This window comes from Arthrobacter sp. 4R501, assembly GCF_002929755.1.
Classification (GTDB): domain Bacteria; phylum Actinomycetota; class Actinomycetes; order Actinomycetales; family Micrococcaceae; genus Arthrobacter.
The window spans coordinates 1-114910 of record NZ_PJIW01000004.1 but is presented as its reverse complement, the minus strand read 5'-3'; the positions used below and the strand labels follow the sequence as shown (position 1 = coordinate 114910).

Sequence of the window (114910 nt, the reverse complement as noted above, 5' to 3'; positions counted from 1 at the left end):
CGCCTTCGCCGCGGGCACAGTGGGTTCGGGCAGGGTGGGAACGGCACTTGCCACTTCGTCGGTGGGCACCGGTGCCGGCGCACCCAGGTTGCCGCGGCGGTGTACGCGGATCCAGTCCGCGATGGAGCCGAGCGGGTTGGCGGCGGCTTCCGGGACGGGGTCCTTCAGGGCGGCCTCGGCGTTCAGCACGCCAAAGCCGTACAGCGGGTCTTTTCCGGCAGGACCGGCGTCCTTGGCCGTGCTGACGATCCGGTTGATGACCTGCTTGGCGCTCATCTCCGGCCACTTGGAACGGATGAGCGCGGCCACACCGGCAACGATCGGGGCAGCTCCAGACGTTCCCGCCCATTCTGCGTAGCCGCCGCCCGGCAGCCCGCCCAGCAGGTTTTCAGCCGGGGCCGCCACACCGATGCTGATCCCCTGGGAGGACGAGTCGACGCTCGCTGTGCCCTTGCGGTCCAGGCCGGCGACGGTGAGGACGCCGGGGATAGTGGCGGGCGCGCCGACCTGGAGGTTGCCGCCTATCCGGTTTCCGGCGGCGGCAACGATCACCACATCCTTCTGCTCGGCATACAGGAAGGCAGCGTCCCAGCTCTGGGGCCACTGCGGCGTGGCGCTGCCCAGCGAAATATTAATGACTTTAGCCCCGTTGTCCACGGCCCAACGGACCGCTTCGGGGATCTGGTCCTGATCGCTCTTGCCTGCGGGGTTGGCCGAGCCCAGCCACGTTGACACGGACAGGATCTCAGCTTCAGGAGCCACGCCAATCATGCCGTCCGGACCGCTGGCAGCAGCCTTGCCGGGACTGGGTGAGGCGGTGGCGCCGGCTGGCTGGTGTCCGCGGCCGGCCAGTATTGTGGCCACCAGGGTCCCGTGTTCCGGCTTGACCCCCAGGCTTTTCTGCCCGTTGGGAGTGCCGGCCCCGGACACGTCGAAGCCTCCGGTGACGGCGCCCTTCAGGTCAGGGTGCTGGGCATCCACGCCGCTGTCGATCACCGCGATCTTGACACCCGCGCCCTTGGAAACCTCCCAGGCCTTCGTAATTCCGGATTCGCCAAGCCAGTACTGCTTGTCCCGTTCGGCATCGGCCCTCGCCGCGGGCGCCAGGGTCAGTCCGGCGGCCAGGCTGACGCCGGCAAGGGTCATCGCCAGGAGAGCTGACGCGGCCCGGCGGAACCGTGCTGTTGCTCTGGTCATGTGGGTTCCCATGCTTGGTTGGCTGAAGGCCTGGTTAGTGGATGCTCAGGGCAATTCCGTCAAGAATATCGTGTTCACTGGCCGTGGCCGTGACGATCCGGCCTGCGGTGAGTTCATTCAGCCGCTCCAGGATGCGCCGCCACACCAGCCCGCCGGCACCCATGACGTCGACGCGGCCGGGGTGCATGTACGCCAGTTCGGCACGTTCTCGCCTGGTCAGGTGAAGGAGGTCAGTAGCGGCTTCTGTGATGGTGCCGATGGACAATTCCGTCCCGTGGATCGCCGCCGGCGAATACTCCGGAAGCCGCAGGGCATGGGCGGTGATGGTGGTGATCGAGCCGGCCACCCCGACGACGGCTGTGGCGCGTTCCAGCGGAACGTCCAGCCCCGCCCGGGCGATGGCGGCGTCGATGTCGGCTTCCGCGGCGGCGATCTGCTCCGCCGTGGGCGGATCGCCCTGCAGGTGCCGTTCGGTCAGGCGGACGCATCCGACATCCACGGACTTGGCGGCCGTAACACCGCTGGCGGTACCTAGGACGAACTCCGTGCTGCCGCCGCCGAGGTCCACCACCAGCACCTGCTCGCCGTCAAGGATGGGCAGCACGCTGCTGGCCCCCGCGAACGACAGGGCAGCTTCTTCATCGCCCGAGATAACCTCCGGCTCAACGCCCAGCAGTTCCCGGATCCCGTCCACAAAAACCTGGCGGTTGCGCGCGTCCCGGCTGGCCGAGGTTGCCACAAAACGGATGGAGTCGGCGCCATGCTCACGGATCATGGCTGCGTAATCCCGTGTGGCCGCGAAGGTGCGCTCCAGTGCCTCAGGGGCAAGTTCGCCGGTGGCGTCCACGCCCTGGCCCAGCCGGACAACCCGCATCTCGCGGACAACGTCGGTGAGCTTCGCTGTCCCGTTGCTGCGGTCGATGTCGGCGATGAGCAGGCGGAGCGAGTTCGTGCCGCAGTCGATGGCGGCGACGCGGGTCATGCCCCTGCCCCGTCAGCGCTTGCTGTCTTGCGGACCGGAGCGGGCCGGCCCACGATCTCCGGCAGGCCCTGGGGTCCGTGGCGGCTGAGATCCTTTGACGGGGCCTCCCCTGCGGTGTCCCAGGCGCCGTCGCAGTAGCAGCGGTCCGTTGTCCACCATTCACTGATGCCGGCAATGGCCTCATCACCCAGCGGGTTCACGCCGGGACCTGCCGCGAGGGAGTGGCCCACCAGGACGTGGAGGCATTTGACCCGGGTGGGCATGCCGCCGGCGGAGATGCCGTCAATTTCCGGGACGGCGCCGATGCCGGAACGCTCGCCGATGGCCGCGCGGGCTCCGAGATAGTCCTCGTGCGCCGCACGGTAGGCGGCCGCGAGGGGCTCATCGGCGCTCAGGCGTTCATTCATGTCGTTCATCAGCCCGGCAGCTTCCAGCCGTGAAACCGCCGACGTGATGACGGGGTGGGTCAGATAAAACGTGGTGGGAAACGGCGTCCCGTTGCTCAGCCGCGGTGCGGTGGCGGCGACGAGGGGGTTGCCACAGACGCAGCGCGCCGGGATTTCCACCACATCGCGCACCGGCCGTCCCAACTGCCTGCTGAGTACTTCAAGATCGTGTGCTGATGGCTGGCGGGACTTCTCCGGCGCAGTCGCCGTGTTTTCTTCCACTGGCGCGGGCCATCCTTCCTCTAACTGTTCAGTCTGTGGCCGCACGCCTGATGGACTCCCACAGGGAATCCACCCACGGCAGATCGGCGGGGTCTTGTGCTGCTGTGGCGGTTAGGCTACTGCTTGTTCCGGCCGGCAGATCGTCACCGAAGACCCAGTAGCCGGATTCACCCGGCATAACCATGTTAATGCGGTCGCGGGCCTGCTGTTTCACGTAGTTCGGATCCTGCCACCGTGAGATCTGCTGCCGCAGGCCGTCCTGCTCGGCCTGGCGGGCGGCAATATCGGCGCTGAGGGCGGCGAGCTCGGCCCGTTTGTCGAAGAAGATCTTCACGGTGGGGGCCAGCATGATGGTGATGGCAATCATGACCACCGCCAGTGCCAGCATGCGGCCGGAGAACGCCTTGGCGGGCACCGGCTGGCTGTCATCCTGCGTGGTGTCAGGCTTCCGTGTCTTGCCCGCGGCGTTACCGCTGCGGCTGCTCCCCTGCCCTTTGCTTGCCGGGAGCCTGGTGTCCGATGCGGATGTTCCGGCGCTGAACGCCGGGCCGGTTTTGCCCGTGTTCCCGCCCTTTGCGCTGCTGGGTGTACCGCCAAAATCGGCGCGGATGACGCCGGCGTCTTCCGTGGCTGGGTTCGTGGTGGCCTGATGCCTCGAAGCGGCTTTGGGAACTTTGGGACGGCGGGTGGCCATGACACTCCTGAAACGTGCGGCCTGCCTCTGGCCGCAACTCTGCGCTTGATGCCGGCTCAATCAATGCCGGCTAAACAAAAACCGGTGGCTATGGTCGTTCAACCATAGCCACCGGTCAGAGGTTTACGCGGCTCCTAGCCCTTGAAACGCGGGAAAGCGCTGCGGCCGGCGTAGCGTGCGGCGTCGTCGAGTTCTTCTTCGATGCGCAGGAGCTGGTTGTACTTGGCAACGCGCTCCGAGCGTGCCGGGGCACCGGTCTTGATCTGGCCGGCGTTGGTGGCCACCGAGATGTCGGCGATGGTGGTGTCCTCGGTCTCGCCGGAGCGGTGCGAGGTGATGGTGGTGTAACCGGCGCGCTGGGCCAGGCTGACGGCGTCCAGCGTTTCGGTCAGTGAACCGATCTGGTTGACCTTGACCAGCAGCGAGTTGGCGGTCTTGGTGTCGATGCCGCGCTGCAGGATGGCCGGGTTGGTGACGAAGAGGTCATCGCCGACGAGCTGGACCTTGTCACCGATGCTGTCGGTGAGGGTCTTCCAGCCGTCCCAGTCGTTCTCATCCAGGGGATCCTCGATGGAAACCAGCGGGTAGTCGGCCACGAGCTCGGCGTAGTAGGCGCTCATCTCGGTGGCGGACAGTGCCTTGCCCTCGAACTGGTAGGCGCCGTCCTTGAAGAACTCGGAGGAGGCGACGTCCAGTGCCAGGGCGATGTCCTTGCCCGGGGTGTAGCCGGCGTTCGTGATGGCTTCCTGGATCAGGTCCAGCGCAGCACGGTTGGACGGCAGGTTAGGCGCGAAGCCACCTTCGTCACCCAGGCCGGTGGACAGGCCCTTGGCCTGCAGGACGGACTTGAGGTTGTGGTAGACCTCGACGCCCCAGCGGAGGCCCTCGGAGAAGGTCTCGGCGCCGATCGGCACGATCATGAACTCCTGGATGTCCACGTCGGAGTCGGCGTGCGAGCCGCCGTTGAGGATGTTCATCAGCGGAACCGGGAGGACGTGCGCGTTGGGGCCGCCCAGGTACTTGTACAGCGGCAGGTCTGCGGAGGCGGCAGCGGCGTTGGCAACGGCCAGCGAAACGCCCAGGATGGCGTTGGCGCCGAGCTTGGCCTTGTTGGGGGTGCCGTCCAGGTCGATCATGGCCTGGTCGATGCTGCGCTGGTCGGTGGCGTCGAAGCCGGTCAGTGCCGGAGCGATCTGGTCGATGACAGCGTCAACGGCCTTCTGGACACCCTTGCCGAGGTAACGTCCCTTGTCTCCGTCACGGAGCTCAACAGCCTCGTGCTCACCGGTGGAGGCACCGGACGGTACCGCCGCGCGGCCGATCTGGCCGTCGGAGAGCAGTACTTCAACTTCTACGGTCGGGTTTCCGCGGGAATCGAGGATTTCGCGGGCGTGGATGGCATCGATAAGCGCCATGGATGTGCTCCTTATGGGCGATTTTGGGGGAACGAACAGCTGGAAAAAGCGTTAAATCTGGGACGTCCTCGTCAGGGACCAAGCCTAGTCGAGAGTGGTGCAGGTTACGGAACCCTATCCATCACCCGGACGTCATGATGGCGACGCGAACTGGCGCCGAATGGCGCCCCGGAGGGCCCGCTCGGCGTCGAATCCCTTGGCACGGGCAGAGCCGACGACGGCGAGCAGCATGTCGCCGAGCTCCTCCTCGGTTTCGAATGACTCCGGTGATCGAGCCTGTCGAGATCCGGAGGTTTCGACAAGCTCAACCACCGGTTGTCCCGGTGATTGAGCCTGTCGAAATCCTGACCTTTCGGCCCGGTCAAGGAACTTCTGCGCCTTCGCCAGGGCCGGCAGAGCGTCCGGGATGCCTTCAAAGGGCCCCGTTCGCTCCGGACGTTCCGCAGTCTTCACAGCGTCCCACTTCCGGACAATCTCCGCCACCGAGGCAGGGAAGGTGTCCCGCAGCGTGCCGTCGGGCCGGAAGACATGGGGATTGCGGCGGACCATTTTGGCACTTAGCCCGCGGGCGACGTCGTCGAACGTGAACGTGCCGCGCTCCTCGGCGAGCCGGGCGTGCAACACCACTTGAAGCAGCACATCGCCCAGTTCGCCGCGAAGCTCCACGTCATCCGCGCCGGTCTCGATGGTCTCGGCAACCTCGAAGGCCTCCTCCAGGAGGTACTCCACCAGCGAGGCATGGGTGAGGGCGCCCATCCACGGGCAGTGCTCCCGCAGCTGGGCCACGACAGCGACCAGCCGATCGATGGGAGCGTGCTCAGCCAAGGTTGTCGTAGGCGTCGTTGATGTACTCCACCAACGCTTCCTTCTCTTCAAGCGGCAGGAAGGAGGCCTCGGCAGCGTTCAGCGTGAGCTCCAGCAGATCGTCGAGGTCGTAGTCGAAGGTTTCCACGAGGAGCTCGAACTCGTCCGTCAGGGTGACGCCGCTCATCAGCCGGTTGTCGGTGTTGATGGTGACGTTGAAGCCCAGCTGGTACAGCATGTCCAGCGGGTGGCTCTCGATGCCCTCGCCGAATCCGGCGATCGCTCCGGTCTGGAGGTTGGACGAAGGGCAGATCTCCAGGGCGATGCCGCGGTCGCGGACCCAGCTGGACAGGTCGCCCAAGGTGACCAGGCCGATGTTGTCCTCGTCGTTCGCGGCGTCGTCGTCTTCGTCGTCGAACTCCACCATGATGTCCTCGGCGATCCGGACGCCGTGGCCCAGGCGCAGTGCCCGGCCGTCAACGAGGGCGGACTGGATGCTTTCGAGGCCGGCGGCCTCGCCGGCGTGCACCGTCGCGGGGAAGTTGTGCTGGGCGAGGTACGTGAAGGCGTCCTTGAACCGGGACGGGAGGAAGCCGTCTTCAGCTCCGGCGATGTCAAAGCCCACAGCGCCCTTGTTGCGGTGGCGGACAGCCAGTTCGGCGATTTCCTGGCCCCGGTCCGCCTGGCGCATGGCGGTGATCAGCTGGCCCACCTGGATTTCGCGGCCGCTTTCGGTCACGGCGTCCACGCCGGCCTCGAGGCCTTCCTGGACTGCTTCAACAACCTCGTCCAGGGACAGGCCATTCTGGAGGTGCTGCTCCGGTGCCCAGCGCACTTCGCCGTACACCACGCCGTCGTCCGCGAGGTCCTCCACGAATTCCTTGGCGACGCGGATGAGGCCTTCCTTGGTCTGCATCACGGCGACTGTGTGGTCGAACGTCTCCAGGTAGCGGACCAGCGAGCCGGAATCCGCGGACTCGCGGAACCACTCGCCCAGGGCCACCGGGTCCGTGGAGGGCAGCGTGTGGCCAACGGCCGCGGCCAGTTCGATGATGGTGGCTGGACGGAGACCACCGTCCAGGTGGTCGTGGAGCGAAACCTTAGGCAGGCTCTTCAGGTCGAAATCGATGGCAGGGGCAGCGTCAACAATAGGCTCAGTCACCATCCAACCTTAGGGTCGGCAGGCGGCTTATGCCAGCCGCTACTTTCCCAGCTGCTCCGCCTCGGCCGGGGCAGACGCCAGCAGCGGCGAAGCCGCGGTGTGCGACGGCAGGGAACCTTCCGGGCCGCCGTCGAGCCATTCATCCACGGTTTCGGCGTCGTTGCGGGCCAGGTGCTTGTGCCACCAGCGCAGCAGGTGGTCGATCAGGATGCCCAGCACGATGGCGAACACCACGGCAATGCCTGCGCTGAGCAGCGGGTTGTGGTGGAGCCAGGGGAAGGAGCTGGCCAGGATCCCGATGCCGATGGAGTACCCCACCCAGGTGATGCAGGCGAAGGCGTCCAGCAGGAAGAACCGGCGGTGCGCGAAGCCGGTGCTGCCGGCCACATAGTTGACCGCCACCCGGCCCCAGGGAATGTAGCGCGCGGTGAAAATCAGGACGGCGCCGCGTTTTTCCAGTTCATACCGTGCCCAGCCGAAGGCCTTCTGCACTTTAGGCCGCCGCATCCACTTCCAGCGCTCAAGGCCGATCCTGCGGCCGAGCATAAAGGCCATGTTGTCACCGGCGATGGCACCAACCAGTGCTGTCGCGCCCAGGATCCAGAGATTCGGTTCACCGCTGTGCCGGGAAAACGCGGCCAGCGCCACAATCAGCGTCTCGCTGGGGACCACCATGGCAAAGCCGTCGATGAAGAAGAACACCAGAAGGACCGGGTAGATCCACCATTGGCCCGCTGCATGGAGCACGGCCTCATTAATAAACTCCACGCGGGTCTTGCTCCTAGACGAAATGATGCAGCCGGAAGTGACGTAAGTCGCTCTTCAGTGTCCCATGCCCGGGACCCCGCCCGCTACGCGCGGACGCCGCAAAACCTAGGCTTCCGGATCCTTCAGCCGCTCCACCACAGGAACCTTTCCCCGGATGCGGTTAATGATCAAATCCACCACGATTCCTAGGCCCACGGCGCAGACGATGGCGATGGCCGCGCCGAGCAGATGGTTATTTTCAAACCACTGGCCGAAGAACAGCCCGATGCCCACAGAGTAGGAGGCCCAGAGCGTGGCGGAAAGGACCGTCAGGCCAACGAAACGCAAGTGCGGATAGTGGGTCACGCCCGCGGTGAGGTTGACGGCAACCCTTCCGATGGGGATGAACCGCGCCACCAGGATGAGCGACGCCGGACGCTTCCTCAGCTCGTCTCCTGCCCAGCGGAAGGCACTTTGCATCCGCGGTCCGCGCATCCAGTGCCAGCGCCGGGTACCCACCCGTCGCCCAATGAGGTAGGCGATGTTATCGCCTGAGAAAGCACCCAGGCCCGCGACCGCCATCAGCAGCCAGGGATTGGGGACGTCTGCGGTGGCGGCCACTGCGGCCAGCCCCACCACCACGGATTCGCTGGGTATCGGCGGGAAAAACCCGTCGATCAGGCAGCAGGCCAGCACAAGGAGGAGCACCCACGGCTGCCCGGCGGCAGCAAGGATGAATTCATTGATGGCCTGCATCGTCCCTATGCTATTCGGTCGATGATGAGCTGCTGCGCCGGGCGCGACCCTTCCGGGGCGATCGTGGCGGCGTGTTCAAGGGCTTCCTTGGCGCGCGCGAACTTTTCCGGCGTGTCCGTGAGCAGCGTCATCAGCGGCTCACCCGCACGCACCACGGCACCGGGCTTTGCATGCATGCGGATGCCGGCACCGGCCTGGACGGCGTCTTCCTTGCGGGCACGCCCCGCCCCGAGACGCCACGCCGCAACTCCCACTGCCAAGGCATCGAGCCCCACCAGGACACCGTCGGCCGGGGCGTAGATGACCTCGGATTCCTTGGCGACCGGCAGCTTGGCGCGCGGGTCTCCGCCCTGCGCTTGGATCATCCGGTTCCAGACGTCCATGGCCCGGCCGTCCTTCAACGCGGCGCGCGGATCGGCGTCGTGTACGCCCGCGCAGGCCAGCATCTCTTCGGCCAGCCGGACGGTGAGTTCGACGACGTCTTCCGGCCCGCCGCCCGCCAGGACTTCCACGGATTCCTCCACTTCGATCGCATTGCCTGCCGTGAGGCCGAGCGGGGTGCTCATGTTGGTCAGCAGCGCCACGGTGTTCACTCCCGCGTCCTTGCCGAGGGCCACCATGGTTTCGGCCAGTTCGCGTGCCCGGGCCTCGTCCTTCATAAAGGCTCCGCTGCCCACCTTCACGTCCAGGACCAGGGACCCCGTACCCTCGGCGATCTTCTTGCTCATGATCGAGGAGGCGATCAGCGGGATCGCCTCGACCGTGCCGGTGACGTCCCGCAGTGCGTAGAGCTTCTTGTCCGCGGGCGCCAGCCCCGCCCCTGCAGCGCAGATCACGGCGCCCACGTCCTGAAGCTGCGCCATCATTTCGTCGTTGCTCAAGGCGGCCCGCCAGCCGGGGATCGATTCCAGCTTGTCCAGTGTGCCGCCGGTGTGGCCCAGCCCGCGGCCGGACAGCTGCGGCACGGCCACGCCGAACACTGCCACCAGCGGTGCCAGCGGCAGCGTGATCTTGTCCCCCACTCCCCCGGTGGAATGCTTGTCGCTAGTAGCCTTCACACCGCCGTCGGGCCGCCGGAGGCCGCCGAAGTCCATCCGTTCGCCCGAGGCGATCATCGCCGCCGTCCAGCGCGAAATTTCGGCGCGGTCCATGCCGTTGAGCAGGATGGCCATGTTCAACGCGGCCATCTGTTCGTCGGCGATGACCCCGCGGGTGTACGCGTCAATGGTCCAGTCGATCTGTTCCGGACTCAGGACGCCCCGGTCCCGCTTGGTGCGTATGATGTCGACGGCGTCGAATGCCTCAGTTGCCTGTGTCACCTTGGATCCTCCAGGTTTTGGGGACCAAATGCGTCGGGCAGCACCTGGTCCATGGTTTTGATTCCTTGGGTGGTCATAAGCTCCATGTCAGGCGCGCGGAATTCATAGAGAAGCTGCCGGCAGCGGCCGCACGGCATCAGCACGTTGCCCGCGGCGTCTACGCAGTAGAAGGCGCGCAACAATCCGCCGCCAGTCATGTGCAGGTTTCCCACCAGGGCACATTCAGCACACAGGGAGAGCCCGTAGCTGGCATTCTCCACGTTGCAGCCGCTGACAAGCCGCCCGTCCTCGGTGAAGGCCGCGGCCCCCACCGGGAACTTCGAATACGGGGCGTAGGCGTTTTTCATGGCGTCGACGGCCGCGGCCTCCAGGGCCTGCCAATCGACGGCGTTCTGTTCCACGGCCGTCAACCCTTCACGTACGGGATGCCGCTGGCTGCCGGTGGCCGGGACCTGCCCACCAGCCCGGCCACGGCCAGCACCGTCACCAGGTAGGGCAGCATGGCCATGAACTGGCTCGGCACCGGGGTTCCGATGATGGTCACAATGCTCTGCAGGTTGTCTGCAAAGCCGAAAAGCAGGGCGGCGAAGAACGCGCCGATCGGGTTCCAGCGTCCGAAGATCAGCGCGGCGAGTGCGATGAAGCCTCGTCCGCCGGAGATCTCCTTCGTGAAGCTGTCGATCGCCACGAGCGTGAAGAACGAGCCACCGATTCCTGCAATGGCACCACCCAGGGTCACGTTCCAGAAGCGCGTGGCGTTGACCTTGATGCCCATCGTGTCGGCTGCCTGCGGGTGTTCACCCACAGCGCGGACCCGCAGGCCCCACTTGGTCTTGAACAGCCCAACCCAGACAACGATGACGGCGACGTACATCAGATAGCCAACCAGCGACTGCTTGAACAGGATGGGGCCGAGGATCGGGATTCCGGAGAGGATGGGAATCTGGACGATGTCCAGGCCGGGCGGTGAGTTGAACTTGGCTTTGTCCGCCTGCATAACAGTGCTGAACAGGAAGCCAGTGACGCCGGAAATCAGGACGTTGAGCACCACGCCGACGATGATTTGGTTGACCAGGTACTTGATGCTGAACACCGCAAGCACCATGGACACCCCCGCGCCGGCCACAGCGGCCGCGAGCAGGCCCACGAAGGGGTTCTGCGTAATGCTGGCCACGATTGCCGCGGTGAAGGCGCCGCCCAGGAGTTGGCCTTCGATGGCGATGTTGACTACCCCGACCCGCTCGCACAGCACGCCGGACAAAGAGCCGAACACCAGCGGGACGGCCAGGGTGACCGAACCGGCGATGAGTCCGGCCAGCGAAATGCTGGGCGTCCGGGCGCCGCCCACCACCCAGATGAGGAAGGCTGCCACAAACAGCACCGCAAAAGTGACAGTCAGCCAGGCCGGCGTGGGACGGGCCTTGGTCTTCAGATAGACGGCATAGGCCGCCAGCCCAAGCATCAGGACCGAGAGGACGATGCCGCCCGGCATTGCAGGAATTTCCAGCGTGGGCAGCTGGAAGAAATCCCCGCCGGTGGAAATTCCGAACCTTGCGGTCTGCGCTGATCCCATCAGGCCGAAGAAAACAAAAGCGACGAGTCCCAGCGCCGAGAGCAGGACGGGGGTTTTCCAGAGCACCGGTTTGCCGGATGTTGGCTGGGCCTCGTCGGCCTGGGGCGACGTTCCGGGCGTTCCGCGTCCCGGCAGGGGCGAAGTTGCTGTTGCGCTCATGCTGCGCCTCCGGTGGTTGCTGCCTGCTGGGTTTTGCCGGCCCTGGCCGGCTTCTTGCGGCGGGGGTTCAGCCCGAAGACTGCCCGCACCAGCGGCGGGGCCGCGATAAAGAGGACAATCAGCGACTGGACCACCAGGACGATGTCGATGGGCGTTCCGGTCTGGATCTGCATCTGCACGGCACCTGCGCGGAAGGCGCCGAACAGCAGGCCGGCCGCAAAGGTGCCCCACGGCGTCGAACGTCCCAGCAGCGCCACCGTGATGGCGTCAAACCCGTACGTTGCGGCGACGCCGTCGGTCAGGACCTTTTCCGTGCCTGCCACCTGGGCCACGCCGGACATTCCCGCCAACGCACCGGCGATGGCCATGACCAGGATGGTGGACCGGGAGACGTTGATTCCCGCGGTCAGGGCAGCCTTCGGATTGGCTCCCACGGCCCGGAATTCAAAGCCGACGGTGGAGCGGTTCAGCAGCCACCACACCAGGACGGTGGCCGCGATGGCCAGGACGAAGCCCAGGTGCAGGCGATACTGGGAGCCGAAAATCTGGGGGTACACGGCGGTTGCGTCCAGGATGGGCGAGATCGGGTTGGACTCCCCCGGACGCTGGAACGCCGGAGTGTTCAGCAGGTATCCCAGGAAGTACAGCGCAATGTAGTTGAACATGATGGTCAGGATGACTTCGTGGGCACCTGTCCGGGCCTTCAGGAGACCAACCAGGCCACCCCAGAGGGCGCCTCCCACGATGCCTGCCACAAGGACGAGCAACAGGTGCAGGCCCAACGGAAGGTGCAGGGCGAAACCGACCCAGCCCGCCAGTATGCCGGCCATGATGATCTGGCCCTGGGCGCCAATGTTGAACAGGCCGGCCCGGAACGCGAGCGCGACGCCGAGGCCTGCCGTGATGAGCGGTGTGGCGATGGTGAGGGTTTCCATCAGCGGCGCGAACTGGACCGCGAGGCTGGAACCCCGGGGGTTGAAGACCGAGCCCTGGAACAAGGCAATGTAGGACTGTGTGGCGGCTTGCCAGACTGCGGAGAGGAAGTCTGTGGGCCGGGCGAACAGATAAGCCGAGGTGGTGCTGACGCGCTCGTCCGTGGCGGCGATCAACAGTCCGCCCAACACAAGTGCCAGCAGCACCGCCAGGACTGAGACCATGCCGCTGCCGGTGAAGATCTTCCGGAGCAGCGTGTCCGGCCCGCCGGGCAGCTTTCCGCTTTGGGCACTGGCTGGTACGGCTGAAGGGCTGATGGCGCCGCCGGCCGTGTCCACGGCCACCCCTGCGGCGGTTTCGTCCGGCGCCGGGGTCGGCTGGTGCGGTTTCGGGTGCTGGTCAGCATGCTTAGGGGGATGCTTTTCAGACATGATCGCCTCCTTCGGCGCTGGAGGTTCCGCGGCGTTCTGCGGCGGCGGAGTCAGTCTTGTCAGCGGCTGATGTGTCAGCGCCGGTCTTGCTTACGCTCGTGGTACGTGAGCCGGTCTTGTCAGGGCTCGTCTTATCTGCGCTCGCAGCGTCCTCTGGTGAGATGCCGGCCATCATCAGGCCCAGGACGCCGCGTCCGGTCCCTGCCGGGACGATTCCCACCAGTTTGCCCTTGTAGAGCACGGCGATGCGGTCGGCGAGTTCCATGACTTCGTCCAGTTCGGTGGAGATGATCATGACAGGCGTGCCCTGGTCGCGTTCCGCCACGATCCGCTTGTGCAGGAACTCGATGGACCCGACGTCCACACCCCGGGTGGGCTGCGAGGCAATGAAGAGCCGCAGCGGCCGGGACAGTTCCCGCGCCATGACCACCTTTTGCTGGTTGCCGCCCGAGAGGGTGCCGGCCGCCAGCAGGCCCGAGGGTGTCCGGACATCGAACTCGTCGATCCGTGATTTGGCGTTCTCCAGGACCTTCGCCGGACTCATGCTGATGCCCTTGGCAAACGGCGGCTGATCGTACCGGTCAAGAATCAGGTTTTCGGCGATCGAGAACGTGCCGATGAGGCCGTCAACAGACCGGTCTTCCGGAACGAAGCCGACGCCGGCGTTAAGGACCTCCTTCACACTGCGGCCAACAAGTTCCACATCGTCCAGGAGGATGGAGCCGTGCACGCGGTCCTGGAGTCCGAGGATGGCCTCGGTGAGTTCGGTCTGGCCGTTGCCTTGGACGCCTGCGACGGCCAGGATCTCTCCGCGGGCAATGTCGAAGCTGAGGCCGTCCACGGTGTGCTGCCCGCTCGGGGCGATGACAGTTAGGTCTTTGACCTGGAAAGTCTTCTCTTTGGGACTGGCGGGTGCCTTCTCGAGTGTGAGGCTGACGGCGCGGCCCACCATCATGGAGGCCAGCTCTGCTGTGGAGTCACCGGGACTGGCCGAACCCACAACTTTGCCGCGGCGGATGACGGTGATGGTGTCCGAGACAGCCTTCACCTCGCGCAGCTTGTGCGAGATGAAGACTATCGAGGTTCCGCTGGACTTGAGCTGGCGAATGATGTCCAGCAGTTCGTCGGTTTCCTGGGGCGTCAGCACTGCCGTGGGTTCATCCAGGATGAGGACCTTGGCGTCGCGGACCAGGGCTTTGATGATTTCCACCCGCTGCTGGACGCCCACCGGGAGGTCCTCCACCAGGGCGTCGGGGTCGACGTCGAACCCGTAGCGGTCAGAGATCTCCTTGATCTTGCGCCGGGTGTCGTCCAGGTTGAGGAAACCGCCGGCTTTGGTGGACTCGGCGCCGAGCGCCACATTCTCGGCCACGGTAAACACGGGAACGAGCATAAAGTGCTGGTGCACCATGCCGATGCCGGCGGCCATGGCGTCTCCGGGGCCGCGGAAGTAAACCGGATTGTCGTCGATGAGGATTTCGCCCTCAGAGGGCTCGTAGAGCCCGTACAGCACATTCATCAGGGTGGACTTGCCGGCCCCGTTCTCGCCCAGCAGACAGTGGATCTGTCCGGGTTCAACTACCACGTCGATGTGATCGTTGGCGAGCAGGGAGCCGAAGCGTTTGGTGATCCCTCTGAGTTCAAGTTTCAAAACTCTGACCAATCTCGAAGCGTCCGGTGAATCCCCACCGGACGGGATAAGTGGCTGCAGCACCAGCCTAGTGCCTGCAGCCTCGGGTGGGCGGTAGCGCGGAGGCATGCATTGCAACGCAAAGCGCCACCTCCCGGGCAGTCGATGACCATCCGGGGGCGGCGCTTGGCGAGGATGACTATACCTTGGGGCTTGCCGCAGATACGACCTTCAGCTTGCCGTCGACGATGTCCTTCTTGAGCTGGTCCAGCTCGGACTTCAGGTCGGACGGGACCTGCCCGTCGAAGCTGTGGAAAGGTGCCAGCTGGACGCCGTCGTTCGCCAAGGTGCCGACATATGGCGTGTTGGCGAACTTGCCTTCCTTGTCGTCCTTGACCACGGTTTCAACGGCTTCGCCCATAAGCTTCATGACCGAGGAAAGCATGATGTCCTTGTATTCGGGTGCGGTCAGGAATCCGTCGGAGTCAACCCAGATCATCTTGACGTCCTTGCCGGCCGCTTTCGCCTCCATCAGGGCTGCACCGGCTCCCTTGCCTACCGGACCGGCGACGGGCATCACAATGTCCGCGCCCTGGTCAAGGAAGTTTTGGGTGAGCTGCTTGCCCTTGTCCTGCTTTTCAAAGTCGCCCGTGAAGCTGCCATCCTGGGCCGCCTTGTCCCAGCCAAGGACCTTGACGTCCTTGCCCTTCTGCTCGTTGTAGTACTTGACGCCGTCGGCAAACCCATCCATGAAAATGGTTACGGTGGGAATCTCCCTGCCGCCGAACGTGGCCACACTTCCTGTCTTGGTGGTGCCTGCTGCCAGGTAACCGGCCAGGAACGCTGCCTGGGCGGTGTCGTAGATAATCGGCTTGACGTTGCTGATGGGCGGGTCGTAGCCGAAGTCGATGATGGCAAAGTGGCGGTCTGGGTTGTCCGTAGCCTGCTTCTTGGTGGCATCACCCAGCAAGAAGCCGACGGTCAGGGTGAGATCGCAGTTGGCGGCAACCATGGCGCGGAGGTTTGGCTCGAAGTCGTTGTTGGTCTTGGACTCGGCCTGGTTGACCTTGATGCCCAAGTCAGCCTCGGCCTTCTTCAGGCCATCATAGGAGGACTGGTTGAACGACTGGTCATCGAATCCGCCGGAGTCCGAGACGATGCAGCCTGTGTAGTCAGTGGCCGTCGCGGTGGGGCTGCCGGCTTCGGGCGGCGCACCGCAACTGGTCAGCAGGAGTGCGGCAGCACCCATGGTGGCCACGCTTGCAACTGAACCGCGCTTGAGGTGTGCACGCAGTGATGTCTTCAAGATTCCTCCAGGACGAAGAGAGAGGCGCTACGACGTGAATTCAATGAGTGTCTGTTTCAACCCTGAAATTCTGTTTTCACTGACGGTCCGCAGCACTGCGCCGAAGCGCTCTGATGGAACCAACATTAGTGGCCTGCAGCACATCCGCTACCACATTGGCGCCGGATCCCGAAGATTGTTGAGAATTTGTTACCAACCAGTAGAAGACGGCGGTTCCGCACCCTCCCATTAAGCGCGAACGGACACTTGCGGCCCGCCGGGCGGGGCCCCAAGTGTCCGTTCGCGCTGGTGGGGAGCTTAGAGGCGCACCAGCATCTTGCCGGTGTTCGCGCCGTCGAGCAGATCCATGAAGGCCTGGGGCGCATTCTCCAGTCCGTCCACCACGGTCTCGTCATACCGCACTGTTCCGTCCGCCAACCAGGCTGACATCTTGCCGAAGAACTCAGCGCTGTGCTGGCGCTGTCCGCTGACCAGGAACCCCCGCAGGGTGAGCTGCTTGCCGATGGCAAGGGCGAGGTTCCGCGGCGCCGGCGTGGGTTCGGTGGAGTTGTACTGGGCTATCGCGCCGCACATGGCCACACGGCCGCCCACATTCAGGACCGCCAGGGCAGCCTCCAGATGATCGCCACCCACGTTGTCGAAATACACGTCAATACCTGCGGGTCCAGCGGCCTGGACAAGCTGTTCCCGCACAGGCCCGTCGTTGTAGTTGAACGCGGCGTCGAAGCCTAGTTCCAGCAGCCGGGCCACCTTCTCCGCGGTTCCCGCGCTGCCGATGACCGTGGAAGCGCCCATCGCCTTGGCGATCTGGCCCACAAGAGAGCCCACGGCACCCGCCGCACCTGACACGAACACGGCATCGCCGGGCTTGAACTCCGCCACTTTGAGCAGGCCGGCGTACGCCGTCAGGCCGGTCATGCCCAGCGCACCAAGGAACGCCGACGCCGGCGCAAGGTCCGTGCGGGCAACCGAGGTTGCGTCTGCGTCCAGGACCGCGAATTCCCGCCAGCCCAGTTGATGGACGACGGCGTCCCCCACCTTCCGCCCCTCGGCCCTGGACGCGATGACCTCACCGATGGCGCCGCCGTCGAGCGCTGCATCCAGGGCGAACGGGGCCGAGTACGACTTGACGTCGTTCATGCGGCCGCGCATATAGGGGTCCACGGAAATGTAGCGGTTGCGGACCAGGATCTGGCCGTCCTGAAGCTCCGGCAGTGGTGACTCTGCCAGCCGGAAGTTTTCTGGAACGGGACGCCCTACCGGGCGGGAAGCCAGGCGGATTTCCCGGGTGGATGTTGGAAGTGCCGTTGTCACGCTCATGCTGCGAACTCCAGGATCTTGATGTCCACCGTCATGTTTCCGCGGGTGGCGTTGGAATAGGGGCAGATCTGATGCGCTTTGGCCACCAGGGACTCGGCCGTGGCGAGATCCAGGGCCGGAACCGCGATCTCCAGTTCAGCAGCGAGACCGTAGCCCACCCCGTCGTTCAGTGCGCCAAAGTGGATCTTGGCCGCCACGGCTGAATCGGTCAGGTCTGCGCGCTCCTTGCGCCCCACGAGGCGGAGCGCTGAGTGGAAGCATGCCGCGTAACCGGCGGCAAAAAGCTGCTCCGGATTGGTTCCTTGGCCGTCACCGCCCAGCTCCACGGGGCTGGCAAGACTGACATCCAGCTTGCCGTCATTGGTGCGTGCGTTGCCGTCGCGGCCTTCGCCGGAAGCCAGGGCCTCGGCAGTGTAGAGAGTCTTCATATGTGGTCCGTCCTGTTGGATGTGGATAACGGAAATCTTGGGCGCTCAGTGCGCGCGGTGAAGGGCTTCGGTGAGCCTTTCAAGAGTGGTGCGAAGCTGTTCCAGCTCATCGGCTGACAACCCGGCGGCGTCCGCAAGGTGCCGTGGAATCCCGCTGGCCTTGCTGCTGAGCGAGCGTCCGGCCGGGGTCAGGTGGACTGCAACACGGCGCTCATCTTCCCCGGACCGGCGGCGCTCCACGAGCCCCATAGCCTCAAGCCGCTTGAGCAGCGGCGACAGCGTGCCGGAGTCAAGGCCCAGTTCCTCGCCGAGCTCCTTGACGCCCTTCGGCTCCGATTCCCAGAGGACCAGCATCACCAGATACTGCGGGTACGTCAGGCCGAGGTCTTCCAAGACGGGGCGGTAGACCGCTGTTGCCGCACGGGACGCGGAGTACAGCGCAAAACACACCTGGCGGTCGAGGCGGGGGGCTTCAGTCATACCCAAGACGATAGTCCACAATTCAATTGTGCACAACTTACCTTGCCAAAGGGACGCGCGAACGAGCAGATAACACCCTCAAAACCGGGATTTGAGGGTGTTATCTGCCAGTTCGCGCGGGAGGGCGAGGGCTTGAGTTTTCGTTCGCGCGGGAGGGCGAGGGATTAAGCGTCCGTTCGCGCCAGGCGGTTGGGTAGCTCGGGGAGCGGGGGCTAGAGGTCGCGGATGGTCCGGAGGGCCGCTGCCGTGAGGACCTGGATACCCAGGCCCAGGGCGCGTTCGTCCAGGATGTAGTCACCGCGGTGAAGGTCGTACTCTTCGCCGCCGGGGGTCTTGGTACCCAGGCGCATCATGGCGCCAGGCCGCTCAGCCAGGAACCAGGCGAAGTCTTCGCCGCCCATGGACTGCGGCGTAAGCACAACGGCGCCCTCACCAATTTCGGCGCGGGCTGCGGCCTCGATAAGCGCGGTCTCGTGCTCCGAGTTGACCACCGGCGGCACTCCCCTGGTGTGCTCCAGGCGTACTTCGACACCGTAGGGCGCGGCCACCTGATGTACCACTTCGTCCAGGAGCTCGCCGGCGTCCTTCCAGGCATCGCGGTCCAGGCAGCGCATGGTCCCGGCCATGAAGCCCGTGCCGGGAATGGCGTTCGGCGCCGATCCGGCGGAGATATGGCCCCACACCACAGAGACACCGCTGCGCACGTCAACTCGGCGGGACAGCACAGCCGGAACATTCACGGCGATCTGTGCCAGGGCGAACACGAGGTCCTCCGTCAGGTGCGGACGGGAGGTATGGCCGCCGCGGCCGCTCAGCTCGATCCTGATGGTGTCCGAGGCGGAAGTGATGGCGCCGATGCGCGTACCGATGCGTCCGACGTCGATCCTTGGATCGCAGTGCAGCGCCAGGATGCGGGGCACACCCTCCAGGACACCCTGCTCGATGCAGGACAGCGCACCGCCGGGCATGGTCTCCTCCGCTGGCTGGAAGATGATCCGGACAGTGCCGGCAAGGGGGGCTTCCAGGTGCATGCGCTGGAGGACCAACGCCACGCCCAGCATGGCGGCGGTGTGGACGTCGTGGCCGCAGGCATGCGTGACGCCATGGTTCTTCGAGGCAAACGGCAGCCCCGTTTCCTCGATGATGGGCAGGGCGTCAATGTCGCCCCGGAGCGCTGTGGCGATGGGACCCTCGCCGATGTCGACGGTGAGGCCGGTGCCTTCAAGCCGCCGCGGAGCCAGTCCGGCGGCCTCGAGCCGCTCCACAAGCTTGTCTGTGGTGCGGAATTCCTTGAAGGAAAGCTCGGGGTGCGCGTGCAGATCCCGGCGGAAGTCGATCAGCTCCGGCAGGAGGGGTTCCAACCATGGCCGCACTAATGCGGTGGGCTCGGCTTCAGTAGTGTAATTACGCACTCATTTACTCTAGCGAGCGTCCACGGAATAGCGTCATCAGGGCGGGCGCGTTACAGATTGTGCCGCGCCTGGACACTCCCGACCGGGTTACAGAACGTCGGTGTCGCCACTGGCCTTGAGCGCGTCAACGGCTCCCTTGACCCGCTGCGCGTGCTGCTTGGTGGTCACCAGGAGGGCATCGCCCGTGTCAACGATGACCACATCTTTGATGCCGATCAGGGCGATCACGCGCTTCGTGTCCGAAACCACCACACCGCTGGCGTTTTCAGTGAAAACCCGGGCGCCTTCACCGATAACGGTGACGTCATCGACTTCCCGCGCACTGTTGAGCCGACCCACCGAAGCAAAGTCCCCGACGTCGTCCCATCCGAAGGTGCCCGGCACAACGGCCACATCGCCGGCAGCGGCGGCGGGCTCCGCCACCGCATAGTCAATGGCGATCTTGGGCAATGTGGGCCAGACGCGGGCTGTGACGACATCACGTTCGGGAGTGTCCCAAGCCTGGGCGATCTCCTGCAGGCCCTTGAACAGCTCCGGCTGGTTGGCCTCAAGGTGCCTCAGCATCAGGGCAACGGGAGCCACGAACATTCCTGCGTTCCAGACATACTCACCGCTGTCCACATACTGCTGGGCAACTTCCTCGTCCGGCTTCTCCACGAACTCCACCACGGCCTGGGCGCTGGGGGCACCTTCGATGTTGAGTGCCTCGCCGGCGCGGATGTAACCGAAGCCGGTGGACGGGTGGGTCGGCTTGATGCCGATGGTCACGATCTTGCCGGCGGCGGCCGTGTGGATGGCCTCGCGGACGGCCTGCTGGAACAGGTGGTCAGGACTGATGACCTGGTCAGCGGCGAAGGAACCCATGATGGTGTCCGGGTCACGCTGGTACAGGATGGCGGCAGCCAGGCCGATGGCGGCGCCGGAATCCTTGGGCTCACTCTCCAGGACCAGGTCCGACTCCTGGACCTCGGGCAGCTGGCGGCAGACGGCGGCCCGGTGTGCAGTGCCGGTCACCACGAGGACGCGCCTGCCGGCCAGCGGCTCGAGGCGGTCGTAGGTGGCGCGCAGCAAAGTGCTGCCGGACCCGGTGAGGTCATGGAGGAATTTGGGAGCTGCTGCCCGTGACAGGGGCCAGAGGCGGGTCCCCACTCCGCCTGCCGGAATGACCGCAATAAAGCGGTTCAGGGGTGAATCCGGGCTTGTCACTTTGTCTGTACTCATCACGGCTACTTTAGCTGACGAGCCGTGAACTGCCCTTTCAGAACCCTCCGCCAACTCCCGCAGGCACACGCCATGGTGTGGTGTTCGTCTCATCTGCAGGCAAAACGCAGGCATTGCGGGGTCACCAAGGAGTTCCTAAATTGAATAAGCTGTGAGCGAAGCCTAGATTTAGGCCTGAGCTACGAGTTGCTCTCGCAGCAGGCGTTCCCCCCGCGTGGATCTCATGCCAGCGCCGCTGTGTTGCAGGGAGGTTTATCAGTGCCGACAAAACCAGCTGGCACCTTGTACCGCGGCCGTGAAGGCATGTGGTCCTGGGTAGGACACCGGATTACCGGTGTAGTGATCTTTTTCTTCTTGTTGGTCCATGTGCTGGACACCTCATTGGTGCGTGTGTCCCCGGAGGCCTACACGGCTGTTATCGGTGCCTACAAGAACCCCCTTATGGCCCTGGGTGAAACGGGCCTGGTTGCCGCGATTGTCTTCCACGCCTTTAACGGCCTGCGGATCATCGCAGTCGACTTCTGGAAGAAGGGCGCCAAGTACCAGCGCCAGATGCTGTGGACCGTCCTGGCCCTGTGGGTAGTGGTTATGGTCGGCTTCTCCATCCGCCACCTTTCCCTCGCACTCGGAGGTCACTGAGCCATGACTGCAACGATCGACAGCCCACGCAGTGGGAAAATTTCCCCCCAGTACCGCCGCACCGGCGCAAGCCGGGGCAACTTCGAAATGTTCGCCTGGCTGTTCATGCGCCTTTCCGGCGTGGTGCTGGTGGTGCTCATTTTCGGGCACCTCTTCGTGAACCTCCTGGTGGGCGAAGGCATCCACGCCATCGACTTCGGCTTCGTCGCCGGCAAGTGGGCTGACCCGTTCTGGCAGATCTGGGACCTCGCCATGCTGTGGCTGGCCATGCTGCACGGCACCAACGGCGTACGCACTATCATCAACGACTACGCCGAGAAGGATTCCACCCGACTCTGGCTCAAGATCGTCCTCTACGCGGCCACCACCGTGATCATCGTCCTCGGCACCCTGGTGATCTTCACCTTCAACCCGTGCCCCGTGGTTGACGGCGTTCCGCTGCCCGGCGGCTTCTGCCCCGCGTAGCCAGATCATCCGCTGCCCGCGGTGAGCCGCAGGCTGTATTTTGCGGTGCAGGCAACGCCGGCCCGTTGTTTTATAGCGAATTTTGAGAGAAAGAGCGCCCAAGTATGCAGGTCCATAAGTACGACGTCGTCATCGTCGGTGCCGGTGGCGCTGGCATGCGCGCCGCGATCGAGTCCGGTCAGCGCGCGCGAACAGCAGTACTGACCAAGCTCTACCCCACCCGCTCGCACACCGGTGCGGCGCAGGGTGGTATGTGTGCGGCCCTTGCCAATGTCGAAGAAGACAACTGGGAATGGCACACCTTTGACACCATTAAGGGCGGCGACTACCTGGTTGACCAGGACGCCGCCGAGGTCATGGCGAAGGAAGCCATCGACGCCGTGCTGGACTTGGAAAAGATGGGCCTGCCGTTCAACCGCACGCCCGAAGGCCGGATCGACCAGCGCCGCTTCGGTGGCCACACCCGCGACCACGGCAAGGCACCCGTCCGCCGCGCCTGCTACGCAGCGGACCGCACCGGCCACATGATCCTGCAGACGCTGTACCAAAACTGCGTCAAGCACAACGTGGAGTTCTACAACGAGTACTACGTCCTCGACCTCCTGACGGTCGAGGAAGACGCCGTCCGCGAGGACGGCACGCCGTACAAGCAGAAGCGCGTTGCCGGCGTCGTGTCCTATGACCTCGCCTCCGGTGAGCTCCACGTGTTCCAGGCCAAGTCCGTGATCTTCGCTACCGGCGGCGCCGGCAAGGTCTTCAAGACCACCTCGAACGCCCACACCCTGACCGGCGACGGCATGGGCATCGCGTTCCGGAAGGGCATTCCGCTGGAGGACATGGAGTTCTTCCAGTTCCACCCGACAGGCCTCGCTGGCCTGGGCATCCTGCTTTCCGAAGCCGCACGCGGCGAGGGCGCCATCCTGCGTAACTCCGAGGGTGAGCGATTTATGGAGCGCTACGCCCCCACCATCAAGGACCTGGCACCACGTGACATCGTGGCCCGTTCCATGGCCAACGAGGTCCGTGAAGGCCGCGGCTGCGGCCCGAACAAGGACTACGTCCTCCTTGACCTGACCCACCTGGAGCCGGCACACATCGATGCCAAGCTCCCGGACATCACCGAGTTCGCCCGCACCTACCTGGGTGTGGAACCGTACACGGAGCCGGTTCCGGTGTTCCCCACGGCGCACTACGCCATGGGCGGCATCCCCACCAACATCACCACCGAGGTCCTGCAGGACAACGACACCGTGGTCCCGGGCCTTTACGCCGCCGGTGAGGTTGCCTGCGTTTCGGTCCACGGCTCCAACCGCCTCGGCACCAACTCACTGCTGGACATCAACGTGTTCGGCAAGCGCGCCGGCATCGCCGCCGCGGAGTACGCCAAGACTGCTGACTTCGTGGACCTCCCGGAGGACCCGGAGGCCTACACCATCGAGCTGCTGGATATTGCCCGCAACGGCAACGGCGACGAGAAGGTGGCGGTGATCCGCAAGGAACTCCAGGACACCATGGACGCCAACATGCAGGTGTTCCGTACGGCTGACACCCTGAACCAGGTCCTGAGGGACATTGAGTCCTTCGAGGCGCGGTACAAGAAGATCAGCGTCCAGGACAAGGGCAAGCGCTTCAACCTGGACCTGCTCGAAGCCGTTGAGCTGGGCTTCCTGCTGGAACTGGCCAAGGTCATGACCGTGGCCGCCCTGCACCGGGAGGAATCCCGCGGCGGACACTTCCGCGAGGACTTCCCGGAACGCGACGACGAAAAATTCATGAAGCACTCCATGGCGTACAAGGATGACCACGCCCCGGCCGACGGCACCGCGGGGTCCGCGGAAACAACAGCCGGCATCCGTCTGGGCACCAAACCGGTCGTTTTTACCCGCTACGAGCCGATGGTGAGGAAGTACTAAGATGACCGCTGAACTTGCTGAGCCAGCCTCCAAGATCGAACTGCCCGCACACATCGGAGGCGGCGGAGAGATCCCCACGTTCGACGTCACCCTGCGCGTACGCCGTTACAACCCTGAGGTGTCCGAGGACGCCACGTGGGAAGACTTCAAGGTGACCATGTACGGCACCGACCGCGTGCTGGACGCCCTGCACAAGGTCAAATGGGAAATTGACGGCAGCGTTTCGTTCCGCCGTTCCTGCGCCCACGGTGTCTGCGGTTCCGATGCCATGCGCATCAACGGCCGCAACCGCCTTGCCTGCAAAACGCTCCTGAAGGACTTGGACACCACCAAGCCCATCACCGTTGAGCCCATCAAGGGCCTGCCGGTGGAGAAGGACCTGATTGTGGACATGGAGCCGTTCTTCCAGTCCTTCCGCGAAGTCATGCCGTTCCTGATCAACAAGGGCCACGAGCCCACCAAGGAACGCCTGCAGTCCGCCGAGGACCGTGAGCGCTTCGACGACACCACCAAGTGCATCCTCTGCGCGGCGTGCACGTCCTCCTGCCCGGTGTTCTGGACCGACGGGCAGTACTTCGGCCCGGCCGCGATCGTCAACGCCCACCGCTTCATCTTCGATTCCCGTGATGATGCCGGCGACATGCGCCTGGAAATCCTGAACGACAAGGAAGGCGTGTGGCGTTGCCGCACCACCTTCAACTGCTCCGAAGCATGCCCCCGCGGCATCCAGGTGACCCAGGCGATCGCCGAGGTCAAGCAGGCAATTCTCTCCCGTAAGATCTAATTCAGGTTCTTGCTTACGACGGCGTCACCCACCTTAGGTGGGATGGGCGCCGTCGTTGTTTAACACCTGACGCCACCAACGAAAGCAGTACGCGATGTCCCGCTCCGAAAAGGTCAGCTTCGAAGGATCCACCGGCGAGCTCCTGTCCGGCATCATCGACGTCCCGGAGGGGCCGGTGCGGGGCTGGGGTGTGTTCTCCCACGGCTTCACCCTGGGCAAGGACAGCCCCGCGGCGTCCCGCATGTGCAAGGCCCTGGCTGACACCGGTATCGGGATGCTCCGTTTCGACAACCTGGGCCTGGGCGAGTCCGCCGGATATTGGTCGGAGGGCTCCTTCAGCCACAAGGTGGCGGACACCGTGGTGGCCGCCGAGTTCATGCGCAGCCAGGGGAGGGCTATCTCGCTGTTGGTGGGCCACTCCTTCGGCGGCGCGGCGGTGCTTTCGGCCGCCCGCCAGATCCCGGAGCTCGACGCCGTCGCAACAGTTGCGGCCCCTTTCTCACCCAAGCACGTGGCCCACGTCTTTGACGCGGCACTGGACAAGATCCTCAGCGAGGGCAGCGCGGAAGTGGACCTCGGCGGGAAACGCGTGGAGATCCGGAAGCACTTTGTGGAGGACCTGGAGAAAGCGGACCTCACTGACTGCATCCGGCAGCTGCATAAGCCGCTGATGGTCCTTCACTCCCCCACGGACAACACTGTGGGCATCGAGAACGCCAGCACGATCTTCCAGACGGCGCGCCATCCGCGGAACTTCGTCTCGCTCGAAGGCAGTGACCACCTGCTGACCGGCAAGGGCCAGGCAGCCCGGGCGGCCAGGATTATTTCTGCCTGGGCCGACCAGTACCTCGACGCCGGGAAGTAACTGCCGGGCTGCCCTGGTGCCCGGGGCCGGGGCCCTTTCCGTCGCTGTGGCCCTCCACGGGTACTTTGCCGGGCTGGACCTGCCGGGAGCCCCACAGGGCTTTGTCCTGGCCGGTGGGTGCGCTCCTGAGGTCCTCTTCACGGATGGTGGACCAGCCGGCGGACACGAGGTAGACCTGGCTGACCAGGTTGAACCAGATCAGCAGGCCGATAATGATGGCAAACGGCGCCAGGATGGGGTTCCGTCCCGCACCGGCCAGCAGTTCAGTGCTGAAGACCTGCAGGACGGTGGTGCCCACCGCGGCAAGGATGGTCCCCTCCAGGAGTGCCCGCCGGGAGAGCTTGAGCCCACCGGCCAGCCGGAACATGATGACCGCCGTGACCCAGTTGAGCGTCAGCGGCACACCGATCTTGATCACGGTGGTCAGCGGACCTGCCACCGCCGGATCGAGCTGCAGGAAGTCCGTGGCCCAGCCGGCCGCCGTGCCGAACACCAGGGAGGCTCCGGCGCTGATCACCAGGGCCACTCCCAGGAGCAGGAGGGTGCCGGCGTCGCGCAGTTTGAGGACAATCGGGTTGATTTTCAGGGGCGGCAGCTGCACTACGCCGCGCAGGCCGTCGCGTAGTCCGGCGATCCAGCCCAGGGACGTGATGACCGTAACCACGGCGGCAATCACGGCGGTCCAGCCGAGGCCGTCCGGGTTCAGGAGGTCCTTCGGATCAACCAGCCCTTCTCCCCCGCCCACCTTGAGCAGTCCGGGCGCACTCCTGGCCACGCTGCCGATGATGGTGTCCAGCAGGGCAGGCTGGCCGCGCAGCACCAGGCCGGCAACGGAGAAACCCGTGGCCAGCAGGCCGGTGATGGAGAAGAACATGTTGAAGCCGATGCCGGCGCTCATCAACGGGCCGTGCTGGAGGTTGTAGTGCTGCCACGCGCGCATCGGGCGGAAGGCATTAAGCCTGGCCAGCAGCCACTGGAGCATCGCCAGCGAGCTGGCCACAGGGCCGCCGTCGGACCTTCTGGCTTTGGCCCACTCCATCCGTTTCTGGATGATTTCCAGCTTCAGGCGGGCCTGTTCAGTGGGGAGCGGTGGCTCCGTTTGCGTCGGCGTCCGCGGCTGTGTTGGCGTCCGCGGCGAAGGACCCGCCGGCGTCGTCAGTTTCGGTCCCAAAGTCCAACTCTTCCCGTAGCTGCCAGATGCCGTCGGCATCGTGCTCGTAGAGTCCCATGCTAACCACCGGGAACGTTGCCCGGTAACTTTCAAGCACCGTTTCGGCTTCGTCCAGGCTTTCGGGCGCAACATCGTGGGCGATGGTGACATGCGGGTGGTATGAGAACGGCAGCTCGCGTCGCAGAGGGCCCGTCTGGAGTTTTTCGTGCAGCTCCACGCAGGATTCGAACCCGTCCTCCACGTTGATGTAGACCACCGGGGATACCGGGCGGAACGTTCCGGTCCCGGCAATGGTGACCATAAACGGGACCTGCCGCCGCGCCACCTCGCGGACGTGCGCCTCAGTGGCTGCCCAGTCCTGGGTGGGTGTGGTGGTGACCAGCGTGATGTGCGCGGGCACCACCCCCGCCATGGGGTCCCCGAAGGAGGCGCGCCACCGTTGAAGTTCCTCGGCGATGGCAGGGGGGAATCCCAGAATGACGCCTACGCTCATTCCTTCACTGACATTGCTGGCGGCCGACATCGAGCTAGCGGACGCCTGCGAGGCTGAGGGACGGCAGGAAGCCCATGCGCTCATAGACCTGACCAAGGGTCACTGCGGCGATTTCCCTGGCCCGCTCGGCGCCCTGGGCCAGCAACCGGTCCAGCTCGGCCGGGTCAGCCATCAGTTCGTTCGTGCGGTTCCGCAGCGGCGTGATGAACTCCACCATGACTTCCGCAAGGTCCACTTTCAGGTGGCCGTACATCCTGCCCTCGTACTCGGCCTCCAGCTCAGCGATGGACTTCCCGGTGAGCGTGGAGTAGATGGTGAGGAGGTTGGAGATCCCGGGCTTGGCTTCGGCATCGAACCGGACCTCGGATCCGGTGTCAGTGACCGCGGACTTGATGCGCTTCGCAGCGAGCTTGGGGTCCTCCAGCAGCTGGATGGAACCGTGGGGCGACCCGCCTGTCTTCGACATCTTGGCAGTCGGGCTCTGGAGGTCGTAGATCTTGGCGGTGGCCTTCAGGATGGTAGCCTCCGGCACGGTGAACGTGTGGCCGAAGCGCGTATTGAAGCGCTGGGCCAGGTTCCGGGTGAGCTCCAGGTGCTGCCGCTGGTCCTCGCCCACCGGCACGAGGTCAGTCTGGTACAGCAGGATGTCCGCTGCCATGAGCGTGGGGTACGCAAACAGGCCAAGAGTTGCGGCGTCCGCGCCCGACTTCTGCGTCTTGTCCTTGAACTGCGTCATCCGGGACGCCTCGCCGAAACCGGTGATGCAGTTCAGTGCCCAGGCCAGCTGCGCGTGCTCGGGGACGTGGGACTGCACAAAGAAGATGCTTTTGTCCGGGTCGATGCCGGCGGCAATGTACTGCGCGGCCACCACGCGGGTGCGCTTGGCGAGCTCGGCGGGATCGAAGTCCACGGTGATGGCGTGCAGATCCGGGATGAAGAAGACGGCATCATATTCGGCCTGCATGTCCACCCAGTTGCGGACAGCGCCAATGTAGTTGCCCAGGTGCAGGGAGTCCGCCGTGGGCTTGGCGCCGGAGAGGATGCGTTTCTTAGGCGCCGGGGAAGTCGGGCTAGTCATGGGAAGAAACCTTCGGGGCTTAGAGCCGGTAGTCCACTACCAGCGGGGCATGGTCAGAGAAACGGGTGTCCCACGAGGGTGCCCGGTCCACCACTGCCGAGAACGCGGCGGCGGCGAGGTCCGGGGTGGCCATGTGGTAGTCGATACGCCAGCCGGTGTCGTTGTCGAACGCCTGCCCACGCTGTGACCACCAGGTGTAGGGGCCGTCGACGTCGCCCGCCAGGCCACGGTGGACATCCTTCCAGCCGATGTCCTCGCCGAAGAAGCGGTCAAAATAGGCGCGTTCGTCAGGCAGGAAGCCGGCCTTCTTGACGTTGCCCTTCCAGTTCCTGATGTCCCGTTCGGTGTGGCCCACGTTGAGATCGCCCACGACGAGTGCGTGGTCGCTGTGCTTGGACAGTTCCGGCAGCCTGGTGGTCATGACATCCAAAAAGCGGTACTTGTCCACCTGCTTCGGTGTGCCCACTTCACCGGAGTGCACGTAGGCGCTGGCAACGGTCAGCTGCGCGGGGTTCCCCTCGGCGTCGGTCACCCTGAAATCAGCCTCAACCCAGCGTCCGGCGGTGGCGAAGTAGTCATCGCCGATGCCGATACGGGTTTCCAGCGGCTCTTCACGGGACGCAATGGCGACGCCGGCGCGGCCTTTGGCCTCGGCTTCGGCGTGCAGGATGTGCCAGCCATCACCGAGCAGCTGGCGGACGATCGCGTCAGGGGCCCGGACTTCCTGGAGGCATAGAATGTCCACCTCGCGGGGCTCCAGCCATGCCGCCATACCGTTCTTGTAGGCAGCCCGGAGGCCGTTGACGTTGACTGATGCGATGCGAAGGTGGTCCTTCTTCAATGCCGAGATCACCCGCACTACTCTAGTCGATGATGGTTCCGCTGACCGGGTCCCCGGTGCCACCGGAGGCGCGGATCATGTCGCGGGCATTGGTGGCGGTGATCTCGATGGTCTCCAGCGCGCGGCGGATCGTATCCTGGTCCGCTGCCTCACCCTTGGCGCGTTCCTTCTCCACTACCTGGATCTGGACCTGGACGATCTTGAAGGAGTGGTCCAGCTTGAGGTCGCGGACTTCGTCCGCTTCGTTCCGCTCGTACACCACCCGGGTGCCGCCGTGGTCGGCTGAAGACGACGACGGCGCACGGCCGGCTGCGCTGTTGAATGCGTTCTGGGCTTCCGTCAGCTTCGCGCCGGCTTTTTTGGCGGCCTTCTGGATGCTGAACACCACAAAGGCTGCGAGGGCCAGCCAGAAGGCGGCGATGATGGCGACAACCCAGCCCACGACGTCGTTCTGGTTCGCGGCAAAGATCACGGCAACGATGAACGCGATGACAAAGACCATCATTCCCGGACCGCTTATCCGCAGCATGGAGAAGCCGCCCTTGGACCGGCCGGACGGAGATTGAGTGTTACCCAGAGATCGCATGCGTCCATTGTCTCAAACGCAGCAGAGCCCCAGGGCACCTTCCACCCCCGGCGAACACCACACCCCGCCTCACCCAACTAACTCGCAGTTAACGCTCCCAAAACGCGTTTTCAGTGCGTTAACTGCCAGCCACTTGGGGCGGGAAGTCGTTGAAACGGCCGACGGCGGCCCGCGCCTTGAGTGCCAAGGTGCGGACCGCCGTCGGGCGTTGTTTGTTCTACGCCGGGACTAGGCGACTCCCGCCTGGCGCTCCGCGGTCTCCACCACATTGGCGAGCAGCATGGCGCGGGTCATCGGCCCTACGCCGCCCGGATTCGGGGAGATCCACGAGGCGACGTCGGCAGCAGCGGGGTCCACGTCTCCGGTGACCACTGCCTTACCGTTGCCGTCGTCAACACGGCTCACGCCGACGTCGAGCACTATTGCGCCCGGCTTCAGGTCCGCCGCCTTGATCATGTGCGGGACTCCCGCGGCGGCGATCACGACGTCGGCCTGTCGGAGTTCGGCGGCCAGGTCCACGGTGCCGGTGTGCGCCAGGATGACCGTGGCGTTGACGTCCTTGCGGGTCAGCAGCAGCCCGACGGGACGGCCGATGGTCACGCCGCGGCCCACCACGAGGACGCGCTTGCCCTTGAGGCTGATGCCGTGCCGGGTGAGGAGTTCCACGCAGCCCTTGGGGGTGCACGGCAGCGGCGAGGTCATGGGTCCGCTGACGTTGGCCACCAGGCGGCCCAGGTTCATTGGGTGCAGGCCGTCGGCGTCCTTGTCCGGATCCATGGCCTCCAGGATGACGTCCTGGTTGATGTGCTTGGGCAAGGGAAGCTGCACGATGTAGCCGGTGCATTCCGGGTTGTCGTTCAGCTCGCGGACCACGGCCAGGAGTTCGTCCTGCGTGGTCTCCTCCGGCAGGTCGCGGCGGATGGACGTGATACCCACCTCCGCGCAGTCCTTATGCTTGCCACCCACGTACCAGGTGCTCCCGGGATCGGAGCCCACCAAAATGGTGCCCAGCCCGGGGACGACGCCTTTGGCCTTGAGTGCGGCCACGCGTAAGGTCAGCTCGGCCTTGATGGCAGCGGCGGTAGCCTTGCCGTCAAGAATCTGTGCAGTTCCAGTTTCAATGGTCATGGACTACCACTGCTCGTGCTGCGGGTACAGCGGGAAATCGGCGGCGAGCTTGTCCACGCGGGACTGAAGTGCCTCGACGTCCGTGGCGGTGCCGGCCTTCAGTGCAGTGGCGATGATCTCTGCCACCTCGGTGAACTCGGCAGCACCGAAGCCGCGGGTGGCGAGGGCCGGGGTGCCGATGCGCAGGCCGGAGGTGACCATCGGCGGGCGGGGGTCGAACGGAACCGCATTGCGGTTCACGGTGATGCCCACGGAGTGCAGGAGGTCCTCGGCCTGCTGGCCGTCGAGCTGGGAGTTGCGCAGGTCCACCAGGACCAGGTGCACGTCGGTGCCGCCGGTGAGGACGGAGACGCCAGCGTCGGAGACGTCGGACTCGTTGAGGCGGTCAGCGATGATCTTGGCGCCTTCGAGGACACGCTCCTGGCGCTCCTTGAATTCCTCTGTGCCGGCGATCTTGAAGGCAACGGCCTTGGCTGCAATGACGTGCATGAGCGGCCCGCCCTGCTGGCCCGGGAAGACGTTGGAATTGATCTTCTTGGCCCACTCCTGCTTGGCCAGGATCACACCGGAGCGCGGGCCGGCGAGGGTCTTGTGCACGGTGGAGGTGACGACGTCGGAGTACGGCACCGGGCTCGGGTGCAGCCCCGCAGCCACCAGTCCGGCGAAGTGTGCCATGTCGGTCCAGAGCAGCGCGCCCACTTCATCGGCGATGGCGCGGAAGGCCGCGAAGTCCAGGTGGCGCGGGTAGGCGGACCAGCCGGCGATGATGACCTGGGGCTTCTCGGCGATGGCCTGTTCGCGCAGCTTGTCCATGTCAACGCGGAAGTTGTCCGGCTCCACCTGGTAGGCAGCCACGTTGTAGAGCTTGCCGGAGAAGTTGAGCTTCATGCCGTGGGTCAGGTGGCCGCCGTGGCTCAGGGACAGGCCCAGGATCTTGTCACCGGGGGTGATCATGGCGGACAGTGCTGCGGCGTTGGCCTGGGCACCGGAGTGCGGCTGGACGTTGGCGTACTCGGCACCGAACAGTGCCTTGACGCGGTCGATGGCCAGCTGCTCCGCGATATCCACATATTCGCAGCCGCCGTAGTAACGGCGGCCCGGGTAACCCTCGGCGTACTTGTTGGTCAGGACCGAGCCCTGTGCTTCCATCACAGCGCGCGGGGCAAAGTTTTCGGAGGCGATCATTTCCAGGGTGCCGCGCTGGCGGCCAAGTTCCTGGCTGAGGACTGCTGCGATTTCGGGGTCAAGCTCGGCCAGCGACTGGTTGCTGACGGCGACTGTTGTGGTGGCGGTAGTAGTCACGAAAAACTCCTGGCTAGGGATACGGGCACTGCTAAGGTCAGGCTACCGGCTGGCGCTCATCACCGCCCCTTGATGACAGGGCGTGAAAACGAACCGCACCCTCAGAGGATGCAGTTCCGGTAAGACATGACCCTCGGCCCAGGCGTACGATCCGTGGTCTTCGTGATTGCCACTCCCTGGTGGTTAGCCACCCAACGCCAGTTGCGACCCCACCAGACTACCAAACGCGGGCGGACCGCGCGGGTAGGCTTGTAGTTGTGACTGAAGAGCAGCTGAACCGAGCTTACGTATTGACATTGTCCTGCCCAGACCGCCCCGGAATTGTCCACGCAGTGGCCGGAGCGCTGCTGGTGGCGGGCTGTAATATTTTGGACTCGCAGCAGTATGGCAGCCCCGCAACCGGCAACTTCTTTATGCGGGTGGAAGCGACGACGACGGCCTCCAGGGCCGAGGTCCGGGCCGCCCTTGAGCCGGTGGTCCACTCCTTCGGCATGCAGTGGAGCCTCAACCCCGTGGGCCAGAAGGTGCGCACGCTGCTGATGGCCAGCACGTCCGCACATTGCCTCAACGACATCCTGTTCCAGCAGCGCTCCGGCACCCTGCCCATCGAGATCCCCGCCATTGTCTCCAACCACCGTGACCTGGCCGGGCTGGCCGAGTTCTACGGCATCCCGTTCCACCACATCCCGGTCACCCCGGACACCAAGGCCCAGGCCGAGGACAAGCTGCGGGCCCTCATGGCCGAGCACGACATCGAGCTGACCGTCCTGGCCCGCTACATGCAGATCATTTCGGATGACCTGTGCGCGGAGCTCACCGGCAAGGCCATCAATATCCACCACTCGTTCCTGCCGTCCTTCAAGGGCGCCAAGCCCTACCACCAGGCTCATGCCCGCGGCGTGAAGCTGATCGGCGCCACTGCCCACTACGTCACGGCCGCGCTGGACGAGGGCCCCATCATCGAGCAGGAAGTCATCCGCGTGGACCACGCCCGCACTCCGGAGCAGTTCGTGCAGATGGGCCGGGACGTGGAAGGCCGCACTTTGACGCAGGCCGTCCAATGGCATGCCGAACACCGAGTGCTGCTGGACGGCAACCGGACAGTGGTCTTTAACTAAGCGGTCCCCTATTTAAGGTCGTTGGCCATGGACGCAGTTGAGAATGCACTGGAGGAACCGGGCAACGAGCAGCGCCTCGCCGAGTTCTATAACCGCCGCGCGGCGTCCGGCACGGAACATCCGCTTGCGCCCCAGCGGGTAGAACAGCGTGAACGGTTCATCTCGCTGCTCAAGGCCGAGGGCCGGCACAACGTCCTGGAGATCGGCTCCGGCATGGGGCTCGATGGCCTGGAGTTCGTCCGGGCCGGCATCCATTACACCGGCGTTGACCTCTCCGAGGAGCACGTCCGCAGGTCCCGGGCGAAGGGCCTGGACGTCTCCGTGGCCAGCGCCCGGCAGCTGCCCTTCCCGGACGGAACCTTCCCGGCCCTCTGGACCATGAGCACGCTGCTGCACGTCCCCGCCACTGATATCGACGGCGTCCTGCGCGAACTGGTGCGCGTCACGGCACCCAGCGCGCCCATCGCCGTCGGCCTCTGGTCCGGTGAGGATGAAGAGGTCCTGAACCCCGAGGACGACGTCGAACCCCGGTTCTTCAGCCGGCGCAGCGACGCGACGGTGCGGCGGGTCTTTGGCCGGCACGGTGCCATCGAGGACTTTGTCACCTGGCCGGAGGGGAACGGCGAGGAATCCGGACCGGGCGCGGGGACCTGGACGCAGCACTACCAGTTCCTGATCCTCCGCACCCCTGCCTCTCCCACGTGAGGGGCACGGATGTCCTAGGCTTGGCCCATGGCTCCTCTTTACGATTTCGCCGGCGCATCACCGGCCGTCCATGCATCCGCCTTCATCGCCCCGACGGCGTCGATCATCGGCAGGGCCACGCTCGCTGAGGATTCGAGCGCCTTCTACGGTGTGTCGGTCCGTGCGGACACAGCGGCCATCAGCGTCGGCGCCGGCAGCAACCTGCAGGACAACGTGGTGCTGCACGCCGATCCGGGCTTCCCCTGCAGCGTCGGGGCCGGGGTCAGTGTGGGGCACGCCGCCGTCGTCCATGGCTGCACCGTGGAGGACGACTGCCTGATCGGTATGGGCGCCACTGTGCTCAACGGCGCCGTGATCGGCACCGGCTCGCTCGTGGCGGCAGGTGCCGTGGTCCTGGAAGGCACGGTAGTGCCGCCCCGGTCACTCGTGGCCGGCGTCCCCGCCAAGGTACGGCGGGAACTCACCGACGAGGAGTTCGACGGCGTGAAGCAGAATGCCGCCCGCTACGTGGAACTGGCCCGCGCGCACCGGGAGCTGCACGGCTAGTCCCACCCCCTCAGTCCAAGGCGATGGGCCCGATGGCGTCCAGGAGTTCACCGGGTCCGGGGTTGCCCGGCGCCGATGTCCCGCCCAGATGGTTCACCACACCCCAAACCGCGTTCAGGCCGGTGGTCACGGCGCCTTCGGCCCAGCCCGCGGTAAAGGACACGTCGTCACCCGCGAGGAAAATCCCGCGCTGGGATTCGGGCAGCTTGTCCTGCTTGAAGTGCGTGAAGAGGCGCTGTTGGTAGCGGTAATGCCCCGGCAGGTTCGCTTTGAAGGCGCCCATGAAGTTGGGGTCCGCTTCCCAGGAAACCGTGATGGGCTGGCCCACGATGTGGCTGGCGATGTCCACGCCAGGGTAGATCTGCTCCAGCGAGTGCAGCATCAGCTCAACGCGTTCGTCGGCGTCCAGCGCCAGCCATTTAAGCGCGTCATCGTTCCACGTGTAGGACAGCAGGATCACTGCCGGCTTGTCCGGACCGTCATCCAGGAGGTATGTGGCCCTGTTCAGCCGGTCCGTCAGTGTCATGGACAGGACTTCACGGCCGGTATCCGGGTCGACGTCCTTCCAGAACGGCCGGTCCACCATCACAAACGTCTTGGAGGACTGCATGTAGTGCGAACGCTCGATCGCAGTCCACAGTTCGGCCGGGAACAGTGCCTCCTCGGTGTGGATGCGCGTGGACAGCAGCCAGGACTGGCACGTGGTCACCACCGCAGGGTAGCTGGCCTCACGGCCCCAGCGCTCCCTGATCCGGAGGTCGCCATCGGCATCGCGGCTGATCCTGCCCACAGCCCCGCGGGGCGTGCCGGAGTGGAGCGACGCCAGGGACGTTCCGTCCGGCCAGTGGGCCATGCCCGACGGCGCGTGCTGCCATAGTGCCTCGGGCAGCCGTTGGGCTCCCCCGCTGATGAGCCGATGCTGGTCATCGGCGTCGGTGTAGACCACGCGCAGGATTTCCAGGATGGAGTTGGGGAAGTCAGTGTCCCAGCCACCGGTGCCAAAACCCACCTGGCCAAAGGCCTCCCGGTGCGCAAAGCCGGCTTCCTTGAATGACTCGCTCCCGGCGATGAACCCATAGAAGGTCTGCTCGTCCATGAGCGGCAGCAGCTCGTTCCAGAGCTCCTTGATCCGGCCCGTGTCCCGGGCCCGGATGGCCTCCTGCATTTCGACGAACTTCGCGCCGTCGTTCACCGCGGCTTTCCAGGCATCGGCCACCTCGCGGAAGAACGGCGGCAGGTCCTGGGCGGTCTCGGCGTAGTACTTCTGGCCGGCCAGTTCGATCACGGTGCTGGACGTGACGGGTGCCAGCGGGTTGGGGAAATCCTGGGTGTCCAGCCCCAGCAGGTCCACGTAGTGGTAGAAAGCCCTGCCCGACACGGGGAACCGCATGCCGCCCAGATCGGCCACCACGCCGGGAGCGGACGGAAAACCGGCCGTCCGCAAGCGGCCGCCGATCTGATCCGCTTCATAGATGACAGGGCGCAGGCCCAGCTTCATCAGTTCGTAGGCCGTGACGAGGCCCGAAAGGCCCGCTCCTACAACTGCCACCTCGGTGCCGTACAGCTCCGGCGGAACCGCGCCGAGCCCTGCCGGATGGGCGAGGTAGTGGTCGTAGCTGAACGGAAAATCGGGGTTCAGCATGGTGATGGGACCAGCCGGGGTGCTGGACGGGTCAGAAGCCGGGAGTTCGGTGGCGACGGTCATGAAAGCTCTGCCTTCGATTGTTCGGGAGTGGACGGCGTTGAAGATTCCGGCCTGCTCAGCTCACGGTATTCCTCGTGGCTCAGCGCCGCTACCCTGGAGTTCCGGCGTCCGTAGCCGAAGTAGGCGGCCAGGCCCACCAGCATCCAGATTCCGAAGGTCACCCAGGTGTCGGCGCCCAGGTTGGCCATGAGGTAGGCGCACATGAGCGCTCCGAGGATGGGCGTAAGCGGAAACAGCGGGACCCGGAAGGTCCGCTTGAGTTCAGGCCGCACACGGCGCAGGTAGATGACGGCAACGTTCACCAGCGCGAAGGCGAAGAGGGTGCCTATGCTCGTGGCGTCAGCCAGGGCGCCGAGTGGAACCAGGCCGGCCGTGACTGCCACGAGGAGGCCCACGATCAGGGTGCCCGCAACCGGTGTGCCGGTCCTCGCGGAGACCCGGCCGAAGATTTTTGGAATAAGCCCGTCGCGGGCCATGGAGAGAAGAATACGGGTCTGTCCGTAAAGGACAGTCAGCACAATGCTGGCGATCGCAAGGACCGCGCCGACGGCGAAGACCAGGGCGATCCACGGCTGTCCGGTGGTTTCCTCAAGTATCTTCACGAGTGCTGCTTCATTACCGTCGAACCAGCCCCAGGGACGGGCGCCGACGGCCGCGACGGCAACCAGGACATAGATGGTGGTGACGATCAGCATCGAGAGCATGATGGCCCGCGGCAGGTCGCGCTTGGGATTGCGGGCTTCCTCACCGGCCGTGGACGCCGCGTCGAAGCCGATGTAGGAGAAGAAGACGCTGGACGCGGCGGCTGAGACACCAGCAGCGCCCATGGGCAGGAGAGGCTCGAAGTTGCCGGCGCTGAAGGCGGTGAAAGCCACGGCGCAGAAGAAGATCAGGATTCCCACTTTGACCACCACGATGGCGGTGTTAATCCAGGCGCTTTCCTTGGCGCCGCGAACCAGCAGGATCATGGCGAGCAGAACGATGACCATCGCCGGGACGTTCACCACTCCGCCGTCTCCGGGTGGCTGGGAGATTGCGTCGGGCAGGAACTGGCCGAAGACCGCCAGGGACTCGTTCACGTACTGGCCGGCCCCAACTGCCACCGCCGCAACCGAGACTGCGTATTCGAGCACGAGGCACCAGCCACAGATCCAGGCCATACCCTCGCCCAAAGTGGCGTAGCTGTAGGAATAGCTGGAACCTGCCACCGGAACCAGTCCGGCCATTTCGGCGTAGGACACCGCGGACAGCAGGGCGGCGAGTCCAGCGATGGCAAAGGAGATCCAGATGGCCGGCCCGGCCAGCGGAACCGATTCGCCCAGGATCACCAGAATACCGGTTCCCAGGGTCGCGCCGACGCTGATCATGGTCAACTGGAAAACGCCGAAGCTGCGGATCAGGCGGGTGCCGCCATGGCCTGTTTCGGCTTCATTGACCATCTGTCCGATCGGCTTGCGGCGCAGCAGTTGCGCGGCCAGGCCGGGCCTGCCGGCAGGCGGTGCCGGCCGGCGTTCTGTGTAGGTGGGCACAGTCATCGTTGACGTCCGTTCGTGAGTAGTTGTCGTTTCCCCTCGCCCAGCTTAGGCATGTGAGCCACCTCTCATGAGTGTGCAAAATGACCTATAGTGTTCTGGCATGAGACGTAATGCACAACAGACCAGCACGCCTTCGGCAGTGCTTTCCGGCCGGGTCAGCGTTGATCTGGCCGCGATTTCCGATAATGTCCGCGCCCTCCGGAAACTCACTCCCGCACCGCACTTCATGGCGGTGGTGAAAGGCAACGCCTATGGCCACGGGCTTGTCGAGGTGGCGCAGGCTGCCCTGTCTGCCGGCGCTGACTGGCTCGGAACGGCACAGCTCACGGAGGCCCTGGCGCTGCGCCGCGCAGGCATCACGGCGCCGGTGCTGTCCTGGCTGTACCTCGCCACAGCGTCCAGCGAGATCATTCGCGAAGCTGTGGAAAACGACGTCGACATGTCCTTGGGCAGCCCCGCCCAACTCGACGTTGTGGCCGGCATCGCCCGCACGCTCGGAAGGCCGGCCGCGGTCCACCTTGAGCTGGACAGCGGGTTGAGCCGCGGCGGCGCCCGCGCGGAAGACTGGGCTGGCCTTGTGGCCGCTGCACGCAACGCCGAGCTCGAGGGGACCCTCACTGTCCGGGGCATCTGGACCCACCTGGCCTGGGCCGACGTACCGGCCCACCCCGGGAACGCCGCAGCGGTGGACGCCTTCGGGGAAGCCGTACGGCAGGCCAGGGAAGGCGGCCTGGAACCGGAGCTGAGGCATGTGTCCAGCTCTGCCAACATCCTGGACCGCCCTGAGTTTGCCTTCGACATGGTGCGGGCCGGGCTGGCCATTTATGGCCTGGCGCCCGCCGACCATCTTGACCCCGCGGATTTCGGGCTGCGCCCGGCCCTGACTGTCACGGCTCCCGTTGTGCTCGTGAAGAAGGTTCCGGCCGGCACCGGCGTGAGCTACGAACACCAGGCCATCACCCACGAGGCAAGGTATCTGGGGCTGATCCCCCTCGGCTATGCGGACGGCATCCCGAAAGGCATCTCAGGGCGCAGCATTGTCCAACTGGGCGGCAGGCGGGTTCCCGTGATCGGCAAGGTGTGCATGGACCAGTTCATGGTGGACCTCGGCCCGGAAGCCTGCGGAGTTTCCGTCGGCGACACGGCCGTGCTGTTCGGCGATCCGGACTCAGGTGCGGCGAGCGCGGACGAATGGGGCTCGGCCATCGGCAGCCACGGCGACGAAATCATCAACCGGATAGCGCCGCGGCTGCCCAGGGCCTACGAATGCCCCGACTACCAGGATCCTGAAGTCAGCGTGCCGCATGTCGCCTGAAGCTGCCGCCGGAGCGGGAACCAGAGCCGTAACCGGAAGGGGGACCGGTGCGGAGCGGCTCAGCGCCGTCACGTTGGAGCAGTTCCTGGAAAAGTTGCCGCCGGAGTTAACGATCCTGCACGACGGCGGCAACGGTTCCGGCCTGCTGCGCTGGGTCGAGCCCAGCGAGCTGGAGGACCCCACGCCGTACCTGCTCGACGGCGAGTTCCTCCTCACGGCGGGGCTGCCGTTTGTGGGCGAGGCAAGCAACCAGGCCCGGGTTGACGCGTATGTGCGGCGTCTGGTGGGAGCCGGGGTGGGGGCCCTGGGCTTCGGGCTGGAACCCTACTTCGACGCAGTGCCGGAGGCACTGGTGAAGGCCTGCATCCGGCATAACCTGACGCTGGTTGAGGTGCCAGGCACTGTGCCGTTCGCTGCCATCGGGCTGGAATTTTCGCAGCTGCTCGAATCGGACAACGCCAAAGTCTTCAGGCAGCTGGCGGACATCAACCGGCAGCTGATGCGCGCAGTCCTCTCCGCCCGTCCCGAGCATGAACTCCTGGCCGCCCTGGCCCAGCGGGTTCCCGTGTGGGCGGTGCTGGTCGGCGCGGACGGAAGGGTCCGCGCCCGGGCGGGTACCGGCGTCGAACTTCACGCCCTGCAGCAGATCCTCGACCGGCTGCTCAGCGGCAGCGGCCCCAGGGTGGAAATGGATTCCTTCGACATTCCCGGCTCTGCCCTGGTGTTCGGGCATCCGCTGCGCAGCACGCGGGACGCCACCCTCGGCGCTTTGATCCTCGGGACGGACAGGGCGCTGACCCCGGCGCAGAACAGTGTGGTGTCCTCGGTAGTGGGGCTGCTGGAGCTGCTGGTGCGACAACGCACCAGCGGCTCGCTCGCCCCCAGCCAGCTGGCAACGGCGCTGCTGCTGCATCCGGAGAGCCTGGCCGCCGGCTCAACCCGGCAGCTGAACGTCCTCAGGGACCTCCTGGCGCAAAGCGTTTCCGGAACCCGGTCCGGTGCCCTCCGGGTGGTTCAGGGCGTGCGAGCGGACGCGTCGGCGCCCGCGCCGGCCGATGGCCCTGTCAGGGAACTGCTGCAGTGGCGCAGGCTGTTCGACACGAAGATGGTGGAACTGACGGACTACGGGTTTGCCGCCGTCACCCGGCTCAAGGTGGACGACACGCTGCTGCATGAGGTGGAGGAGCTGGGCTGGCGCCTGGTGGTGGGCGATCCGACGGAAATGGCCGGACTTCCTGCCGCGTACCAGCGTGCGGCGTCGCTGCGGCCCCGCGTCCAGGCCAGCGGACAAAGCGTGCGCGTGGATGACGTCACGTGGTCGGTCACGGGGCTCTTGGGCCGCAGCGCCGGCACCATGCTTGCCGCCCGGTTGCTGGAACCGATCCTGGCGCAGGAGCCTGACCGAATCAGCCCCCAACTCAGTGTCCTGAAGTCGTGGCTGGGCGAAAACGGCAACTGGGATGCCACTGCCAAAGTCCTGGGGATGCACCGGAACAGCGTGCGGCGCCAGATCAATGCAGTGGCCGAGCTGCTGGCCATGGACCTTGGTTCCGCCCAGGTGCGGGCGGAGCTGTGGATTGCCCTGCAGTACGTGGACGGGGTGGAGCCTCAGATGCCCCAGGACCGGTAAAGATCCGGGCGGCGTTCGCGGAGGTAGGGCACCAGGCCACGGGCGTTTCGGGCGGCGTCGGGGTCCACCTTGGCGTACAGGATTTCGGTTCCCGGCCCGGCGGCGGCCAGCAGGGAACCGTCCGGGCCGGCGACGACGCTCCCGCCCAGGAATTCGCAGCCGTCCTCGGTTCCGCAGTGGTTGGCGTAGGCGATGGTCAGCTGGCTTTCCAGCGCACGGGCCCGGAGCAGGACCTGCGGAACGGTTTCGAAGCCGTGCGCCAGGGCCGTGGGCACCAGGAGCAGCTCCGCGCCGCCCAGCGCCGCGGCCCTGACTGTTTCGGGAAATTCCACGTCGTAGCAGATCACCATGGATGTCCGGAACCCGTTGAAATCGACGACGGCGGGACCCGCGTCCGCGGGACTGAACGCCGCGCGCTCGTCATCGCCAAAGAGGTGCACCTTTGCGTAGGTGAGGAGCTCGGCGCCCGCGCCGTCCACCAGCGTGGAGGTGATGTGCCAGCTGCCGCTGTCCGTGACCGACGGCAGGCTGTAGACCAGCCCGATACCGTGGCGCCGCGCGATGCCGCGCAACGTCTCGCGGATGGCAGGGAGCCGGGCGGGGTCCAGCTCCGCGCGGAGCCGCAGCGGGGCGTAGCCCACGGGAAACAGCTCCGGCGTAACCAGGACTGCCGCGCCTTCCGCGGCAGCGGCGCCGGCCGCCGCATCCAGGGCGGCGCGGTTTGCCTCTATGTCGAGTACGCGGGCGTTTGCCTGCATCAGGGCCAGCAGCACCGTTACCACCTCACATGATCGGGACGGCCAATGCGTCCGCTTTTTTCCAGCCTAGCCACCGGACCTGAACGGCATCCGGGGCCAATTGCACCGGCCAAGGCCACAGGACGGGCGGATCGTCCCATCAATTTGTCTCATCCGGCACACTCCTTGCGTTAACTTCTTGACTGCAACCGTAAAAGTAGGGCAGTCTTCTTTTCATGTCCGCCACACCGCGCTCGACGAGGAGCAAGCCAAAGAATCCGGGATCCCAGTCGGCCCTCCGGCAACTGAACCAGCAACGGATCATCGAGACCCTCATGAGCGGCCCGTCCACCCAGGCCGAGCTTGCGCGCCAGACCGGCCTCTCCACGGCCACGGTGTCCAACATCGTCAAAATCATGCAGGATGCGGGCCTGGCGTCAACCGAACCGATCACCAGTTCCGGCCGCCGGGCACTCAACGTAAGACTCAACAGCAACGGCGCGGTGGCTGTGGGAATCGACTTCGGCCGACGGCACCTGCGCGTGGTTCTGGCATCCCTGAGCTACCACGTGATCGCCGAGGAATCCGTCCTGCTGCCGCTCGGCCACCAGGCCGAGGAAGGCATCCGGGCCGCCGTCGCACTGCTGGACAAACTGCTGCAGCAAAGCGGCGTGGACCGGACCCTGGTGGTGGGCGCCGGCGTCGGAATTCCCGGCCCCATCGACCGCCGGACCGGCACCGTTGCGCAGGGCGCCATCCTCCCGGAATGGGTGGGAATCAACATCCTTCACCATCTGGAGGAAACCCTCAAAATACCCGTATTCGTTGACAACGACGCCAATCTTGGCGCTTGGTCCGAGGTTACGTGGGGACCACATTCAGGCGTGAGCAACCTGATGTTCCTCAAGATCGGATCGGGCATCGGCGCCGGCCTTATCCTCAACGGCGCGCCCTACTACGGCACCGTTGGCATTACCGGCGAAATCGGCCATGCAACGATCCACGAGCACGGGCTCGTGTGCCGCTGCGGCAACCGTGGCTGCCTGGAAACCATTGCCTCCACCACCACCATGATTGAGCTGCTGGGCCGCGGGGAAGACCCACCCCTCACACCTGCGGACATCGTGCGCAAAGCCCTGGCGCGCGACTCCGCAACACTCAGGGTGGTGGACGATGCAGGCCTGGCCGTTGGGCGTGCCCTGGGCAACGTAGCGAACCTGATCAACCCTGAAGTGATCGTGGTGGGCGGCCCTCTTGCGGGCCTGGGCGACCTGCTGCTCGACCCCATTCGGCGGGGGCTTATCCGTCATGCAGTGCCGGTGATCGGCGAGACCACCACGCTGACGATGTCCTCACTTGGGGACCGCGCAGAGGCTTTGGGAGCGGCCGCACTGGTGTTCCAGCATGCCGGGATCCGGCGTGCGTAGCCGTTTCGTTACCCGGTAATTGCGTTAAAGACTTGACGACAACGGGTGTGATCCAGTTTACTTTTTCATCAGACGACCCTGCGCTTTGCTGGGCGGACAAAGAAGTCATGCATTGGAGGCGTAAGGACAAATGTCGTCCCACACCACGCACACTGACCCGGTCATCCTCGAGATGCGCTCAATTACCAAGGAATTTCCCGGCGTCAAGGCTTTGGCGGAAGTAAGCCTCCGGGTCAAGGCCGGCGAGATCCACGCAATCTGCGGCGAAAACGGCGCTGGCAAGTCCACGCTGATGAAGGTGCTTTCGGGCGTCTACCCGTACGGCAGCTACGACGGCGACATCGTGTACCAGACCGAGGTCCAGCAGTTCAAGGACATCCGCGCGAGCGAGCACGCCGGCATTGTGATCATCCACCAGGAGCTGGCCCTGATCCCGGAACTGTCCATCATGGAGAACATCTTCCTGGGCAACGAACCGACCAAACGCGGCGTCATCAACTGGGCGGAGGCCCGGCAGCGGTCCACGGAGCTACTGGCCCGGGTGGGCCTCAGGGAAGACCCGGACACCCCCATCAAGGAGATCGGCGTCGGCAAGCAGCAGTTGGTGGAGATCGCCAAGGCCCTGAACAAGTCGGTCAAGATTCTCATTCTGGACGAGCCCACCGCTGCGCTCAACGAATCCGATTCCCAGCATCTCCTGGACCTGATGCTCGGCCTCAAGGGCAAGGGCATCACCTCGATCATCATTTCCCACAAGCTCAATGAGATTGAGCAGATCGCCGATTCCATCACCATCATCCGGGACGGCAAGGCGATCGAAACGCTCGACGTCAAGGCCGACGGCGTCGACGAGGACCGCATCATCAAGGGCATGGTGGGCCGGGCCCTCGAGTCCCGCTTTCCTGACCACACGCCGAAGATCGGCGAGGTGTTCTTCGAAGTCAAGGACTGGTCCGTGGGCCACCCCGCCATCCAGGACAGGCTTGTCTGCAAGGGCTCCAACTTCTTCGTACGCCGCGGGGAAATTGTGGGATTCGCCGGGCTGATGGGTGCCGGCCGCACCGAGTTGGCCCGTTCTGTCTTCGGTCGCTCGTACGGACGGTTCATCAATGGCCACATCTACAAAGACGGCAAGGAAGTCGTCCTCAAAAACGTTCGGCAGGCGATTGACGCCGGTCTGGGTTATGTGACGGAGGACCGAAAGTCCCTGGGCCTGAACCTGCTCGATGACATCAAGGCCACCACAGTTTCAGCGAACCTCAAGAAGATCAGCCGAAACAGCGTGGTGGACACTGCCAAGGAATTCGCCGTAGCCGAGGAGTACCGCAAGGCACTGCGTACCAAGACGCCCTCCGTGGAGGAAGGCGTCGCCAAGCTCTCGGGCGGCAACCAGCAGAAGGTGGTCCTGGCGAAGTGGATGTTCACGGACCCGGACCTTCTCATCCTGGATGAACCGACGCGGGGCATCGATGTGGGCGCCAAGTACGAGATCTACGGCATCATCCAGCAGTTGGCCAACCAGGGCAAAGGCGTGGTGGTCATCTCTTCCGAGCTGCCCGAGCTGCTGGGTCTTTCCGACCGCATCTACACCATCTTCGAGGGCGCCATCACCGGCGTCCTGAACAAAGAGGAAGCGAGCCAGGAAAGCCTCATGAAGCTGATGACCTCCGCCCGCAAGGCCGCCTGACCCTCTGGAATCCTCCAGATCCTTCCAGATACAAGGACTGAAACAATGAACGCGCTTAAGAAGCTTTTTGGCGGCAACACCCGCCAATTCGGGATGATTTTCGCTCTGGTTGCGCTGATCATCTTCTTCCAATTCACCACAGAGGGCCGCACGCTCACCCCGGGCAACGTCATCAACCTCTTCAATGGCAACTCGTACATCCTCATCCTCGCCATCGGCATGGTGCTGGTCATCATCGCCGGTCACATCGACCTCTCCGTAGGATCCGTGGCCGCGTTTGTGGGCGTGACAGTGGCCCTGGCCATCCGCGACTGGGGTATCCCCTGGTACGCCGGAGTGCTCCTCGGCCTGCTGCTCGGTGCGCTGATCGGAGCCTGGCAAGGTCTATGGACGGCGTACGTGGGCATTCCCGCGTTCATCGTCACCCTGGCCGGCATGCTGCTGTTCCGCGGCTTCAACCAGTTCGTGGGCAAGTCCAACACCATCCCGGTACCCAATGACTTCCAGTACCTGGGTTCCGGCTACCTTCCTGAGGTTGGGCCCAGCACCGGATACAACAACCTCACCCTGCTGATCGGCCTCGCTGCAGTCACCTTTGTGATCTTCAGCGAAATCCGCCGCCGCCGGTCCGCGAAGGTGCTGGGCGCCGAAGTGGCAGAGACCTGGGTGGTCGTCCTAAAGCTTGTCCTGGTCTGCGCGGCCATCCTGTACGCCACGTACCTCTTTGCCACCGGCCGTCCGGGCACGTCCTTCCCCATCCCTGGCCTGATCCTCGCCGTCCTGGTCCTGATTTACGGTTTCGTCTCCTCCAAGACCGTGGTGGGTCGCCACATTTACGCCGTGGGCGGCAACCGGCATGCAGCCGAACTCTCCGGCGTCCAGTCCAAGAAGGTCAACTTCCTGGTCATGATGAACATGTCCATCCTGGCTGGCCTCGCGGGCATGATCTTCGTGGGCCGCTCCACCGCTTCGGGCCCGTTCGACGGCGTCGGCTGGGAACTGGACGCCATCGCCGCAGTCTTCATCGGCGGCGCGGCCGTGACAGGCGGCGTGGGCACCGTGATCGGTTCCATCATCGGTGGCCTGGTCATGGCAGTCCTGAACAATGGCCTGCAGCTCCTCGGCGTCGGCGCCGACCTCACCCAGATCATTAAGGGCCTGGTCCTGCTGATCGCCGTGGCGTTCGACGTCTACAACAAATCTCAGGGCAAGCGGTCCATCATCGGACTGATGATGCAGAACTTCAACCGCCCAACCGGCGGGCCCGGCACAACCCTGCAGCCCGACGAAACCACCTCCACCAAGGAAACGATCGCCAGGGAAGCCTGAGCGATTCAGGTTCCGGAACCAATACCCCCAAAAAGAAAGTGGACCAAGAAATGCGAATGATTGGTAAAGCAGGAAAGGCAGCAGCGATAGCTGCAATCGCAGCACTGGCGCTGACGGCGTGCGGACGGGCCGAACCCGGCACCACCAGCACCACCGGGGCCGGCGGCTTCGAGAAGAACTCCTCCATCGGCGTCGCGCTTCCCCAGAAGACCAGCGAAAACTGGGTATTGGCGGAGAAGCTGTTCAACGACGGGCTCTCCAGCGCAGGCTTCAAGCCCGACGTGCAGTTCGCCAACGGCGGCGTCTCCGAGCAACAGAACCAGATCAGTGCCATGATCACCAAGGGCGCCAAGGTCATCATTGTCGGTGCCATCGACGGCGCCCAGCTGGGCACCCAGCTGAAGCAGGCGAAGGACTCCGGCGCGACGATCATTGCCTATGACCGGCTGCTGCTCAACACCGAGAACGTGGACTACTACGTGGCCTACGACAACTTCAAGGTGGGCGTGCTGCAGGGCCAGGCGCTGCTCGACGGAATGAAGGCCAAGAAACCGACCGGCCCTTACAACATCGAGCTCTTCGCCGGTTCACCGGATGATGCCAACGCAAAGGTCTTCTTCGACGGTGCCATGAGCATCCTGAAGCCCAAGATCGACGACGGCACGCTGAAGGTACTCTCCGGCCAGGCCAGCTTCGAACAGGCCGTCACCCAGGGCTGGAAGGCTGAGAACGCCCAGCGCCGCGCCGACACCCTGCTGACCGGTTCCTATGGAACCGCTTCGCTGGACGGCGTCCTTTCACCGAACGACACCTTGGCCCGCGCTGTCCTGACTTCGGTCAAGGCCGCCGGCAAGCCGCTGCCCATCATCACCGGCCAGGACTCGGAAGTTGAATCCGTCAAGTCCATCCTTGCCGGCGAGCAGTACTCCACCATCAACAAGGACACCCGCAAGCTCGTTGAGCACGCGATCGTGATGGTCAAGGATCTGCAGGCAGGCAAGACGCCTGAGATCAACGACGACAAGTCCTACAACAACACGGTGAAGACCGTACCCGCCTTCCTGCTGCCGCCGGTCATCGTGACCGCCGCCAACGTGAAGACGGCCTACGTGGACGATCCGGTACTGGGCCCGCTGACCAAGTAACGCGGTCTAAGTAACGCCATCCGCCGGTCACCACCGGTTTACATCGAATGCCCCGGCTCCCCCACAGGGAGCCGGGGCATTCCGCGTTCCAACGCTCTCTCACTTAATACACGCTTTTCACTAACGCTCTCTCACTGCCCGCCGCCTTTCACAGCCCAAACACAGCTTCGGCCGCCTTCCTGCACAGGCCCGGCCGCGAGGGTAGGAGCAGATGCCGGCCTTCCGCCGGCCCCAGGCGGCGGCGAACCACTGACCGCCGAGCAGGCAGCCACCGCAGCTGCAGTCCCCAACATATCCTCCGTCGTCGGCACCAGCTCACTCCGGCTGCGGAACGCCGCCGAAGCGGCAGCGCAGACGGCGGCCGGCACCCAAGCTGGCCCCGGCGGCGGCCAGGGCGGTCCCGCCGGACAGAACGCCACCACGTTGACCACCAGCCTTACCGCAGCCATCGACGCTGGCACCCTCGGTGGACGGAACCAGGCCGCGAACGGCACCACGGGAACCACCACCGCGCAGCCGGTACGCTCGCTCCCGATCACTGCAACCGGAATCGGCGGCGAAGTGGACACCACCGGCAAGGCCCTGACCATCACCGAAGGCACCGGGCTCGGCGACTACACGGCTGAATCCGCCAACGCCCTCCTGGGAACCACTCTGGCCGAGAAGAACAACCTGACCATCGGTTCCACGTTCACCATTAACGACCAGACGTTCACTGTGGCTGGCCTCTTCGATTCCGGCACCACGTTCGGCAACAACGCCCTGTACCTGACCCTGCCCACGGCGCAGACCGTCGCGGAACTGCCGGGTGAGCTGTCCTCGATGATCGTCACGGTGGACAGCATGGAAAACCTCGAGGCCGCCAAGACCGCGCTTGAGTCCGCCCTCGGCACCGACAAGGCCGACGTCACCCAGGGCCAGAACCTGGAGTCCGCCTTCAGCTCGCTCGGCAGCGTCAAGAACATCTCGTTCATCGCCTTCGTAGCAGCCTTGGGCACCGCCGGGCTGATCATCCTGCTGATCATGGTCATGCTGGTCCGCGAGCGCCGCCGGGAAATCGGTGTCCTGAAGGCGATCGGAGCCCCCAACCGCACCATCGGCGTGCAGTTCGTGCTGGAGGCGCTGGTCCTCGTGGCCATGGGCAGCGCGGTGGGCGCGGCCGTCGCCTCCTTTGCCAGCGGCGGCATCGCTTCCGCGCTGATCAGCACCAACACCACGACGACGGCGGCCACCACCGGTCGCGGGGCCACCATGGCCGGCGCTGCCGGCGGCGCCGGAATGCCGGGCGGCGGCGCTGGCTTCCCCGGCGGCGCTGGGCTTCCCTCCGGGAACCCCCTTGGCGGCGCTTCCCAGCTGCTGACGTCGGTCACAGCAAGCGCCTCCCCCGGCGTCATCGCCGCCGGCATCGCAGCGGTTTTCGGCGTGGCCATCATCGGCGCGCTGGTCCCGGCGCTGCTCACGGCACGCATCCGTCCCATCGAAGTCCTGCGAGGAGAATAGCCATGATTAAAGTCAAGAACCTGGTCCGCACTTTCAACTCCGGTGACCGCACCATCAAGCCGGTCAACGACGTCAGTTTTGTTCTGGAGCAGGGCACGCTGGCGTCCATTGTCGACAAGAGCGGCAGCGGCAAGAGCACACTGTTGTCCCTCCTGGGTGCGCTGGACAAACCGACCAGCGGAGACGTCGTCGTCAACGGCGTGAGCCTGGCCGGGATGCCGGACGGCAAGCTGACCGAGTACCGGCGCCGGGATATCGGGTTCGTTTTCCAGCAGTTCAATCTGATCCCGAATCTTTCGGCGATGGACAACGTCATGCTGCCCATGGAGTTCGCGGGAGTGCGCAGGACGGAGCGTCGGCAGCGGGCAACGGACCTTCTGGAGCAGGTGCAGCTGGACCGGGAGAAACAGGTGCGGCGAATCAACCGGCTGTCCGGCGGCGAGCAGCAGCGCGTGGCGATTGCCCGGGCGCTGGCCAACGAACCCAAGCTGATCCTCGCGGACGAGCCCACAGGCAACCTTGATGAGCATACGGGCGATCACATCATCGAACTGCTCAGCTCGCTCAGCCGTGACCACAACACCACCATCCTCGTGGTCACCCACGACAAGGCGTTGGCCAACAAGACGGACCGCCGCTTCAGGCTCCAGCAGGGCCGGCTGACGGAAGAACCGGCGCGCGCCTTGGTCTGACGCCCGCACTGGTCTGGATGAGAGGATGGGCTCCATGAGCGCGCCCATTGCCACACCGTGGCTGTCCAGCCAGTCCGATCCGGATCCCCGGTCTGCCACCGGAAAACGCCTGCGGTGGGGCGTCATAGCCACCGGCGGGATCGCGCGGTCAGTGTCGCAGGACCTGGCACTACTCCCAGACGCCGAGCTCTATGCCGTCAGTTCCCGCTCACAGGGCACGGCGGAGAGTTTCGCGGCGGACTACGGTTTCGCCAAGGCCTACGGGGACGACGACGGCGTGCCGGGCTACCAGCGGCTGCTCGCCGATGACTCGGTTGACGTCGTCTATGTCGCCACGCCGCACGCCCAGCACCACGAGATCGTGCTTGCTGCGCTCAATGCGGGCAAGCACGTCCTATGCGAAAAGGCGTTCACCATCAACGGCAGGGAAGCGAGCGAGCTCGTCGCGCTTGCCCGGGAACGGAAGCTCTTCCTCATGGAGGCAGTGTGGTCCCGCTTCCTCCCGGGCATGCAGCGGGCGTTCGAGATTGCCGAATCCGGGGAGCTCGGGGACGTGCACTGGGTGACCGCTGACCTGGGTTTTCCGGCGCCGTATTCCCCGACGTCCAGGCTGTGGGCCAGGCAGGACGGTGGCGGCGCCCTCCTGGACATCTCGGTCTACCCCCTGCTGTGGGCACTGGGAACGCTGGGGTTTCCGCAGACCGTCAGTGCCACGGGCTTCATTAATGACGACGGCGTAGACGCCCAGAATGCGCTGACGCTCGGCTACAACCATGGTGCCCAGGCCCAGCTGACGTCCTCACTCTTGGCGTACGGTCCACGGACTGCCACCGTGGCCGGCAGCCTGGGCTACCTCCAGAGTGTCGGTTCCATCAACAATCCGCGGGAGTTAGTGATCGGCGTCGGCCGGGAGGGCGTGCGCACGGAGGCGTTCGACGTCGTCGGCATCGGCTATACCTACGAACTGCGCGAGGTGACACGCTGCATCCAACAGGGTCTGGCCGAGAGCCCGGTCATGCCGCTGGAGGATTCCATCAATACCATGCGGCTCTTTGACGGAGTGCGCGGGCAGCTGGGCGTCAGCTACCCGAATGATGCCCACTGATCGTTTTGGCCTATGACATTTTTGTAAACAGGATTGACTGTCATCTTTCGGTTATCGATGACTGAGTGACAAATTAGTAAGCTTGATGGATTTATTTTCAGTTTCCCTAGACTTCCTGCACGCGAGAGTCTTACGCTGATGAAATCGTAGGTCTCAACGATGCTGGGGGTGGTACGCATGGCTAAATTCCGTTCGCCCTGGCGTGCGCTCCGGCCACTTCTCCTCGCAGGTGCGGTGACTGCCACTTGGCTGACACTTTCCGCTTCAGCCGCGACAGCAGACTCCTCGAGAGATTCAGGATCCGTTCTGGGCGGCGTAGCGTCATCTGTTTCGTCCCTTACGGCCCCATTGTCCGGTGCTGCCTCTCCCATTCTTGAGGCCGCGTCCCCGGCTCCTTCTCCCAACGGACTGCTGCAGCCCGTAGTAGGCAGGGTGGCAGGCACGGCTGACCACCTGATAGCCCCATTACCCGTAGTGAACAGCGTGGTTCCGGCTGGCACCGTCACTTCCGTGGCCGTCCCGGTTGCCGGAGTGGTCGATATGGCTGCCGATGACCTGGTTGAGACAGTCGCCCCTCCGCTCGCTGAAGCGGTCCCCGTTCTTGAACCCGTGCTGCAGCCCGTGGTCGATCTGGTGGATGCAACCGTGGCGGCCGTGCCGGTCACGCTGCCCGACCTGATCGTTGACGGGATTGCCGTCGCCGGTGAGGCCTCCACCATTGCGGATGCCGCCGCGGGACCAACTGCAGGTGCAGAGCACAGCGCCGATGATGCGCCGGGCCGCTCCTCCAACACTGCAGACCACTTTCGGGCCGCCACTGGCGCGTCGTCCGCGCTGGCCAAGACCAGCGCACGAACGCTCCCGCTTGCGCCCGGAAATACGTGGACAGTCGATCCGTCCATGCCTCCGGCTCCAGCTCCGGCAGGACCTGCTTCGGGTGTGGGGAGCGGCGCTTCGCCCTCCGGCGTCTCAGGCTCTGCTGCCTGGCTGGACGAGTTCGGTTTCAACCTGCCGCTTTCGGGAGCCTTCCCCGTCAGCGGATCACCTCAGCATGTCCCTTCGCCGGTGTCATTCGACCCCGGTTCCTCTCCTGACTAGTTGAGCCCCCCTGCCCTTATTGATGGGCGGAACACGGCCTCGAGGCGCTGAACAGCGCCCCAAATCAACTCTTCAGGAGAAAACACCATGAATTGCAACCTTCGTAGGGGGCTGCTTAGCACCCTCTTTGCCGGCGGGCTACTAGCCTTCGGCGCCACCGCGGCCAGCGCCGCGGACACAACCAGCGGACCGGACCTCACGGCCTCTGCACTGGTCTCAGCGGCGACGTCCGCAGATACGACGTCGTTGGGCCTGCTGGGTGGCTCAACGCAGTCGGACACTGCTGACGTCGCCGCTGTGGTCGACGTCAACCTCGGACTCGGCGGCACCGACGGGAGCGGAACCACGGCTGACGTTGCAGCCGGCCTCGCGATCGGGCTGGGCAACGACACCGTAACCGGCACCAACGGCAGCGGAACCACCACCGACGTCGCGGCAGCAGCCGACGTCGCAATCGGCCTGGGCAACGACACCGTAACCGGCACCAACGGCAGCGGAACCACCACCGACGTCGCGGCAGCAGCCGACGTCGCAATCGGCCTGGGCAACGACACCGTAACCGGCACCAACGGCAGCGGAACCACCACCGACGTCGCGGCAGCAGCCGACATCACCCTCGGCCTCGGCCTCGGAAACAACGTCATCGACGGCACCACCGGCAACGGAACCACCGCCGACGTCGCGGCAGCAGCCGACATCACCCTCGGCCTCGGAAACAACGTCATCGACGGCACCACCGGCAACGGAACCACCGCCGACGTCGCGGCAGCAGCCGACATCACCCTCGGCCTGGGCACGTCCGGCGTTCTTGACGGCGCGAATGTTGTTATTGATGCATGTGTCATCATCGGCGGCGGCGATGGCTGTGGAACCCCAGGTACTGAAACCCCCGGTACGGACATGCCCGGTACGGACACAACGGACCCGGGAACCGGCACGACGGGTGACACGGACACCACGGACCCGGGAACCGGCACGACGGGTGACACGGACACCACGGACCCGGGAACCGGAACTACCGGCACCACGGACCCGGGAACCGGAACTACCGGCACCACGGACCCGGGAACCGGAACTACCGGCACCACAGACCCGGGAACCGGAACTACCGGCACCACAGACCCGGGAACCGGAACTACCGGCACCACCGATCCGGGAACCGTAACTACCGGCACCACCGGCGGTGGCACGACCGGTATCACTGTTGTTCCCGCCGGTACCACCACCGGTTCGGCATCTTCCGCTGCAAACACCATGGGCAACACCTCAGGCCAGGGCGGCACCGCCGCCCTGGCCAAGACGGGCATGGATGCTTCACTGATCCCTCTGGCCGTCATCCTGCTGTTTGCCGGACTGCTGATGCTCAAGCGGCGCCGGAAGGCCTAGCGGACTCCGCAGTCAACGGACTGCGACGGCTAAGACCGTCAACGCACCGGCTCCGCCGTTCGCGGCCTAGCCAACTTTTCCGATAGGAGGTGGCCACCAGAGAGCTCAACTACCAGCACTTGTCCTTGTGACCGGAGGTCCGGCTGAGAAAGTCCCAATCACTTCATAGCCGGGCCGCCGGCGTGCCGGCAGACGGCTCAAAGGATGCTCTACCGGCCGGTATTATTGAGCAGGAATAGTGCCGCAGCGCACCGGGAGGAACTGGTCATGGTGGCGAATTCGCCTAGCTCAATTAAGAATGAAATGCTCGGCGGACGCTATCGGCTGGCAGACATAATCGGCCGCGGCGGCATGTCATCCGTCTACCGCGCCCGGGACGAAAACCTGGGCAGGGATGTCGCCCTGAAGCTCTTTGCCCCACAAGCACCGGATGCCAATGAGCTCAGGCGCCAGGAAGCCGAAATCCAACTGCTCGCAACGCTCAACCATCCCAGCTTGGTCACGCTGTTCGATGCAGGCATCGATACCCGTGTCCTGGACCAACCTCGGCCGTTCCTGACCATGGAGCTCGTGGAGGGCCAGGACCTCCGCAGCCGGATCAGGCACAGTGCAGTTCCCTTGGACGAGCTTGCAGTCATCGGGGCAGGCGTAGCTGACGCGCTGGCCTACGTGCACAGCCTGGGCATCATCCACCGCGACATCAAGCCCGGGAACATCCTGCTCGTGCAGATCCGTCCGGGCGAACCTTTACGACCCAAACTCACGGATTTTGGCATCGCCAGGATGGCGGATTCAGCCCGGCTGACCGCCACGGGAACCATGGTGGGGACGGCCGCATATCTCAGTCCGGAGCAGGCCATGGGTTCTCCTCTGTCGCCCGCCACGGATATCTACTCGCTGGGTCTGGTACTGCTGGAATGCATCAAGCAAACCGTTGAGTTCCCGGGCAGCGCCGTGGAATCCGCAGTGGCCAGGTTGCACCGGGCACCCGAGATCCCCGCTGACCTTCCGGCGGAGTGGGCTGATCTGATCCGTTCAATGACTGCCATCGAACCGCTGGAACGTCCCGTCGCGTCCGATGTTGAATCCGTTCTGCGTCAGGCCCTGGTATCACCCGTGTCCGCACCGGGCGAGCTCGCGACGGAGACAACCCGCGTACTCCCAGCCATGCCGTTCAGGCCGCCGTCCATCGCCATCACCGCGGAATCAGATCTGCCTGTAGTCCGGTCCAGCAAGGGCCAGCTGGACATCACCCGCGGTCCTGACGCGCGGGGCTGGGTTCCGAGCTTGTCTCGTCTCCGCCACGCCGGAAGGCGGTTCTGGACGGTCACCGCGCTGGGCGTGCTCGCCGCTGGAGCAGCCTCGGCGGCGCTGACCTTGGGCCTGGCACCTCAGCCAACGCCCGACGTCGTTCCTTACCCCGCCGTCACCGGCACCTTGGGCGACCACCTCAAGGAACTTCAGGAGAGCGTGGAACCATGAGCCCTGCACCGAAGCACCGCGGGCGTTCGGCCACTGCCAAATGCCTGACAGCTGCAGTGGCATTTCTGCTCGCCGGTTCACTGGCAGCGTGCGGTCCGGCTGAGGCCGGCCTTAAACGTGATGCCGCCCGCCAACTCCAGGAACGAGTCCTCGGCGTCACCCAGGCCTCAGCGAATAATGACCCCGCTGGCGGATTGGCAGCTTTGGATAGCCTCGAGGCCGACCTCGCGTCCGCTGCGCGGACCGGGCAGGTATCCGAGGAACGCCGGCGCAGCATCACGACATCCGCCACTGCTGTCCGGGCAGACCTGACGGCGGCCAAGGCCGTACACGACGCCGCAGCAGCGAAGGCTGCGGAGGACGCGGCCGCAGCGCAAAGGCAGGCGGACGCCGATGCGGCCCAAAAAGGAGCCACCGCACCGGTAGCTCCCGCGCCCACAGACGACAAGGGAAATAGAGGCAAAGGCAAGGACGGCGACTGAGTGCGGGCGGACGGGACATCACGTATTAACCCACCTGCGCTTCATCCGGTCCCATCGACTAGACGAAGTCGACTAGACGAAAGAGGCGTCGCCCCGGTTTTGAACTGGTCCCCGAAAGTTGGACTGGCCAAGTAAGATCCTAAGCCGCGAGGGCCTGGGCACGGTATTGCACCGGGCTCAGGCCCTCGAGCTTTGTCGAGATCCGGTCCGTGTTGTACCAGCGGATGTACTCGTTGAGGTGCGCGGCCAGGGCCTCGGTGCTGATGAACCGGACACGGTGGAACATCTCTTCTTTGAGGTGTCCGAAGAAGTTCTCCATGACGGCGTTGTCGTAGCAGTTGGCCTTGCGGGACATGGATTGGACCGCGCCGGCGCCCTGCAGGAGGCTCCGCCAGGAGGCGTGCTGGTACTGGAAGCCTTGGTCTGAATGCACGAGAGGCTGCTGGCCGGGCTCAAGGCAGGCGAGGGCTTCCTGCAGTGAGGTGTTGGTGAGGTCCAGGTTCGAGGACGTGCCGATCGAGTAGGAGATGATCTGCCGGTCGAAAAGGTCCATGACCGGTGAAAGATAGAGCTTCTGGTCCCCGATGCTGAACTCGGTCACGTCCGTGACCCACTTCTGGTTCGGGGCAGCGGCGTCGAACTCCCGGTTCAGCAGGTTCGGCGCAACCGTGCCCTGCTCGCCTTGGTAGGAGTTGTACCGCTTCTTTCGCCGGACCTTGCAGAGCAGCTGCAGTGCGCGCATCAGTTTCAGCACGGTCTTCTTCGCGACCGCCCACCCCTGCTTGAGCAGTTCCGTGTGGATGCGGCGGTGCCCGTACCGGCCATGGTTCTTCTCGAAGATCTCCGTGACCGCGGCCTTGAGGGCTTCCTGCGGGTCGGGGGCCTGGAGACGGGCCTGGTGATAGAAAAACGTCGACCGGGCCACCCCCGCGACGTCCAGGAGCACGTCCAACCGGTGTTCGGCCTTGAGGGCGAACACCGCGCGGACCTTCAGCGCCGTTCCTCGTCCCTCAAGGCCTGCACTTTTCCCAGGAAAGCGACCTCTGCCCGCAGACGTTCGTTCTCACGGCGCAGCCGCTGCAGCTCTGATTCAGGCTTCGCCGATGTCCCCGGATCCGCCTTCGGGCGGCCCTTCGGCTTCGGGCGCAGGCCTTCTTCGCCCTCATTCCGGTACTGCTGAGCCCATTTCTCCATCAACCGCGGAGAGGACAGCCCAAGTTCCTTCGCCAAAGCGACCTTGCTCTCTCCGGCTTGAAACCGACGCACGGCATCGAGTTTGAACTCGAACGAGAACAACCGCTTGGTTGGTTTGGTCACCAACGTCGTACCTCCGCGAACTCGCCATCGGTCATACAGCCGGCGGATCGGACCCCTGTCCAGCCCGAGCCGCGTCGCCGCGGCTTTAGCGCCCCAGCCCGTCTCGAACAACGCTACCGCGGCAACACGTTGGTCCTCGGATAACGAACTACTTCCACGCATAAAACTGCTCTCCGCAAGTCAGAACTGATTTCTCAGTCCAACTTTCGGGGAGCAGTTCATTTCTCGGGGCGCCGCCTCTTTGGTTCGGTTCCGCTTAGTTCAGGGTCGCAATGACCCTGTTCAGCGTGGCGGACGGACGCATCACGGCCGAGGCCTTGGCCTCATCCGGACGGTAGTAACCGCCGATGTCCACCGCTGAGCCCTGTACCGCGGCCAGTTCGCTGACGATGGTGTCCTCGTTGGAGGAAAGCTCCTTGGCCACAGCCGCGAAGGATGCCGCCAGATCCGTGTCCTCGGTCTGCTTGGCCAGTTCCTCTGCCCAGTAGCGTGCGAGGAAGTAGTGGCTGCCACGGTTGTCCAGCTCGCCGGCGCGGCGGCTCGGGGACTTGTTTTCCAGCAGGAAGGTCCCCGTCGCCTTGTCCAGCGTGTCTGCCAGGACCTGCGCGCGGGCGTTGTTCGTGGTAGTGGCCAGGTGCTCGAAGCTGACGGCCAGAGCCAGGAATTCACCCAGGCTGTCCCAGCGCAGGTGGTTTTCCTTGAGCAGCTGCTGGACATGCTTGGGAGCAGATCCGCCGGCGCCGGTCTCGAAGAGGCCGCCACCGTTCATCAGCGGAACAACCGACAGCATCTTGGCGCTGGTGCCCAATTCCAGAATGGGGAACAGGTCCGTGAGGTAGTCGCGGAGCACGTTGCCGGAGACGGAGATGGTGTCCTCGCCCTTACGGATGCGCTCCAGGGTGAAGGCAGTTGCCTTCACCGGGGACATGATTTCGAGCTGGAGGCCCTCGGTGTCGTGGTCCTTGAGGTATTCGTTGACCTTGGCGATGAGGTTGCGGTCATGCGCGCGGGTCTCGTCCAGCCAGAACACTGCGGGCGTCTTGGAAGCGCGGGCGCGAGTAACGGCCAGCTTGACCCAGTCGCGGATGGGGGCATCCTTGGCCTGGCAGGCGCGCCAGATGTCACCGGGAGCAACCTCGTGTTCGATCAGGACAGCGCCGGAACCGTCAACGATCTGCACGGTGCCGGCTTCCTGGATCTCGAACGTCTTGTCGTGGCTGCCGTATTCCTCGGCGGCCTGGGCCATCAGGCCTACGTTCGGGACGGTGCCCATGGTGGTGGGGTCGAAGGCGCCGTGGGCGCGGCAGTCGTCCAGAACAACCTGGTAGATGCCGGCGTAGGAACTGTCCGGGAGGACCGCCAGGGTGTCGGCTTCCTGGCCGTCCGGGCCCCACATGTGGCCGGAGGAGCGGATCATGGCGGGCATGGAAGCGTCCACGATGATGTCGGAGGGCACGTTGAGGCTGGTGATGCCCTTGTCGGAGTCCACCATGGCCAGGGCCGGGCCGTCGTCGAGGCCCTTCTGGATGAGCGCCTTCACGCCTGCACGGACGTCCTCCGGCAGCTCCTCGAGGCCGCTCAGGATGGCGGCCAAGCCGTTGTTGGGGCTCAGGCCGGCGGCGGTGAGCTGCTTGCCGTAGGTCTCGAACAGTTCGGAGAAGTAGGCCTTCACCACGTGGCCGAAGATGATGGGGTCCGAGACCTTCATCATGGTGGCCTTCAGGTGGGCGGAGAACAGGACGCCCTCTTCCTTGGCGCGGACTACCTGGGCTGCCAGGAATTCATCCAGCGCTGCGGCGCGCATGACAGTGCCGTCGACGACCTCACCGGCCAGCACGGGGAAAGCCTTCTTCAGGACCTTGACCGAACCGTCTTCGCGGACCAGCTGGATGGCGATGGTGCCGTCGGACTTGATGACCACGGACTTCTCGTTCGCGCGGAAGTCATCAGACGACATGGTGGCAACGTTGGTCTTGGAATCCGCGGACCAGGCACCCATGGAGTGCGGGTTCTGGCGGGCGTAGTTCTTGACGGACAGCGGCGCACGGCGGTCCGAGTTTCCCTCGCGCAGGACCGGGTTCACAGCGGAGCCCTTGATCTTGTCGTAGCGGGAGCGGACGGCCGTTTCCTCGTCCGAGGAGGGGTTGTCCGGGTAATCCGGCAGGTTGTAGCCCTTGCCCTGCAGTTCGGCGATGGCGGCCTTCAGCTGCGGGATGGAAGCGCTGATGTTGGGCAGCTTGATGATGTTGGCGTCCGGCGTCTTTGCCAGCTCACCCAGTTCAGCAAGGGCATCGCCGATCTGCTGTTCCGGGGTGAGGTAGTCACCGAACACGGAGATGATGCGGCCTGCGAGCGAAATGTCACGGGTCTCCACCTCCACACCTGCGGTCGAAGCAAATGCCTCGATGATCGGCAAGAACGAATACGTGGCCAGCATCGGCGCTTCGTCGGTGTGGGTATAGATAATCTTGGACATGCGCGGGCGTCTCCCTGGAGGTCGGCTGATTTTTTGGAAATTTGTTCTATTTCACCTCCCTTAACTTACCCGAGGACAGGGCTTTGAACCGTACCGGGGCGGCCGAACGGCCCTGCATTACAGCGGATTTGGGGCATGGGAAAACGCCCGACGGCGGTGCGCACGCGCCGGGCGGCCAGCCGCCGTCGCGCTTTACCGCCGGGAGCCACCGTCGCCGGTGCGGATCCAGTCAGCGCCTCTTGTGGGGTATGTCACTGGGCCAGAGCTGTACGTATTTGGGGTCCTGGCGGCGCAGCTCCTCCGTCGCCGTGAACGAATGGATGGGATCAACGTCCCGCAATTGCAGGCCTGCTGCGTAGGCTTCAACATCCGGGGAAGCACTTTGGCCCCCGGCGTCGGCTGTTACGTGCCGGCCATTGACGACGGACCTCTTGGCGGACTTCCTGAAAGCAATCACGACGGGACCCCAATTCGCTGAGAGTCCGGAGCCCAGATCGGACGTGTAACTGTATAGAGAAAAGTACCCTTCGGCGGCCGTTTTTGCCAGAGCGGCGCACCCGCGAGGGATCATGAACGCCTGCCCCGGACCATACCCGAAGCGTCACTACTATTTACAAATTTGTCATACGTCGATAGGTTCGAGGGGTCACGCGGCGGGCCGTCCCGGACCCCCTCACACCCGTTTTAGACAGGACAACAATGACGCGTACCAGGTCCTTGGCAGCCACCCTCCTGAGCCTTTCGGCGGCTGCCGTCCTGGCGCTGGTTGGCGCCGGAACTGCCCATGCTGCCCCATCGTCGTCGGACGATAAAGCAGCTCCTTCGGTGGCCAGCGCAATGGTAGACAGCACCGGGGCGGCGGACTACTGGACATCAGACCGCATGCGCGCGGCGATTCCCGGTGACGTCCTGGCCAGCAAGGCGGTGGAACGCGGCAAATCATCCAGCGCTGCGAGCGTGCTGAAGGGGCCTAAAACCACCGTGACGGGCACCAAGGGCAAGCCCTCACTCGCACAGCCTGCGGACCCGGTAGCCCACATCGGTAAGGTGTTCTTCACCCTCGGCGGCCAAAATTACGTCTGCTCCGGAAATGCCGTGTCTGCGTCGAACAAGAGCACCGTTGCCACGGCCGGGCACTGCCTCAACAATGGTCCCGGCGCGTTCGCCACCAAGTTCGTCTTTGTACCGGCCTACGAGAATGGCGCCAGGCCTTACGGAACCTGGACAGCCAAGGCGCTTTACACCACGGCCCAGTGGGAGGGCTCCGGGGACATCAGCTACGACACCGGCTTTGCGGTCATGAATCAGCTTGGCGGCGAGTTCCTGACCGACGTCGTCGGGGGCTCAGGCGTGGCGTTCAATGAAGCCCGCGGCCTGCAGTACACCGCCTACGGCTACCCCGCCGCCCAGCCCTTCAACGGCGAGCGGCTTTGGAGCTGCACCGGCACCGCCACCAACGACAAGACCAACCCGCAGTTCGGCACGCAGGGAATCCCCTGCGACATGACCGGCGGCTCTTCAGGCGGCCCGTGGTTCATCGGCAGCGGCTCCGACGGCTTCCAGAACTCCATCAACAGCTACGGATACACTCCGAAACCCGTGATGTACGGCCCGTACTGGGGCGCGGCCATTCAGGAGACGTACTTCAGTGCCGCAGCAGCCTAGGAAAACCTCGCCTGACGAGGCATCCGGGAACGGATCCGTCAGCCACAGCAAATCGGCCCAGACCCACGGCGAGATCCTCGAGTACTGGACCAAACAGCGAATGGCCGCTGCAAAGCCCCGGGAGCTTCGGCTTCCGGAAGGGGGTCCGCGCCTCATGCAGCGGGGCGCGGACCCGGCACCACGTCCTTCCTAGCTGCCCGTTAAGGCCCGACGGCGCCTGTCCCCTCAGTGGGGACAGGCGCCGTCGACGTTTAACCCTGGGCCCACGCCGGCAGGGTTCCCTTACCGTGGAACCGCTCCAGCGAGGGCCCCGACCCGAGCTTGCGAGGGTAGGGAGCTGGTGGGGCCTTGCGAGGTTAGGGAGCCGGTGGGGATTAGTGGAAGAAGTGGCGGGCACCCGTGAAGTACATGGTGATGCCGGCCGCGTTGGCCGCGGCGACCACTTCCTCATCCCGGACGGAACCGCCCGGCTGGACCACGGCGCGTACACCCGCATCGATCAGGATCTGCAGGCCGTCAGCGAAGGGGAAGAACGCGTCGGAGGCTGCAACGGCGCCGCGGGCACGCTCGGGTGCAACGCTCGCCTCTGCTGTCGACGGACCAGACGCACCGCCAGCACCTTCGACGTCGGACTCCACCGAAACGCCCAGCGTATTGGCACGCTCGACGGCCAGCTTGCAGGAATCGAGGCGGTTGACCTGGCCCATGCCGATGCCCACAGCAGCGCCGTTGTCGGCCAGCAGGATGGCGTTGGACTTGGCGGCGCGGCAGGCGGTCCAGGCGAAGGCGAGGTCCGCGAGCGTCTTTTCGTCAGCGGCTTCGCCAGCGGCGAGGGTCCAGTTGGCGGGGTTGTCGCCGTCGGCGTCCACCTTGTCGCTCATCTGTACCAGGACACCGCCGGAAACCTGGCGCATTTCGGCCGGGTAGCGGCCGTAGCCTTCGGGCAGTGCGAGCAGGCGGATGTTCTTCTTCTTGGCGAGGATCTCCACGGCTGCCGGCTCGAAGTCCGGGGCGACGACAACCTCGGTGAAGATGCCGGCAACGGTCTGCGCCATGGCTGCGGTGACCGTCCGGTTGGCGGCGATGACGCCGCCGAAGGCCGAAACGGGGTCGCAGGCGTGGGCCTTGGCGTGGGCGTCGGCGATCGGGTCTGCAGCATCAGCGGAACCAACGGCGACACCGCACGGGTTGGCGTGCTTGATGATGGCGACGGCGGGCTCGGCGAAGTCGAACGCGGCGCGGAGGGCGGCGTCGGCGTCGACGAAGTTGTTGTAGCTCATGGCCTTGCCGTGCAGCTGGTCCGCCTGCGCGATGCCGGCCGGGGCGGCCTTGTCCACGTAGAGCGCGGCCTGCTGGTGCGGGTTTTCGCCGTAGCGGAGAACCTCGGAGCGCTCCAGCGACAGGCCGGCGTAGGCAGGCCAGTCGATGACGCCGTCGCCGTCTTCATCCAGGAACTGGCTGGCAGTCCAGGTGGCCACGGCGTTGTCGTAGGACGCGGTGTGGGCGAACGCCTTGGCGGCCAGCCGCCGTCGGGTCTTCAGGTCAAAGCCGCCCTCAGCGGCGGCGGTGACCACGGAGTTGTAGAACGCGGGGTCAACAACAATGGCGACGGCGGCGTGGTTCTTCGCTGCCGAACGGACCATGGCGGGGCCACCGATGTCGATCTGTTCAACGACATCGTCCTGCGCGGCGCCGGACTTCACGGTCTCAACGAACGGGTAGAGGTTCACCACCACCAGGTCGAAGGTTTCGATCTCCATGCCGGCGAGGGTTTCCATGTGCGCGGGGACGCGGCGGTCCGCCAGGATGCCGCCGTGGACGCGCGGGTGCAGCGTCTTGACGCGGCCGTCCAACATTTCCGGAGACCCGGTGACTTCTTCGACTTCCTGGACCGGGATACCTGCCGCGGCGATCTTCTTGGCCGTGGAGCCGGTGGAAACGATCTTCACGCCGGCCGCGTGCAGGCCCTTGGCGAGATCCTCCAGACCGGTCTTGTCGTAGACCGAGATCAGCGCCCGGCGGATGGGAACACGGTCGATGGATACACGGTCAGGCTGCGTGACGCTCACAAAAAGTCTCCGTCTGATCTCGCGGAACAGTGCCGCGGTTGGTGGGGATGGGCCCAGTTTATCGTGTTGTGCGGTTTGCCCCGCTTGCCGGCCGCAGTGTGAACGTCAGTGGGCACGGTTAGAGTTTTCACAGGAGGCTGCGATGAATACTTACACCACTGTGCCCAGCGGCGAACAGGTGGTCCAGGAACTGCCCTGGCGTTGGAAAGTCCAGGGCAGGATCTTCGTGATCGGCGGCCTTGGCTTTATGTTCGATGCTTGGGACGTGACGCTTAACGGCATCCTCATCCCGCTGCTCTCGACGCACTGGGCCCTGGCTCCCGGCGAGGTGGCCTGGGTGGGTACGTCCAACCTGATCGGCATGGCCCTGGGCGCGTTTGTGTGGGGAACCATCGCGGACACGATCGGGCGGAAGAAGGCGTTTACGGCCACGCTGCTGATTTTCTCGCTCTTCACGGTCCTGGGCGCCTTCTCCCCCGACTTCATCTGGTTCTGCGTGTTCCGCTTTATGGCCGGCTTTGGTCTGGGCGGCTGCATACCGGTGGACTACGCGCTCGTGGGTGAGTTCACACCACGCAAGCAGCGCGGGAAAGTCCTCACCGCGATGGACGGCTGGTGGCCGGTGGGCGCGGCCCTTGCCGGTTTTGTGTCCGCCGGCCTCGTGGCCGTGTTCGGCGACTGGCGGCTGACCATGCTGGTGATGGTGCTGCCTGCGCTCCTGGTGTTCTGGGTCCGGCGCAGCGTCCCGGAGTCGCCGCTGTTCCTCATCCGCAAGGGCCGCCGCGACGAAGCTGCCAAGGTCATCGACGACCTCGTGGCGGCAACGGGCGCCGAACCCCGCGCCTACAGCCTGCCCGACGCGCAGGAAGTTCCGCGGCTCTCCGCCGGCAGCGCCTGGCACCAGCTGCGGCTGGTGTGGCAGTTCAACTGGAAGATCACGGCCACGGCCTGGGCCCTGTTTTTCAGCATCCTGTTGGTCTACTACCTGTCCCTGACATGGATGCCGCGGATCCTGATCGGCGCGGGCTTCGCCGAGTACAAGGCGTTTGTGACCACGGCGTCCATGGCCGCGGTTGGGCTCTTGGGTGTTGTTGTGGCCGCGCTGCTGGTGGAGCGTGTGGGCCGCAAATGGATCCTGGCCATCACCGGCCCGCTGTCCGCACTGACCCTGGTGATCGTGGCGATTGTGGTGGACATCCCCACCGCAGCCGTGTTCTGGCTCCTGGTATTCGGCTTTGTGGTGCAGATAGCGATTCCGGTGCTCTACGCGTACGTGTCTGAGCTGTACCCCACCGAGCTCCGCGGCACGGGTTTCGGCTGGGCGTCAACATTTTCGCGGTTGGGGGCTGGTTTTGGGCCCCTGATATTTGCGAACTACTTCTGGCCCGAACTCGGCCTGGCCACGTCCTTCGCCCTGGCCGGCGGGCTGGTGCTGGTGGCCGTCCTTTGGATGGCGTTCTTCTCCCCCGAAACCAAGCAGCGCCGCCTCGAGTAGCCCCCTCCCAACTGGCTCGCATTAAACGTCGCCATTCCCGCTTTTCACGACGTTAATTGCCAGTCACTTGGGCGACCAGCCGCGGTTCATCAGCGCTGAGCGGACTTTGGCGACGGCGGCGCGGGCTTCGTTCTCCATGTGCCGTCTCGAGATCCGGACCAGCAACCACCCCGCCCTGGCAAAGTCCTCTTCGCGGGCAATGTCGCGGACGATCTGCGCCGTCTCGGAATGGCCTTCGCCGTCGTACTCCACTGCAACTTTTTGTTCCCGATAGGCGAGATCGGGTTGACGTACGACGCCGGCGCCAAGTTCCACAGGAACGTTTAGCTGCGGTTCGGGCAGCCCGCGGTACTCCAGTGCCAGTCTAAGTTTGGTTTCCTGGGCGGAGTCGGATCCAATCCGGGCCTGTTCCAGAGCAAGGCGCGCCTTCTGAATGCCAGGCGTACCTTTGTGCCGATCGAGCATATCCGCCAGGCCGGCCATTGTCGCATAGGGCTCGGATCTTCCCTCGAATTCAGGCCTGGGAATCCTCAGCAGATGATCGGCGACGACGGTCAGTTCGTCAATGCCCATCTTCCGGGCGCAGTCCAGCCACGTCCGCGGGCGGGACGTGATAACCAGGCCGTTGAGGTTCACAATTTCGTCGGCAAAGAACTGCCCAACATGCCCAACCACTCCGGTGCGACGCACAATCGCCATCGTGTCCGGACGCGAGATGTGGATCCTCCCGTCGTCGCGGCCGGGAAGAAATCCCGGCAAGTCCCACAACTTGAAAGCTGTGGCGTGGGAGGCTGCCGAAAACGGAGTCACGATCGTATAGGGACGGACTTTGGCGATAGGGTCCACAGCTGCCAGCTGAGCCGGGATACGCACACCACGGCTGGGGATGCTCAGCCCCCGGTACCTCAGGCGCCCAGCGCTGACCCCGGCGTCTGCCGCTTCGTAGACCGTGAAGGGCACCGCGGTTAGCTCAACAGGCAGGGGACGGGGATTTCTCATTCCTCATGGTTGCAAATTCTTCGTGCCCGCTCATGAGTTATCCACAGGACTGACTCTCCGGACGCATCTGGCTGGCAGATAACGTCGTGAAAACCCCGAATGACGACGTTAAATGCGAGTCAGTTGGGTGGGACTAGGAAGCGGCGGCGAGGGCTGCCAGGGTGTTGACCAGGAGGCGGCGCTCCACCACCTTGATGCGTTCATGCAGGGATTCCTCGGTGTCGCCCGGTTCAATCGTGACGGCTTCCTGGGCGATGATGGGCCCGGTGTCCACCCCGGCGTCGGCCCAGTGCACCGTGCAGCCGGTGACCTTCACGCCGTAGGCCATGGCATCGCGCACTCCGTGGGCGCCGGGGAAGGCGGGCAGCAGGGCGGGGTGGGTGTTGAGGTACTTGCCGTTGAAGGCTGCGATGAAGTCGGCGCTGACGATACGCATAAAGCCGGAGGAGACCACCACGTCCGGGGCGTAGGACGCCACGCGGGCGGTCAGAGCGGCATCCCATTCGTCGCGGGTGGGGAAGGAGTTGAAGTTGACCACAAACGTCTCCAGCCCGGCTTCCGAGGATCGTTCGACGCCGTAGGTCCCCTCCCGGTCGGCACCTACCGCGGCGATTTCCACTTCCAGCTCCCCTGCCTTGACGGCGTCGATGACTGACTGGAGATTGGACCCGGTACCGGAAACGAGGACTACGATGCGCATGGGTCTAGCTTATGGGCACGCTCGCGTAGGCTGGAAAACATGAACAACACCCCGGAACCGGCTGGCCAGCAACGGACCAAACAGCCGCTCAGCGACGCCGCCAAGGACTCGCTCACCAAAACCCGCAACCTGTTCCGGATCTTCATTGTCACCGTGCTGGGCGCCTTCTTCGTCTACCAGCTCGACGTCAGCTACCTCTGGCTCACCGGCATCCTGACCGCGGCGAGCTTTGTGCTGGGTATCCTTCTGCTGGTCCGGTCGGCTCGGCTCAAGGAGTCCAAGCTGGTCCTGTTCGGCACCATCTCGGGGCTGGTGGTATCGCTGATCATGCTGCTGGTCATCCTTGCCACGGCGCTGTTTTTCCGCCAGGTCCAGGACTTCCAGGCTTGCTCACGCGAGGCCCTTACCGACCAGGCGCTCTCCAATTGCCGGGTCCAGCTGGAAAGCTCGCTGCCGGGTCTCCGGTAGCAGCCACGCCAGCAACAGCCACGCCAGCAAGAGCCACGAAAGTCAGCGGGCCAGTTCCGCTTCCTCATCCACGTGCTGCTGGCGTTCCAGCCACGGTCCGGCTGCGTAACCGATCACGACGCCGATGCCCACCTCCGCGGCAATCCAGAGTCCCATCCACAAGGGGTCGGGTCCGATGGCCGTGAGGCGGCCCAGCCCGGCGGAGCCGCGGGCCAGCCAGGCCAGGCCCGCGGCCAGCAGGCCGGACACAGCGCCCACCAGCGCGCCGAGGGCAAGCGTGGACACCGTGGCCGTGAACCAGCGCGCGTCAATCTTGATGGAGAGCCACTCGTCGAAATGGTTTTCGCCTTCGCGCAGGAACCACCATCCGGCCAGGATCCCCGCCAGAACGGGCAGCACCAGCGCCACGAACCCGTAGTCCAGTGGACCCGACGGGATAGCGGCGAAGACCGGGATGGACGGCAGCGGCCCGGTGGCGGTGCCCAGCGGACCCACCTGCGAGCCCACGCCCAGGGCGAAGCCCGAACCCGAGACCCAAGCCAGCGCAAAAACCACAAGGTTGGGCAGATACCCAAGCTGCGCGATGGTGAGGGCGGCACCCCCTACCGCGCCGGCGTCGAGCGCTTCGTAGACAGCAATCACCAGGTTCCAGTGGATAAAAAGGTCCACGGCCAGGAGCACACCGGCGAGCGCAAACGCCGCCAGAAGGGCCACACAGCCCGCCTTCGCCGCGGAGCCCAGATAGGAGCCGGCCCAGCGGGAATGCTGGCTGGTGCGCGAGATCCAGTCGACGGCGTCGACGCCGATCAGCCGGCTCCATGAGCCTGCCTCGCGGCGGGCGCCGATCACCATGCCGAGGGCGAACGGGATGAGCGGGATGAGCATTGCCAACCAGATGTTAATGACGACATCGGCCGTGCGGCACACAAAGCCGGTGGCAGCGCCGAACGCCGAGTAGACCACCCAGGACCCGAGCAGCGCCTGCCACAGCTGGTCCGTATAGGAGGCCCGGGCCAGGCGCCGCCCCGCACGCCAGGCGAGCAAAAACGGGATCAGGGTCAGGCCGAGGGGCACCAGGGTCAGCAGGCCGGAGCCTGGACTGCCGGCCGCACCAGCCTCACCGGACACGACGGCGAGCTGCAACGGCACCCCGTGAATCAGCAGCCAGCCTTGGCCGGCGAGTCGGGCCAGGGCATCAAAGGCTGCGTTCTGGAAACCCGCGGTGGCCCACACGGCCACAACGGGAACCACCGCCAGGAGCGCGGAGATGATGGCAGCCTGCGCCGTTTCGAGGCCTCCCTGCAGCCACAAGGGCATGGGAAGGCCTCGGTCTCCGGTCTGATCAGCGCGCAGTTTCATCGTGTCCCATGGTGTCACGGCCGGGGCTTCGGACCGGGCTTCGACAGGCTCATTCCCCCTGCGAGACGCGCCTCACCAGAGTTCGTAGTCCGCCGCGCTGATTGTGAACCCGCGACGGGTGCGGCGGCGGGACGGCCGCCGCCGGTGATGGCGCCGTCTTCGGGCGTTCAGAGTGTCGGGGCGCCTCGTCCGGGTCGCTCATGTCGCTGGGCAGATGTCCCCATCCGGGCCTGATTCGGCGCTTTTTCCGCGGGTCCGCCGTAAAATTGGAATGTCCGCAATCAGTGGTTGGAGGCAGAAAAAAATGACTACCGCATCCCCACATGCACACGTTCATTTTGGGCGCGCAGACGTCCAGAATGCCGGCATGGGAGTAGGTATCCTGTTGTTGGTGGTGGGTGCCCTGGGCTTTATCCCCGGCGTCACCACCCAGTACAGCGAATTGATGTTCCTGGGACCTGATTCCCATGCCATGTTCCTTGGGCTGTTCCAGGTGTCCATACTGCTCAATATTGTGCAGCTGGCCATCGGCGCAACGGGCTGGGCGATGTCCCGGACCGAACATGGCGCACGGAACTTCCTCATCGGAGCAGGCGCGCTGTACATCATCCTCAGCATTTTCGGGCTCAGTGTCGGCGTTGACTCGGCGGCCAACTTCCTGTCGTTCAACATGGCTGACAACTGGACCCACCTGGTGCTGGGCGTAGCGATGGTAGCTGCTGGCTGGCTGTTCTCCAGGAACATGTCCGGCCAGAGGAAATAGCCCGGAAATGACAAGCCGGGATACAGGAGCCGCGAATGAGAAATGATCAATAAGTTCTGAATTTTCGTCCTACTCGCCGGTGCAGTTGCCGCGTTCCGCGAACAGCTGCACCGGCTTCTTTGTGCCCTTCTTAGCGGACGACGACGGCGCGTGGTTTCTGCGACGACGCGTGGCCACTGGGTGCCATGCCCGGGGTCCAGCGCGAACGGGCACTTGTTGCCCGCCGTGGCGCGCACCGGCAGGGTAACCCTCTCAAAACTCGGTTTTGAGAGGATTACCTGCAAGTTCGCGCTTGGAAATCAGGGCCCCAAGTGTCCGTCCGCGCCAAAGGCGGCACGGGCCATTGGGCCTGCAACAATGGCCCCATGAGCGACATCATCCTGGGCTGGGACCAGGCCGGCTGGAACCGCTGGAACTACGCGGCTGTTACTGAACAGGTCGCCGTGACAGGGCTGCACCTGGAGCCTTGGAACGTGGGCCGGAGCGTTGCCGCCGGCACCGGCGTGTGGCTGGTCCTGTTGGGAGCGCACGGTCCCGGTTTGATCGGCCATGGCGTCGTCCTGTCGGAGTCCGCGCCCACCGCGGATCACCCGGAGTTCACCGTGCAGGTGGCGTTCGATGCGCTCCTGCCGCTGGGCGACCACGTGCCTGCGGCGGTCCTCGACGCAGCGGTGCCTGGCGTCGTGTGGGACAGCACCGAAACCGAGGGTATGGCGCTGGAGTCCGGCGACGAAGCCGCGGTCCGGACGCTCTGGGCCACTCACGGGCCGGCGCAAGGACCAGACCCCACCCAACCTGTGCCCGGCACGTACCCCGAGACCGCCGTCGCGCGCGTCACCGCCAACCGGTACGAGCGTGACCCCGAGGCCCGGCGGGCGTGTATCGCGCACCGCGGCAACAGCTGCGCGGCCTGCGGGTTCTCCTTCGAACTGGCGTACGGCGAGCTCGGCAAAGACTTCATCGACGTCCACCATGTAGTGCCCGCGGCCCAACTCGGCGGCGGCTACCAGCTGGATCCGCTCACGGACCTGGTTCCGCTCTGCGCCAATTGCCATGCCATGGCCCACCACGGGGTGACCACGCCGCGCACCCAAGCCGAGCTGCGGCAAATCATGGCCACCGCCGGATACCTCCGCGGAACCACCGTTGCCCCTGAGGAGATCGAGGCCCAGCGCGTTGCCCGCGAGATCCTCGGCAAATAGGAACCTGGCCGGTCGAGATCCAGCCTGTTGAAACCCCCACGCAACAGGCCGCGCTCTGGACTCTTGGGCGGGCGCCAACCAGACTGTCTACAACAGCTGGCCAGCTGGCCGGAATTGGAGGCGCGCAATACCGGCAGGGACTGAGCAGCTGCCATTATTGGGGCTTTCCTGGGAGGCCTGTTCCGCACGCGAAAGGACCTCGATATGCCGGATCTGTCAGCATTCTTCCCGCTTTTTGCCGCGATTATCGGGGCAATGCTGGTGGTCGGCTTTGTCTGGGGGGCCATCAAACTGATGTGGAAAGTGGCGGAGCCCAATGAGGCCCTGATCATCTCCGGCCTGACCCGCGGAACCCTGGAAACCCGGGCCGGCATGGACTTCAAGATTGTCACCGGAAAGGGCGCCCTGGTATTTCCGGGCCTGCAGACCGTTCGCACGCTTTCCCTGACGCTGAATGAAACGGAGCTTAAGGTTTCCTGCGTGACCTGGCAGGGCATCCAGGTGATTGTGGAAGGCGTCGTAATTTACAAAATCGGCGACGCCCCGGCGTTTATCGCAAATGCGGCCAGGCGTTTCCTGGGCCAGCAGCCCAAAATGGAAAGCCAGGTCTACAACGTCTTTGAGGGCCACCTGCGGTCCATCATCGGAAGCATGACCGTGGAAGAGATCATCCGCGAACGGGACAAGATGGGGTCCCAGGTCCGCAGCGCCAGCGGAGTGGAAATGGAGAAGCTGGGGCTGGTGGTGGATTCGCTGCAGATCAAGGACCTGCAGGACCCCACGGGGTACATCCAGAACATCGCCAAGCCCCACATCGCCCAGGTCAAAATGGAGGCCCGGATCGCGGAGGCCACGCGGAACCGCGAGGCCGCCGAGAAGGAGGCCGAGGCGGCTGCAATGATCGCGGACGCGCAGAGCGTTTCGGCCATCCGGCAGTCGGTGGCGCAGGCGAACGCCGAGCGGGCCAAAGCCGAGGCCGCCCAGGCCGGACCGCTGGCGGATGCGACGGCGCGGCAGCACGTCGTCGTCCAGGAAACTGAGGTGGCCAAGCTTGAGGCGGACCGGGAGGAGCAGAAGCTCCAGACCACGGTCCGGAAGCCCGCCGACGCCAAGGCGTATGCCAAGCGCACAGACGCGGAGGGCCAGAAGGCGGCGGACATCAGCGCCGCCGAGGCGCTGGCCCGCCGCACCGAACTTGAGGCCCAGGCCAACGCCCGCCGGACGGAACTGCAGGCCCAGGCGAACGCCACTGCCGCGGCGGCCGCGGCCGGAGCCACGAAGGTCACCGGCGAGGCCGAAGCCGCTGCCACCAGGGCCCGCGGTGACGCCGCGGCCTCCGCCATCAAGGCCAAGGCGCTGGCCGAGGCAGACGGCATCAAGGCCCGGGCCGAAGCACTCGGGACCAACCAGGACGCCGTCATTTCGCAGCAGCTGGCCGAAAACATGCCGGCCATCATCGCCGCAGCGGCCGAGCCTTTCTCCCACGTGGGCCAGATGACCGTGCTGAACGGCGGCGAGGGCGTGAACAAGATGCTGGGCGGCATCCTGGCCCAGGTGGGCGACTACCTCCCTGCCTTGTCCTCGGCACTGAAGAACAGCCGGGAAGGCAAGCGCCCCGCGAAAGGCCCCGATGCATAGAAACGTTGACCGGAGCCTGACCGGCAAGATCGGCCGCGTGACCGGGCGCATCGGCCCCGGAACCCTCGGCGAGGTCATGCTGCCCTACCTGGGCGGCACCAACGCGTTCCATGCCCACCCCTTCGACAAGACAAGCGTCTTCGCGGTCGGTGACGAGGTGCTGGTCATCTATTTCGAGCCGCCGCAAACGGTCTATGTGGATGAACTCCCGGACGTGCTGCGGCACGGCGACGACGGCTGACGCCAAGGGCTGATCTGTTAACCCAAGCTTTCCCTCGACTCAACCCGGGTGACCCCGCCCCGACAGGCGCCGCGCCCACCGTGGATGGGTGAGGATCGCAATTGTTGCCGAGTCATTCCTGCCGCTGATGAACGGAGTGACCCACTCCATCCTGAGGGTGCTTGAACACCTGGAGGACCAGGGCCACGAGGTCCTGGTCATCGCCCCTTCCACCTATGCTGTCTCCGAGTTCGTGGGACCGGCCGAGGTGGTTCACGGCGCGACGGTGCACCGGGTTCCCGCAGTTCCGCTGGCCGGCTACACCAACGTGCGAGTGGCGATGGGCGGTGTGTACCGGGTCAAGCGAATCCTTGCCGACTACGCACCCGACGTTGTCCACCTCGCATCGCCGTTTATCCTCGGGTGGCGGGCAGTGCAGGCCGCGCATCAGTTGGGGATCCCCACCATAGCCATCTACCAGACCGAGGTTCCCAGCTACGCCGCACGCTATGGTGTGCCGTTCCTGGAGAACTGGGCGTGGAACCGGGTGGAGAACATCCACCTGCTGGCCACCCGCACCCTGGTGCCGTCCACCTTCGCGCTGAACCAGTTGCGCGGCCGCGGGATTCCGCGGGTGGGCATGTGGCGGCGCGGTGTGGATACCGCGCGGTTTTCGCCGGAAAAGCGCGACGCCGGGTGGCGGGCAACGGTTGCCCCCGGCGGTGAGCGGATCATCGGCTACGTCGGCCGGCTGGCCATCGAAAAACAGGTGGAGGACCTCGCCGCGCTCGCCAACGTCCCGAACACCAAGCTGGTGATTGTGGGCGACGGACCCCAAAAATCCGCCCTGCAGGAAGCCCTGCCGGGCGCCGTGTTCACCGGGTTCCTCGGCGGTGAGGAGCTGGCGAAGGCGGTGGCGTCCTTCGACCTTTTTGTCCATCCCGGCGAGTTCGAGACGTTCTGCCAGACCATCCAGGAAGCCATGGCATCGGGGGTACCGGTGGTGGCCACGGGCCGCGGCGGACCCTTGGACCTGGTGGAAAACTCCCGTACAGGCTGGCTGTACCAGCCCGGCGACCTGGCCGGTTTCCGGGCCCGGGTGATGGACCTCATGGGCGACGACGCCAAGCGCCGCGCGTTCGCCACGACAGCGCACGCCTCGGTCCAGGCGCGGACGTGGCCGGTGCTCAGCGCCGAGCTTGTGCGTCAGTACCTATCAGTAATCGCCGGAGAACCGTTGGCTGAAACCGTCGAAACCAAGAGCCGCCGCCCGGTGGTTGAGCCTGCCCAAACCAAAAGTGGAGCGTCCCTGTGAAAATATCGGTGATCGGCTGCGGCTACCTCGGAGCCGTGCACGCCGCCACGCTCGCGTCCATGGGCCACACCGTGGTGGGCATCGACGTGGACGCCACCAAAGTGGACCAGCTGGGCCGCGGCCATGCCCCCTTCTTCGAACCCGGACTGGACGAACTGCTCCGCGACGGAAGCAGCACCGGCCGCCTCACGTTCTCCACCGACGTCGCCACTGCCGCCGGCGCCCAGGTCCATTTCCTGTGCGTCGGGACGCCGCAGTCCAAGACGTCCGACGGCGCCGACCTCACCTTCCTCGTTTCCGCCACCGAGGCGCTGCTCCCGCACCTGGCGAGGGGCGCCGTCGTCGTCGGTAAATCAACGGTGCCCGTGGGCACGGTGGACATGCTCCAGGGCGTCCTCGCGGGGCGGCCGGACGTGCAGCTGGGCTGGAACCCGGAGTTCCTGCGGCAGGGCACGGCAGTGAAGGACTCGCTGGTGCCGGACCGGCTGGTCTACGGTGTGGCGGGCGGACGCGCCGCGGCCTTCAACCCCAAGACCGGGGCGCCGCGTGCCGTGACGGCCGCCCTGGATGCCGTTTATGAGCCGCTGCTGAACGCCGGCATTCCGCGCCTGGTGTGCAACTTCGCCACGGCTGAACTGATCAAGTCGGCCGCCAACGCGTACCTGGCCACCAAGGTCAGCTTCATCAACGCCATCTCCGAACTGTGCGACGCGTCCGGCGCGGACGTGGCCGAACTCAGCGAGGCCATGGGCATGGACCCGAGGATCGGGAACCGCTACATGCATGCCGGGCTGGGCTTCGGCGGCGGGTGCCTGCCCAAGGACATCCGCAGCCTCCGCAGCCAGGCCGCCGCTCTGGGCGTGGACCCGGTGAACGACTGGATGGGTGTGGTGGATGCCATCAACGTCCGCCAGCGGACCCGGACAGTGTCCCTGGCCGCGAAACTGTGCGGCGGCGCGCTGTCCGGACGCGCCATCACCATCCTCGGAGCCTCCTTTAAGCCCGAGACCGATGACATCCGCGACTCCCCCGCCCTGGACGTCGCGGCGCGGCTGGCAGCGGCCGGCGCGCACGTGACGGTGACCGATCCGAAAGCCGTGAACCACGCGTGGCTGCGGTACCCGCAGCTGCGGTTCGAAGCCTCCGCAACGCGGGCATTGGAGGGTGCCGAGCTGGTGCTCCTCCTTACTGAGTGGGATGAATACAGGCGCCTGGGCCCTGCCGCTGCGGGCGCTTTGGTGCGGCGGCGCGTGATCCTGGACGCCAGGAACGTCCTCGATGCTGCTGCCTGGCAGGCGGAGGGCTGGGTGGTCCGCGGACTGGGCACCAACGCCGGCGCCGCTGTCAGCGTCGTTTCCGGGGCCGGGGCCGTCCAAGTTTCCGGGGCCGGGGCCGGCCTGACGGGAATGCGTCACTCTTAGCCAGTTTTCACCGCTACGGACCACGCGAACGCGAATTCCCGGGCGTCCATTCCGAGCGCCGCGCGAAAGTCACGCGTTTTCGTACCGCGATCACAACATGCACTTTATGATGTGCGTGGGGGTGGTAGCGCATGGGGCGTTCCAAGCGGCAGGACGAGGATTTGGGCGCACCAGGTTTTGGCGCGCTTCTTGATGCCAGCCCGGATGCGCTTCTCGCTGTCAACGCGGACCGCACCATCAAAATGGCCAACGCGGCAGCCAGCAAGCTGTTCGGCTACACACGCGCTGAGCTGATCGGCAGCGACCACTGGCTGCTCCTGTCGGAGGGGTTCCGGAGCGAAACGCGGCTGCTTCAGGAGCACCTGCAAGCGCAGCCCGATATACCGCTGCCGCCGCGTGAAGTGTACGGACTGCACCGGGACGGCACAGAGTTCGCCGCCGAGGTGGCAGGCTCTCTGCTGGACGACGGCGGCACGCAGGTTTTGCTGGTTTCAGTCCGGAGCACGGAACACCGCAAGGGAGCTGACGCTGACCTCCTCGAGGCCATGTCACTGCTGACGGCCACCCTCGAATCCACCGCGGACGGCATCCTGGTCATCAGCTCCGACGGCAGTGTGGCCGGGTTCAATGACCAGTTCCTGAAAATGTGGGGCATCCCGCCGGAACTCCTGAACGGCGACACCGAAGTGCCCGTCATGCGGCTGATCATCTCCCAAGTCGCCAACCCGGAGGCCTTCATGGCAAGGATCGCCGAGGTTGTGGAGAACCCGGCGGCAGAAAGCCACGACGTGCTGGACTTCAACGATGGAAGGACCTTTGAAAGGTACTCGCGGCCCCAACGGGTTGGTAAGAGGATCGCGGGCCGGGTGTGGAGCTTCCGGGATGTCACTCCGCGCAGGCAGGCGCAGAAGCAGGCCGAGCAGGCCCTGACTGATTTGGCCGCGCAGGCGGAACAGCTGAGAGCACTTGCGTTCCAGGACCCGCTGACCGGGCTGGCCAACCGGGCGGTGTTCAACCAGGCCCTCACGGCGGCCCTCACCGAACCACACCTCAAGACTGTCGATGTCCTGCTGATCGACCTCGACAACTTCAAGGAAGTCAACGACATCCTGGGGCACCAGGCAGGCGATGACATGCTCGTGGAAGTGGCACGCCGGCTGCGCGGCTGTGTCCCCATGGCCGACGTGGTGGCCCGGCTCGGCGGCGACGAGTTTGTGGTGCTGCTGACGGCCTGCCCCGACGCCGATGCCATTGCCAAATGCATCGTCCGCAGTCTGCATGTGCCCGTGACCATCAACGGCACGGCGCTGCGGCCGAGCCTCAGCCTGGGGCTCGCCTCCAGTGGCAAGGAAACGATGGTCGATTCCGAGTTGCTTCGTGAGGCGGATATCGCCATGTACGCGGCCAAAGCTGCCGGCAAGAACCGTTTCCTGCGCTTCCATCCGGACATGATGACTGCGCTGGTGCAGCGGACGGAGATGGAAGCGGGATTGCAGCTCGCGGTCACCCGCGGTGAGATCTCGGTGGCCTTCCAGCCGATTGTCTCCCCACGGATCGGGCAAATGGTCCAGTTCGAGGCCCTGGCGCGGTGGGACCACGCCGGCGAGCGCATCCCGCCGTCGGTCTTTATCCCGATGGCGGAGCGCAGAGGCCTGATCGGCGAGATCGGCAACGAAGTGATGGGGCTCAGCCTGGTGCAGCTGGCGCCTTGGCTGCGCGAGGACCTGTCGCGGTCGCTCGCGGTCAACGTGTCCGGTGTGCAGCTGCAGGAACCGGCTTTTGCCGAAGGCGTCCTCCGCTTGGCCGCTGCCTGTGGCGTGGGCGCTTACCAGCTGGTCCTGGAAGTCACCGAAAGCGTGTTTTTCGACCCGGACTGCGGTCTGATCAGGCAGCTCAGCAGCCTGCGCGAGGCCGGCGTCCGGGTGGCCCTGGATGACTTCGGCACGGGCTATTCGTCGCTGGGCCGGCTGCAGGACCTGCCGGTGGACACAGTCAAGATCGACCGAGCGTTTGTGTCCATGGTCCGGACGGGACAGGAACGCCTGGCCATCCTGAGCTCCATGATCAACATGGCCCATAGCCTGGGCCTGACCGTCACCGCCGAAGGCGTCGAAACCGCGGTGCAGGCAGACTACCTGACCGCGCTGGATTGCGATTCGCTGCAGGGGTACCTGTTCTCGCTGCCGGAGACCGGGCAGCGGCTGGGTCTGGCCTGCCGGCAGGCGGAAGACGCCCTGGCAGCACTGGCGGGCAGGCGGCCTACAACCGCCTGACCGCGCCAACTTCGGGCTGCGGGAGGACAATGAACCTATGGACGTCGTTGTCATCGAGACGCGGCCGCTCGGGGACCGCAGCTACCTGGTCCACGACGGCGAGGTGGCGCTGGTCATCGATCCGCAGCGGGACACGGACCGCGTGGAAGCCGCGGCCTCGGAAGCCGACGTCCGGATCACCCACGTTGCCGAAACCCACCTGCACAACGACTACCTCACCAGCGGGCTCATCCTCGCCCACACGCACGGTGCTGAGTATCTCGTCAGCGCAGACGACGACGTCGCGTTTGAACACCAGCCAATAGCCGACGGCGGCACGGTCCAGGTAGGCCGGCTCACCGTGAAGGCCGTGGCCACGCCCGGCCACACCCACCACCATCTCAGCTACGTGGTCAGCGACGGCGAGCAGCAGGCCGTGTTCTCGGGCGGCAGCCTGCTCTACGGGTCGGTGGGCCGGACTGATCTGGTCAGTGACGAGGACACCGAAGACCTCACCCGCGCCCAGTACTCCTCGGTCCGCCGCCTGGCCGCCGAGGCCCAGCCGGACGCAGCCCTTTACCCCACACACGGGTTCGGCTCGTTCTGTTCGTCCGGACCGGCGTCGAGCGCCCGATCGTCCACCGTCGCCCAGGAGCAGGAAACCAACCACGCGTTCACGGACGCCGATGAGGACCACTTTGTCCGGGAGCTCATCAGCAACCTGACCGCATACCCGTCCTATTACGCGCACATGGCCCCGGCGAACCGGCAGGGTCCGGGGCCGGCGGACCTTACCGTGCCGGAATCCGTGGATCCGGAGGAGCTTAGCCGCCGGCTCGCGGGCGGCGAATGGGTGGTGGACCTGCGCCACCGGGTGGCCTTCGCCAGCAGCCACCTGCAGGGCTCGGTGAGTTTCGAGTACGGCCGCGGCTCCAGCTTCACCGCCTACCTGGGCTGGGTCCTGCCGTGGAACCAAAAACTAACGCTGGTGGGAACCGTGGAGGACGTCGAAACAGCCATCCGGGACCTCTCCCGCATCGGCATCGACTCCCCCGACGCCGCCCTCGGAACGGAACCGTCGGCACTCGCGCCCGGCACCGCCGTCGTGCATTATCCGCGTGTGGACTGGGCCGAAATGCTGCACGGGCGGAGCGCCGGGGACGTGGTGCTCGATGTCCGCCGGACGGATGAGTACGACGCCGGCCACCTCTCCGGGGCGGTGAACATCCCGCTGCATGAGCTGCTGGCGCGGATGGCCGAGATTCCGGCGGGCACGGTGTGGGTGCACTGCGCCACCGGATACCGTTCCGGGGTGGCGGCGAGCCTGCTGCAACGCGCGGGCCGGCAGGTGGTTCATGTGGACGGGAAGTACGGTCCTTCTTGAGTTGTGAGGGCTATCATAGGGTTGCGTCTTCGCCCAGGTCTCGGGCGGGCCCGGGTCTCAGCTTTTACGGGTGACGGGCGCACCGATGGGGAGGATCCGCGTGTCTCAGTATGGTCTCCTGGAGCAGCGTCCTGCCACGGTGAGGAGCACGGCCGCACTGGGCTGGCTGGTGGTTCCTGCTGCCGTGGTGGTGGGTGTGCTTGGACTGTTTCTTGCCGCCAAAAGCGGCACTCCGGCGGCCATGGTGACGGGTGACTTTGCCATCCTCGTGGCTGCCGCGCTGGCAGGTCGCAGTTGCGCCCATGCCGCCCGACGCGGCGGGGTGAATGCACGCGCCTGGACCCTGATGTCCGTTGCTGCCTATGTCTGGGCCGCCGGCCAGGCCGTCTGGACGTACTACGGGCTCACAAACGATCACGCTTACCCGTTTCCGTCCCTGGCGGATGTCGGGTTTGTGGGGTATTCGGTGCCGGCCGCCGTCGCGCTGTTCAGTTTCAAGCGGCCCGGCGGTACCACCCGCGTGGGACTGCTCCGGTCAGCGCTGGACGCGGCGGTCATCGCGGGCTCGGTCCTGGCGATCAGCTGGTCCGTGTCGCTGGGCTCGGCCATCAGCTCCGCGGGCGACCTCCTGACCCGGCTCACCACCATGGCCTACCCCGTGGTGGACATGGTCATCACGTCCCTGGTGCTGGTTCTGGGGATGCGCCGGCAGCCCGGCGAGCGGCTGCCGTGGCTGTGTTTCGGCGGCGGTCTGCTTTTGCTCACCATCACGGACAGCACCTATGTGAGGCTGACGTTCGACGGCGTCACGGGCGTCACGGGATCGCCCCTCGCCCTGGGCTGGATCGGCGCCTTCCTCCTGATTGCGCTGGCACCGATTCTCCCCTATGCGGAGAACCCGCGGCCGGACCGCAGGGCGTTTGCGCTGGCCCTGGAGATGCTCCCCTACGTACCTATTCTGGTGGCTGTCATGATGATCGCCCAGCCGCACGTCAGCGAGATGAGCGCCTTCCTGTTGACGGTGGCCAGAATTACTGTGGCCCTGATCCTGGTCCGCCAGGTGCTGATCATCATCGAGAACCTCACCCTGACCACCGGGCTGGAGCAGGAAGTGGCGGCCAGGACGGCTGAGCTGGAGGGCCTCGGCGCCATCGTGAACTCCTCCACGGACGCCATCCTGAGCACCACACCCGACGGCGTCATCACCAGCTGGAACCCCGGAGCCGAACTGCAGTACGGCTACTCGGCCGAGGAAGCGCTGGGCCGCGACGCGCGGTTCCTGCTGCCGCCGGGCGGTATCGCCGGTGCCGCCAAGGTCTTCGAGCAGATCCGCGCCAGCGGCAAAGCGATGAGCTTCGAGATGGAGCACCTGACGAAGGACGGCGCCGTCATTCCCGTGTCGATGACCGTCTCCCCCATCCGGGACGATACCGGCCGGCTCAGCGGGTTGGGCACCATCGCCAGGGACATCACGCTGCGCCGGGCCGCCGAACTGGAGCTGAAGGCGGCCCGGGAAGCGGCGCTGGAATCCAGCCGGCTCAAGTCCGAGTTCCTGGCCACCATGAGCCATGAAATCCGCACCCCGATGAACGGCGTGGTGGGGCTGACCGCACTGCTGCTGGAGACGCCGCTGGACCAGACGCAGAAGCAGTACGCCCAGGGCGTCAAGGGCGCCGGCGAGGCGCTGCTGTCCCTCATCAACGACATCCTGGACTTCTCCAAACTGGAAGCCGGCAAGGTCGACCTGGACATCCGCGCCTTCGATCCCCGCGCCCTCGTGGAGGAAGTGGCCGGCCTGCTGACCGAGCCCGCGCAGGCCAAGAACCTTGAGCTGATCGCCTACTGCGAACCGGACGTTCCGGCCAGGCTGCACGGTGATTCCGGCCGGATCCGCCAGATCCTGCTGAACCTGGCCTCCAACGCCGTGAAGTTCACAGCGGCCGGGGAGGTGTCCATCCGCGTGACGACGGAGACGCCGGACGCGAAGCCCGGGGCCACCGCCATGGTTTGCTTCGAGATCCGCGATACGGGCATCGGGATCGACCCCTTGCACCACGCGCGCCTGTTCGAATCCTTCTCGCAGGCGGACGCTTCCACCACCCGGCGCTACGGCGGCACAGGCCTGGGCCTGGCCATTTGCAGCCGGCTCACTGAGGCCATGGACGGCGAGATCGGGCTGGACAGCGCTCTGGGCGAGGGCAGCACGTTCTGGTTCCGCATCCCCGTGCCCGTGGCACCGCCGTCCACGGATCCCGTACCGGCCGCCGGTTTCCTCACCGGGCTGCGCGTCCTGGTGGTGGACGACAACGCCACCAACCGCCTGGTGCTGGAATCCCAGCTGCGCGGCTGGAAGCTGCAGCCGGAGGCGGTGCCGGATGCCCGCGCCGCGTTGGCCCGCGCCCACAAAGCCGCAGCAGACGGAGTGCCTTTCCACCTGGCCGTGCTGGACCTCTGCATGCCTGATACCGATGGCCTGGAACTGGCCCGCAAACTCAAGGCCGACGCCGCACTGGCGGACATCGAGCTGATCATGCTCACGTCCACCATGCAGGTCAACGCCGCCGAGATCGCCGACGCCGGAGTCCGCGAATGGCTTATGAAACCGGTCCGCAGCTCCGAGTTCTACAACCGCCTGATCCGGCTAATGTCCACGAGTGAACGCCACGCCCCGGCGCCTCTTGTGGTTGGCCGGCCTTCCGAGGCTGACTCGTCCTTTGAGTCGTCCGGTTCGTCCCCCGAGTCCTCCCCTGAGACATCCGCCGATTCGTCCCCTGTGTCCTCTCTTCGGGGCGCATCGCGGGGCCGCATCCTGGTGGTGGAGGACAACGAGGTGAACCAGCTGGTGGCCCGCGCCACGGTGATCAAGTTCGGCTACGCGGTGGACGTGGTTGCCGACGGCGCCGAAGCCGTGGCCGCCACCGCCAACACGCGGTACGCCGCCGTCCTGATGGACTGCCACATGCCGGTGATGGACGGGTTCGAGGCCACGCGCGTCATCCGCCGGCGCGACGACGGGGCCAGCCATCTCCCGATCATCGCCATGACCGCCGGCGCCCTGGACGGGGACCGGGAACGCTGCCTCGCCGCCGGCATGGACGATTACCTCTCCAAACCGGTGGACGCCGCCGAGCTTGAAGCGGCCCTGGCCCGCTGGGTCCCCGAGCCGGCCACGGAGCGTTCTGCGCCGCTGGAGCCGGTGGCGCCTCAGTGGGAGGAGGCTCTCCAGCAGATGGCTCCACAGCTGCTGGCCGTCACCGGTGGAGGTGCTCCCGCGCTGGATGCGGACCGGCTCGCCATGCTGCGCGGCCTCGGCCCTGAGGACGGCCTGGGCTTGCTGCCCGCCACAACAGAGGCGTTCCGGAAGGACGTTCCCGCGCGGCTCGCGGCGTTGCGCGAAGCGGTGACCGACGGCGGCGGGCTGGCTTTGGCGCAGGCGGCGCACGCCCTGAAGGGTGCGGCGGCCAACATCGGGGCCACCGCCGTCGCAAGCCTGTGCGGCGAACTGGAAGACCTGGGACGCAGCGGAATGATCGACGGCGGCCCGCAGCTGGTCAGCCGGCTGGAAGCTGCGCTTGTGCGCGTGGACTTTGAACTCGATCTGGCGCTGGAGGTGGCACAGTGAAAGTCCTGGTGGCAGATGACGATCCGGGCTCGCTCCTGGTGGCCCGCGCCGCCGTCGAACTCTACGGGCATGACTGCCTGACGGCGGCGGACGGTGACGAGGCGTGGGCACTGTACCTGGAACACCAACCCGATGTTGTGGTCACGGACTGGATGATGCCGGGGATGGATGGGCTGGCGCTGTGCCGGGCCATCCGGGCGCGCGGGGCGGACTTGTACACGTACATCGTGCTGCTGACGTCGCAGGGGTCCCGGGACGATGTGCTCGCCGGGCTCGCGGCCGGCGCGGACGACTACGTCACCAAGCCGCTGGACCCGTTTGTCCTGCATGCACGGCTGCTCGTGGCGCTGCGGGTTACTACCCTGCACGCGGACCTGGCGCATTACCGGAAGGTCCTCTCGCAGCAGGCGCGGACCGATCCGCTCACCGGCCTGCACAACCGGCTCAAGCTCTCCGAGGACCTTGAGCAGCTGCATGCGCGCAGCCAGCGGTACACGGAGGGGTACTGCGTGGCCATGTGCGATGTGGATAACTTTAAGAGCTACAACGACATCTACGGGCACCAGGCGGGCGATCTCGCGCTGCGTGCCGTGGCGGGGGCGCTGGTGGGTGCGGCGCGTAAGAGCGACGGCGTGTACCGGTACGGCGGCGAGGAGTTCCTGCTGGTCCTGCCGAACCAGTCGCAGCTGAGCGCCAAGGCGTTTATGGAGCGGGCGCTGAATACCGTGCGCGGGCTGCAGATTGTCCACTCCGGGGATCCGCTGGGGCAGCTGACGCTGAGCGCCGGGATTTCCGCGTTCACGGCCGAGCACCGGGCCGACGCCGACACCCTCCTGGGCGAGGCCGACGCCGCGCTTTATGCGGCCAAGGCGGCCGGCCGGAACCGAGTGGAGCTGGCGCTGTAGCGTAGAGCTCTGGCCTGTATTGGCCGGTGGCTACGCGGCTTTTTTGCGCTGCTTCGGCTGAACAGACTGCGTCTTACCGGGCTGCTGCTGCACCGGATGGCGTTTCACGGGCTGCTGCTGGGTTACCGGGTGGTGCTGTGCAGGCTGCTTCGGCGCGGACTGCTTCGCGGCTTCAGGCTCGGCGGGCTGCGCGGACTCGGCGGGCTGCGCCGCGGCCGGTACCGGCGCCTCAGACTGCATTGCTGGCTCGTGAACCTTGGCGTTCCAACCGTGCTCCAACTCAACCAACGCGTACATGCGGTTGCGTCGCCAGCGGCGGACCAGGTCCACACCGGCCAGGATGCCGGCCAACGGTGTCAGGACAGCTGCCGCGTAGACGAACAGCATCCACGTCAAGGTAGCCATTGGCGGCTGGTTGTTGTTCAGCAGGGAGAGCCCGCCGAACATGGCGATGATCCAGAACAGCAACACTGCCGTCAGCACCGCGGCCGCGGGGAAGTACTGGTTGCGTACGATCTTCTTCAGGGTTTCCATGCATTTTCCTCCTGCCTGGCCGGGGTGCGGCGAAAGGCCGCATGAACACCAGTATGCGGCTGCCGGACCGTGGATTTGTGCAACACGCAGGAGTGGTGACCAACGTAACTACTGCCAGGTTTCGAGAGGCTCAACCACCGGCAGGGGTTCCCTCTTGAGGGCACAGCCAATAGCGTGGATTCCAACTGCCCCTGACCTTGGAGGACCCCATGCGCAAAGTCACTTCCGGCCTGTTCCACTCCGTTGACGGCGTCGTCTCAGACCCCTTCCTCTGGCAGTTCGACAGCTTCGACGACGAGCTCGGCAAGGGCCTGACCAGCATGATCGAACGTGTGGACACCGTGGTGCTTGGCCGGGTGAGCTACCAGGAGTGGGCTGGGTACTGGCCAACAGCTCCGGTGGATGATGACTTCGCCGGCTTCATCAATCCGGTGGAGAAGTTTGTGGCCTCCCGGACCCTGACCGAGCCGCTCGAGTGGCAGAACTCGCACCTGATCGAGGGACCTCTGGAACAATTCGTGGCCGGCCTGAAAGAGCGCGACGGCGGCGAAATCGCCGTTACCGGCAGCACCTCGGTAGTGCGCCAACTGCTGTTCGCCGGGCTGTTCGATGAGCTGACCTTGATGACCCACCCCGTGGTGGCCGGCAGCGGCAAACGCCTGTTCGAGGCCGGCGACCCCTTAACGCGGCTCAGCTTGAAGGACCAGTACCGGACCACTAAGGGCAACGTCATCAGCACGTACGCGCTGCTGGACGAATAGGGAACGCCCCGTTCGTCAGGCACCGTTCCGCTCGATGCACTGGCCGATAAGCCGGGCGCCTTCCGGGAAGGCGCCCGGATTCGTCCCCGAGTAGTTGAGCCGGATGAACGGCCCCGCCGGTTCGGCGGGGAACCATTCGTTGCCGCCGGCGATGATCACCCCGGCGGTTTCACAGTCGCGGGTCAGCCGTTCGAGGTCGGTCCCGTCGGGCAGCCGCGCCCACAGGTTCAGGCCGCCCTTGGGCACCTGCTCGATGTGCGCCTGCGGGGCATGTTGGCGCAGGCTGGTGACCAGCAGGTCACGGCGTGACTCGAGCTGATGGCGGAGGCTGCGAAGGTGCGTCTGCCACCCGGGCTGCGTCACGACGTCGAGCGCTGCCGCCTGGAGCAGCCCGCTGACATACATCGATTCCGCCGCCCGGTCCGCCAGGATGCGCTCCCGCGCCGGACCGCGGGCGATGACCGCGGCGACGCGGATGGACGGTGACACGCTCTTGGTCAGCGAGCGCAGGTAGACCACATGGCCGGAGTCGTCGCGCGAGGCGACGGGCACGGGGTTGGAGGTGATGCCGAAATCGTGCGCCCAGTCGTCCTCCACAAGGAACGCCCCCTTCGCGCGCACCACGTCCAGGACCTGTTCCCGCCGTTCAGCAGACCACTGCGCACCGGTGGGGTTGGCGTAGTTCGGTTGCGCGTAGAACAGCCGCGCACCGGACTCGTCAAACGCGCGGGCCAGCTCTGCCGGGCCCGGACCGTCCGGACCGCTGGGGACCGGGACAACGCGCACGCCGGCCTGCGCCGCGGCCAGAATGGCGCCCCAGTAGGACGGCGATTCCATCAGCAGCGGCTGCCCGCGGCCCGCGAGCGCGGTAAAGATGGAGCTGAGCCCGCTTTGGCTTCCGGGGAGTACGACGACGTCGCTCGGGTTCGGCGGGGTGGTCCCGGCCGGCGTGGAGGCGCCGAGTTCGTGCGCGAACCACGACTGCAGTTCGGGCATTCCGGCCGCGGGCGGACGGGACAGGGCGGCGTCGCCCCGGGCTGCGCGGGCAAGGGCTGCCCTCACCAGCCGCTCCGGCAGGAGTTCGCGGTCCGGGTAGCCGGAGTGGAAAGTGATGGCATCGTTGGGCACGCTGCGCATGGTGCTGGAGGCCGGCGGCAGCGGTGCCAGCGGGGAACGGAGGGCCGCCGTCTGCCAGCCGTAGTCGGAGGGTCTGGCGCTCCGGACGGCGCGCACAAACGTCCCGACGCCGGGCCGGCTCTCGATCAGCCCCTGGGCTGTGAGCGTCTGCAGGGCCTTCTGCACCGTCACGGGACTGGCCTGGTACTCCGCCACCAGCGACCGCGTCGACGGCAGCTTCGCACCGGGGGTGGCCGAAGAAATCCAATTCTTCAGATGCGCCACAATCCGGGAACTGCTATCGTTGTTCATGAGAGACAACAGTAGCGCTACTACGCTTATATTGCCAGTGATACCGGCCCGACAGCCCACGGGACTCTGGTGGGGTCTCCTCGGAGTAGCGGCGTTCTCGTTCACGGTTCCGTTCACGAAGGTGGCAGTCGAGTCCCTGTCCCCGCTGTTCATCGGGTCAGGCCGTTCAGTGGTGGCCGCCATCCTTGCCGCCTTCGCCCTGGCACTCACCCGGCAGCGGCTCCCCCACGGCACGCAGTGGGTGCGCCTCGCGGTGGTGGCCGGCGGCATCGTCGTCGGCTTTCCGCTGCTCACCTCTTTTGCCCTCACCAGCACCCCGGCCAGCCACGGTGCCGTGGTGATCGCCCTGCTGCCTGCCGCAACGGCTGTCGCGGCAGTTCTTCGGGGACGCGAGCGACCACGCCGGGCGTTCTGGCTCATCACCGGCTTGGGAGCGCTGGCGGCCATCGGCTTCGCCTCCATGCAGTCCGGCGGGTTCGGGCAGCTGCACTCGGCGGACCTGTTGCTCCTGGGCGCCGTGGTGGCCGCGGCCATCGGCTATGCGGAAGGTGGCCTCCTGGCCCGCGAACTCGGCGCCTGGCAGACCGTCTCCTGGGCCCTGGTGCTGGCGTCGCCTCTGATGGTGTTCCTGGTGGCGGTGTCCGTGGCGCAACAGCCGCCAGCGGGCACACCGGTCCAGTGGCTGGCCTTCGCGTACCTCGGCGTGGTCAGCATGTTCCTCGGCTTCTTTGCCTGGTACCGCGGCCTGGCCATCGGCCCCATGGCCCAGGTCAGCCAGATCCAGCTTGTCCAGCCCGTACTGAGCATCTGCTGGGCGGGCCTCCTGCTCGGTGAGTCGCTGACGTGGAGCACCATCGTGGGCGGCCTGGCCGTCATCCTCTGCGCGGGCGCCGCGGTCCGGGTCCGGCTCAAGCCGGCGTCCCCGCAACCCGCTGTCCTCCTATCAGACCCCCACCTCGCCACAAAGCACCTCGAACCTGCAAAGGATTAGTCCCATGTACACCCCAGCTCATTTTGAAGCAGGCCCCGACGCTGTCCAGGAATTGCTGACCCGGCCGGGCGCAGCGAACCTGGTCACCATGACGTCAGGAGGCCTGCTCGCCACGCTGCTGCCGTTCGTCTACGACCCCTCGGTGGGCGAACACGGCGCCCTGCAGACGCACGTCGCCAGGAACAACCCCCAGTGGTCCGAACCGGCCATCGGGGAATCACTCATGATCATCCAGGGCGCGGACGCCTACATTTCGCCGTCCTGGTATGCGTCGAAGGCCGAGCACGGACGCGTTGTGCCCACGTGGAACTACTCCACGGCGCACGTGTACGGCCAGCTCGTGATCCATGACGACCCGGCCTGGCTCGCCGGCCAGGTCAGGCGCCTGACCAACGTCAACGAAGCAGACTTGGACCACCCGTGGAGTGTGGACGACGCGCCGGACCGCTACATCGCGGGCCAGCTGCGCGCCATTGTGGGCATCGAAGTGGTCATCACCAGGATCGAGGCAAAGACCAAGCTGAGCCAGAACCGGTCAGAGGCGGACGTGGACGGCGTCGTAGCTGGGCTCAGCGCCCGTGGCGCGACCGAAAGCGCCGCCGACGTCGAGCGGGCACGGCCGGTCCGCGCCTAAATTCTTCCCAAGTAGCTCGCATTTAATGTCGTCATTCGCGTGAATGACGACGTTAACTGCTAGCTAGTTGGGTGGGTGCTAGGCGGGGCGGGCGGCGGCGAGGGCGGCAACGTCCCGGGGCGTTGTGCGGCAGCAGCCTCCCACGATGCGGGCACCGAGCTCGCGCCAGGGACCGGCTCCGGCGGCAAGGCCTTCGGGCCGGGACTCGCCCGCTTCAGCGGCACCCTCTGAGGAGGTTGCCCAGGTCTTGGTGGCGGCGTCGTAACTTTCGCCGGAGTTCGGATACGTGACCAGCGGCTTGGAACCCGCCTGGCCGAGGGCTGTCAGGGCGTCCGGGACCAGATGCTGCGGTACGCAGTTCACGCCCACGGCCACCACCCGGGGCTCGGACCCGCAGAGCTCAGCTGCCGCAGCCAACGGAGTGCCGTCGCTGATGTGCGCACCGTCCCGCAGCGAGAAGGAGAACCAGGATTCGACGTCGAACTCCACGGTCAGTGCTAGCAGCGCCTCTGCTTCTGCGAAGGACGGCAGGGTCTCGCAGGCCAGGAAATCGGCTCCGGCCTCCACCAGGGCAGCTATGCGGGGTCGGTGGAAATCCTTGAAAGCCTCGGCGTCCAGGACGTAGTCCCCGCGGTACTCAGAGCCGTCCGCGAGGTAGGCGCCATAGGGGCCCACGGAGCCAGCGACCAGCAGCGGCCCGGCCTGCGGATGCCGGGCAAAGTGTTCGCGCCGGGCATCATCCGCCAGCCGGACCGAGAGCCTGACCAGGTCCAGTGCCGCGTCCTCGGAAAGCCCGCGCTGGGCGAACCCCAGCGGGGTGGCCTGGTAGCTGGCGGTGGTGGCCACGTTGGCGCCGGCCTCGAAGTAGTCCCGGTGCACATCGCGGATCAGCTGCGGCTGCTCCAGCAGGACCTTGGCCGACCACAGCGGGTCATCCAGGCTGCAGCCGCGCGCCTCAAGTTCGGTGGCGAGGGCGCCGTCCGCGATCAGGTTCGCTCCGGCATCAAGCAGGCGGGACAGCGTGGTGTTGAGGGGCATGGCAGGAACTCCGGAAGTCGATGGAGGGAAGGACTATGTTGTTCATCATAGGCAATTTGAAATGCTTTTAACGAGCGTGGCGAACTATGACCGGCCCGGATCCGGCAGCTCCATTAGACTCTGCCCTATGTCGAAAACCTCCAGCATGGGCCGCGGCATGCTGGCCATCCTGGCCCTGGGGGCACGGCATGAGGCCGGGCTTCCGGGTGGAACCGTGGCGGGGATCGCCGCGGACCTGGCCAAAGACCGCAGCCAGGTGTCGCGGAACCTCCGCACCGGTGAGCAGGAGGGTTTCCTCGGCCGGACCGGCGAGCGCACGTACACCCTGGACTGGACCATCCTGACCGACGCACAGCAATTGACGGCGCAGAGGCTGCACTCAGACGGCGCCGTGGCGCTGGAGCGGCTTGCCCGCGACACCGACGAGGGGTGCTTCCTGGGCGTGCTGCACGGCGCGAGCACCGTAACCATCGGCGAAAGTGTTCCGGTCAGCAGCAACCTTGTGGGCTCATGGCTGGGAAGGCCCTACCCCGCGTACTGCAGCGACGCTGGCCAGGCTGTGCTGTGGGAGTCGTCGGACGCCGAGGTGCGGACCGTTTTCGCCGGCGTCGACTTTGTGCGGCACGGCCCCAATACCCCGTCCGACGTCGGCGATTTCCTGGGGCGACTGGCTGCGGCGCGGGTGCGGGGTTACTCAGTGGTGGATCAGGAAGCGGAGCCGGGGCTCTATTCGCTGGCCGTCCCCGTCCGGGATTTCAAGGGCGAGGTGGCGGCGGCGCTGCAGATCGTGGGCACCAGGGCACGCCTGGAGCCGCGCCGGACCGAGTTCGCGGCTGCCTTGGTGGACCAGGGCCGTTGGCTGGAGGCCAGGCTTGGCTACCAGCAGCCGGAATCTCACAAAGTATTTTGACTTAGAAAGTCAGAACGCGCCCTGGCCTAGCCGATCGATGGTGAGACGCGCTTCCTCGACAAAGGGACCCCGGCTGGGGGACCCTTGCACCAAGACCCATGCGTAGCCAGAATGAAAACGGAGCTTCGACCGAAGGGAAGCCGTGGACAATGCAGAAGCATTCCTGGCAGCCGTTATGCCTGTCCTGACCGAAGCCGACACCGCACTGCACAACGGCGACGCCGAACCCCGAAAGGCCCTGTGGTCCCGCACCGACCCCGTGACCCTGTTCGGTGCCGCCAGGACAACCATCGGCACGGACGAGGTGATCCCGTTCTTCGACGTCCTTGCATCACGCTTCTCGAACTGCGCGTCCTTCACGTACGAAGTCACTGCGGCCGGCGTCAGCGGAGACCTGGCCTACGTTGTGGGGATAGAACACACCACCGCGTCGGTAGGAGGTGCGGATCCGTTGCCCTACTCCCTCAGGGTGACAACCATTTTCAGGCGCGAGGACGGCAACTGGAAGATAGTTCACCGGCACGGGGACGCCTTGCCGGAAGGTGACGTAGACGTGACCCGCACGCAACTTGGCCGCCTCAGAAATGCCGACGCCGCTGCACCCGATAGTGCCTAGACACGGCGATTACTAGGCTGCGAGGAAGCCCAAGCGCGCCGCAGCGCCGCGGAGCACGGTGGCAATGCCCGCAGCATCGTCGCCCACTTCGGCCCGGCGTCCCAGCACACTGAGTGCGGCCAGGACTCGGCCGCCGGCGTCGCGGACCGGGACGGCGACTTCCAGGATGTCGTGCTCAAATTCCTCGTCGCAGGTGATGTAGCCGCGCCCCACGTCGCGGGCCATCAGCTCCCGGACCGCATCGATGGAGTGTGCGGCGCCGGGGCCGCCCACGCCGATGAAGTTCACTTCGTGCAGCAGCAGCTCCAGGGCAGGTAGGTCGTGGTCCCAGAGCAAAGCCCTGCCGGCACCGGTGCACCAGACCGGCGTCACCATGCCCGGAGCAACGAAGCTGCCCAGGCCGGCGTCGTTACTGGAAGCGCGCAACAGGATCGCCCGGAAACCGTCCCGGACGGAGAGCCGGGCCCGCAGCCCCAGGGCGGAAACCAAGGACTCGAGTTCGGGCTTGGCTTCACGTACCCAGCCGGTGTTCAGCGATGCGGCAAGGCTGAAGAACCGCGGCCCGGTCCGGAACGGGCCCCGGTCCACCCGCTCCAGCAGGTCCAGCTCGCACAGTTCCTGCGTCAGTCGGGAGACTCTGCTTTGGTCCATGTCCAGCTCCGCGGCCAGCTGGGAGACGCCGACCAGCTGCCGACCGCGTTTCTCCCGGTCTGCCACCAGCCGGACAATCCGGAGTCCTTGCGCCAACGATGACGCCTCTGCAGACGAATCCACGCTTATTACCCCTCACTGCCGGTGCCCGCCCTATTCTTCCACGGGGACTCTTGGCGGGTTATTCGTTGTGACCAGCAGTTAAGCGTTCACACACGCGGACCCTGCCTGCGCTACCGGTCCAAAACAGTCCGCCAATCACGGAACCGGCGCCGGTGACCGGACACTATGAGGTATGGGCGATCAATCGGGTGTCTCGGACGAGATGTTGTGGGGCCAGGTAGTCAACGGTGACGGCGACGCCTTTGGCGTGCTTTTTGACCGCCACCATGAGCGGGTCTGGCGTCACGCACAAAAAGTGCTGGGCCAGCCCCATCTGGCTGAGGACGTCACAGCGGTGGTCTTCTACGAAGCCTGGCGCCGGCGGGCCAACATCCGCATGGTGAATGACTCGATACTGCCCTGGCTCCTGGTCACGACGAACAACACCCTTCGTAACCACTTACGCCAGCAACGCCGCTACAGGCATTTCCTCAGCCAGCTCCCCCCGCCCGCGGATGAAACCGACATCGCAGAGAGCATTGCCGAAGCCGACGAAACCAGCTTCAAAACTTCCGCCCTACGGGAAGCTTTCACTCGGCTGAGGCCACCGGAGCGGGACGTGCTGACCCTCTGCATCATCGAGGGCCTAGGAGCCAAAGCGGCCGGCGCAGCCCTTGGCATCGCGGACGGAACCGTGAAGTCACGCCTGCACCGGGCAAAGTCCCGGCTCGGGACCCTATACAGCCGGATAGTGCAGGAACAAGAGCCTGATGCCGAGGCAATTCTCGGACGGAGAACATCATGAACACATCCCAGTTCCAGCCGGACAGGCGCGAAGCCCTGCGCCAGCAGCTCGTCGAACTGCCCACTCTTGCCGGCGCAGAAGACCCTGTCCGGTACAGGCCCGGCAAAACAGCGCGCAGCCCCCGCCCCCGCCCCCAAAGAGGCCGGCCCGGAGATTCCCGGGCGTCGCTGGAGGTCTCCTCGCCGGTCCGCACCAGCCCAACCCGGCGGATTCTGCTCACCGCAGCGGCGGCAACAGTCGGTGCGCTGGTAGTAGGGCAGATAAGTATCACCGCGCAAAGCGCGCACGCCGCAGGGGTCCTGCTGGCAGTAGCGGACCAGTCCATGACCTTCGTCGATCCCGTGCCAGGGCCGGGTCAATTCCTGCTCGTACACACGCACGCCAACTGGCTCGTCTCCGGGATCGACGAGGCGGGAAAAATGAAGAACAGCATGAACGCCCAGACAATCGACGTTTACCGTCCCGGCAACCCTGACGCGGACTGGGTCCTAAGGCGCGACTGGGGCGACGGTCACCCGGTGCCCATGGAAATAGAGGTCATCCGGGCGAAGGACGGACATTTCTATGACGGGCCTTGGACCCTGATGTCAGACGAGGAGCTGGAAGCCCTGCCGAGGGACGGGCAGGCCTTGTACGACCACTTCAACTCCAGCTATCAGGGAGGATCGGCCTCACGGGATGAGAACAACTTCGTCCGAATCACCGACATCCTGAGGATGGGACTCATTCCTGCCGACCTGCGCGCTGGTCTCTACAAGGCGCTGGCATTGATCCCCGGAGTGAACGCCAGCGAGCAAGCCAACTTCGACGGCAAGGTGGGCGTAGCGATCGGACGGACGGAACCCCTTCGCGCCGGCCAAAGGGCTGAAATGATCATCGACCCCGCTACCGGGCTGGTCATCGGCGAACGGACCATCATGACCTACGCAGCCTTCGGTTTCGGCTCGAATGAGGTGGTCGGCCACACAGCCATCGACTACCGGATCGTTGATTCAGCTCCCCAATGAGGGGCTGGCCGATCCTGTCCGGCCGTGCCGGAGGTAGAAGTAGCCGTAGCAGGCGGCGACAAACGGGATGCCGAAGTAGAGGGCGGCCACCTGGTTGGGGTCCAGGGCGATGCCCACCAGCGAGATGACGCACAGGGTGAACGCCAGGATGGGCACCAAGGGGAACAGCGGGGCCCTGTAGGCAAGGGCGCCCACGTCTCCGCCGTTCCGCACGAAGGCGCGCCGGTGGAAGAAGTGCGAGGCGGTGATGGACATCCACACCCCCACCACGGCGAATCCGGCAACGGACACCAGCACCAGGTACACCGTTTCCGGGGCCACCACGCTGCTGACCAGCGACGCGATGCCGCCCACCATGCTCACCGAGAGGGCGATCAGCGGGATGCCGCGGCGGGTGAGGCGCCGGAAGGCCTGGGGCGCATGGCCTTCGTCGGCCAGGGAGTACAGCATTCTGGCGCAGGAGAAGAGGCCGCTGTTTCCGGCGGAGAGAAGGGCTGTGATGATGACGAAGTTCATGATGTCGGCTGCGAACGGGATCCCGATGGCGGAGAAGACGGTAACGAAGGGGCTCTCGTCCAGACCCACTTCGTTGTAGGGGATGGTGGCCGCGATGACGGCGATGGCGCCGACGAAGAAGATGAGCAGCCGGATCACTGTGGTGCGCATGGCTTTGGGGATGCTGGTGGCGGGGTCCTTGGTTTCGCCTGCTGCCACTCCGATCAGCTCGGACCCCGAGAAGGCGTAGAAGACGGCGAGCACGGTGACCAGGACGCCGGTGAAGCCGTGGGGGAACAGGCCGCCCGCCGTGTTGAAGTTCTCGAGGAGGAAGGGGTGGCTGGCGCCGTCGCTGAGTGGACGGAACCCGAACAGGGCGGCGCCGCCGAGGACGATCAGGCCGATGATGGCGCCCACCTTGATGATGGCGAACCAGAATTCGGATTCGCCGAAGAACTTGGCGGACACCGCGTTGAAGCCGAACAGCACGGCAGCGAAAATCAGGCACCAGATCCACACATCAACGTCCGGGAACCAGCGCTGCATCAGCAGCCCGGACGCGGTGAATTCCGAGCCGATGGCCACTGCCCAGCAGAGCCAGTACAGCCAGGCGGTGGCGAAACCGGTGGCGGGCCCGATGGAGCGGGCGGCATAGATGTGGAAGGCGCCGGACACCGGATAAGCGATGGCCAACTCACCCAGGCATGCCATCACCAGGTACACCACAAACGCGCCCACCAGGTAGGCGAGCACCGCGCCCAGCGGACCGGCCTGGGAAATGGTGTAGCCCGAACTGAGGAACAGACCCGATCCGATGACGCCGCCCATGGCGATCATCACCAGGTGCCTGGTGCCCATGGATCTGCGGAGTCCGGGTTGGGCCGGCGAAGGTCCGTTGGACTTCAAGTCCGGCGTCGCGTCGAGCGTCAGGGGTGATGGGGTTTCCACGGGCATCTCCAGGAGGGGTGGTCAGCAGGTGTGCGGCAGCCGGGCGCACTCCCCTGTCCCGTCCCGGGTACCGAAGATCTGCACGTCAACAGAGAGAAATTAGCACAATCACCGAATTACGCTCGTTAAAATCATGCGAACTTGTTCATATTGCACGCGTGTTACCTCGGGTGACCCCCACCGGTTGGAAACTCAGCGGGCGACGAGCGCCTCGCTGGCCTCCCACAGACCCTGCGCCAGCTCGGCGTCGTACGCCTGGGCGTTGGCCTTGGCCAGGGCGCGCTTGGCGTAGTAGGCGCCGGAGATCCAGTCGGTGCCGGCGGTGCCGTTGCTGAGCCAGAGGAGGGTGTCGGCGCCCTGGTCCGGGGTGAGCATAAAGCGGTTGAGCAGCGTCTTGTAGGCGTGCCGCATGGGGCTGGTGGACTCTGCCGCGAAGTTGGTGCGGACCACGCCCGGGTGGAACGCCGCCGTCGTGATTCCCTGCTCGCCGAAGCGGCGGTGCAGCTCGGATGTGAAGAGGATGTTGGCGAGTTTGGCGGTGCCGTAGGCGCGGTTGGTGGAGTAGGTGTGCTCGGCATTGAGGTCGAAGAGGTCCATTTTGCCGAAGCCGTTGGCCGCGCTGGCGGTGTTGATGACCTTGGCGTTGCTGGCGGTGAGGACGTCCATCAGCTCGGTGGTGAGCAGGAACGGCGCCAGGTGGTTGATCTGGAAGGTGGACTCGTTGCCGTCCACGGTGAGCTGGTGCTTGCCCATGATGCCGCCGGCGTTGTTGGCCAGGACGTCGATCCGGTCGTAGTCGTCCCGCAGCTGCGCGGCGAGCGTGCGGACCTGGTCCAGCTCGGCGAAGTCGCTGACGAAGTAGTCGGCGTTGAGTTCCTTCGCGATGGCCTGCGTCTTTTCCTCGGAACGGCCGACGACGACCACCCGGTCGCCTGCCTGGGTCAGCGTCCGCGCGGCTGCCGCGCCAATGCCGTCGCTGGCGCCGGTAATCACGATGGTGCGTTGGGTCAAGGGGTGTCCTTCGGTTGGGTGGAACCTGGGAGGTGAGTGCGGACTCCTGCCAGCCTATCGGTAGGCAATTCTGTCCCCGCCGCACCGGCGGGCATAAGCTGCACAAAGAATCACACCGCAACCCTGGGAGAGAGCGACATGGAGATGGCCAAAGCGTCCGACGAAGCCAAGGAGCGCTTCCGCTCAGTAGTGCCGGACAGCCCCGAGGTGGTGGTCAAGCCGATGTTCGGCAACCTGGGCGCCTTCGTCAACGGCAACATGTTCGCCGGACTGTTCGGCTCCACGATCGGCGTGAAGCTCTCCGACGCAGACCGGCAGGTGCTCGAAAGCACCGAGCGGACCGTCCCGTTCGGCCCGGCGGAGCGGCCCATGGGCGGCTACACCGGGCTGCCGGAGGTGTGGAACGCCGAGGGTGAGGGCGACGACGCGCGGGCAGGCGCCTGGGTGGAGAAGGCCTTCGAATACGTCGCGGGCCTCCCGCCCAAAGCGCCCAAGGCTCCCAAGCCCCGCAAATAGCGGCGCACCCGGAGTACGACGACGGCGGGGCGCCCGGAATTTCTCCGGACGCCCCGCCGTCGTACTTCGGTCAGCCGTGGCTGGAGTCAGATCGCTAACCTGCCACGCCGGCGAGCAGGAAGAGCACCGCGGCGATGGCGAAGCCCATAACACCGATGAGGGTTTCCATCACGGTCCAAGTCCGCAGGGTGGTCTTGACGTCCATGCCGAAGAATCGGCCCACCAGCCAGAAGCCGGAGTCGTTGACGTGGGAGACCACCACGGAGCCTGCTGCCACGGCGATAACCAGGGCGGCGATCTGCATGCCGGTCAGGCCTGCGGTGGCCACAGCCGGGGCGATGAGTCCAGCGGTAGTGGTCAGCGCAACGGTGGCGGAACCCTGGGCGATGCGCAGGATGGCGGCGATCAGGAAGCCTGCCAGGATCAGCGGGATGCCCCGGTTTCCCAGGACATCGGCCAGCGCGTCGCCAATGCCGGAGGCCCGGAGGACGCCGCCGAACATGCCGCCGGCGCCGGTGATCAGGATGACCGAGCAGACCGGGCCCAGCGAGGATTCCAGCAGCTTCTCGATGGCGCCAGCGTCCTTGCCGCGGCGGGCGCCCAGGACAAACACGGCCACCAGGACGGCGATCAGCAGGGCCACCGGGGTTTCACCGATGGTGCGCAGGACCTGGAACCACTGCTCGCTTTTGACCTCTTCGGAGAGCGCCCCGGACGAGGCAAGCGTGTTCAGGCCGGTGTTGATGAAGATCAGGACCAAGGGCAGGAGCAGCAGGCCGATGATGGTGCGGAAGCGCGGCGGGTGGGATTCGGCTTCGGCGCTGGCGTGGCCCAGGATTTCCGGCACCGGGAGGACCAGCTTCTTGCCGGTCCACAGTCCGAAGAGGTAGGCGGTGACGTACCACGTGGGGATGGCAGTGATGAGGCCGGCGATCAGGACCAGCCCGATGTTGGCATCAAAGAAGGCAGCGGCGGAGACCGGACCCGGGTGCGGCGGCAGGAAGATGTGCATCACGGAGAACGCGCCGGCGGCAGGCAGTCCGTAGCGCAGCACTCCCCCTCCCAGGCGGTGGGCCACGGCGAAGACCACGGGCAGCATAACCACGAGGCCGGCGTCGAAGAAGATGGGGAAGCCGAAGATCAGCGAGGCCAGGCCCAGCGCGAACGGTGCACGCTTTTCTCCGAACACGCCGATCAGGTAGTCGGCCAGCACCTTGGCGCCACCGCTGGTCTCAACAATGCGGCCGAGCATGGCGCCCAGTCCCACGAGGAGCGCCACGGTGCCCAGGGTGGTGCCGAACCCGTTGATCAGCACAGGAACCACCTGGTTGGCGGGGATTCCGGTGGCGAATGCGGTTGCGAGGCTGATCACGATCAGGGCCACGAGTGCGTGCATCCGCAGCTTGATGATCAGGAACAGCAGCGCGACGATTGATGCCGCGGCGATGAGCAGCAGGGGGCCTGCGCCCAGCGTCTGGGTCCATCCTTCGATGACCATGGTTCTCCTTTGAAACAGAAAATGAAATGTGGGGGAAAGTGGCCCGGCTCAGCCGGCGCCGGGCTCAGCAGGCGCTGGGCTCCAGGTGGGCGCTCGGTGCCGAAGGCGCGGGAAGCGCGAGGCCAGCCAGCACGGCGGCGACGATCTCCTCCGGGGAGTTGGAGATGTCCAGGCGGAGGCTGCCGGCGGCGAGTTCGTTGCCGGTCAGCGGTTCCAGGGTGGCCAGCTGGCTGGGCAGGAGCGTGGACGGCATGAAGTGGCCTTCGCGGCCCTGCATGCGCTGGCCGATCAGGTCGGCGCCGCCGTCGAGGTGGATGAACAGGACCCGGCCCTGTGCGTCGGCGAGCAGCTGACGGTAGCTCTGCTTAAGCGCGGAGCAGGTGAGCACTGTGCTCTTCCCGGCAGCGGCATGTGCGGTCATCCAGTCCTGGATTTCCCGCAGCCAGGGCCAGCGGTCCCCGTCCTGTAGGGGAATACCCTGGGTCATCTTGTCGATGTTGGACTGGGGGTGGAACTCGTCCGCTTCGGCGCAGGCCCAGCCAAGCTGCTGGGAAAGCGCTGCCGCAATGGTGGACTTGCCGGAACCGGCAACGCCCATCACCACCAGGTGCGTGGCTGGATACCGCATGTTGTACCTCCGAAGAAGACGTCGTTGGCTAAATGAAGAAAGCTTTAGGTGCACCTCACAGGGAACTGCGCCGGGAATAAGGTATCACCATTCCAAGCCATAGATACTATCTTTCCGTGTCACAAGTCATACCTTTGGGACTTTGTGGGTAGGCTTGGAGGGCGCACAGGCGCAGACGAAAGCAGGAAAGATGTCGACGGCGACACCACCGGACGCGGATATCGCGCACGACGGCGGGGCCTCCCCCGCCATGCATGAACGCGTTCTCGAGGCGGTTGGCGTTGCCATCGCGGCAGGGAGCCTTCCGCCGGGCAGCCGCCTGACCCTTGAGGGCCTCCAGCAGGAGTACGGGATTTCCCGCACCGTTGCGCGGGACACCATGAAGGTCCTGGAGTCCATGAACCTGGTGTATTCGCGCCGGCGGGTGGGCATTGTGGTCCAGGAGCGCCGGCTGTGGAATGTCTTCGATCCCAAGCTGGTGCGCTGGCGCCTCGCCTCCGCCAACAGCGCCGAGCAGTACAGCAGCCTCACCGAGCTGCGCATCGCCGTCGAGCCCATTGCGGCTGCAGGTGCTGCCCGCCGGGCGAGCGCCGCGGAACGGGCCAGGCTGGTTGCCCTGGCTGCGGAGCTGCGGCGGCTGGGTGAAGCCGGCGAACTCGAGGCTTTCCTGGCGGTGGACATCGAGTTCCACTGCCTGCTGCTCCAAAGCTGCGGCAATGAGATGTTCACAGCTTTGGAAGGCATGGTGGCCGAGGTGCTCACCAGCCGGACCCAGCAGGGCCTGATGCCCTTCAAACCGCGGAACGAAGCCTTACAGGCACACGAGGATGTTGCGGCGGCGGTGGCCCGTGGAGACGCGGTGGGGGCGGAGACCGCCGTCCACCACATCCTGAACGAGGTCCGGAACGCGATGGGCCTGCACTGACTCTTTCGGGATGCCGCGTTAGTGAGTAGCCTGCAATTAGGGGCTCATGCAAAGGGCCCATAGCTGTCATGCAGAAGTATCTGTGAGGTGAAAAATGGCCATCACCGGACATTCACGAATAGGGACTGCCTCAACCGCTGCTCCCCCTGTAGTGCCGCGGCGCAAAGGCTCCATGGTGGTCGGCTGGCTCACCTCCACCGACCACAAAGTCATCGGGTACATGTACCTGATCGCCTCGTTTGTGTTCTTCCTGATGGCCGGAGTTATGGCCCTGCTGATCCGGGCCGAGCTCTTCGAACCGGGCATGCAGGTCCTGCAGACCAAGGAACAGTACAACCAGCTGTTCACGATGCACGGCACCATGATGCTGCTGATGTTCGCGACGCCGCTTTTCGCCGGCTTCACCAACTTCATCATGCCGCTGCAGATCGGCGCCCCCGACGTCGCATTCCCGCGGCTGAACGCCCTGGCCTTCTGGTTCTTCCTCTTCGGATCCACCATCGCCGTCGCTGGCTTCATCACCCCGCAGGGCGCAGCGGCCTTCGGCTGGTTCGCCTACGCGCCGCTGAACAACACCACGTTCACCCCCGGCGTGGGCGGTGACCTGTGGGTCTTCGGCCTGGCGCTGTCCGGCTTCGGCACTATCCTGGGTGCGGTCAACTTCATCACCACCATCATCTGCATGCGCGCCCCGGGCCTGACCATGTGGCGGATGCCTATCTTCACCTGGAACGCCCTGGTGACGTCGATCCTGGTGATCATGGCATTCCCGCCGCTCGCCGCGGCACTGTTTGCCCTGGGGGCCGACCGCAAGTTCGGTGCCCACATCTATGATCCGGAGAACGGCGGCGCGATCCTGTGGCAGCACCTGTTCTGGTTCTTCGGCCACCCCGAGGTCTACATCATCGCGCTGCCGTTCTTCGGCATCGTCTCGGAGATTTTCCCGGTCTTCAGCCGCAAACCGATCTTCGGCTACAAGGGCCTTGTCTACGCCACCATCTCCATCGCAGCCCTGTCCATGACCGTGTGGGCGCACCACATGTACGTGACCGGTTCGGTGCTGCTGCCGTTCTTCGCCTTTATGACCATGCTCATCGCAGTACCTACCGGCGTGAAGTTCTTCAACTGGATCGGCACCATGTGGCGGGGATCCCTGACGTTCGAGGCTCCCATGCTGTGGAGCCTTGGCTTCCTCATCACGTTCCTTTTCGGCGGCCTGACCGGGATCATCCTGTCCTCTCCGCCGCTGGACTTCCACGTGTCTGATTCCTACTTCGTGGTGGCGCACTTCCACTACGTGGTGTTCGGCACCGTGGTGTTCGCGATGTTCGCAGGCTTCTACTTCTGGTGGCCAAAGTTCACCGGCAAGATGCTGAACGAGCGCCTCGGAAAGATCCACTTCTGGATGCTGTTCCTCGGCTTCCATGGGACCTTCCTGATCCAGCACTGGCTGGGTGTCAAGGGCATGCCCCGCCGCTACGCGGACTATCTGGTGGAGGACAACTTCGCCTGGATGAACCAGTTCTCCACCATCTCGTCATACCTTCTGGGCGCGTCGACGATTCCGTTCTTCTGGAACGTCTACATCACGTGGCGCAGCAGGGAGCGCATTGAGGTGGATGACCCGTGGGGCTTCGGCGCCTCGCTCGAATGGGCCACATCCTGCCCGCCGCCGCGGCACAATTTCACGTCGCTGCCCCGGATCCGTTCGGAGCGTCCCGCCCTGGACCTCCACCATCCGGAGCTCAGCGTCCGCGCGCACGAAACCACGCACAGCCCTGCCGCGGCCGCTCTGGGTGCTGCGGATATCGGCGAAAAGGACGTACGCAATCCGAACCCGGACGAGTGACCGCGCGGGGGTCTGGGCCCACGCCCGCCGGGTTCCTTGGCCGAGCTTGCGAGGTTAGGGGCGGGTGGGGACTAAACCGAGCGGCCCACAGCCTGGACCGCCAGCAGGCACTTCACGCCGCCGTCGGTTAGCAGTGCCCTGTCAAGCGGCCCCACTCTGGGCGCCGTCAGGTGCAGGCACTCGAAGTGCGGCCGGGGATCCGTCATGGTGAAGGCTCAACGGACTCAACCGACTCAACCGCATAGGGTTTGGTGGCCGACCGCCGCAGCGGATGACGCAGGCGCACCTGGTACGGACCGTTCCGGAACGTGGCGCGGGGGTCCAACTGGACAAGCACGAGTGGTTCGTCGCTGGCGGAGTCCAGCCGCACCACCATGCCGTCGCGCCGCCCGTCCACCCACAGCGGGGTGGCCGGCTCCACGGCAGTTTCCTTAAAACGTTCCCGATATTCCTGCCCTGCGGCCAGGAAGAGTATCCCATGGGCCAGCCCGATGACTTTCAGCGGGACCACGGCGTCAGGCGGTGGGGGTTCGGGGGTGGGCCGGGCTTGCTGGTGGTATTCCTGCGCAGCTGACGCCCTGGCCGCCTTCGCGTGCCGGTTGCATTCCGCGCACCGGGTTCGCTCCCCCACAGCGGCCAATAGGGTCACTAGCAGTCTTCTGGGGGCGTGGTCCCAGCTGTCGCACACCACCGGACACCACGCCGTGTGATAGACCGTCCCGTATTTCATCACATAGACCTGGTCATCGCCCAGTACGGGCACCCCCTCCCGGCGGGCAGCGGGCTCCACCGGCTTGAGCTCGCCGAGGCCTCTGGTCTCTGCCTGGGCTGGGCGGCTGCCGTTGACGTACTTGCGGATGAGCGGACTGAGTTGACGTTTTGGTATTGGCACGAAGTGCGGGCCTCTCTGTGCGGCGGGATGGACTCGATCCCCCCTGCTTGCCCACTGACTATCTTGAAGGGGTTTCCCGCAAGTTGCCAGTCGGGCGCTTTGAAGCACATCCGGGTTAACAAAAGCAGGGCCGGTCTAGTGACCGGCCCTGCTTTGAATAATGAAACCCTAAGGCCCCAGAATCTCTAAAGAATTAGAGTGCCTGGATGTTGACGGCCTGGGGACCCTTGGGGCCCTGCTCGGTTTCGAAGGAAACCTTCTGGTTCTCTTCGAGTGAGCGGAAGCCGGAAGAGGCGATCGCGGAGTAGTGAGCGAAAACGTCCTGTGAGGAGTCATCGGGGGAAATGAAGCCGAAGCCCTTTTCAGCGTTAAACCATTTGACGGTACCAGTAGCCATTATTTTTGTCCTTCGTGAAGGTGGAGGAAAAGTCCCGACTTTCGGGTCCTCCGGTGTGGGGTGTTCAAAACCGCTACTTCAGAAAGACGCGGACTTTCGACCGCGCGTACTGCCTGAACTACCAACCGCATAAACACAACAACAGGATCAACACTACAGGAGATTTTCCGAACCATTTACCACCAGCCAACGAGACGGGTGGCTGAGCCTCCACGATCCCGGTGGTTGAGCCTCCACGATCCCGGTGGTTGAGCCTGTCGAAACCCAGGCGTACCGTTCTCCCATGGGACCAATTCGGGCCATTCTTCTACCGGGCGCTGTACTCCCTGCCCAGGCCGCCTTCGGCGGACTCATCGCAGCCCTCGGGCCTGATGTCCAGGCAATCGCCAAGGATCTCGAGCTCTACGCGGACGATGGGCCGACGGCGGACTGGAGCCTGGACACAGAGATCGACGGCGTGCTGCGCGAAGCCGATACCCGGGGATGGGAGACGTTCCACTTAACGGGCTATTCAGGTGGCGGCGCGGCGGCGCTGGCGTTCGCTGCCAAGCACCCGGGCAGGCTGCTGAGCCTGGCGCTGCTGGAACCTGCCTGGGCCGGGAACTGGGACTGGAGCCCTGCGTACACGGAGCTCCGGAAGAAGTACGAGCAGCTGGAAACACTCCCGCCGGAACAGTTCATGTCCGCCTTCATGAGGCTGGGAGTTAAGCCCGACGTCGTCCTTCCGCCGCCGCCGGATCCCCCGCCGCCGTGGATGGCCAACCGGCCGGCGGGTATCCGGGCGTTCCTGCGGACCTTCAAAAACTATGACCTGGAGAGGGCGCGTTTGGCTGCCTTTCGCCAGCCCGTCTACTTCGCCTTGGGCGGCCTGAGCAATCCCCATGACTACGGCGATATCGCCAGTCGGCTGTCCAGGGTCTTCTTCCCGGACTTCCACCTGGAAGTGTTCCCCAAGCGCCACCATTTCGATCCGCCACACCGGATCGAGCCCGAGCGGCTGGCTGAATTGCTCCGGCGGCACTGGGAGCACGCGGTGGTTGAGCCTGTCCAAACCCACGGTGGTTGAGCCTGTCGAAACCGAGCCTGTCGAAACCCGCGGCGGTTGATCCTTACCCTCCACCGCGGCAGTTGCTACGCTTGCTACGGAGGTAACCATGGCGACAATCCCACACCGGGAACTGCGCAACCAGAGCAGCAAAATCCTGGAGCGCGTTAAGAACGGCGAAACCATTGACGTCACGAACAACGGCGAAATAGCCGCTACATTGATCCCGCCGTCGGCGTCACCCTTTGAGCGGCTGCTGCTGGCGGGCCAGGTCCGCCCAGCAGCCAACGGTCCGGTCGATTTCCAGACGCTGCCGCGCGTCCCGTCAGAAGCCGGCACTGCTGAGATCCTGGCTGACCTCCGCGGGGACCGGTGATCATCTACCTGGATACGTCGGCTGTCCTCAAGCTGGTGGTCGAAGAGCCAGAGTCATCCGCGGCCGCCCACTACCTCTCAACCGCGGCAGCCCAGGGCCACCAGCTGGTGGCTTCGATGCTCCTCTATACGGAACTTCATTGCGCGGCCCATCGCCGCGGATTTCCCGGCGAGTCCGTCAATACGGTCCTGGGAGCCATCAACCTGGTCGATCTTGCCCGTTCGGACCTTATGTACGCGGCGGCCCTGCCCGGCAAGCTCCGAAGCGCCGACGCCATCCATCTAGCCGCAGCCATCCGGCTGCAGTCCGACGTAATGGTGGCGTATGACGCTGAGCTCCTGGCTGCCGCCGTCGAGGCAGGCCTGAACGTCCTGTCGCCCGGCGGTTGAGTGCGCCCGGTGGTTGAGCTTGTCGAAACCCTGGATCTCGACAGGCTCGATCACCGGGCTTCCGGATCTCGACAGGCTCGATCACCGGGCTTCCGGATCCCAACAGGCTCGATCAACGGGGACGACAAGTTCGATCACTGTCACCGCCCCCGTGTAGCTTAGGAACAACAGCACCCTGCATGAGGACGCCATGGATTTCTACGCCATAAACGCACTGCGTGAGAACCACGCAGGGTGGTCCCTGCTCCGCGAGCAGAACGCCCCGTTGGCCGTCAGCTTCTTCATCAAGGCCTTCACAGGACCCAACCAACGGGACATCGGCCGGCAGGTGCTCATTGACCACCTCGATGATGTCCTGTTCGGCCTCCGTGAAGTCTTCGGCGAGGACAAGTATCCTAGGCCGGCCGGTGAGTACCTGGATGAGTGGGCGGCCCCGGAACGGGCATGGCTGCGGAAATACTACGTCCCCGGCCAGGACGAGCCGCGCTACGATCTCACCGCCGCCGCCGAGGACGTGGTCCGCTGGGTGGAGAGCCTGAGCGGGCGCGACTTCGTGGCCACCCAGTCCAGGCTGACCAGCATCTTCGCCGTGCTGAAGGCCCTGGTCCAGCAGTCCGAGACCGACCCGGAGGTAAGGCTCGCCGAGCTCCAGCGCTAGAGGGACGGGATCGACGCCGAGATGCAACGGATCAAGGACGGCAACATCCGCGTGATGACTGCGCCGGAAGCCCTGGACCACTTCCAGCAGCTGACCACCCTGGCCAAGGACCTGCTCTCCGATTTCCGTGAGGTGGAGCAGAACTTCCGGAAGCTCGACCGGCAGGTCCGTGAACAGATCGCCACGTGGGACGGCACCCAGGGCGAGCTCCTTGCCTCGATCTTCGCCAACCAGCAGGACATCAGCGGTTCCCTCCAGGGCCGAACGTTCCAGGGCTTCTGGGACTACCTGATGTCCCCGCAGCTGCGCACCGAACTGCGGGACCTGCTGCAGCGGGCCACGCAGATCGACGCCCTCGCCAAACTGGACAACCTGCACACCGTGACCAATCTGCACCAGGACTGGCTACCCGCCGTCGAGCAGACCCAGGCCACTGTCCGGCAGCTCTCGCAGCAGATGCGCCGGCTCCTGGACGACAAGGTGTTCCTGGAAAACAAGCGCATCATGCAGCTCGTCCGGAGCATCGAATCCGGCGCGCTGGGCACCCGGGAGGTGCCGCCGTCGGGCGTCTTTACGGAGATCGCCGCTCAGTCTGTTGAGGTCGCGCTCCCCTTCGAACGGCCGCTGTATGAGGCTGGCCGAGCTCGTGGCCTACTACCAGTTCGCCACCGAATCGGACTGGGCGTCCGTCAACCCGGACGAATCACAGCAGTTGTCCTGGCAGCTCCCGGACGGCAGCATCCGGGAAGCCACCGTCGAACAGATCATCTTCGTGAGGCCGGCATGACCACCACAGACGCAGCTGAAACACACACGCCGGAGGAACTTCCCGGCGTCGTCACCAAGCTCTTCAAGGGCTTGGTCTACGCCGAGACGTGGTTGAGCGTGTCGAAGCCACTTCGGGCCTTCTCGATCACGGACGCGGTGGTTGAGCCCGTCGAAACCGAGCGTGTCGAAACCCGGAATCTCGACAGGCTCGATCACCGATGCGTGTAATTTAGGCATAACACACCCCGGTCCGAGGACGCCCATGCATAAATCCCCCACCGCGCCGCGCTCCTTTAGCCTGCAGCGTGAATGGTCCGGGGCGTTCACGCTGATGCTCCTGGCCCTGTTCGTCGGCGCGGCAGTCACGGTCGTCGGAGTCCGGTTCGTGGTGAATGAGATGGAAGCCGCGAACGGCCGGCTGCAGGCCGAGTACGGCACCGTCGCGGACCTGGCCGCAGCCCTTGAGGCTCATGAGCAACTGGGACACCAGTTGCTGGCGGCGGCGCCCGTGAACAGGGAGGCGTTTGTCCTGGAGCAGCAGGACATTGAAGCTCTCTTCCGTGTGGCCGCCGCCGTCCCGGTTGCGGACGAAGGCCGGACCGAAGCCCTTTCCATGGCCCAGCAGGACTGGCAGGCGGGACTGGAGCAGGCCGGCCTCTGGGGTGACCGGGCACTGAACCTCACGGGGAGCAATGTAGCTGATGCCGCTGCCTTCGCGGCCGCAAGCTCCACCGTGCGGTCGCAACTGGCCGCCGTCCAGCAGTCCTCGCTCCAGGCCCTGAACAGGGGGCTCGTGGACACGCGCGAGCTCGAAAGCCTGCTGGTGGTTGGCAGGTTCGGGCTGTTCGCCGTAGCCATCGGCGCCACCCTGTACTTCAGGCGCCGGATGGTGACGGACCTCATGCGGCCCGTCAACAGCCTCCGCCGGGGCGTCCTGAAGCTGCAGTCCGGCGACTACGGCCACCGCCTGAACGTGGCCCGGCGCGACGAACTCGGCGAGGTGACCGTGGCCTTCAACGGGATGGCCGCCGCGCTCCAGGACAGCCACAAAGCCCTGACGTACCGGGCCACACACGATGACCTCACCGGGCTCGCCAACCGTGCGGCCCTCGCCGAGCGACTGCTGGCATCCTTCGAACCGGACAGCGACCGCCGGACCCGGCACGAGGGCCTGCTGTTCATCGACATCGACGACTTCAAGGACGTCAACGATTCCCTGGGCCATGAAGGCGGCGACGCGCTGCTGGCTCAGCTGGCCGAGCGGCTGCGGGCCAGCGTCCGCAGCCACGACTTGGTGGCCCGGCTGGGCGGCGACGAGTTCGCCGTCGTCGTTGTGGATAACGACGACGGCTCGCCGGCCACGGGGCCCGTCACCGAGCGGATCTATGAGGCTCTCAGCGAGCCGTTCGTCATCGGTGACCGGTCGCTGCGGGTATCGGTGAGCATGGGCGTCGCGCAGCGCACCGCGGACACGGCGGACGTGACGGAGCTGCTGCGGCAGGCGGATTCGGCCATGTACCGGGCCAAGCACGGCGGCAAGGCCCGGTACGAAATCCACGGCGGGTCAACCCCGGTGGTCGAGCCTGCCGATACCGTCGGCGGCTGAGCCTGGCGGGCCCGACCACCGGCAAACCCGAAACCCCGGCTACTCCCCCGCGCGTGGAAAGATGGTTTGCCCGCTGCGATTTCCTGGTGCGTCAGGTCCGGACGCCACGGTCACGAGCGTGAAGCCCTCCGCGATCCGCTGGCGCGCGATCTCACCGCCACCAGCCGGATAACGCCCGCCCGCAATCGGTGACACCGGCGACCGACTGGGGCCCCAACCCCGGTGGTGGAGCCCTCGGAAACTTGGGAGTGCACTCGAGAATATTTTCTGAATAACCCATCCGACATGCGGTCACGCCCGAATAGCTGGCATAACCCCTTGGGTCGGCAGGAAAGAAAGCCCCTCTGATCCATAAACACATATCGCATTCAGGAGATTCAACATGGCAACGCACACCGGCACCCGAACGGCAGCCCGCACCAACGTCCAGAAGGCATCGATAGTTGTCGGTGCAGTGTTCCTGCTGGTCGGCATCCTGGGCTTCGTTCCGGGCATCACGGCCAACTTCGATGAACTGCACTTCGCAGGCCACCACTCCGAGGCAATGCTGCTGGGCCTCTTCCAGGTCTCGGCCCTGCACAACATCGTCCACCTGCTCTTCGGCGCTGCAGGCCTCCTCATGGCCAAGACCGCCACGGGCGCCCGCTCCTTCCTCCTCTACGGCGGCGTCATCTACCTGGTCCTGTTCGTCTACGGCCTGGTGGTCCCCCAGGATTCGGCCGGCAACTTTGTCCCGCTGAACGGTTTCGACAACGTCCTGCACCTGTTGCTCGGCGTCGGCATGGTTGCCCTGGCCGTGATTCTCACCAAGGGCCACGTCAAGGCACGCGCCTAGGAACACCCCGAGCGGGAAACCCGCCACATCACTCGAAATGGCCCCGGCCGCAGCTTCACGCGCTGGGACCTGGCGTCGACGCCGTGGCCAAGGACCTGGAACTCTACGCGGGCGAGGCTCCCCCGCCGGGCTGGACCCTGGACACCGAGGCCGTCGGCGTCCTCCGCGAGGCGGGGGTCAGCAGCTGGAATGCGTTCCATCTGGTGGGCTACTCGGGCGGCGGCGCCGCGGCGCTGGCCTTTGCCGCCAAACACCCTGAGCACCTGCTGAGCCTGACCCTGCTGGAAGCTGCCTGGGCCGGGAACTGGGACTGGAGCCCTGCCCACGCCGAGCTCTGGAAACAGTACGGACAGCTCGAATCGCTGCCGCCTGAGCAGTTCATGCCCGCCTTCATGAGGCTGGGAGTGAAGTCCGACGTCGTCCTGCCGCCACCCCCGCAGGGTCCCCCGCCGCCGTGGACGGCCAAGCGGCCGGCCGGGATCAAAGCCTTCGTGGAGGATTTCAAGACGTATGACCTGGACCGCGCGCGGCTTGCCGCGTTCACCAAGCCGGTGCTGTTCGTCCTCGGCGTTCTGAGCAACCCGGACGACTACGGCGAGGTTGCCGACCGCCTTGCCGCCGTCGTCTCCGACTTCCGCCTCGAGGTGTTCGCAGACCGCCACCACTTCGATCCGCCGCACCGGATCGAACCTGACCGGCTGGCCGGACTGCTGCGGGAGCACTGGAAACGGGCCGAGGGGCCGCCGGACTGATGGGTGGAGCCGCGCGGTAAATAGGGCCCCGAAGGGAAGATCCAGCCGTGTGTGGATCTTCCCCGCGGTGGGGATCATTCTGATCCTGCTCAGCCTGCTGATCGCGGCCGGGCTAGTGGCACCGTCCAGCTAGCCGTTCCGCCTCAGGGAGTGCGGATTGGGGCAGTTTCCCGGAACGGAGCGCCTGCACTCGTCAGGTCATGGCCCGGCGACGAGAATGTCCTCAATGGCTTCCTCGCAGCCTGGTACGTGCGTGCCGGCATGGACCTTCGAGAACTTGCTCACAACCTGGCCCATGTTGTCGAAACCGAAGACAGTGGCGGCACCCTTGATCTCGGTGATGATGCCGGCAACGGCGCCCGGGCCGTCGGCGACTGCATGGTCCGAGATGCCGAGTCCGGTGCAGGCAGCATGTTCGTTGGCAATCTCGGCTGAAGCCGGGGCAGCGCCGGCAAAAAGCACCGCCAGTACTGCGGCGGCGACGGCAGCGGAGGAACGTTTAGTGTCCATGGATATCTCCTGAAAATAGGGCTTCGGCGAAGCCCCGATATCCACGGCGGAGAGGATATAGAACCCCGCCAGTGACGTTATTCTCCGCTTACGGGATGGGCGCCGCAAGAGGTTTTTGAAACAAGGATGCTTGAGCGAACCAACTGCTTTTGTCACGCAGTTTTGTGGCTTAAATCGCTTGGTGGCTGCATTCTATGATCGCTCGGTGGCGCACACCAGCCCGTATGAAGATCCTGTTCAAGAGGCGCCTTGGCCTGCCTCAGAGGGCGTGAATTGCAGGAACGGGTTACGGGCGGAAGGCACATAGGGGTCTCGGTCATGATGTCCGGGGCCTGCGCCCATCAGCACGAAAGCATCCTTCGCCATCCAGGACGGCGTACCCGGCCTCATCGGTGGCTGAGCCTGCCGAAACCCCCGGTGGTTGAGCCTGTCGAAACCCCGGTACGACGACGGCGGGCGGCTGGCTTTTCTGCCGACCACCCGCCGCCGCCCTTTTCCGGCCCCTTGTATGGGGGTAGGATACAAGCGTGTTCACTACGATGACGGATGAGCTCATCCGGAAAGCAAAAGATGCTGGGGCGGCAGCCGAAAATTTCCGTCGTGAGATGCTCGCGGCTTCCGATCGGCGCGCCGAAGCAGTTTTCGCGCTCTGGGCTGAAGGCATGCCTGTTCGCAAGATCGCCGAAGTTATCGGAGTGAGTCCCTCCGTGAGCCAACGCCTGCTCGAAAAAGCCAGGGAAAGCCGGCCACGGCTGCCACGCCGTGAAGAACGAGTCTCGTACGAGCTGCATCTGGCCGTGGCTCAAAAGGTCCGCGAGGATCCCCAGCCGGTACTCAGCAAGGCACGGACAAACCTCCAGAGGATGGCGTCACGCACACGCGGTGCCCACGCACACGGTTGGGTGGCAGAGTGGAACACTCTCGTTAATGGCGGCGACATCAACCAGCTCGTGGAGAGCATGTTGGGCCCTGACGAGCGAGGTATCGACCTTCGCCAGATGACGCCGTTCGCCGGCGTGCTCTCCCAGGAAGAGCGGCTCGTCGCAATTCACAAGGCAGCTCGTGCGGCGTAGGGACCTTGAGCACGCTATCCGTGCGGCCACCGAAATCATCCGGCAGGATGCCGTCTTCATCATTGGCAGCCAATCGATCCTCGGGTCCTTCACAGAAGACGAACTGCCCGACGAAGCGACGCATTCAGAAGAGGTCGATGTTGCTCCATTGAAGGACGATGACGCCCAGTCTCTCGCCACGGAGCTGGACGCCGCCATCGGTGAAATGTCCCACTTCCACGAGACCCACGGCTTCTATGTTCAGGGAGCCGGCCAGAACACCGCGGTTCTCCCGACCGGCTGGACGGACCGCCTGGTCAAAGTCAGAAACGCTAACACTAATGGACGTAGCGGGCTGTGTCTGGAGCCCCACGACCTTTGTGCCGCGAAACTCATCGCAGGCAGGATCAAGGACCATCTGTTTGTGAGGGCGCTCCTCGAGCACGGCTTAGTGGATCCAGGCCTCGTCGCCGAGCGGTTGCTAACAGTGGCCAATGACGACGTCCGCCGCGACCGCGCTCTTTCCTGGATCCGAAGCACATCCGGGATCTAACGGACCAGGCCATTCGAAGGTCTACCGCACCATCACCGGCGCCGAGCAGGAGAAAGTGGCTGATGGACGGGCTACGCCGCCTCCCGCCGCCGCATCACCCACGGCTGGGTAGACGCGAACGTGCGCAACGCCGTGGTCCTCACCGGCGACGTGCACCGCAACTGGCCTCAAGATCGACTACAAGGACCCCGCCGCCCCGTGGTCGGCTCCGAACTGGTCTGCACCTCCATCACCTCCAACGGTGACGGCGACGGCGACGGCGACGGCGACGGCGACGGCTCCACCATGGACCCGGTGATGGCCTGGAACCCGCATCTGAAGTTCTACAACGACAACCGCGGCCACGTAAACACACGCATCACCAAGGACGCGCTCACCGCCGACTTCCGGGTTCTGGACTACGTCACGACGCCGGGCGCCCCCGTTTCAACCAAGGCCTCCTTCGCGATCCAGGACGGAGTGCCGGGGTTGCAGGCGCAGGGGTAACTCCTCGCTGAGGCTGCCGCATACGACGGACAGCCAGCATCTGCTGGACGTCCCGCCGCTGTTGCTCAGTCAGCCGTGGCAGCGACGATCGGCGAGGACATTGACGTGCCGTTGCCGACGTCGTAACCGAAGGAGTGTTTGTTCTGTGTTCCGAGGACGAACGTGTGGTTGGGGATCCGTTCCCGCTGTCTTTCAACACTTTTCCGTCAGGGTTCCCCATTGGTGAAGTTGGCTCTACCCTGCGTCCACCAGCTGGTTTCACTGGTCATCGTGCCGGCCGCCACGTTCATCGGAGGCATCGCCAACCTGGCCGCCATCGTAGGGTTTAAGGTCACGGCCACTGCCGGCCTCCCCGACACCGTACAGGGCCTCGCCTCCGGGCTGACAACCGTGCCCCAATAAATCGGCATCACCATGGGCATCCCGGTCATGTCTCCAACAAGTTCCTGGCGGGCAACCTCGGAATGGTGCTGGCCACGAATCCGCCCGTCCGGGGCGCGAGATTCCCGAGACGCTGTAGGCCTGCAGCACCGTCTGGTTGCTGTCAGACTCGCCGTTCGAGCCCTGGACTCACACCGGCACAACGGCTAGAAGCAGGCGGGCTGGTAGGCCGGGTCTGCGGGGCCGGACGGGTTGCCTAGCGCATGCGCCACGATCTGGTGCACCACGGGGTCATTCGGCGTCTGGTCGTGTTCGAAGACATCTGCCGGGCACTTGTCCTGGATGGTGATGTTGGTGACCTGCCGGGCCGGACCGTCCAGGAACTGGCTGTTATAGGGAATAACCACTTCGTCGTAGACCGTGGAGATGACGGTGTAGGAGGGTCCCGCTACGGTGTCGCCGATGGAGTTGAGCTCCTGCATGAACGCCGAGCCTGCCTGCTGATCGGCGCAGGCGGCACAGCCTAAGCCGGTGAAGTCCGGGTCCTGGACGAAGCCCGGCGGCGGGACAATCACACCTTCGGTCCCGTGGCTGGAGGGTGCGATGCCGACGAGCTGACGGACGTACTTGGCCCCGCCGAGGAAGCCCATGTAGTAGCGGGGCATCATGCCGCCCTGGCTGTGGCCCACCAGGTCCACTTTCTTCGCTCCGGTGGCAGCACGTACCGCGTCCACAAACGGGGCGAGTTCCTGCGCCGACTCGGCCACCGGTGCGGTGGCATACACGCCATTCGTCTCGCCGTAGTTGAGGGCGAAAACGCAGTACCCGGCGCTCTTGAGGTACGGCGAGAGGGTGGACCAGTTCTTCTCCATGCTCTCGAACGTTCCCGGTACCAGGATGACCGGATAGGGATGCTCGGCGGTTGGCTTGCAGGACCAGTCGTTGGCCCCCGGCGGGGAAATCTCGATCGCCTGGGCGGGAGCCGCAGCCAAGGAAGTAACGAGGACGGCGGCAGCCGCAACGGACAGTGCCCGGGTAACGAATGACATGGAAACCTCTTTGTTCATGTGCCAACAGGGGCGGCCGGTAGTGATGGTTCTGGGCGTTGATCAGGTACCGGCCGGTTTCCCATGCTACGCAGCACACCCGTCCTTGCGGAGCCGGGTTGCACAGACGTGCGCCAAAAAAGCCCTACCTAGCGGTGCGCTCTCCCCCGAGGCCAAAACGCTCAAACCCGGCGTTGTTACTGGTGGGTAGCGTATGCGTCGGCGCAGGCACTGAGAAAACCCCTCAAGGTCGCTGCACAAATGTGCACTGTGTGCGGAACATAGCGCCGCAGCGCCAAGGCAGGTTCTAAGGCTATGACCGGTGCACCCATAAGGCCTATGAATGTGATCCTCAGGAACTTTAGCGCTCGGACATCTTGGGCAAGCAGGTGCAAAGCCACCCGCACTTTGTCCAACAAACGCGCCTCGGCAGCCGCCCTGCCGCACTTTTGGACATTGAGGACGACGCCGGCGCCACCCTGCTTGCCACGCTCACCAAACAGCTCGGCCGGCAGCCCGGTCCGGGCGAGTGCCAGATCAGCCTGAGCCAGGTGGGGCCAAGTGCCTCATCGCGGCCCGCGCCGGCCACCTGTCAGTAATGCAGCCCCTCCAGTCCTGACGGCAACCGCGGTCTGACTAGGGCCGTACGCAACCGACCGCATCGCAGGCGTTCACGAGGCCATTGGCCCAGTACATGCCGGTGCCGTAAATATTCTCGTCGGCGGATGATTCGACCTTGTCGCGGACTGATGCGTTTCCGGTCCCGGCAGAAGTGCTCCAGACAAGCGCAGCAACGCCGGCGACGATGGGTGAAGCCATCGAGGTGCCACTGGCGATGTCGTACCCATGGGAGCGGTTGTTTTGCGTCCCCAGGACAAAGGATCCGTTCGGGAAGGTCGAGTACACGCTGACACCGGGCGCTGCGACGTCCACCCACTTGCCATAGGTCGAGAAGGAGGCTTTCACGTTCTTGTTGTCGGTTGCTGCAACGGCAATAACATTTGGGTAGGCGCCCGGGTAGATCTTGGCCTGGGTACCGGCGTTGCCGGCCGCGGCGACGATCACTGCCCCTGCCTTCCATGCGTTATTAACCGCGATCTCCAGGGTCCGTGAGGAAACACGCTGCCCCAGGCTCATATTGATGACCTTGGCCTCATAATCCACGGCCCAGCCGATGCCTTTGGCGATGCTCGAGGTGGAGCCGGAACCCTGGTCGTTCAGGACTTTGCCGTCCAGGATGTCGCAGTCCGGGCACACACCGGAGACGCCAACGGTATCTTTGATGGCGGCAATGATGCCGGCGACGTGTGTGCCGTGGCCGTATTTGTCTTCACCAGTTGCCGCATCACTGTAGTTCACGCGTTCAACAACCTGTGATGAGATGTCGTCGTGGCTGCTCGTGACTCCTGTATCGAGCACAGCCACCCTGATGCCGGCACCGGTCGTTTTAACCCACGCTTCGACGGCGTCCACGTCGGCGTCTGGCGTACCCCCGGCCACGTTTACTCCCAACGTGCTGGTAAATTCCTGGCCAGTGTTGTGCAAGGCGTACTGGCGGGGGAAATAGTCGACGTTGGGCTGATCGGTAGCTACCGTCACCACATGGTCCGGCTCGGCGTATTCAACGTTTGGGTTCCGGCTAAGGGCGTCGATGAGCTGCAGTTCCTTGCCGGCCGGAACCTTGATGAGGCGGGCCCCCGTGCTGCCAATCCACGGGCCGTCGCTGAGGCCATGGCGGCGCAGTACCCCAACCGCCGCCGCATCAACGCGGAACTTGACCATAATCTGCCCCGCGATGTGCGACGGCTCGGGCGCTGCGTTGCCTGGGCCGGCGAAGGTGATGGCGCCGAGCCCCATCATGAGGGCCGAGAAACCGGCGATAACTGTTTTTTTCATGGGGTTATCTTTGCGCCAACCCGGACCTGCTGGATAGTGGTTGCGGAAAAGTCTGCGGATATTTCAGGCGACCGCCGCACCCGCGGCAAGTCCCGCCGTCGTACTTTCAGTGAACCGCAGCAGCTTCTCCACCAGGTGTCGACGGCGGCATGCACCACCGGGGCCACCGTCGCCTTAATGCCGCCCACCGCGAGCGCCGCCGCCAGCGGATCGTGGATGGCGAAGCAGGGCCGGCCGAAGATGCCCTCATAGAACCGGAAGTAGTAGCCCAGCATGTCGCCCTGCCCACAGGCGATACGTCGACGAAGAGCTGGCCCTCTGGCAGGAGCAGTTCGACGCGCTGAACTCCAGGAAGTAGAAACTGCTCCAAATCGACAGGTCTTGTCACGCAGTTAACCACGCATTCACGCCGCTCTCACAACATGTCCAACCGGCCTCAATACGGTCGAACCCATGGACAACATTTCACGCAGATCCCTCCTTTCCGCCGGCCTCGGGGCCGGGCTCGTCGCAGCCTGGCCTGGTGCCGCCGTCGCCGTTTCAACAGCGGACGACGCCGGTCTCCGCACCGATCCGTTCCTGCTGGGTATCGCCTCCGGCGAGCCCTGGCCGGACGGCTTTGTGATCTGGACCCGGCTGGCACTGGACCCGATCGCCGAGGACGGCCTGGGCGGCATGCCCTCCCGCAACGTCGCGGTGGCGTGGGAAGTGGCTGAAGACGCCGGCATGCGCACCGTAGTAGCCCGCGGCGTCGAGCAGGCCCGGATCGAAACCGCGCACTCGGTGCACGTCGAACTCAAGGGCCTCCGCCCGGGTCGCGAATACTTCTACCGGTTCCGCACCGGCCGGCACGTCAGCGTGGTGGGCCGCACCCTCACCAGCCCGGCGCCGCACGAGACGCCGGCGGCGCTGGCCATGGCGTTCGCCAGCTGCTCGCAGTACGAGCACGGCTACTTCACCGCCTACTCGCGGCTGGCCCAGGACCACCCGGACCTGGTCCTGCACCTGGGTGACTACATCTACGAGTACAAGAAGGACAGCTACGTGATCGGCGGCGGCAACCCGCGCGACCACCAGGGCCCCGAGACTTCCAGCCTGGCCGGGTACCGGCAGCGGCACGCGCAGTACAAGTCCGACGCCGACCTGCAGGCCGCGCACGCGATCGCGCCGTGGCTGGTGGTGTGGGATGACCACGAGGTGGACAACAACTGGGCGGACGAGATCCCGGAGAACACGGACGCCGGCCAGCTCAACGACACCACCGAGCATTTCCGTCAGCGACGGACCGCCGCGTTCCAGGCGTACTACGAGAACATGCCGCTGCGGGCCTCGTCCGTGCCGGCCGGGTTCGACATGAAGATCTACCGCACCATCCAGTGGGGCCAGCTGGCCAACTTCCACATGATGGACACCCGGCAGTACCGGGACGACCAGCTGGCCGGGGACGGCTGGAAGAAGAACGTCACGGAACGCCTGGCCGAGGACCGCACCATCACCGGCGCCGAGCAGGAGAAATGGCTGCTGGACGGCTTCAAGAACTCCACCCAGCGCTGGGACATCCTGGGCCAGCAGGTCTTCTTCGCCGAAAAGGACCGCAACAAGGCCCCGGAGATCGACGACGTCTCCATGGACGGGTGGGACGGCTACGCCGCCTCCCGCCGCCGCATCACCCAGGGCTGGGTGGACGCGAACGTCCGCAACGCCGTCGTACTCACCGGCGACGTGCACCGCAACTGGGCCAACGACATCAAGGTCGACTACAGGGACCCGGCCTCCCCCGTGGTCGGCTCGGAACTGGTCTGCACGTCCATCAGCTCCACCGGCAACGGCACCGGCTCAACGGTGGATCCCGTGATGGCCTGGAACCCGCACCTGAAGTTCTACAACGACAACCGCGGCTACGTGAACACCACGATCACCAAGGACGCACTCACCGCCGACTTCCGGGTCCTGGACCACGTCACGACGCCGGGATCCCCCGTCAGCACGAAAGCCTCCTTCGCCATCCAGGACGGAGTCCCGGGGCTGGTCGGTGGTTGAGCGAAGGCTAGCCCGGGGTTTTCATGAGGGTGGCGCCCGCCGGGTGTGTTAAAGCGACGAAAGGTGCTTCTGAGCTGGGAAAATA

The 114910-nt window shown here is 65.3% G+C and carries 106 protein-coding genes and 3 pseudogenes (1 of these 109 cut by a window edge); 56 read left to right on the top strand and 53 right to left on the bottom strand.

Translation table 11 applies throughout. From position 1 onward, the window contains the following. From CXR02_RS04885 to CXR02_RS04790, 20 genes are all read right to left on the bottom strand, one after another. Nucleotides 1-1197, bottom strand: the 5' portion of a protein-coding gene (locus CXR02_RS04885; protein WP_104060974.1) for a S8 family serine peptidase. 180 nt of this gene lie to the left of the window's left edge; only the first 1197 of its 1377 coding nucleotides appear in the window; the start codon lies at nt 1195-1197; its stop codon lies off the left edge, out of view. A 34-nt stretch (nt 1198-1231) separates the two neighbouring features. Continuing rightward, nucleotides 1232-2179 carry a Ppx/GppA phosphatase family protein gene (locus tag CXR02_RS04880; protein WP_104060973.1) on the bottom strand — a complete coding sequence of 316 codons (948 nt, stop codon included), beginning with the start codon at nt 2177-2179 and terminating at the stop codon, nt 1232-1234. After that, a complete protein-coding gene (locus CXR02_RS04875; RefSeq protein WP_104060972.1) occupies nt 2176-2847 on the bottom strand; it encodes a DUF501 domain-containing protein in 672 nt (223 codons plus the stop codon). The genes CXR02_RS04880 and CXR02_RS04875 overlap by 4 nt, the downstream gene beginning before the upstream one ends. A 28-nt stretch (nt 2848-2875) precedes the next feature. Next, a complete protein-coding gene (locus tag CXR02_RS04870; RefSeq protein ID WP_104060971.1) occupies nt 2876-3541 on the bottom strand; it encodes a septum formation initiator family protein in 666 nt (221 codons plus the stop codon). 134 nt (nt 3542-3675) lie between these two features. After that, nucleotides 3676-4956 carry a phosphopyruvate hydratase gene (gene eno / locus CXR02_RS04865; RefSeq protein WP_056343550.1) on the bottom strand — a complete coding sequence of 427 codons (1281 nt, stop codon included), beginning with the start codon at nt 4954-4956 and terminating at the stop codon, nt 3676-3678. Between the two features lie 132 nt (nt 4957-5088). Further along, complete coding sequence (locus tag CXR02_RS04860; protein WP_258060820.1) at nt 5089-5712, bottom strand: MazG nucleotide pyrophosphohydrolase domain-containing protein; 624 nt, start codon at nt 5710-5712, stop codon at nt 5089-5091. A 61-nt stretch (nt 5713-5773) separates the two neighbouring features. After that, nucleotides 5774-6922 carry an adenosine deaminase gene (locus CXR02_RS04855; RefSeq protein WP_104061085.1) on the bottom strand — a complete coding sequence of 383 codons (1149 nt, stop codon included), beginning with the start codon at nt 6920-6922 and terminating at the stop codon, nt 5774-5776. A gap of 39 nt (nt 6923-6961) precedes the next feature. Next, the gene (locus tag CXR02_RS04850; protein WP_104060969.1) at nt 6962-7690 is read right to left on the bottom strand and encodes a DedA family protein; all 729 of its coding nucleotides are present in this window, start codon (nt 7688-7690) and stop codon (nt 6962-6964) included. Between the two features lie 105 nt (nt 7691-7795). Further along, complete coding sequence (locus CXR02_RS04845; protein WP_104060968.1) at nt 7796-8425, bottom strand: DedA family protein; 630 nt, start codon at nt 8423-8425, stop codon at nt 7796-7798. Nucleotides 8426-8430: 5 nt separating this feature from the next. Next, entirely contained in the window at nt 8431-9744 is a 1314-nt protein-coding gene (locus CXR02_RS04840) for a thymidine phosphorylase (RefSeq protein ID WP_104060967.1), read from the bottom strand. Then, nucleotides 9741-10145: a cytidine deaminase gene (locus CXR02_RS04835; protein ID WP_104061084.1), complete on the bottom strand. Its 405-nt coding sequence runs from the start codon at nt 10143-10145 to the stop codon at nt 9741-9743. The genes CXR02_RS04840 and CXR02_RS04835 overlap by 4 nt, the downstream gene beginning before the upstream one ends. 5 nt (nt 10146-10150) lie before the next feature. Continuing rightward, nucleotides 10151-11476, bottom strand: a complete 1326-nt coding sequence (locus CXR02_RS04830; RefSeq protein ID WP_104060966.1) for an ABC transporter permease — start codon at nt 11474-11476, stop codon at nt 10151-10153. After that, nucleotides 11473-12840, bottom strand: coding sequence for an ABC transporter permease (locus CXR02_RS04825; RefSeq protein WP_104060965.1), 1368 nt, complete (start codon nt 12838-12840; stop codon nt 11473-11475). Before CXR02_RS04825 ends, CXR02_RS04830 begins: the two co-directional genes overlap by 4 nt. Then, entirely contained in the window at nt 12833-14491 is a 1659-nt protein-coding gene (locus tag CXR02_RS04820; protein ID WP_258060792.1) for an ABC transporter ATP-binding protein, read from the bottom strand. The genes CXR02_RS04825 and CXR02_RS04820 overlap by 8 nt, the downstream gene beginning before the upstream one ends. Before the next feature lie 178 nt (nt 14492-14669). Beyond that, on the bottom strand, nt 14670-15776 hold the full coding sequence (locus CXR02_RS04815; RefSeq protein WP_258060791.1) for a BMP family protein: 1107 nt from the start codon (nt 15774-15776) through the stop codon (nt 14670-14672). Nucleotides 15777-16073: 297 nt separating this feature from the next. Continuing rightward, a complete protein-coding gene (locus CXR02_RS04810; RefSeq protein WP_104060964.1) occupies nt 16074-17096 on the bottom strand; it encodes an NADP-dependent oxidoreductase in 1023 nt (340 codons plus the stop codon). After that, nucleotides 17093-17524 (bottom strand): organic hydroperoxide resistance protein, encoded by a 432-nt coding sequence (locus tag CXR02_RS04805; protein ID WP_104060963.1) that lies wholly within the window; start codon nt 17522-17524, stop codon nt 17093-17095. Before CXR02_RS04805 ends, CXR02_RS04810 begins: the two co-directional genes overlap by 4 nt. A 45-nt stretch (nt 17525-17569) precedes the next feature. Next, a complete protein-coding gene (locus tag CXR02_RS04800) occupies nt 17570-18004 on the bottom strand; it encodes a MarR family winged helix-turn-helix transcriptional regulator (RefSeq protein WP_056343580.1) in 435 nt (144 codons plus the stop codon). Nucleotides 18005-18216: 212 nt separating this feature from the next. Then, nucleotides 18217-19416: an amidohydrolase gene (locus CXR02_RS04795; RefSeq protein WP_104060962.1), complete on the bottom strand. Its 1200-nt coding sequence runs from the start codon at nt 19414-19416 to the stop codon at nt 18217-18219. An 87-nt stretch (nt 19417-19503) separates the two neighbouring features. Beyond that, nucleotides 19504-20637 carry a mannose-1-phosphate guanylyltransferase gene (locus CXR02_RS04790; protein ID WP_104060961.1) on the bottom strand — a complete coding sequence of 378 codons (1134 nt, stop codon included), beginning with the start codon at nt 20635-20637 and terminating at the stop codon, nt 19504-19506. A 258-nt stretch (nt 20638-20895) separates the two neighbouring features. Between CXR02_RS04790 and sdhC the strand changes: the two genes are divergently transcribed. The 5 genes from sdhC to CXR02_RS04765 all read left to right on the top strand — a co-directional run bounded on the left by sdhC (nt 20896) and on the right by CXR02_RS04765 (nt 25303). After that, a complete protein-coding gene (gene sdhC, locus CXR02_RS04785) occupies nt 20896-21276 on the top strand; it encodes a succinate dehydrogenase, cytochrome b556 subunit (RefSeq protein WP_082576094.1) in 381 nt (126 codons plus the stop codon). Between the two features lie 3 nt (nt 21277-21279). Next, entirely contained in the window at nt 21280-21741 is a 462-nt protein-coding gene (locus CXR02_RS04780; RefSeq protein ID WP_104060960.1) for a succinate dehydrogenase hydrophobic membrane anchor subunit, read from the top strand. Between the two features lie 104 nt (nt 21742-21845). Beyond that, nucleotides 21846-23654: a succinate dehydrogenase flavoprotein subunit gene (gene sdhA / locus CXR02_RS04775; RefSeq protein ID WP_104060959.1), complete on the top strand. Its 1809-nt coding sequence runs from the start codon at nt 21846-21848 to the stop codon at nt 23652-23654. Nucleotide 23655: 1 nt separating this feature from the next. After that, nucleotides 23656-24438: a succinate dehydrogenase iron-sulfur subunit gene (locus CXR02_RS04770; RefSeq protein ID WP_056347269.1), complete on the top strand. Its 783-nt coding sequence runs from the start codon at nt 23656-23658 to the stop codon at nt 24436-24438. A gap of 94 nt (nt 24439-24532) precedes the next feature. Then, complete coding sequence (locus tag CXR02_RS04765) at nt 24533-25303, top strand: S9 family peptidase (protein WP_104060958.1); 771 nt, start codon at nt 24533-24535, stop codon at nt 25301-25303. Here the strand turns inward: CXR02_RS04765 and CXR02_RS04760 are convergent. The 7 genes from CXR02_RS04760 to glyA all read right to left on the bottom strand — a co-directional run bounded on the left by CXR02_RS04760 (nt 25260) and on the right by glyA (nt 31902). Next, entirely contained in the window at nt 25260-26342 is a 1083-nt protein-coding gene (locus tag CXR02_RS04760) for a YihY/virulence factor BrkB family protein (protein ID WP_104060957.1), read from the bottom strand. The two genes, CXR02_RS04765 and CXR02_RS04760, sit on opposite strands and share 44 nt — an antisense overlap. Before the next feature lie 37 nt (nt 26343-26379). Next, a complete protein-coding gene (locus CXR02_RS04755; RefSeq protein WP_258060786.1) occupies nt 26380-26997 on the bottom strand; it encodes a 2'-5' RNA ligase family protein in 618 nt (205 codons plus the stop codon). Nucleotides 26998-27001: 4 nt separating this feature from the next. Continuing rightward, nucleotides 27002-28045 carry a tryptophan--tRNA ligase gene (gene trpS / locus CXR02_RS04750; protein WP_104060955.1) on the bottom strand — a complete coding sequence of 348 codons (1044 nt, stop codon included), beginning with the start codon at nt 28043-28045 and terminating at the stop codon, nt 27002-27004. Between the two features lie 19 nt (nt 28046-28064). Continuing rightward, complete coding sequence (locus CXR02_RS04745; protein WP_104061082.1) at nt 28065-28898, bottom strand: exodeoxyribonuclease III; 834 nt, start codon at nt 28896-28898, stop codon at nt 28065-28067. Nucleotides 28899-28908: 10 nt separating this feature from the next. Continuing rightward, nucleotides 28909-29472 (bottom strand): hypothetical protein, encoded by a 564-nt coding sequence (locus CXR02_RS04740; RefSeq protein ID WP_104060954.1) that lies wholly within the window; start codon nt 29470-29472, stop codon nt 28909-28911. 228 nt (nt 29473-29700) lie between these two features. Next, entirely contained in the window at nt 29701-30594 is an 894-nt protein-coding gene (locus tag CXR02_RS04735; protein ID WP_104061081.1) for a bifunctional methylenetetrahydrofolate dehydrogenase/methenyltetrahydrofolate cyclohydrolase, read from the bottom strand. A gap of 9 nt (nt 30595-30603) precedes the next feature. Next, nucleotides 30604-31902, bottom strand: a complete 1299-nt coding sequence (gene glyA, locus CXR02_RS04730) for a serine hydroxymethyltransferase (RefSeq protein WP_104060953.1) — start codon at nt 31900-31902, stop codon at nt 30604-30606. A 257-nt stretch (nt 31903-32159) separates the two neighbouring features. Between glyA and purU the strand changes: the two genes are divergently transcribed. From purU to CXR02_RS04715, 3 genes are read left to right on the top strand one after another with little or no spacing between them, the layout of a single operon-like run. Continuing rightward, nucleotides 32160-33020 (top strand): formyltetrahydrofolate deformylase, encoded by an 861-nt coding sequence (gene purU / locus CXR02_RS04725; RefSeq protein WP_056347250.1) that lies wholly within the window; start codon nt 32160-32162, stop codon nt 33018-33020. Nucleotides 33021-33047: 27 nt separating this feature from the next. Continuing rightward, nucleotides 33048-33725, top strand: a complete 678-nt coding sequence (locus tag CXR02_RS04720) for a class I SAM-dependent methyltransferase (RefSeq protein ID WP_104060952.1) — start codon at nt 33048-33050, stop codon at nt 33723-33725. Between the two features lie 27 nt (nt 33726-33752). Further along, nucleotides 33753-34271 (top strand): gamma carbonic anhydrase family protein, encoded by a 519-nt coding sequence (locus CXR02_RS04715; protein WP_104060951.1) that lies wholly within the window; start codon nt 33753-33755, stop codon nt 34269-34271. 10 nt (nt 34272-34281) lie between these two features. Here CXR02_RS04715 and CXR02_RS04710 read toward each other — a convergent pair whose 3' ends face one another. Both CXR02_RS04710 and CXR02_RS04705 read right to left on the bottom strand, forming a co-directional pair. After that, nucleotides 34282-35976, bottom strand: a complete 1695-nt coding sequence (locus CXR02_RS04710) for an NAD(P)/FAD-dependent oxidoreductase (protein ID WP_181037121.1) — start codon at nt 35974-35976, stop codon at nt 34282-34284. Continuing rightward, a complete protein-coding gene (locus tag CXR02_RS04705) occupies nt 35973-37511 on the bottom strand; it encodes an amino acid permease (RefSeq protein ID WP_104060950.1) in 1539 nt (512 codons plus the stop codon). The genes CXR02_RS04710 and CXR02_RS04705 overlap by 4 nt, the downstream gene beginning before the upstream one ends. A 100-nt stretch (nt 37512-37611) precedes the next feature. Here CXR02_RS04705 and alr point away from each other — a divergent pair, with 100 nt between their 5' ends. Beyond that, entirely contained in the window at nt 37612-38826 is a 1215-nt protein-coding gene (gene alr, locus CXR02_RS04700) for an alanine racemase (protein ID WP_104060949.1), read from the top strand. After that, on the top strand, nt 38816-40456 hold the full coding sequence (locus tag CXR02_RS04695) for a PucR family transcriptional regulator (RefSeq protein ID WP_104060948.1): 1641 nt from the start codon (nt 38816-38818) through the stop codon (nt 40454-40456). The genes alr and CXR02_RS04695 overlap by 11 nt, the downstream gene beginning before the upstream one ends. Here the strand turns inward: CXR02_RS04695 and CXR02_RS04690 are convergent. Continuing rightward, nucleotides 40435-41229, bottom strand: a complete 795-nt coding sequence (locus CXR02_RS04690) for a carbon-nitrogen hydrolase family protein (RefSeq protein WP_258060784.1) — start codon at nt 41227-41229, stop codon at nt 40435-40437. The two genes, CXR02_RS04695 and CXR02_RS04690, sit on opposite strands and share 22 nt — an antisense overlap. 200 nt (nt 41230-41429) lie before the next feature. Here CXR02_RS04690 and CXR02_RS04685 point away from each other — a divergent pair, with 200 nt between their 5' ends. The 11 genes and pseudogenes from CXR02_RS04685 (at nt 41430) to CXR02_RS04635 (ending at nt 54526) form a co-directional block, all read left to right on the top strand. Continuing rightward, the gene (locus tag CXR02_RS04685) at nt 41430-42620 is read left to right on the top strand and encodes an ROK family transcriptional regulator (RefSeq protein ID WP_104060947.1); all 1191 of its coding nucleotides are present in this window, start codon (nt 41430-41432) and stop codon (nt 42618-42620) included. A gap of 130 nt (nt 42621-42750) precedes the next feature. Beyond that, nucleotides 42751-44307: a multiple monosaccharide ABC transporter ATP-binding protein gene (gene mmsA, locus CXR02_RS04680; protein WP_104060946.1), complete on the top strand. Its 1557-nt coding sequence runs from the start codon at nt 42751-42753 to the stop codon at nt 44305-44307. Between the two features lie 45 nt (nt 44308-44352). After that, entirely contained in the window at nt 44353-45636 is a 1284-nt protein-coding gene (mmsB, locus tag CXR02_RS04675) for a multiple monosaccharide ABC transporter permease (protein ID WP_104060945.1), read from the top strand. 50 nt (nt 45637-45686) lie between these two features. Then, entirely contained in the window at nt 45687-46781 is a 1095-nt protein-coding gene (locus CXR02_RS04670) for a sugar-binding protein (protein WP_104060944.1), read from the top strand. A gap of 234 nt (nt 46782-47015) precedes the next feature. Beyond that, nucleotides 47016-48281 (top strand): annotated as a pseudogene (locus CXR02_RS04665) (ABC transporter permease); the annotation flags it as partial. Nucleotides 48282-48283: 2 nt separating this feature from the next. Beyond that, the gene (locus CXR02_RS04660) at nt 48284-48973 is read left to right on the top strand and encodes an ABC transporter ATP-binding protein (protein ID WP_104060942.1); all 690 of its coding nucleotides are present in this window, start codon (nt 48284-48286) and stop codon (nt 48971-48973) included. A gap of 34 nt (nt 48974-49007) precedes the next feature. After that, nucleotides 49008-50078: a Gfo/Idh/MocA family protein gene (locus CXR02_RS04655; RefSeq protein ID WP_104061079.1), complete on the top strand. Its 1071-nt coding sequence runs from the start codon at nt 49008-49010 to the stop codon at nt 50076-50078. 432 nt (nt 50079-50510) lie between these two features. Continuing rightward, the gene (locus CXR02_RS04650; protein WP_258060782.1) at nt 50511-51176 is read left to right on the top strand and encodes a hypothetical protein; all 666 of its coding nucleotides are present in this window, start codon (nt 50511-50513) and stop codon (nt 51174-51176) included. A gap of 87 nt (nt 51177-51263) precedes the next feature. Continuing rightward, nucleotides 51264-52562 carry a hypothetical protein gene (locus CXR02_RS22275; protein ID WP_181037120.1) on the top strand — a complete coding sequence of 433 codons (1299 nt, stop codon included), beginning with the start codon at nt 51264-51266 and terminating at the stop codon, nt 52560-52562. A gap of 267 nt (nt 52563-52829) precedes the next feature. Then, nucleotides 52830-54044, top strand: a complete 1215-nt coding sequence (locus CXR02_RS04640; RefSeq protein WP_104060941.1) for a serine/threonine-protein kinase — start codon at nt 52830-52832, stop codon at nt 54042-54044. Then, on the top strand, nt 54041-54526 hold the full coding sequence (locus CXR02_RS04635; protein WP_104060940.1) for a hypothetical protein: 486 nt from the start codon (nt 54041-54043) through the stop codon (nt 54524-54526). The genes CXR02_RS04640 and CXR02_RS04635 overlap by 4 nt, the downstream gene beginning before the upstream one ends. Nucleotides 54527-54665: 139 nt before the next feature. On the opposite strand, the gene CXR02_RS04630 is transcribed toward CXR02_RS04635, so the two are convergent. The 4 genes from CXR02_RS04630 to CXR02_RS04620 all read right to left on the bottom strand — a co-directional run bounded on the left by CXR02_RS04630 (nt 54666) and on the right by CXR02_RS04620 (nt 58776). Then, nucleotides 54666-55505: an IS3 family transposase gene (locus CXR02_RS04630; RefSeq protein ID WP_219816388.1), complete on the bottom strand. Its 840-nt coding sequence runs from the start codon at nt 55503-55505 to the stop codon at nt 54666-54668. An 11-nt stretch (nt 55506-55516) separates the two neighbouring features. After that, nucleotides 55517-55843 carry a helix-turn-helix domain-containing protein gene (locus CXR02_RS22555; protein ID WP_219816387.1) on the bottom strand — a complete coding sequence of 109 codons (327 nt, stop codon included), beginning with the start codon at nt 55841-55843 and terminating at the stop codon, nt 55517-55519. A 256-nt stretch (nt 55844-56099) separates the two neighbouring features. After that, nucleotides 56100-58319 (bottom strand): NADP-dependent isocitrate dehydrogenase, encoded by a 2220-nt coding sequence (locus tag CXR02_RS04625; protein ID WP_104060939.1) that lies wholly within the window; start codon nt 58317-58319, stop codon nt 56100-56102. Nucleotides 58320-58548: 229 nt separating this feature from the next. Continuing rightward, nucleotides 58549-58776, bottom strand: coding sequence for a hypothetical protein (locus CXR02_RS04620; RefSeq protein ID WP_146072471.1), 228 nt, complete (start codon nt 58774-58776; stop codon nt 58549-58551). A gap of 242 nt (nt 58777-59018) precedes the next feature. Here CXR02_RS04620 and CXR02_RS04615 point away from each other — a divergent pair, with 242 nt between their 5' ends. Continuing rightward, nucleotides 59019-59984 (top strand): serine protease, encoded by a 966-nt coding sequence (locus tag CXR02_RS04615; protein WP_104060937.1) that lies wholly within the window; start codon nt 59019-59021, stop codon nt 59982-59984. Between the two features lie 374 nt (nt 59985-60358). Here the strand turns inward: CXR02_RS04615 and purH are convergent, their stop codons facing one another. Next, on the bottom strand, nt 60359-62053 hold the full coding sequence (gene purH / locus CXR02_RS04605; RefSeq protein WP_104060935.1) for a bifunctional phosphoribosylaminoimidazolecarboxamide formyltransferase/IMP cyclohydrolase: 1695 nt from the start codon (nt 62051-62053) through the stop codon (nt 60359-60361). Nucleotides 62054-62195: 142 nt separating this feature from the next. Between purH and CXR02_RS04600 the strand changes: the two genes are divergently transcribed. Then, nucleotides 62196-63548 (top strand): MFS transporter, encoded by a 1353-nt coding sequence (locus CXR02_RS04600; protein ID WP_104060934.1) that lies wholly within the window; start codon nt 62196-62198, stop codon nt 63546-63548. A gap of 63 nt (nt 63549-63611) precedes the next feature. Here CXR02_RS04600 and CXR02_RS04595 read toward each other — a convergent pair whose 3' ends face one another. Both CXR02_RS04595 and purN read right to left on the bottom strand, forming a co-directional pair. Then, nucleotides 63612-64547, bottom strand: coding sequence for an endonuclease domain-containing protein (locus tag CXR02_RS04595; protein WP_104060933.1), 936 nt, complete (start codon nt 64545-64547; stop codon nt 63612-63614). A gap of 133 nt (nt 64548-64680) precedes the next feature. Further along, the gene (gene purN, locus CXR02_RS04590; RefSeq protein WP_104060932.1) at nt 64681-65247 is read right to left on the bottom strand and encodes a phosphoribosylglycinamide formyltransferase; all 567 of its coding nucleotides are present in this window, start codon (nt 65245-65247) and stop codon (nt 64681-64683) included. A 39-nt stretch (nt 65248-65286) separates the two neighbouring features. Here purN and CXR02_RS04585 point away from each other — a divergent pair, with 39 nt between their 5' ends. After that, complete coding sequence (locus CXR02_RS04585) at nt 65287-65715, top strand: hypothetical protein (RefSeq protein ID WP_104060931.1); 429 nt, start codon at nt 65287-65289, stop codon at nt 65713-65715. A 42-nt stretch (nt 65716-65757) separates the two neighbouring features. On the opposite strand, the gene CXR02_RS04580 is transcribed toward CXR02_RS04585, so the two are convergent. Next, nucleotides 65758-67074 (bottom strand): DUF6350 family protein, encoded by a 1317-nt coding sequence (locus tag CXR02_RS04580; RefSeq protein WP_104060930.1) that lies wholly within the window; start codon nt 67072-67074, stop codon nt 65758-65760. A gap of 304 nt (nt 67075-67378) precedes the next feature. On the opposite strand from CXR02_RS04580, the gene CXR02_RS04575 reads away from it, so the two are divergent. The 10 genes from CXR02_RS04575 to CXR02_RS04530 all read left to right on the top strand — a co-directional run bounded on the left by CXR02_RS04575 (nt 67379) and on the right by CXR02_RS04530 (nt 81796). Further along, the gene (locus tag CXR02_RS04575) at nt 67379-67837 is read left to right on the top strand and encodes a DUF4383 domain-containing protein (protein WP_104060929.1); all 459 of its coding nucleotides are present in this window, start codon (nt 67379-67381) and stop codon (nt 67835-67837) included. A 365-nt stretch (nt 67838-68202) separates the two neighbouring features. Further along, nucleotides 68203-69039 carry an HNH endonuclease gene (locus CXR02_RS04570; RefSeq protein WP_104061077.1) on the top strand — a complete coding sequence of 279 codons (837 nt, stop codon included), beginning with the start codon at nt 68203-68205 and terminating at the stop codon, nt 69037-69039. Nucleotides 69040-69243: 204 nt separating this feature from the next. After that, nucleotides 69244-70677 carry a flotillin family protein gene (locus CXR02_RS04565; RefSeq protein WP_104060928.1) on the top strand — a complete coding sequence of 478 codons (1434 nt, stop codon included), beginning with the start codon at nt 69244-69246 and terminating at the stop codon, nt 70675-70677. Further along, nucleotides 70670-70918: a hypothetical protein gene (locus tag CXR02_RS04560; protein ID WP_104060927.1), complete on the top strand. Its 249-nt coding sequence runs from the start codon at nt 70670-70672 to the stop codon at nt 70916-70918. The genes CXR02_RS04565 and CXR02_RS04560 overlap by 8 nt, the downstream gene beginning before the upstream one ends. Before the next feature lie 88 nt (nt 70919-71006). Then, entirely contained in the window at nt 71007-72212 is a 1206-nt protein-coding gene (locus CXR02_RS04555) for a glycosyltransferase family 1 protein (RefSeq protein WP_104060926.1), read from the top strand. Continuing rightward, nucleotides 72209-73633, top strand: a complete 1425-nt coding sequence (locus tag CXR02_RS04550) for a UDP-glucose/GDP-mannose dehydrogenase family protein (protein WP_104060925.1) — start codon at nt 72209-72211, stop codon at nt 73631-73633. The genes CXR02_RS04555 and CXR02_RS04550 overlap by 4 nt, the downstream gene beginning before the upstream one ends. Nucleotides 73634-73764: 131 nt before the next feature. Beyond that, on the top strand, nt 73765-75906 hold the full coding sequence (locus CXR02_RS04545; RefSeq protein WP_104060924.1) for a bifunctional diguanylate cyclase/phosphodiesterase: 2142 nt from the start codon (nt 73765-73767) through the stop codon (nt 75904-75906). Nucleotides 75907-75943: 37 nt separating this feature from the next. Continuing rightward, complete coding sequence (locus CXR02_RS04540) at nt 75944-77269, top strand: rhodanese-like domain-containing protein (RefSeq protein ID WP_104060923.1); 1326 nt, start codon at nt 75944-75946, stop codon at nt 77267-77269. Nucleotides 77270-77369: 100 nt separating this feature from the next. After that, nucleotides 77370-80891, top strand: a complete 3522-nt coding sequence (locus CXR02_RS04535; RefSeq protein WP_258060779.1) for a response regulator — start codon at nt 77370-77372, stop codon at nt 80889-80891. Next, nucleotides 80888-81796 (top strand): diguanylate cyclase, encoded by a 909-nt coding sequence (locus tag CXR02_RS04530; RefSeq protein ID WP_104060922.1) that lies wholly within the window; start codon nt 80888-80890, stop codon nt 81794-81796. Before CXR02_RS04535 ends, CXR02_RS04530 begins: the two co-directional genes overlap by 4 nt. 30 nt (nt 81797-81826) lie before the next feature. Here CXR02_RS04530 and CXR02_RS22785 read toward each other — a convergent pair whose 3' ends face one another. After that, nucleotides 81827-82330, bottom strand: a complete 504-nt coding sequence (locus CXR02_RS22785; RefSeq protein ID WP_258060778.1) for a hypothetical protein — start codon at nt 82328-82330, stop codon at nt 81827-81829. Between the two features lie 209 nt (nt 82331-82539). Between CXR02_RS22785 and CXR02_RS04520 the strand changes: the two genes are divergently transcribed. Further along, nucleotides 82540-83091, top strand: coding sequence for a dihydrofolate reductase family protein (locus CXR02_RS04520; RefSeq protein WP_104060921.1), 552 nt, complete (start codon nt 82540-82542; stop codon nt 83089-83091). Between the two features lie 15 nt (nt 83092-83106). Here the strand turns inward: CXR02_RS04520 and CXR02_RS04515 are convergent, their stop codons facing one another. Beyond that, complete coding sequence (locus tag CXR02_RS04515; protein ID WP_104060920.1) at nt 83107-84519, bottom strand: PLP-dependent aminotransferase family protein; 1413 nt, start codon at nt 84517-84519, stop codon at nt 83107-83109. Here CXR02_RS04515 and CXR02_RS04510 point away from each other — a divergent pair. Next, nucleotides 84518-85510 carry a DMT family transporter gene (locus CXR02_RS04510; protein ID WP_104060919.1) on the top strand — a complete coding sequence of 331 codons (993 nt, stop codon included), beginning with the start codon at nt 84518-84520 and terminating at the stop codon, nt 85508-85510. The two genes, CXR02_RS04515 and CXR02_RS04510, sit on opposite strands and share 2 nt — an antisense overlap. Nucleotides 85511-85514: 4 nt before the next feature. Continuing rightward, complete coding sequence (locus tag CXR02_RS04505; RefSeq protein WP_104060918.1) at nt 85515-86144, top strand: FMN-binding negative transcriptional regulator; 630 nt, start codon at nt 85515-85517, stop codon at nt 86142-86144. A gap of 78 nt (nt 86145-86222) precedes the next feature. On the opposite strand, the gene mmuM is transcribed toward CXR02_RS04505, so the two are convergent. Then, nucleotides 86223-87182, bottom strand: a complete 960-nt coding sequence (gene mmuM / locus CXR02_RS04500) for a homocysteine S-methyltransferase (RefSeq protein ID WP_104060917.1) — start codon at nt 87180-87182, stop codon at nt 86223-86225. Between the two features lie 127 nt (nt 87183-87309). Here mmuM and CXR02_RS04495 point away from each other — a divergent pair, with 127 nt between their 5' ends. Further along, nucleotides 87310-88092: an IclR family transcriptional regulator gene (locus CXR02_RS04495; RefSeq protein WP_104060916.1), complete on the top strand. Its 783-nt coding sequence runs from the start codon at nt 87310-87312 to the stop codon at nt 88090-88092. A 142-nt stretch (nt 88093-88234) separates the two neighbouring features. Beyond that, nucleotides 88235-88708, top strand: a complete 474-nt coding sequence (locus tag CXR02_RS04490; RefSeq protein ID WP_258060775.1) for a nuclear transport factor 2 family protein — start codon at nt 88235-88237, stop codon at nt 88706-88708. Between the two features lie 12 nt (nt 88709-88720). On the opposite strand, the gene CXR02_RS04485 is transcribed toward CXR02_RS04490, so the two are convergent. Next, nucleotides 88721-89482 (bottom strand): IclR family transcriptional regulator, encoded by a 762-nt coding sequence (locus CXR02_RS04485; protein ID WP_104060915.1) that lies wholly within the window; start codon nt 89480-89482, stop codon nt 88721-88723. A 172-nt stretch (nt 89483-89654) separates the two neighbouring features. On the opposite strand from CXR02_RS04485, the gene CXR02_RS04480 reads away from it, so the two are divergent. Both CXR02_RS04480 and CXR02_RS04475 read left to right on the top strand, forming a co-directional pair. Then, nucleotides 89655-90266: an RNA polymerase sigma factor gene (locus tag CXR02_RS04480; RefSeq protein WP_258060774.1), complete on the top strand. Its 612-nt coding sequence runs from the start codon at nt 89655-89657 to the stop codon at nt 90264-90266. Beyond that, a complete protein-coding gene (locus CXR02_RS04475) occupies nt 90263-91273 on the top strand; it encodes a hypothetical protein (protein WP_104060914.1) in 1011 nt (336 codons plus the stop codon). Before CXR02_RS04480 ends, CXR02_RS04475 begins: the two co-directional genes overlap by 4 nt. On the opposite strand, the gene CXR02_RS04470 is transcribed toward CXR02_RS04475, so the two are convergent. Then, a complete protein-coding gene (locus tag CXR02_RS04470; protein WP_104061073.1) occupies nt 91259-92698 on the bottom strand; it encodes an amino acid permease in 1440 nt (479 codons plus the stop codon). The genes CXR02_RS04475 and CXR02_RS04470 overlap by 15 nt on opposite strands. Before the next feature lie 210 nt (nt 92699-92908). Then, on the bottom strand, nt 92909-93727 hold the full coding sequence (locus CXR02_RS04465; protein ID WP_104060913.1) for an SDR family NAD(P)-dependent oxidoreductase: 819 nt from the start codon (nt 93725-93727) through the stop codon (nt 92909-92911). A 138-nt stretch (nt 93728-93865) separates the two neighbouring features. Between CXR02_RS04465 and CXR02_RS04460 the strand changes: the two genes are divergently transcribed. Next, nucleotides 93866-94243 (top strand): TfoX/Sxy family protein, encoded by a 378-nt coding sequence (locus CXR02_RS04460; protein WP_104060912.1) that lies wholly within the window; start codon nt 93866-93868, stop codon nt 94241-94243. A gap of 94 nt (nt 94244-94337) precedes the next feature. Here the strand turns inward: CXR02_RS04460 and CXR02_RS04455 are convergent, their stop codons facing one another. Beyond that, entirely contained in the window at nt 94338-95741 is a 1404-nt protein-coding gene (locus CXR02_RS04455) for a GntP family permease (RefSeq protein WP_104060911.1), read from the bottom strand. A gap of 64 nt (nt 95742-95805) precedes the next feature. After that, nucleotides 95806-96369: a gluconokinase gene (locus tag CXR02_RS04450; RefSeq protein WP_104060910.1), complete on the bottom strand. Its 564-nt coding sequence runs from the start codon at nt 96367-96369 to the stop codon at nt 95806-95808. A 190-nt stretch (nt 96370-96559) separates the two neighbouring features. On the opposite strand from CXR02_RS04450, the gene CXR02_RS04445 reads away from it, so the two are divergent. Then, nucleotides 96560-97294, top strand: coding sequence for a FadR/GntR family transcriptional regulator (locus CXR02_RS04445; RefSeq protein ID WP_104060909.1), 735 nt, complete (start codon nt 96560-96562; stop codon nt 97292-97294). Nucleotides 97295-97388: 94 nt separating this feature from the next. Beyond that, on the top strand, nt 97389-99143 hold the full coding sequence (gene ctaD / locus CXR02_RS04440; protein WP_104060908.1) for a cytochrome c oxidase subunit I: 1755 nt from the start codon (nt 97389-97391) through the stop codon (nt 99141-99143). Between the two features lie 71 nt (nt 99144-99214). Here the strand turns inward: ctaD and CXR02_RS22780 are convergent, their stop codons facing one another. The 3 genes from CXR02_RS22780 to CXR02_RS04425 form a co-directional block, all read right to left on the bottom strand. Continuing rightward, nucleotides 99215-99349: a hypothetical protein gene (locus CXR02_RS22780; protein ID WP_258060773.1), complete on the bottom strand. Its 135-nt coding sequence runs from the start codon at nt 99347-99349 to the stop codon at nt 99215-99217. Beyond that, nucleotides 99346-100035 carry a hypothetical protein gene (locus CXR02_RS22065; RefSeq protein WP_146072470.1) on the bottom strand — a complete coding sequence of 230 codons (690 nt, stop codon included), beginning with the start codon at nt 100033-100035 and terminating at the stop codon, nt 99346-99348. The genes CXR02_RS22780 and CXR02_RS22065 overlap by 4 nt, the downstream gene beginning before the upstream one ends. A 193-nt stretch (nt 100036-100228) precedes the next feature. After that, the gene (locus CXR02_RS04425) at nt 100229-100432 is read right to left on the bottom strand and encodes a cold-shock protein (protein WP_024365339.1); all 204 of its coding nucleotides are present in this window, start codon (nt 100430-100432) and stop codon (nt 100229-100231) included. Between the two features lie 283 nt (nt 100433-100715). Here CXR02_RS04425 and CXR02_RS04420 point away from each other — a divergent pair, with 283 nt between their 5' ends. The 7 genes and pseudogenes from CXR02_RS04420 to CXR02_RS04385 all read left to right on the top strand — a co-directional run bounded on the left by CXR02_RS04420 (nt 100716) and on the right by CXR02_RS04385 (nt 106861). Further along, on the top strand, nt 100716-101498 hold the full coding sequence (locus CXR02_RS04420; protein ID WP_104060905.1) for an alpha/beta fold hydrolase: 783 nt from the start codon (nt 100716-100718) through the stop codon (nt 101496-101498). 88 nt (nt 101499-101586) lie between these two features. After that, a complete protein-coding gene (locus CXR02_RS04415) occupies nt 101587-101853 on the top strand; it encodes a type II toxin-antitoxin system Phd/YefM family antitoxin (RefSeq protein WP_104060904.1) in 267 nt (88 codons plus the stop codon). Next, entirely contained in the window at nt 101850-102242 is a 393-nt protein-coding gene (locus tag CXR02_RS04410; RefSeq protein ID WP_104060903.1) for a type II toxin-antitoxin system VapC family toxin, read from the top strand. Before CXR02_RS04415 ends, CXR02_RS04410 begins: the two co-directional genes overlap by 4 nt. 190 nt (nt 102243-102432) lie before the next feature. Then, a pseudogene (locus CXR02_RS04400) lies at nt 102433-103896 on the top strand (DUF3375 domain-containing protein). Nucleotides 103897-103930: 34 nt separating this feature from the next. After that, complete coding sequence (locus CXR02_RS04395) at nt 103931-105274, top strand: GGDEF domain-containing protein (protein ID WP_104060900.1); 1344 nt, start codon at nt 103931-103933, stop codon at nt 105272-105274. Nucleotides 105275-105656: 382 nt separating this feature from the next. Then, nucleotides 105657-106109, top strand: a complete 453-nt coding sequence (locus tag CXR02_RS04390; protein WP_104060899.1) for a DUF4383 domain-containing protein — start codon at nt 105657-105659, stop codon at nt 106107-106109. A gap of 83 nt (nt 106110-106192) precedes the next feature. Further along, complete coding sequence (locus CXR02_RS04385) at nt 106193-106861, top strand: alpha/beta fold hydrolase (RefSeq protein WP_258060767.1); 669 nt, start codon at nt 106193-106195, stop codon at nt 106859-106861. 198 nt (nt 106862-107059) lie between these two features. Here CXR02_RS04385 and CXR02_RS04380 read toward each other — a convergent pair whose 3' ends face one another. After that, entirely contained in the window at nt 107060-107371 is a 312-nt protein-coding gene (locus tag CXR02_RS04380; RefSeq protein WP_104060897.1) for a hypothetical protein, read from the bottom strand. 527 nt (nt 107372-107898) lie between these two features. On the opposite strand from CXR02_RS04380, the gene CXR02_RS04375 reads away from it, so the two are divergent. The 4 genes and pseudogenes from CXR02_RS04375 to CXR02_RS04360 all read left to right on the top strand — a co-directional run bounded on the left by CXR02_RS04375 (nt 107899) and on the right by CXR02_RS04360 (nt 109864). Continuing rightward, nucleotides 107899-108444, top strand: a complete 546-nt coding sequence (locus tag CXR02_RS04375; protein WP_104060896.1) for a helix-turn-helix domain-containing protein — start codon at nt 107899-107901, stop codon at nt 108442-108444. Next, entirely contained in the window at nt 108434-108976 is a 543-nt protein-coding gene (locus tag CXR02_RS04370; RefSeq protein WP_104060895.1) for a DUF6036 family nucleotidyltransferase, read from the top strand. The genes CXR02_RS04375 and CXR02_RS04370 overlap by 11 nt, the downstream gene beginning before the upstream one ends. Before the next feature lie 63 nt (nt 108977-109039). Continuing rightward, nucleotides 109040-109462: pseudogene (locus CXR02_RS04365) on the top strand (alkaline phosphatase D family protein); the annotation flags it as partial. Between the two features lie 222 nt (nt 109463-109684). Then, nucleotides 109685-109864: a hypothetical protein gene (locus tag CXR02_RS04360; protein WP_146072469.1), complete on the top strand. Its 180-nt coding sequence runs from the start codon at nt 109685-109687 to the stop codon at nt 109862-109864. Between the two features lie 185 nt (nt 109865-110049). Here CXR02_RS04360 and CXR02_RS04355 read toward each other — a convergent pair whose 3' ends face one another. From CXR02_RS04355 to CXR02_RS23155, 3 genes are all read right to left on the bottom strand, one after another. Next, nucleotides 110050-110892, bottom strand: coding sequence for a triacylglycerol lipase (locus CXR02_RS04355; protein ID WP_104061072.1), 843 nt, complete (start codon nt 110890-110892; stop codon nt 110050-110052). A gap of 633 nt (nt 110893-111525) precedes the next feature. Beyond that, nucleotides 111526-112785 carry a S8 family serine peptidase gene (locus CXR02_RS04345; RefSeq protein WP_104060893.1) on the bottom strand — a complete coding sequence of 420 codons (1260 nt, stop codon included), beginning with the start codon at nt 112783-112785 and terminating at the stop codon, nt 111526-111528. Beyond that, a complete protein-coding gene (locus CXR02_RS23155; RefSeq protein ID WP_308470661.1) occupies nt 112782-113060 on the bottom strand; it encodes a hypothetical protein in 279 nt (92 codons plus the stop codon). Before CXR02_RS23155 ends, CXR02_RS04345 begins: the two co-directional genes overlap by 4 nt. Nucleotides 113061-113238: 178 nt before the next feature. Here CXR02_RS23155 and CXR02_RS04335 point away from each other — a divergent pair, with 178 nt between their 5' ends. Next, nucleotides 113239-114825 (top strand): alkaline phosphatase, encoded by a 1587-nt coding sequence (locus CXR02_RS04335; protein ID WP_104060892.1) that lies wholly within the window; start codon nt 113239-113241, stop codon nt 114823-114825. Nucleotides 114826-114910: the final 85 nt, after the last annotated feature.

Bases quoted from the DNA above. Each gene is read 5' to 3' on its own strand.
- CXR02_RS04770 (WP_056347269.1), top strand. From the start codon at position 23,656: ATGACCGCTGAACTTGCTGAGCCAGCCTCCAAGATCGAACTGCCCGCA.
- CXR02_RS04460 (WP_104060912.1), top strand. From the start codon at position 93,866: ATGGAGATGGCCAAAGCGTCCGACGAAGCCAAGGAGCGCTTCCGCTCA.
- CXR02_RS04335 (WP_104060892.1), top strand. From the start codon at position 113,239: ATGGACAACATTTCACGCAGATCCCTCCTTTCCGCCGGCCTCGGGGCC.
- CXR02_RS04515 (WP_104060920.1), bottom strand. From the start codon at position 84,519: ATGAACAACGATAGCAGTTCCCGGATTGTGGCGCATCTGAAGAATTGG.
- CXR02_RS04495 (WP_104060916.1), top strand. From the start codon at position 87,310: ATGTCGAAAACCTCCAGCATGGGCCGCGGCATGCTGGCCATCCTGGCC.
- CXR02_RS04580 (WP_104060930.1), bottom strand. From the start codon at position 67,074: ATGAAACTGCGCGCTGATCAGACCGGAGACCGAGGCCTTCCCATGCCC.
- CXR02_RS04740 (WP_104060954.1), bottom strand. From the start codon at position 29,472: ATGCGATCTCTGGGTAACACTCAATCTCCGTCCGGCCGGTCCAAGGGC.
- CXR02_RS04670 (WP_104060944.1), top strand. From the start codon at position 45,687: ATGCGAATGATTGGTAAAGCAGGAAAGGCAGCAGCGATAGCTGCAATC.
- CXR02_RS04585 (WP_104060931.1), top strand. From the start codon at position 65,287: ATGAACAACACCCCGGAACCGGCTGGCCAGCAACGGACCAAACAGCCG.
- CXR02_RS04415 (WP_104060904.1), top strand. From the start codon at position 101,587: ATGGCGACAATCCCACACCGGGAACTGCGCAACCAGAGCAGCAAAATC.
- CXR02_RS22785 (WP_258060778.1), bottom strand. From the start codon at position 82,330: ATGGAAACCCTGAAGAAGATCGTACGCAACCAGTACTTCCCCGCGGCC.
- CXR02_RS04780 (WP_104060960.1), top strand. From the start codon at position 21,280: ATGACTGCAACGATCGACAGCCCACGCAGTGGGAAAATTTCCCCCCAG.
- ctaD (WP_104060908.1), top strand. From the start codon at position 97,389: ATGGCCATCACCGGACATTCACGAATAGGGACTGCCTCAACCGCTGCT.
- CXR02_RS04395 (WP_104060900.1), top strand. From the start codon at position 103,931: ATGCATAAATCCCCCACCGCGCCGCGCTCCTTTAGCCTGCAGCGTGAA.
- CXR02_RS04695 (WP_104060948.1), top strand. From the start codon at position 38,816: ATGTCGCCTGAAGCTGCCGCCGGAGCGGGAACCAGAGCCGTAACCGGA.
- CXR02_RS04505 (WP_104060918.1), top strand. From the start codon at position 85,515: ATGTACACCCCAGCTCATTTTGAAGCAGGCCCCGACGCTGTCCAGGAA.
- CXR02_RS04390 (WP_104060899.1), top strand. From the start codon at position 105,657: ATGGCAACGCACACCGGCACCCGAACGGCAGCCCGCACCAACGTCCAG.
- CXR02_RS22780 (WP_258060773.1), bottom strand. From the start codon at position 99,349: ATGACGGATCCCCGGCCGCACTTCGAGTGCCTGCACCTGACGGCGCCC.
- purN (WP_104060932.1), bottom strand. From the start codon at position 65,247: ATGCGCATCGTAGTCCTCGTTTCCGGTACCGGGTCCAATCTCCAGTCA.
- CXR02_RS04565 (WP_104060928.1), top strand. From the start codon at position 69,244: ATGCCGGATCTGTCAGCATTCTTCCCGCTTTTTGCCGCGATTATCGGG.
- CXR02_RS04830 (WP_104060966.1), bottom strand. From the start codon at position 11,476: ATGAGCGCAACAGCAACTTCGCCCCTGCCGGGACGCGGAACGCCCGGA.
- CXR02_RS04810 (WP_104060964.1), bottom strand. From the start codon at position 17,096: ATGAGCGTGACAACGGCACTTCCAACATCCACCCGGGAAATCCGCCTG.
- CXR02_RS04345 (WP_104060893.1), bottom strand. From the start codon at position 112,785: ATGAAAAAAACAGTTATCGCCGGTTTCTCGGCCCTCATGATGGGGCTC.
- CXR02_RS04720 (WP_104060952.1), top strand. From the start codon at position 33,048: ATGGACGCAGTTGAGAATGCACTGGAGGAACCGGGCAACGAGCAGCGC.
- CXR02_RS04845 (WP_104060968.1), bottom strand. From the start codon at position 8,425: ATGCAGGCCATCAATGAATTCATCCTTGCTGCCGCCGGGCAGCCGTGG.
- CXR02_RS04380 (WP_104060897.1), bottom strand. From the start codon at position 107,371: ATGGACACTAAACGTTCCTCCGCTGCCGTCGCCGCCGCAGTACTGGCG.
- CXR02_RS04625 (WP_104060939.1), bottom strand. From the start codon at position 58,319: ATGTCCAAGATTATCTATACCCACACCGACGAAGCGCCGATGCTGGCC.
- sdhA (WP_104060959.1), top strand. From the start codon at position 21,846: ATGCAGGTCCATAAGTACGACGTCGTCATCGTCGGTGCCGGTGGCGCT.
- CXR02_RS04825 (WP_104060965.1), bottom strand. From the start codon at position 12,840: ATGTCTGAAAAGCATCCCCCTAAGCATGCTGACCAGCACCCGAAACCG.
- CXR02_RS23155 (WP_308470661.1), bottom strand. From the start codon at position 113,060: ATGCTGGGCTACTACTTCCGGTTCTATGAGGGCATCTTCGGCCGGCCC.
- CXR02_RS04450 (WP_104060910.1), bottom strand. From the start codon at position 96,369: ATGCGGTATCCAGCCACGCACCTGGTGGTGATGGGCGTTGCCGGTTCC.
- CXR02_RS04560 (WP_104060927.1), top strand. From the start codon at position 70,670: ATGCATAGAAACGTTGACCGGAGCCTGACCGGCAAGATCGGCCGCGTG.
- CXR02_RS04805 (WP_104060963.1), bottom strand. From the start codon at position 17,524: ATGAAGACTCTCTACACTGCCGAGGCCCTGGCTTCCGGCGAAGGCCGC.
- mmsB (WP_104060945.1), top strand. From the start codon at position 44,353: ATGAACGCGCTTAAGAAGCTTTTTGGCGGCAACACCCGCCAATTCGGG.
- CXR02_RS04475 (WP_104060914.1), top strand. From the start codon at position 90,263: ATGAACACATCCCAGTTCCAGCCGGACAGGCGCGAAGCCCTGCGCCAG.
- CXR02_RS04800 (WP_056343580.1), bottom strand. From the start codon at position 18,004: ATGACTGAAGCCCCCCGCCTCGACCGCCAGGTGTGTTTTGCGCTGTAC.
- CXR02_RS04705 (WP_104060950.1), bottom strand. From the start codon at position 37,511: ATGACTGTGCCCACCTACACAGAACGCCGGCCGGCACCGCCTGCCGGC.
- CXR02_RS04520 (WP_104060921.1), top strand. From the start codon at position 82,540: ATGCGCAAAGTCACTTCCGGCCTGTTCCACTCCGTTGACGGCGTCGTC.
- CXR02_RS04755 (WP_258060786.1), bottom strand. From the start codon at position 26,997: ATGTCGGCCGCCAGCAATGTCAGTGAAGGAATGAGCGTAGGCGTCATT.
- CXR02_RS04860 (WP_258060820.1), bottom strand. From the start codon at position 5,712: ATGGGCGCCCTCACCCATGCCTCGCTGGTGGAGTACCTCCTGGAGGAG.
- CXR02_RS04640 (WP_104060941.1), top strand. From the start codon at position 52,830: ATGGTGGCGAATTCGCCTAGCTCAATTAAGAATGAAATGCTCGGCGGA.
- CXR02_RS04595 (WP_104060933.1), bottom strand. From the start codon at position 64,547: ATGAGAAATCCCCGTCCCCTGCCTGTTGAGCTAACCGCGGTGCCCTTC.
- CXR02_RS04635 (WP_104060940.1), top strand. From the start codon at position 54,041: ATGAGCCCTGCACCGAAGCACCGCGGGCGTTCGGCCACTGCCAAATGC.
- CXR02_RS04545 (WP_104060924.1), top strand. From the start codon at position 73,765: ATGGGGCGTTCCAAGCGGCAGGACGAGGATTTGGGCGCACCAGGTTTT.
- CXR02_RS04540 (WP_104060923.1), top strand. From the start codon at position 75,944: ATGGACGTCGTTGTCATCGAGACGCGGCCGCTCGGGGACCGCAGCTAC.
- CXR02_RS04575 (WP_104060929.1), top strand. From the start codon at position 67,379: ATGACTACCGCATCCCCACATGCACACGTTCATTTTGGGCGCGCAGAC.
- CXR02_RS04765 (WP_104060958.1), top strand. From the start codon at position 24,533: ATGTCCCGCTCCGAAAAGGTCAGCTTCGAAGGATCCACCGGCGAGCTC.
- CXR02_RS04710 (WP_181037121.1), bottom strand. From the start codon at position 35,976: ATGACCGTCGCCACCGAACTCCCGGCTTCTGACCCGTCCAGCACCCCG.
- CXR02_RS04790 (WP_104060961.1), bottom strand. From the start codon at position 20,637: ATGAGTACAGACAAAGTGACAAGCCCGGATTCACCCCTGAACCGCTTT.
- CXR02_RS04445 (WP_104060909.1), top strand. From the start codon at position 96,560: ATGTCGACGGCGACACCACCGGACGCGGATATCGCGCACGACGGCGGG.
- CXR02_RS04455 (WP_104060911.1), bottom strand. From the start codon at position 95,741: ATGGTCATCGAAGGATGGACCCAGACGCTGGGCGCAGGCCCCCTGCTG.
- CXR02_RS04480 (WP_258060774.1), top strand. From the start codon at position 89,655: ATGGGCGATCAATCGGGTGTCTCGGACGAGATGTTGTGGGGCCAGGTA.
- CXR02_RS04510 (WP_104060919.1), top strand. From the start codon at position 84,518: ATGAGAGACAACAGTAGCGCTACTACGCTTATATTGCCAGTGATACCG.
- CXR02_RS04870 (WP_104060971.1), bottom strand. From the start codon at position 3,541: ATGGCCACCCGCCGTCCCAAAGTTCCCAAAGCCGCTTCGAGGCATCAG.
- CXR02_RS04715 (WP_104060951.1), top strand. From the start codon at position 33,753: ATGGCTCCTCTTTACGATTTCGCCGGCGCATCACCGGCCGTCCATGCA.
- CXR02_RS04600 (WP_104060934.1), top strand. From the start codon at position 62,196: ATGAATACTTACACCACTGTGCCCAGCGGCGAACAGGTGGTCCAGGAA.
- CXR02_RS22275 (WP_181037120.1), top strand. From the start codon at position 51,264: ATGAATTGCAACCTTCGTAGGGGGCTGCTTAGCACCCTCTTTGCCGGC.
- CXR02_RS04660 (WP_104060942.1), top strand. From the start codon at position 48,284: ATGATTAAAGTCAAGAACCTGGTCCGCACTTTCAACTCCGGTGACCGC.
- CXR02_RS04615 (WP_104060937.1), top strand. From the start codon at position 59,019: ATGACGCGTACCAGGTCCTTGGCAGCCACCCTCCTGAGCCTTTCGGCG.
- CXR02_RS04425 (WP_024365339.1), bottom strand. From the start codon at position 100,432: ATGGCTACTGGTACCGTCAAATGGTTTAACGCTGAAAAGGGCTTCGGC.
- alr (WP_104060949.1), top strand. From the start codon at position 37,612: ATGAGACGTAATGCACAACAGACCAGCACGCCTTCGGCAGTGCTTTCC.
- CXR02_RS04760 (WP_104060957.1), bottom strand. From the start codon at position 26,342: ATGGAGTGGGCCAAAGCCAGAAGGTCCGACGGCGGCCCTGTGGCCAGC.
- CXR02_RS04355 (WP_104061072.1), bottom strand. From the start codon at position 110,892: ATGTCATTCGTTACCCGGGCACTGTCCGTTGCGGCTGCCGCCGTCCTC.
- mmsA (WP_104060946.1), top strand. From the start codon at position 42,751: ATGTCGTCCCACACCACGCACACTGACCCGGTCATCCTCGAGATGCGC.
- CXR02_RS04420 (WP_104060905.1), top strand. From the start codon at position 100,716: ATGGGACCAATTCGGGCCATTCTTCTACCGGGCGCTGTACTCCCTGCC.
- CXR02_RS04880 (WP_104060973.1), bottom strand. From the start codon at position 2,179: ATGACCCGCGTCGCCGCCATCGACTGCGGCACGAACTCGCTCCGCCTG.
- CXR02_RS04685 (WP_104060947.1), top strand. From the start codon at position 41,430: ATGTCCGCCACACCGCGCTCGACGAGGAGCAAGCCAAAGAATCCGGGA.
- mmuM (WP_104060917.1), bottom strand. From the start codon at position 87,182: ATGCCCCTCAACACCACGCTGTCCCGCCTGCTTGATGCCGGAGCGAAC.
- CXR02_RS04570 (WP_104061077.1), top strand. From the start codon at position 68,203: ATGAGCGACATCATCCTGGGCTGGGACCAGGCCGGCTGGAACCGCTGG.
- eno (WP_056343550.1), bottom strand. From the start codon at position 4,956: ATGGCGCTTATCGATGCCATCCACGCCCGCGAAATCCTCGATTCCCGC.
- trpS (WP_104060955.1), bottom strand. From the start codon at position 28,045: ATGACTAGCCCGACTTCCCCGGCGCCTAAGAAACGCATCCTCTCCGGC.
- CXR02_RS04655 (WP_104061079.1), top strand. From the start codon at position 49,008: ATGAGCGCGCCCATTGCCACACCGTGGCTGTCCAGCCAGTCCGATCCG.